At 62.8% G+C, this 112,166-nt stretch carries 108 protein-coding genes and 2 pseudogenes (2 of these 110 cut by a window edge); 60 read left to right on the top strand and 50 right to left on the bottom strand.

All coding sequences use genetic code 11. The features are described from left to right. On the bottom strand, positions 1-728 hold the 5' portion of the coding sequence (locus DEM27_RS19555) for an alpha-ketoacid dehydrogenase subunit beta (RefSeq protein WP_205908929.1). Its footprint begins 277 nt before the window's first position; only the first 728 of its 1,005 coding nucleotides appear in the window; it begins with the start codon at positions 726-728; its stop codon lies off the left edge, out of view. Between the two features lie 22 nt (positions 729-750). Then, on the bottom strand, positions 751-1,737 hold the full coding sequence (locus DEM27_RS19550) for a thiamine pyrophosphate-dependent dehydrogenase E1 component subunit alpha (RefSeq protein WP_109459931.1): 987 nt from the start codon (positions 1,735-1,737) through the stop codon (positions 751-753). Between the two features lie 437 nt (positions 1,738-2,174). On the opposite strand from DEM27_RS19550, the gene DEM27_RS19545 reads away from it, so the two are divergent. Then, entirely contained in the window at positions 2,175-3,104 is a 930-nt protein-coding gene (locus DEM27_RS19545) for a MurR/RpiR family transcriptional regulator (RefSeq protein WP_109459930.1), read from the top strand. A gap of 94 nt (positions 3,105-3,198) precedes the next feature. Here the strand turns inward: DEM27_RS19545 and DEM27_RS19540 are convergent, their stop codons facing one another. Together DEM27_RS19540 and DEM27_RS19535 are read right to left on the bottom strand one after the other, a co-directional pair. Continuing rightward, positions 3,199-3,915: an HAD-IA family hydrolase gene (locus DEM27_RS19540; RefSeq protein WP_205908928.1), complete on the bottom strand. Its 717-nt coding sequence runs from the start codon at positions 3,913-3,915 to the stop codon at positions 3,199-3,201. Positions 3,916-3,918: 3 nt separating this feature from the next. Continuing rightward, positions 3,919-4,800 carry a class II fructose-bisphosphate aldolase gene (locus DEM27_RS19535; RefSeq protein ID WP_165823493.1) on the bottom strand — a complete coding sequence of 294 codons (882 nt, stop codon included), beginning with the start codon at positions 4,798-4,800 and terminating at the stop codon, positions 3,919-3,921. A 501-nt stretch (positions 4,801-5,301) separates the two neighbouring features. Here DEM27_RS19535 and gdhA point away from each other — a divergent pair. Further along, positions 5,302-6,651 (top strand): NADP-specific glutamate dehydrogenase, encoded by a 1,350-nt coding sequence (gdhA, locus tag DEM27_RS19530; protein WP_109459928.1) that lies wholly within the window; start codon positions 5,302-5,304, stop codon positions 6,649-6,651. 69 nt (positions 6,652-6,720) lie between these two features. Here the strand turns inward: gdhA and DEM27_RS19525 are convergent, their stop codons facing one another. After that, positions 6,721-7,254: a GreA/GreB family elongation factor gene (locus DEM27_RS19525; RefSeq protein WP_109459927.1), complete on the bottom strand. Its 534-nt coding sequence runs from the start codon at positions 7,252-7,254 to the stop codon at positions 6,721-6,723. Between the two features lie 615 nt (positions 7,255-7,869). On the opposite strand from DEM27_RS19525, the gene DEM27_RS19520 reads away from it, so the two are divergent. Then, on the top strand, positions 7,870-8,706 hold the full coding sequence (locus DEM27_RS19520) for a pseudouridine synthase (protein ID WP_109459926.1): 837 nt from the start codon (positions 7,870-7,872) through the stop codon (positions 8,704-8,706). Positions 8,707-8,765: 59 nt separating this feature from the next. On the opposite strand, the gene DEM27_RS19515 is transcribed toward DEM27_RS19520, so the two are convergent. The 7 genes from DEM27_RS19515 to DEM27_RS19485 form a co-directional block, all read right to left on the bottom strand. Next, positions 8,766-9,461 carry a gamma-glutamyl-gamma-aminobutyrate hydrolase family protein gene (locus DEM27_RS19515; RefSeq protein ID WP_109459925.1) on the bottom strand — a complete coding sequence of 232 codons (696 nt, stop codon included), beginning with the start codon at positions 9,459-9,461 and terminating at the stop codon, positions 8,766-8,768. A 61-nt stretch (positions 9,462-9,522) separates the two neighbouring features. Continuing rightward, on the bottom strand, positions 9,523-10,485 hold the full coding sequence (locus DEM27_RS19510) for an ABC transporter ATP-binding protein (protein WP_109459924.1): 963 nt from the start codon (positions 10,483-10,485) through the stop codon (positions 9,523-9,525). Continuing rightward, positions 10,482-11,393, bottom strand: a complete 912-nt coding sequence (locus DEM27_RS19505; protein WP_109459923.1) for an ABC transporter ATP-binding protein — start codon at positions 11,391-11,393, stop codon at positions 10,482-10,484. The genes DEM27_RS19510 and DEM27_RS19505 overlap by 4 nt, the downstream gene beginning before the upstream one ends. Continuing rightward, positions 11,390-12,211 (bottom strand): ABC transporter permease, encoded by an 822-nt coding sequence (locus DEM27_RS19500; protein ID WP_109459922.1) that lies wholly within the window; start codon positions 12,209-12,211, stop codon positions 11,390-11,392. Before DEM27_RS19500 ends, DEM27_RS19505 begins: the two co-directional genes overlap by 4 nt. Before the next feature lie 5 nt (positions 12,212-12,216). Beyond that, positions 12,217-13,152: an ABC transporter permease gene (locus DEM27_RS19495; protein ID WP_109459921.1), complete on the bottom strand. Its 936-nt coding sequence runs from the start codon at positions 13,150-13,152 to the stop codon at positions 12,217-12,219. 84 nt (positions 13,153-13,236) lie between these two features. Further along, entirely contained in the window at positions 13,237-14,829 is a 1,593-nt protein-coding gene (locus DEM27_RS19490) for an ABC transporter substrate-binding protein (protein WP_109459920.1), read from the bottom strand. A 58-nt stretch (positions 14,830-14,887) separates the two neighbouring features. Continuing rightward, a complete protein-coding gene (locus DEM27_RS19485) occupies positions 14,888-16,513 on the bottom strand; it encodes an amidohydrolase (protein WP_109459919.1) in 1,626 nt (541 codons plus the stop codon). Positions 16,514-16,695: 182 nt separating this feature from the next. On the opposite strand from DEM27_RS19485, the gene DEM27_RS19480 reads away from it, so the two are divergent. Beyond that, positions 16,696-17,637, top strand: coding sequence for a LysR family transcriptional regulator (locus DEM27_RS19480; protein WP_109459918.1), 942 nt, complete (start codon positions 16,696-16,698; stop codon positions 17,635-17,637). Here the strand turns inward: DEM27_RS19480 and DEM27_RS19475 are convergent, their stop codons facing one another. The 6 genes from DEM27_RS19475 to nirK form a co-directional block, all read right to left on the bottom strand. After that, positions 17,638-18,438 (bottom strand): M55 family metallopeptidase, encoded by an 801-nt coding sequence (locus DEM27_RS19475; protein WP_109459917.1) that lies wholly within the window; start codon positions 18,436-18,438, stop codon positions 17,638-17,640. Then, positions 18,435-19,472: a DmpA family aminopeptidase gene (locus DEM27_RS19470; protein WP_109459916.1), complete on the bottom strand. Its 1,038-nt coding sequence runs from the start codon at positions 19,470-19,472 to the stop codon at positions 18,435-18,437. The genes DEM27_RS19475 and DEM27_RS19470 overlap by 4 nt, the downstream gene beginning before the upstream one ends. A 30-nt stretch (positions 19,473-19,502) precedes the next feature. Continuing rightward, positions 19,503-20,354 (bottom strand): D-amino-acid transaminase, encoded by an 852-nt coding sequence (locus DEM27_RS19465; RefSeq protein WP_109459915.1) that lies wholly within the window; start codon positions 20,352-20,354, stop codon positions 19,503-19,505. 380 nt (positions 20,355-20,734) lie between these two features. Beyond that, a complete protein-coding gene (locus tag DEM27_RS19460) occupies positions 20,735-21,430 on the bottom strand; it encodes a Crp/Fnr family transcriptional regulator (RefSeq protein WP_109459914.1) in 696 nt (231 codons plus the stop codon). A 26-nt stretch (positions 21,431-21,456) separates the two neighbouring features. Further along, a complete protein-coding gene (locus DEM27_RS19455) occupies positions 21,457-22,410 on the bottom strand; it encodes an SUMF1/EgtB/PvdO family nonheme iron enzyme (RefSeq protein WP_109459913.1) in 954 nt (317 codons plus the stop codon). Positions 22,411-22,484: 74 nt separating this feature from the next. After that, the gene (nirK, locus tag DEM27_RS19450; RefSeq protein WP_109459912.1) at positions 22,485-23,621 is read right to left on the bottom strand and encodes a copper-containing nitrite reductase; all 1,137 of its coding nucleotides are present in this window, start codon (positions 23,619-23,621) and stop codon (positions 22,485-22,487) included. 184 nt (positions 23,622-23,805) lie between these two features. On the opposite strand from nirK, the gene DEM27_RS19445 reads away from it, so the two are divergent. Continuing rightward, entirely contained in the window at positions 23,806-25,029 is a 1,224-nt protein-coding gene (locus DEM27_RS19445; RefSeq protein ID WP_109459911.1) for an NnrS family protein, read from the top strand. Between the two features lie 293 nt (positions 25,030-25,322). Here DEM27_RS19445 and DEM27_RS19440 read toward each other — a convergent pair whose 3' ends face one another. From DEM27_RS19440 to DEM27_RS19425, 4 genes are all read right to left on the bottom strand, one after another. Beyond that, positions 25,323-25,610, bottom strand: coding sequence for a metal-sulfur cluster assembly factor (locus tag DEM27_RS19440; protein WP_245445952.1), 288 nt, complete (start codon positions 25,608-25,610; stop codon positions 25,323-25,325). Continuing rightward, a complete protein-coding gene (locus DEM27_RS19435) occupies positions 25,607-26,119 on the bottom strand; it encodes a DUF2249 domain-containing protein (RefSeq protein WP_109459909.1) in 513 nt (170 codons plus the stop codon). Before DEM27_RS19435 ends, DEM27_RS19440 begins: the two co-directional genes overlap by 4 nt. Positions 26,120-26,131: 12 nt before the next feature. Continuing rightward, the gene (locus tag DEM27_RS19430) at positions 26,132-27,478 is read right to left on the bottom strand and encodes a hypothetical protein (RefSeq protein WP_109459908.1); all 1,347 of its coding nucleotides are present in this window, start codon (positions 27,476-27,478) and stop codon (positions 26,132-26,134) included. Positions 27,479-27,591: 113 nt separating this feature from the next. Next, positions 27,592-27,858, bottom strand: a complete 267-nt coding sequence (locus DEM27_RS19425; RefSeq protein WP_109459907.1) for a DUF2249 domain-containing protein — start codon at positions 27,856-27,858, stop codon at positions 27,592-27,594. A 188-nt stretch (positions 27,859-28,046) separates the two neighbouring features. On the opposite strand from DEM27_RS19425, the gene hemN reads away from it, so the two are divergent. Next, positions 28,047-29,396 (top strand): oxygen-independent coproporphyrinogen III oxidase, encoded by a 1,350-nt coding sequence (gene hemN, locus DEM27_RS19420; protein ID WP_109459906.1) that lies wholly within the window; start codon positions 28,047-28,049, stop codon positions 29,394-29,396. Positions 29,397-29,474: 78 nt separating this feature from the next. Here the strand turns inward: hemN and DEM27_RS19415 are convergent, their stop codons facing one another. From DEM27_RS19415 to DEM27_RS19390, 6 genes are all read right to left on the bottom strand, one after another. Next, positions 29,475-31,370, bottom strand: a complete 1,896-nt coding sequence (locus DEM27_RS19415; protein ID WP_109459905.1) for a nitric oxide reductase activation protein NorD — start codon at positions 31,368-31,370, stop codon at positions 29,475-29,477. Positions 31,371-31,377: 7 nt separating this feature from the next. Beyond that, positions 31,378-32,190, bottom strand: coding sequence for a CbbQ/NirQ/NorQ/GpvN family protein (locus DEM27_RS19410; RefSeq protein ID WP_109459904.1), 813 nt, complete (start codon positions 32,188-32,190; stop codon positions 31,378-31,380). 61 nt (positions 32,191-32,251) lie between these two features. After that, positions 32,252-33,595, bottom strand: coding sequence for a cbb3-type cytochrome c oxidase subunit I (locus DEM27_RS19405; RefSeq protein ID WP_109459903.1), 1,344 nt, complete (start codon positions 33,593-33,595; stop codon positions 32,252-32,254). 22 nt (positions 33,596-33,617) lie between these two features. Then, positions 33,618-34,070 (bottom strand): c-type cytochrome, encoded by a 453-nt coding sequence (locus tag DEM27_RS19400; protein WP_109459902.1) that lies wholly within the window; start codon positions 34,068-34,070, stop codon positions 33,618-33,620. A gap of 270 nt (positions 34,071-34,340) precedes the next feature. Further along, complete coding sequence (locus tag DEM27_RS19395) at positions 34,341-34,631, bottom strand: cytochrome C oxidase subunit IV family protein (RefSeq protein ID WP_109459901.1); 291 nt, start codon at positions 34,629-34,631, stop codon at positions 34,341-34,343. Positions 34,632-34,635: 4 nt separating this feature from the next. After that, the gene (locus DEM27_RS19390) at positions 34,636-35,181 is read right to left on the bottom strand and encodes a cytochrome c oxidase subunit 3 (protein WP_109459900.1); all 546 of its coding nucleotides are present in this window, start codon (positions 35,179-35,181) and stop codon (positions 34,636-34,638) included. A gap of 114 nt (positions 35,182-35,295) precedes the next feature. On the opposite strand from DEM27_RS19390, the gene DEM27_RS34070 reads away from it, so the two are divergent. After that, positions 35,296-35,451, top strand: coding sequence for a hypothetical protein (locus DEM27_RS34070; protein ID WP_165823492.1), 156 nt, complete (start codon positions 35,296-35,298; stop codon positions 35,449-35,451). 14 nt (positions 35,452-35,465) lie between these two features. Then, positions 35,466-36,158, top strand: coding sequence for an NnrU family protein (locus DEM27_RS19385; protein ID WP_109459899.1), 693 nt, complete (start codon positions 35,466-35,468; stop codon positions 36,156-36,158). 147 nt (positions 36,159-36,305) lie between these two features. On the opposite strand, the gene hisD is transcribed toward DEM27_RS19385, so the two are convergent. Beyond that, positions 36,306-37,604 carry a histidinol dehydrogenase gene (gene hisD / locus DEM27_RS19380; protein WP_109459898.1) on the bottom strand — a complete coding sequence of 433 codons (1,299 nt, stop codon included), beginning with the start codon at positions 37,602-37,604 and terminating at the stop codon, positions 36,306-36,308. Positions 37,605-37,785: 181 nt separating this feature from the next. Here hisD and DEM27_RS19375 point away from each other — a divergent pair, with 181 nt between their 5' ends. From DEM27_RS19375 to DEM27_RS19355, 5 genes are all read left to right on the top strand, one after another. Continuing rightward, positions 37,786-38,334 (top strand): cupin domain-containing protein, encoded by a 549-nt coding sequence (locus DEM27_RS19375; protein ID WP_109459897.1) that lies wholly within the window; start codon positions 37,786-37,788, stop codon positions 38,332-38,334. 117 nt (positions 38,335-38,451) lie between these two features. Beyond that, the gene (locus DEM27_RS19370; RefSeq protein ID WP_109459896.1) at positions 38,452-39,492 is read left to right on the top strand and encodes an ABC transporter substrate-binding protein; all 1,041 of its coding nucleotides are present in this window, start codon (positions 38,452-38,454) and stop codon (positions 39,490-39,492) included. Positions 39,493-39,598: 106 nt separating this feature from the next. Continuing rightward, entirely contained in the window at positions 39,599-40,663 is a 1,065-nt protein-coding gene (locus DEM27_RS19365) for an ABC transporter ATP-binding protein (RefSeq protein WP_205908927.1), read from the top strand. Next, entirely contained in the window at positions 40,660-41,841 is a 1,182-nt protein-coding gene (locus tag DEM27_RS19360) for an ABC transporter permease (protein ID WP_109459992.1), read from the top strand. Before DEM27_RS19365 ends, DEM27_RS19360 begins: the two co-directional genes overlap by 4 nt. Next, positions 41,838-42,623 (top strand): ABC transporter permease, encoded by a 786-nt coding sequence (locus DEM27_RS19355; protein ID WP_109459894.1) that lies wholly within the window; start codon positions 41,838-41,840, stop codon positions 42,621-42,623. Before DEM27_RS19360 ends, DEM27_RS19355 begins: the two co-directional genes overlap by 4 nt. 117 nt (positions 42,624-42,740) lie before the next feature. Here DEM27_RS19355 and DEM27_RS19350 read toward each other — a convergent pair whose 3' ends face one another. Then, a complete protein-coding gene (locus tag DEM27_RS19350; protein ID WP_109459893.1) occupies positions 42,741-43,190 on the bottom strand; it encodes a MarR family winged helix-turn-helix transcriptional regulator in 450 nt (149 codons plus the stop codon). An 89-nt stretch (positions 43,191-43,279) separates the two neighbouring features. Continuing rightward, positions 43,280-43,504, bottom strand: a complete 225-nt coding sequence (locus tag DEM27_RS19345) for a hypothetical protein (RefSeq protein ID WP_109459892.1) — start codon at positions 43,502-43,504, stop codon at positions 43,280-43,282. 232 nt (positions 43,505-43,736) lie between these two features. Between DEM27_RS19345 and DEM27_RS19340 the strand changes: the two genes are divergently transcribed. Further along, positions 43,737-44,441 carry a 5-formyltetrahydrofolate cyclo-ligase gene (locus tag DEM27_RS19340; protein WP_109459891.1) on the top strand — a complete coding sequence of 235 codons (705 nt, stop codon included), beginning with the start codon at positions 43,737-43,739 and terminating at the stop codon, positions 44,439-44,441. A 17-nt stretch (positions 44,442-44,458) separates the two neighbouring features. Here DEM27_RS19340 and DEM27_RS19335 read toward each other — a convergent pair. After that, positions 44,459-45,130, bottom strand: a pseudogene (locus DEM27_RS19335) (LysR family transcriptional regulator). Between the two features lie 202 nt (positions 45,131-45,332). On the opposite strand from DEM27_RS19335, the gene DEM27_RS34970 reads away from it, so the two are divergent. The 4 genes from DEM27_RS34970 to DEM27_RS19315 all read left to right on the top strand — a co-directional run bounded on the left by DEM27_RS34970 (position 45,333) and on the right by DEM27_RS19315 (position 50,567). Beyond that, positions 45,333-46,355: a sensor domain-containing diguanylate cyclase gene (locus DEM27_RS34970; protein ID WP_280954525.1), complete on the top strand. Its 1,023-nt coding sequence runs from the start codon at positions 45,333-45,335 to the stop codon at positions 46,353-46,355. Positions 46,356-46,533: 178 nt separating this feature from the next. Further along, on the top strand, positions 46,534-47,001 hold the full coding sequence (locus DEM27_RS19325) for a putative pterin-binding protein (protein ID WP_245445950.1): 468 nt from the start codon (positions 46,534-46,536) through the stop codon (positions 46,999-47,001). 3 nt (positions 47,002-47,004) lie between these two features. Continuing rightward, entirely contained in the window at positions 47,005-49,332 is a 2,328-nt protein-coding gene (locus DEM27_RS19320) for a putative bifunctional diguanylate cyclase/phosphodiesterase (protein ID WP_128755533.1), read from the top strand. Positions 49,333-49,514: 182 nt separating this feature from the next. Next, entirely contained in the window at positions 49,515-50,567 is a 1,053-nt protein-coding gene (locus DEM27_RS19315) for a L,D-transpeptidase family protein (RefSeq protein WP_109459888.1), read from the top strand. 39 nt (positions 50,568-50,606) lie between these two features. Here the strand turns inward: DEM27_RS19315 and DEM27_RS19310 are convergent, their stop codons facing one another. From DEM27_RS19310 to DEM27_RS19300, 3 genes are all read right to left on the bottom strand, one after another. Further along, complete coding sequence (locus tag DEM27_RS19310) at positions 50,607-51,296, bottom strand: L,D-transpeptidase (RefSeq protein ID WP_420028839.1); 690 nt, start codon at positions 51,294-51,296, stop codon at positions 50,607-50,609. Between the two features lie 173 nt (positions 51,297-51,469). Further along, on the bottom strand, positions 51,470-52,561 hold the full coding sequence (locus tag DEM27_RS19305) for a siderophore-interacting protein (protein WP_109459886.1): 1,092 nt from the start codon (positions 52,559-52,561) through the stop codon (positions 51,470-51,472). A 68-nt stretch (positions 52,562-52,629) separates the two neighbouring features. Further along, positions 52,630-54,735, bottom strand: a complete 2,106-nt coding sequence (locus DEM27_RS19300; protein ID WP_109459885.1) for a TonB-dependent hemoglobin/transferrin/lactoferrin family receptor — start codon at positions 54,733-54,735, stop codon at positions 52,630-52,632. A gap of 358 nt (positions 54,736-55,093) precedes the next feature. Here DEM27_RS19300 and DEM27_RS19295 point away from each other — a divergent pair, with 358 nt between their 5' ends. After that, positions 55,094-55,996, top strand: a complete 903-nt coding sequence (locus DEM27_RS19295; RefSeq protein WP_245445948.1) for a heme/hemin ABC transporter substrate-binding protein — start codon at positions 55,094-55,096, stop codon at positions 55,994-55,996. A gap of 47 nt (positions 55,997-56,043) precedes the next feature. Here the strand turns inward: DEM27_RS19295 and gcvA are convergent, their stop codons facing one another. Continuing rightward, on the bottom strand, positions 56,044-56,955 hold the full coding sequence (gene gcvA / locus DEM27_RS19290) for a transcriptional regulator GcvA (RefSeq protein ID WP_109459883.1): 912 nt from the start codon (positions 56,953-56,955) through the stop codon (positions 56,044-56,046). A 147-nt stretch (positions 56,956-57,102) separates the two neighbouring features. Here gcvA and DEM27_RS19285 point away from each other — a divergent pair, with 147 nt between their 5' ends. Next, positions 57,103-58,356 (top strand): aromatic ring-hydroxylating oxygenase subunit alpha, encoded by a 1,254-nt coding sequence (locus tag DEM27_RS19285; RefSeq protein WP_109459882.1) that lies wholly within the window; start codon positions 57,103-57,105, stop codon positions 58,354-58,356. After that, positions 58,346-59,431 (top strand): FAD-binding oxidoreductase, encoded by a 1,086-nt coding sequence (locus DEM27_RS19280; RefSeq protein WP_109459881.1) that lies wholly within the window; start codon positions 58,346-58,348, stop codon positions 59,429-59,431. The genes DEM27_RS19285 and DEM27_RS19280 overlap by 11 nt, the downstream gene beginning before the upstream one ends. A gap of 224 nt (positions 59,432-59,655) precedes the next feature. On the opposite strand, the gene gfa is transcribed toward DEM27_RS19280, so the two are convergent. Together gfa and DEM27_RS19270 are read right to left on the bottom strand one after the other, a co-directional pair. Then, complete coding sequence (gfa, locus tag DEM27_RS19275; protein WP_109459880.1) at positions 59,656-60,228, bottom strand: S-(hydroxymethyl)glutathione synthase; 573 nt, start codon at positions 60,226-60,228, stop codon at positions 59,656-59,658. Between the two features lie 265 nt (positions 60,229-60,493). Further along, positions 60,494-62,530, bottom strand: a complete 2,037-nt coding sequence (locus tag DEM27_RS19270; RefSeq protein ID WP_109459879.1) for an NADH:flavin oxidoreductase — start codon at positions 62,528-62,530, stop codon at positions 60,494-60,496. A 145-nt stretch (positions 62,531-62,675) separates the two neighbouring features. On the opposite strand from DEM27_RS19270, the gene DEM27_RS19265 reads away from it, so the two are divergent. The 7 genes from DEM27_RS19265 (at position 62,676) to DEM27_RS19235 (ending at position 70,406) form a co-directional block, all read left to right on the top strand. Next, complete coding sequence (locus DEM27_RS19265) at positions 62,676-63,305, top strand: TetR/AcrR family transcriptional regulator (protein ID WP_109459878.1); 630 nt, start codon at positions 62,676-62,678, stop codon at positions 63,303-63,305. Continuing rightward, on the top strand, positions 63,286-64,113 hold the full coding sequence (locus tag DEM27_RS19260; protein WP_109459877.1) for a pyrroline-5-carboxylate reductase family protein: 828 nt from the start codon (positions 63,286-63,288) through the stop codon (positions 64,111-64,113). Before DEM27_RS19265 ends, DEM27_RS19260 begins: the two co-directional genes overlap by 20 nt. A gap of 67 nt (positions 64,114-64,180) precedes the next feature. Beyond that, the gene (locus DEM27_RS19255) at positions 64,181-65,182 is read left to right on the top strand and encodes an ABC transporter substrate-binding protein (protein WP_109459876.1); all 1,002 of its coding nucleotides are present in this window, start codon (positions 64,181-64,183) and stop codon (positions 65,180-65,182) included. Between the two features lie 226 nt (positions 65,183-65,408). Then, the gene (locus tag DEM27_RS19250) at positions 65,409-66,296 is read left to right on the top strand and encodes an ABC transporter permease (protein WP_109459875.1); all 888 of its coding nucleotides are present in this window, start codon (positions 65,409-65,411) and stop codon (positions 66,294-66,296) included. Next, positions 66,289-67,350 (top strand): quaternary amine ABC transporter ATP-binding protein, encoded by a 1,062-nt coding sequence (locus DEM27_RS19245; protein ID WP_109459874.1) that lies wholly within the window; start codon positions 66,289-66,291, stop codon positions 67,348-67,350. Before DEM27_RS19250 ends, DEM27_RS19245 begins: the two co-directional genes overlap by 8 nt. A 73-nt stretch (positions 67,351-67,423) precedes the next feature. Further along, complete coding sequence (locus tag DEM27_RS19240; RefSeq protein ID WP_109459873.1) at positions 67,424-69,409, top strand: oxidoreductase; 1,986 nt, start codon at positions 67,424-67,426, stop codon at positions 69,407-69,409. Position 69,410: 1 nt separating this feature from the next. Beyond that, positions 69,411-70,406 carry an Ldh family oxidoreductase gene (locus tag DEM27_RS19235; protein ID WP_109459872.1) on the top strand — a complete coding sequence of 332 codons (996 nt, stop codon included), beginning with the start codon at positions 69,411-69,413 and terminating at the stop codon, positions 70,404-70,406. A gap of 262 nt (positions 70,407-70,668) precedes the next feature. Here the strand turns inward: DEM27_RS19235 and DEM27_RS19225 are convergent, their stop codons facing one another. Continuing rightward, positions 70,669-71,568, bottom strand: a complete 900-nt coding sequence (locus tag DEM27_RS19225; protein ID WP_109459870.1) for a LysR substrate-binding domain-containing protein — start codon at positions 71,566-71,568, stop codon at positions 70,669-70,671. Between the two features lie 105 nt (positions 71,569-71,673). On the opposite strand from DEM27_RS19225, the gene DEM27_RS19220 reads away from it, so the two are divergent. Together DEM27_RS19220 and DEM27_RS19215 are read left to right on the top strand one after the other, a co-directional pair. Beyond that, entirely contained in the window at positions 71,674-72,687 is a 1,014-nt protein-coding gene (locus DEM27_RS19220) for a YeiH family protein (protein WP_109459869.1), read from the top strand. 153 nt (positions 72,688-72,840) lie between these two features. After that, on the top strand, positions 72,841-73,428 hold the full coding sequence (locus DEM27_RS19215) for a YqaA family protein (RefSeq protein WP_109459868.1): 588 nt from the start codon (positions 72,841-72,843) through the stop codon (positions 73,426-73,428). Positions 73,429-73,460: 32 nt separating this feature from the next. Here the strand turns inward: DEM27_RS19215 and DEM27_RS19210 are convergent, their stop codons facing one another. Next, positions 73,461-74,156 carry a dual specificity protein phosphatase family protein gene (locus tag DEM27_RS19210; protein WP_337250477.1) on the bottom strand — a complete coding sequence of 232 codons (696 nt, stop codon included), beginning with the start codon at positions 74,154-74,156 and terminating at the stop codon, positions 73,461-73,463. Positions 74,157-74,393: 237 nt separating this feature from the next. Here DEM27_RS19210 and DEM27_RS19205 point away from each other — a divergent pair, with 237 nt between their 5' ends. Next, positions 74,394-74,603, top strand: a complete 210-nt coding sequence (locus DEM27_RS19205; RefSeq protein ID WP_109459867.1) for a TOBE domain-containing protein — start codon at positions 74,394-74,396, stop codon at positions 74,601-74,603. A gap of 7 nt (positions 74,604-74,610) precedes the next feature. On the opposite strand, the gene tsaA is transcribed toward DEM27_RS19205, so the two are convergent. The 6 genes from tsaA to DEM27_RS19175 all read right to left on the bottom strand — a co-directional run bounded on the left by tsaA (position 74,611) and on the right by DEM27_RS19175 (position 81,564). Beyond that, positions 74,611-75,138 (bottom strand): tRNA (N6-threonylcarbamoyladenosine(37)-N6)-methyltransferase TrmO, encoded by a 528-nt coding sequence (gene tsaA, locus DEM27_RS19200; RefSeq protein WP_109459866.1) that lies wholly within the window; start codon positions 75,136-75,138, stop codon positions 74,611-74,613. 124 nt (positions 75,139-75,262) lie between these two features. After that, on the bottom strand, positions 75,263-75,787 hold the full coding sequence (locus DEM27_RS19195) for a TetR/AcrR family transcriptional regulator (protein ID WP_128755532.1): 525 nt from the start codon (positions 75,785-75,787) through the stop codon (positions 75,263-75,265). A 79-nt stretch (positions 75,788-75,866) separates the two neighbouring features. Next, positions 75,867-76,535, bottom strand: a complete 669-nt coding sequence (locus DEM27_RS19190; RefSeq protein ID WP_109459864.1) for a class I SAM-dependent methyltransferase — start codon at positions 76,533-76,535, stop codon at positions 75,867-75,869. Next, positions 76,532-77,731 carry an MFS transporter gene (locus DEM27_RS19185; protein ID WP_109459863.1) on the bottom strand — a complete coding sequence of 400 codons (1,200 nt, stop codon included), beginning with the start codon at positions 77,729-77,731 and terminating at the stop codon, positions 76,532-76,534. Before DEM27_RS19185 ends, DEM27_RS19190 begins: the two co-directional genes overlap by 4 nt. Continuing rightward, a complete protein-coding gene (locus DEM27_RS19180; protein ID WP_165823491.1) occupies positions 77,731-79,860 on the bottom strand; it encodes a TonB-dependent receptor in 2,130 nt (709 codons plus the stop codon). Before DEM27_RS19180 ends, DEM27_RS19185 begins: the two co-directional genes overlap by 1 nt. Before the next feature lie 273 nt (positions 79,861-80,133). Then, positions 80,134-81,564, bottom strand: a complete 1,431-nt coding sequence (locus DEM27_RS19175; protein ID WP_245445944.1) for a glycosyl transferase family protein — start codon at positions 81,562-81,564, stop codon at positions 80,134-80,136. 310 nt (positions 81,565-81,874) lie between these two features. On the opposite strand from DEM27_RS19175, the gene DEM27_RS19170 reads away from it, so the two are divergent. From DEM27_RS19170 to DEM27_RS19150, 5 genes are all read left to right on the top strand, one after another. Beyond that, on the top strand, positions 81,875-83,896 hold the full coding sequence (locus DEM27_RS19170) for a TonB-dependent receptor domain-containing protein (protein ID WP_109459861.1): 2,022 nt from the start codon (positions 81,875-81,877) through the stop codon (positions 83,894-83,896). Positions 83,897-84,075: 179 nt separating this feature from the next. Then, a complete protein-coding gene (locus tag DEM27_RS19165) occupies positions 84,076-84,999 on the top strand; it encodes a siderophore ABC transporter substrate-binding protein (protein ID WP_109459860.1) in 924 nt (307 codons plus the stop codon). A 53-nt stretch (positions 85,000-85,052) separates the two neighbouring features. After that, positions 85,053-86,015, top strand: coding sequence for an ABC transporter permease (locus tag DEM27_RS19160; protein ID WP_109459989.1), 963 nt, complete (start codon positions 85,053-85,055; stop codon positions 86,013-86,015). A 13-nt stretch (positions 86,016-86,028) separates the two neighbouring features. After that, positions 86,029-86,976, top strand: a complete 948-nt coding sequence (locus tag DEM27_RS19155) for an iron chelate uptake ABC transporter family permease subunit (RefSeq protein ID WP_109459859.1) — start codon at positions 86,029-86,031, stop codon at positions 86,974-86,976. Then, positions 86,973-87,731, top strand: a complete 759-nt coding sequence (locus DEM27_RS19150) for an iron ABC transporter ATP-binding protein (RefSeq protein WP_109459858.1) — start codon at positions 86,973-86,975, stop codon at positions 87,729-87,731. The genes DEM27_RS19155 and DEM27_RS19150 overlap by 4 nt, the downstream gene beginning before the upstream one ends. Before the next feature lie 185 nt (positions 87,732-87,916). Here DEM27_RS19150 and DEM27_RS19145 read toward each other — a convergent pair whose 3' ends face one another. Beyond that, positions 87,917-89,464, bottom strand: a complete 1,548-nt coding sequence (locus DEM27_RS19145) for a winged helix-turn-helix domain-containing protein (protein WP_165823490.1) — start codon at positions 89,462-89,464, stop codon at positions 87,917-87,919. A 133-nt stretch (positions 89,465-89,597) separates the two neighbouring features. On the opposite strand from DEM27_RS19145, the gene DEM27_RS19140 reads away from it, so the two are divergent. From DEM27_RS19140 to DEM27_RS19090, 12 genes are all read left to right on the top strand, one after another. Next, entirely contained in the window at positions 89,598-90,347 is a 750-nt protein-coding gene (locus DEM27_RS19140; RefSeq protein ID WP_109459856.1) for a DUF1194 domain-containing protein, read from the top strand. Between the two features lie 90 nt (positions 90,348-90,437). After that, positions 90,438-91,277 (top strand): class I SAM-dependent methyltransferase, encoded by an 840-nt coding sequence (locus tag DEM27_RS19135; RefSeq protein ID WP_109459855.1) that lies wholly within the window; start codon positions 90,438-90,440, stop codon positions 91,275-91,277. Positions 91,278-91,344: 67 nt separating this feature from the next. Continuing rightward, positions 91,345-91,638 (top strand): hypothetical protein, encoded by a 294-nt coding sequence (locus tag DEM27_RS33630; protein ID WP_128755531.1) that lies wholly within the window; start codon positions 91,345-91,347, stop codon positions 91,636-91,638. Positions 91,639-91,762: 124 nt separating this feature from the next. After that, the gene (ccoN, locus tag DEM27_RS19130; RefSeq protein WP_109459854.1) at positions 91,763-93,418 is read left to right on the top strand and encodes a cytochrome-c oxidase, cbb3-type subunit I; all 1,656 of its coding nucleotides are present in this window, start codon (positions 91,763-91,765) and stop codon (positions 93,416-93,418) included. Between the two features lie 3 nt (positions 93,419-93,421). Beyond that, on the top strand, positions 93,422-94,174 hold the full coding sequence (gene ccoO, locus DEM27_RS19125) for a cytochrome-c oxidase, cbb3-type subunit II (protein ID WP_109459853.1): 753 nt from the start codon (positions 93,422-93,424) through the stop codon (positions 94,172-94,174). Between the two features lie 16 nt (positions 94,175-94,190). Next, positions 94,191-94,361 carry a cbb3-type cytochrome c oxidase subunit 3 gene (locus tag DEM27_RS19120; RefSeq protein ID WP_109459852.1) on the top strand — a complete coding sequence of 57 codons (171 nt, stop codon included), beginning with the start codon at positions 94,191-94,193 and terminating at the stop codon, positions 94,359-94,361. Then, positions 94,352-95,233 carry a cytochrome-c oxidase, cbb3-type subunit III gene (gene ccoP / locus DEM27_RS19115; protein WP_109459851.1) on the top strand — a complete coding sequence of 294 codons (882 nt, stop codon included), beginning with the start codon at positions 94,352-94,354 and terminating at the stop codon, positions 95,231-95,233. Before DEM27_RS19120 ends, ccoP begins: the two co-directional genes overlap by 10 nt. Then, on the top strand, positions 95,230-95,424 hold the full coding sequence (locus DEM27_RS19110; RefSeq protein WP_109459850.1) for a hypothetical protein: 195 nt from the start codon (positions 95,230-95,232) through the stop codon (positions 95,422-95,424). Before ccoP ends, DEM27_RS19110 begins: the two co-directional genes overlap by 4 nt. A gap of 18 nt (positions 95,425-95,442) precedes the next feature. Further along, positions 95,443-96,255 (top strand): DUF2189 domain-containing protein, encoded by an 813-nt coding sequence (locus DEM27_RS19105; RefSeq protein WP_109459849.1) that lies wholly within the window; start codon positions 95,443-95,445, stop codon positions 96,253-96,255. Next, entirely contained in the window at positions 96,256-98,520 is a 2,265-nt protein-coding gene (locus DEM27_RS19100) for a heavy metal translocating P-type ATPase (protein WP_109459848.1), read from the top strand. Continuing rightward, the gene (gene ccoS, locus DEM27_RS19095; RefSeq protein ID WP_109459847.1) at positions 98,517-98,675 is read left to right on the top strand and encodes a cbb3-type cytochrome oxidase assembly protein CcoS; all 159 of its coding nucleotides are present in this window, start codon (positions 98,517-98,519) and stop codon (positions 98,673-98,675) included. The genes DEM27_RS19100 and ccoS overlap by 4 nt, the downstream gene beginning before the upstream one ends. A gap of 20 nt (positions 98,676-98,695) precedes the next feature. Continuing rightward, positions 98,696-99,046: a hypothetical protein gene (locus DEM27_RS19090; protein ID WP_109459846.1), complete on the top strand. Its 351-nt coding sequence runs from the start codon at positions 98,696-98,698 to the stop codon at positions 99,044-99,046. A 185-nt stretch (positions 99,047-99,231) separates the two neighbouring features. Here the strand turns inward: DEM27_RS19090 and DEM27_RS19085 are convergent, their stop codons facing one another. Further along, the gene (locus DEM27_RS19085; protein WP_109459845.1) at positions 99,232-99,558 is read right to left on the bottom strand and encodes an ArsR/SmtB family transcription factor; all 327 of its coding nucleotides are present in this window, start codon (positions 99,556-99,558) and stop codon (positions 99,232-99,234) included. A gap of 76 nt (positions 99,559-99,634) precedes the next feature. Between DEM27_RS19085 and DEM27_RS19080 the strand changes: the two genes are divergently transcribed. Continuing rightward, positions 99,635-100,831, top strand: a complete 1,197-nt coding sequence (locus tag DEM27_RS19080; protein WP_205908925.1) for an MFS transporter — start codon at positions 99,635-99,637, stop codon at positions 100,829-100,831. A gap of 39 nt (positions 100,832-100,870) precedes the next feature. On the opposite strand, the pseudogene DEM27_RS34680 reads toward DEM27_RS19080, so the two are convergent. Then, positions 100,871-101,257: pseudogene (locus DEM27_RS34680) on the bottom strand (3'-5' exonuclease); the annotation flags it as partial. Positions 101,258-101,394: 137 nt separating this feature from the next. Here DEM27_RS34680 and DEM27_RS19070 point away from each other — a divergent pair. From DEM27_RS19070 to DEM27_RS33625, 4 genes are all read left to right on the top strand, one after another. After that, positions 101,395-102,357, top strand: coding sequence for an AraC family transcriptional regulator (locus tag DEM27_RS19070; protein WP_109459843.1), 963 nt, complete (start codon positions 101,395-101,397; stop codon positions 102,355-102,357). Positions 102,358-102,443: 86 nt separating this feature from the next. Continuing rightward, a complete protein-coding gene (locus DEM27_RS19065) occupies positions 102,444-103,358 on the top strand; it encodes a hypothetical protein (RefSeq protein ID WP_128755530.1) in 915 nt (304 codons plus the stop codon). A gap of 269 nt (positions 103,359-103,627) precedes the next feature. Further along, positions 103,628-104,074 (top strand): pseudoazurin, encoded by a 447-nt coding sequence (locus DEM27_RS19060; RefSeq protein ID WP_109459841.1) that lies wholly within the window; start codon positions 103,628-103,630, stop codon positions 104,072-104,074. Between the two features lie 9 nt (positions 104,075-104,083). Beyond that, positions 104,084-104,314, top strand: a complete 231-nt coding sequence (locus DEM27_RS33625; RefSeq protein WP_128755529.1) for a hypothetical protein — start codon at positions 104,084-104,086, stop codon at positions 104,312-104,314. A 141-nt stretch (positions 104,315-104,455) separates the two neighbouring features. Here the strand turns inward: DEM27_RS33625 and DEM27_RS19055 are convergent, their stop codons facing one another. Next, positions 104,456-105,055, bottom strand: a complete 600-nt coding sequence (locus DEM27_RS19055) for a helix-turn-helix domain-containing protein (RefSeq protein ID WP_205908924.1) — start codon at positions 105,053-105,055, stop codon at positions 104,456-104,458. A gap of 256 nt (positions 105,056-105,311) precedes the next feature. On the opposite strand from DEM27_RS19055, the gene DEM27_RS19050 reads away from it, so the two are divergent. The 7 genes from DEM27_RS19050 to DEM27_RS19020 all read left to right on the top strand — a co-directional run. Beyond that, positions 105,312-105,659: a cupin domain-containing protein gene (locus tag DEM27_RS19050; RefSeq protein WP_109459840.1), complete on the top strand. Its 348-nt coding sequence runs from the start codon at positions 105,312-105,314 to the stop codon at positions 105,657-105,659. Between the two features lie 8 nt (positions 105,660-105,667). Then, the gene (locus tag DEM27_RS19045; protein ID WP_109459839.1) at positions 105,668-107,653 is read left to right on the top strand and encodes an oxidoreductase; all 1,986 of its coding nucleotides are present in this window, start codon (positions 105,668-105,670) and stop codon (positions 107,651-107,653) included. A 102-nt stretch (positions 107,654-107,755) separates the two neighbouring features. Further along, positions 107,756-108,895: an ABC transporter substrate-binding protein gene (locus DEM27_RS19040; RefSeq protein WP_109459838.1), complete on the top strand. Its 1,140-nt coding sequence runs from the start codon at positions 107,756-107,758 to the stop codon at positions 108,893-108,895. Positions 108,896-108,961: 66 nt separating this feature from the next. Then, positions 108,962-110,005, top strand: coding sequence for an ABC transporter ATP-binding protein (locus tag DEM27_RS19035; protein WP_165823489.1), 1,044 nt, complete (start codon positions 108,962-108,964; stop codon positions 110,003-110,005). Further along, positions 110,002-110,910: an ABC transporter permease gene (locus DEM27_RS19030; protein WP_109459836.1), complete on the top strand. Its 909-nt coding sequence runs from the start codon at positions 110,002-110,004 to the stop codon at positions 110,908-110,910. Before DEM27_RS19035 ends, DEM27_RS19030 begins: the two co-directional genes overlap by 4 nt. Further along, the gene (locus tag DEM27_RS19025) at positions 110,903-111,769 is read left to right on the top strand and encodes an ABC transporter permease (protein ID WP_109459835.1); all 867 of its coding nucleotides are present in this window, start codon (positions 110,903-110,905) and stop codon (positions 111,767-111,769) included. The genes DEM27_RS19030 and DEM27_RS19025 overlap by 8 nt, the downstream gene beginning before the upstream one ends. Positions 111,770-112,012: 243 nt before the next feature. Then, a protein-coding gene (locus tag DEM27_RS19020) for a methyl-accepting chemotaxis protein (protein ID WP_109459834.1) crosses the window boundary here: on the top strand, positions 112,013-112,166 show its beginning. Its footprint extends 2,060 nt past the window's final position; 154 of the gene's 2,214 nt are visible here — the first part of the coding sequence; its start codon is at positions 112,013-112,015; its stop codon lies off the right edge, out of view.

The raw sequence follows: 112,166 nt of genomic DNA, 5'->3' as shown, positions 1-112,166 counted from the left end.
TCGAGCGGAACCAGCGTGCGCGGATCGATGACCTCGACCTCGATGCCTTCGGCCGCCAGCTTTTCGGCCGCTTCCAGCGTGCGCGGCACCATGTTCGACCAGGCGATCACCGTCACGTCCTTGCCGGGCCGCTTGATGTCGCCCTTGCCGAACGCGATGATGTGTTCGCCGTCCGGCACCATGCCCTTGGTCATGTAGAGATGCTTGTGCTCCAGGAACATCACCGGATCGGGCTGGCGAAGCGCGTATTTCAGCAGGCCCTTGGCATCCGATGGCGTCGAAGGCATCACCACCTTCAGGCCGGGAATGTGGTAGAACATCGCCTCCAGGCTCTGCGAATGCTGCGCCGCAACGCCGCCGCCCGTGCCGCCCTGCGTACGCATGATGAAGGGCACGCGCCCGTCACCGCCTGTCATCAGCCGGAATTTTGCCGCCTGGTTGACGATCATGTCCATGCCGAGCATGGCAAAGTCGATGTAGAGGATTTCTACGATCGGACGGGCACCGGCGATGGCCGCGCCGACGCCGACGCCGATCATGCCGGCTTCGGCAATCGGCGTATCACGGACACGCTTCGGGCCGTATTTATCGAGAAGCCCTTCCGTCACCTTGTAGGAGCCGCCGCGTTCGGCGATGCCTTCGCCGATGATGAAGACGGTCTTGTCGCGCGCCATTTCTTCGTCGATCGCCTCGCGTAGAGCGTCGCGGTACATGATTTCTCTGGCCATTTTCAATTCTCCCCCAACGTGATCAATAGGCTGCGACGAAGTCGTGGAACTCGGAGATCGAAATCTCACGGCTCGCCTTCGAGAATTCGACGGCTGCTTCGAACTCCTGCTTGATCTCGTTCTCGATCGCTTCGATTTCGGTGGCGTCGATGCCTGCCATCTCGACGAGCGCATTGCGGGCGCGATCGACCGGATCGCGGTCCTTGTAGTAGGCCAGCTTTTCGGCCGGCATGTATTTGCCGGGGTCGTTCACGTGGTGGCCCATGTGGCGGTAGGTTTTCGCTTCGATGAGGATCGGCCCCTCGCCGCGCCGGCATTTCTCGACGGCTTCCTGCGTCAGGTTGTAGACGGCGAGCGGATCGTTGCCGTCGACCTGGTAGCTTTCGACACCGATGCTGAGGCCGCGCTTGTAGAGATCGACCTCGCGGGTCGATTCCTCAATGCGGGTCGAAACCGCATACTGGTTGTTTTCGATGACGAGGACGAAGGCGAGGTTCCAGATCGCAGCAAGGTTCAGCGATTCCAGGAACGTGCCGTTGTTGGAAGCGCCATCGGTGGTAAAGGTCACCGTGACCGCGTCCGATCCCTTGATCTGCGCCGCCAGCGCCGCACCGACGCCGAGCGGCGTGCCGGCACCGACGATGCCGTTGGCGCCGAGGTTGCCGACGCTGATATCGGCGATGTGCATCGAGCCGCCGTAACCGCGGCAATAACCGCTCTCCTTCTGCAGCAATTCGGCGACCATGCGGTTGACGTCGGCGCCCCAGGCAATGCAGTGGCCGTGTCCACGATGCGTCGAGGCGATGTAGTCGCCTTCCTTCAAGGCCGCGCAAACGCCGGTGGCGATCCCTTCCTGCCCGAGATAGGGATGAAAGTAGCCGCGGATCAGGCCCTGCCGATAAAGCTTGATGCCCTCGGTCTCGAAGACGCGGATCTTATAGGCAGTTCTGAAAAGTTTTTCCAGAAGTTCCCGCGAAGGAGCATTTGCCTTGTGGGTCTGCGCTGACATGGATTGTCTCTCCCCAAAACATTCGTTTTTTTCGATGGGAAATTCCTAGCATTGCGCCCACAACCTGTCGAGAAAATTTTCTTCAAGAATGCCTGTTTTCCCAATGCGGCAGCACAATCACCAAAACTATTTTCATAAATGACTGCAATCATTTGAAATCTAATGAAATTTCTGGATGCCTCCGCCTGAACATCATTTTCAGGACGCATGGAAATTGCCGTCGACGCCACGCAGACGGTGTCATCTATCGAAAACAATGAAAATTTCTTACATATTCTTGTTCGGTCACCGCGGAATGGTCGAGAAGCTTGGGAAAATGGCCTGAAGAGATAAATTCCGGAACGCTCGATTGCCGCTAAGTTTGGCGAGTAAACTTTTCTTCCTTTTGCGGAAGTGGTACGAGGGACGACGGTCGCAATGAGCGGCCGCATTCCAATATGGATCAGTCAATGGCGGACGTTCGGCCTCTCGCGGATTTAAAGCAAAGCGATCTCCTGGAGAGGATACAGGAGCGATACGGAACGTTGCGCAAATCGGAACGCATCGTCGCGGACTTCCTGCGCAACAATGCCGGCCGCCGGCTCGACTCCTCGATCACCGAACTCGGCCGCACGCTGGGCGTGAGCGAGGCAACGATCAGCCGCGTCAGCCGTGCGCTGGGATATGACGGTTATCCCGACATGAAGCTGTCGCTCGCCGAGGGCACCCGCAGCCGCTCGAGCTTCGTCAACCTGCCGCTGGAGATCGAGGACGGCGATTCGCTGATCACCATCAGCAGCAAGCTCGCCAACCTGCTGATCGCCGGGACGGACGGAACGCAGCGCATGCTCGATGCCCACCGGCTCGAGCTCGCCGTCGAAGCGCTGCGAAAGGCGCGCCGGATCATCTTCGTCGGCGTGGGCGGTGCCGCTGCCATTTGTGACGAGGCGGCCCACATGTTCATGAAGGCCGGCTTCGATGCGACGAGCTATCGCGACGGCTATACGCAGACCATCGTCGCGGCGACACTGAAGCCGGACGATGTCATGGTCGGCATTTCCCATACCGGCACAACCGAAACCGTCGCCGACGCGCTGCTCCTGGCGCGCGGGACAGGCGCCACCGCCATCGCCATTACCAGCAGCACCGCCTCCGACGTCGCCAAGGCGGCGGACGTGGTGCTGACCACCTGGAGCGCCGGCCAGCAACTTGTGCCCCTGCACGGAGACTTTTTGGAAGGTCGCGTCAGCCAGTTGTTCCTGATCGACATTCTCTATGTCGGAACCCTGTTCCGTGTCGGAGAGAAATCCGCCAAAGCGCTGCAGTCCACCGGCGAGGCGCTGGAAAAACATTACCGACACAGGGGAAAAGGCACGCCCGAGAACTGATGACCGTCACCGCGGCATGCTTGCAGCCGCAATCGGCGCGCAACACGAAGTGGAGCGCATTGATAAGGACAAGATGGGGAGGAAGCGACCGATATCAGGCCGCTGCCGAGCCTTCGATCACAACCCGGCAGGCAGGAATATCGACGTTGCCTCCATCGAGATCGGGGACGACCCGGTCCGCCAGCGAAAAATCCTCTTCGCCGGTATAGGACGATATCGTGACAATGCAGCGCATGCCTGCCGCCTTGGCGGCGCGCAGGCCGTTGTTGCTGTCCTCGATGACCATGCATTGCGCCGGGGCCAACCGCAATTGGGTCGCGGCCAACGTGTAGATATCCGGCGCCGGTTTCTTTTTCGCGACGATATCGCCGGCAAACACCGTAATCTTCTTCGAACGCTGTGGTCCGAGCATGCCGTCGACAACCGCCTGCACGGCCTTCTCGTTGGACGTCGAGCAGACCGCAAGCACGATCCCCTCGGCGATCGCCTCTTCGACGATGCGGGCGATGCCCGGCCGGAGCGGCAGGCTGCCCTCGCCGATCAGCCGCATGAAAATCCCGGTCTTGAGTTTGTGAATGGAGGCGATCAGCGCGTCATGATCCGGATGACCGGCCGGCCAGCCGGTTTCGTTGAAATGACGAACCATGCGCTCCTTGCCGCCCGCGGTGAGCAGCAATTCGCCGTAACGTTCGACACTCCATTCGCAATCGATGCCGAGTTCGGCAAAAGCCCGGTTGAAGGCAACCCGATGGCCGTCGCGCTCGGTATCGACCAGCACGCCGTCGCAATCGAAGATAAGGGCCTGCATCATCGCTCAGCCCTCCCTTCCCGCGGCATGCGCAGCCTTGCCGGCGGAGCCGAAGGCGCGAATCATATCGAGCACGTCCTTCTTCATCGCCTCGTACTGGCCGGTGATGAACGGCAGGGGCTCCTCCAGCTTCGGCTTTTCCGTGCGCACGGCAATAAATCCTTCGATGAAGCGATGCTTGTGCATGGTGGAGATATTGACCTTGGCGCACCCTGCGGCAATGCAGCGGTCGAACTGTTCCTGGCTGAGGCCGGTGCCGCCATGCAGGGCGATCGGGATCGGGATCGCCGCGGTGATCTTTTCAAGCAGGCCGTAGGCGATCTTCGGCTGGCCCTTGTAGAAACCGTGCGCCGTGCCGATGGCCGGGGCGAAGACGGCGAGATTGGGCATGTTCTTCACGAAAGCCAGGCACTCGTCGTAATCGGCAAGGATCGCCGAATCCTCGGCAACGAACTTATCGTCCTCGACACCGCCGATCGCGCCGATCTCGGCTTCCAGGCCGACGCCTGCCGCCTCCGTCATGGCATAGATTTCTTCGGAACGGGCCTTGTTTTCGGCAAACGGCAGGGAGGAACCGTCGAACATCACCGAGGACCAGCCGGCATCGATGCAGCGACGGATGACATCGGCATCGCTGCAATGGTCGAGATGCAGCGCCACCGGCACGTCGACATCCTCGGCCATCATCCGCACCCATGTGGCGATCGGCTTGTAACCCCAGTGCTTGATCGTCTTGACGGACACCTGGACGATGATCGGCGCCTGAAGATCGGCCGCGCCCTCGATGATCGAGCGGGCGCTGTTGTAGTCGATCATATTGAAGGCGGCGATGCCGTAGCGGGCAGCCTGCGCACGCTTGAGCATCGGCCCCATTGTGACGAACGCCATGATTTCCATCCCGTCTGATTGTTTTCCCCGCACCCCTTCAAGCGGGGTGGAATGCCGTTGCGGCTTCGAAGACCTTCTAGCAGATCGAGCATTTTTGTAAATAATTTTCTTGAACGAGGATACTCACAACACAGATTTATCGAATTTTTTTGTTGCATCGACCGTGCAATGAAATCCTGATGGACGGTTCTTTATGCTCTTCCTCAAATCCATGAAAATAATTTATCTTGAGCCGGCACGAGAATTTTCCGTTACAATCCTCCTGGCGGCGGAGGCCTTGAGGCACGCCGTCACGCCGGGCCTCCCGACAGGTCGACCCGGGAACGCGCACCTCCCGCCTTCGCGGCGCCGGGCGGAACATCCGTTCGATTTCAACCTGCATATATCCAATCAGATATCGCCAATCTCGCATCGAATCCTGTTTCGATTGCTCAACAATTGAGCTATCACCGCCAGGCGTGCCCACTTGCCGGGCAAATACAGCTCATTGGAGATGAAAAATTGGTCAATGTGGATGAAAAGCTAGAACCCATCCTGAACGAAGTGCTGAGACGAAATGCCGGTGAGCAGGAATTTCACCAGGCAGTCAGGGAGGTTCTGGAAAGCCTCGGGCGTGTGATCGCCAAACATCCGAAATATGCCGACAATGCGCTGATCGAGCGCATTTGCGAGCCGGAGCGGCAGATCATCTTCCGGGTTCCGTGGGTCGACGACCAGGGGCAAGTCCAGATCAACCGCGGTTTCCGCGTGCAGTTCAATTCGGCGCTTGGTCCCTACAAGGGCGGCATCCGCTTCCATCCCTCGGTGAATGTCGGCATCATCAAGTTCCTCGGCTTCGAGCAGACCTTCAAGAACGCATTGACGGGCATGCCGATCGGCGGCGGCAAGGGCGGTTCCGACTTCAACCCGCGCGGCCGCTCGGATGGCGAGATCATGCGCTTTTGCCAATCCTTCATGACCGAACTGCATCGTCACCTCGGTGAATATACCGACGTTCCGGCCGGCGACATCGGCGTCGGCGGCCGCGAGATCGGCTACATGTTCGGCCAGTACAAGCGCCTGACCAATCGCTACGAGGCCGGTGTTCTGACAGGCAAGGCGCTTTTCTACGGCGGCTCGCGCGCCCGCAAGGAAGCCACCGGCTACGGCGCCACCTATTTCGTCGAGCGCATGCTGGCCACCAAGGGGCTCTCCTTCGAAGGTCGGCGGACGGTCGTCTCGGGGTCCGGCAACGTCGCGATCTACACGATGGAAAAGATCATCGAATTCGGCGGCAAGATCGTCGCCTGCTCGGATTCCAACGGCTATATCGTTGACGAAGCCGGCATCGATCTCGATCTCGTCAAGGAGATCAAGGAGGTCGGTCGCGAGCGGATTTCGGAATATGTGCGGATGAAGCCCAATGGCCCGCGTTATTTCGAAGGCGGCTCCATCTGGGATGTGCCCTGCGACATCGCCATGCCGTCCGCGACCCAGAACGAACTGACGGGCAAGGACGCAAAGACCCTCGTTCGCAACGGCGTCATTGCCGTCGGCGAAGGCGCCAATATGCCCTCCACCCCGGACGCGGTTCGCATCTTCCAGCAGGCCGGCGTCCTGTTTGCTCCGGGCAAAGCGGCAAATGCCGGCGGCGTCGCCACATCGGCTCTTGAGATGCAGCAGAACGCCTCCCGCGACAGCTGGACGTTCGAGCAGACCGAAACCCGTCTCGCCACCATCATGCGCAACATCCACGATCGATGCGCCGAGACGGCCGAAGAATTCGGGGCGCCGAGCGATTACGTGCTGGGCGCAAACATCGCCGGCTTCGTTCGTGTCGCGGAGGCGATGGACGCACTCGGCGTCATCTGATCGCGCAAGCGGCATCACCGAACGCAACCCCGGCTGCGTTCGGTCGCTGCAGATGGTGCACGGCCCGCATCAGGCCGCCTGCGGGCCGGGATCGTCACCGTCGCCGTCATGATCCGGCTCGAAGGTGCGTTGGTTTTTCGGCCGGAACCAGACCACGTCGGACCGCGCGCCCTGCGGGGCCGGATCGAGGCTCGGATGCTCGCCGCGGCGCCGGTCGACCTCCGGCTGGAACATGAGTTCGTCCACCGCAAGCGTTTCGTGGCGTCCGTTGGCGTATTCGATTGTCGTCACCTCGCCTACGGCGAGACCCAGGAGGGCAAGGCCGCGCATCGTGTGGATGGAGACCGCAAAAGCCGGCAGGTCGTCGCCTTCGCTCTGCACCAGGATATGTGGTCCGTGCGGCCTGCCGTTGACGCTGTAGCAGAGACGGCTGTTCAACGTGACGACATCGGACGGAACGTCATCACGGAAATAGATCGTGGCGAAATTCAGCTTGTTGCGCAGCAGCCGGAGATATGCCGGGTCGCCCGGCGAGCGGTCGACCATGGTGATCAGGATATCGACATCCTTGGTGGTCAATTGGGAAAAGGTTTCTCGTTGCATGACAATCTCCCCGGATCGCCTGTCGCGACCCTGGCATCCGAATGGTGATTTAGATTTGGAGATCCCCTGGCCGGTATCTTGACCGACCAGGGCAGCTATCCTGCGATAAGGCAGCCCGCATGACAAAAAAAACGAACCGGCCGGTGGCGCTCGAAACCCATGGTCTCCGTCTCCGTCAAGGCGCGCGGACCCCGCTTGTCAATGGCTGTCGGAGCCCGACTCTTTTGCTGGAAGACGTGAAATTGCGGTTACCGGACATGGTTCTGCTCGAGTAACGATACATTTCCTTAACCTCGACAAGAGGCCGGGAACGACAGCTGCAAATGTAAGGATGGGTTCAGGCACTCCCCGTACTCGGGGCGCGAAGCGCCGAGCCGGGGTCAAATTCCCGCGATGAGGAAAATCCGGTGCGTCTTGCAGGACGCGATATAGACCCAGAACGTATTCATCCCGACAGAGTGAAGCGGTTCCCCTGGTTTGTCAAGCACGGCGAGAGGCCGCAGCGTCGTCTCCATTTCTTGGCCCATCGGCTGCTCCAGCGAAGGGGCCGACGCCCGAAAATCGGTTCATGGCCCGCGCGCGGGAAAAACCCGGTTTGCGTTCGGGGCGGCCAGCATGTACCAATCCCCATCCCAACAACGAGACCTCCGCCCGAAAAACCGGCTCCCTATCGTGACCAGATCATTTCCTGCCCCTCCCGGCCTACGGGTTACGCTGCCCCGCGCGCTGTCCAAGCTCGGCTATTGTTCGCGCACACAGGCCGAGCAACTGATTACCGGCGGCAACGTCATGGTCAACGGGCGGCGCGTTACCAACCCTTCGACCTGGGTCGACCTGGCGAACGACAAGATCGCCGTGGACGGAAAAAACGTCTCCGCATCCGCCAAGGCCTATGTCATGATGAACAAGCCGCGCGGGCTGATCACCACACGCGACGATCCCGAAGGCCGTGCCACGGTTTACGACAGCTTCAAGCACGACGTGCCCTTCCTCTCCGCCGTCGGCCGTCTCGACAAGGCGAGCGAAGGGCTGCTGTTGTTCACCAACGACACGGTGTTTGCCCAGCGACTGCTCGATCCGGAAACCCACGTACCGAAGCTTTACCATGTGCAGGTCCGCGGAAACCTCGATGTAGCGGAACTGGAGCGGATGACGGCAGGCATCATGAGCGACGGCGAGTTGTTGCGCGCCGCCGCCGTGCGGCCCCTGCGCGCCGGCGACAAGAATGCCTGGATCGAAATCGAGCTGCGGGAAGGCCGTAACCGGCAGATCCGCAGGATGCTGGAGGGCCTGGGCGTCGAGTGCCTGCGCCTCGTCAGGGTGGCGATCGATACGCTGCAGCTGGGAGACCTGCCCAAAGGCGAGACGAGAAATCTCACCGGACCGGAGATAAAGGCGCTGCAGGCCAAGGTGGGAATGAACGATAGCGCTTCGAAGCGTAAAATACGCTGAGGTGGCGGGTCTCTTGGCCCAAACGCAGGCAACGACGCTTTCGCATCAAGAATCGCGCGTCAGCGGCCCGCCGCCTTCACGAATGCGTCGAATATCCGGGCGCCGGGGTGACTTTCTCCGTCGAGCCGCTCCGGATGCCACTGCAGGCCCATGGCAAAGGCATAAGAGGGCACCTCTATCGCCTCGACAACGCCGTCCGTCCCGCGGGCGGTGACGATAACGGCACTGGAGACCCCGACGACGGCTTCCCGGTGAAAGGTGTTGACGCTGAAGGCATCGGCATCAAAAATATCCGCCATCCTGGTACCGCGCGGAATATCCACGTCATGGCGCATATCGCCGCCGTCGTGGTCCAATGCGCCCGGCCATGAAGAGCGAACATCCGAAACCATGCGGCAGCCATGCAGGCAGGCGAGCATCTGCATGCCGTTGCAGATGCCGAGCACGGGTTTGTCGCGTTCAAGAAAGCCTTTCATCAGCGCCATATCGACAGCCAGGCGATCGGACAGAGGGTATTGGGACCGGTCGCGGTCCACATACCATTCCTGCGGAAAATTGATGCGTCCGCCGACACTCAGAAACCCATCGAACTCCTCGACGACATGATCGACCATGTCAGGCGCATAAGGAATACCGAAAGCGAAGGCACCGGCGCGATGGATCGCCGAAAAATAACTCTTCGAGATATCGTAGCGGTCGCCGCCGGAACTGGTGTTTTCGTCCATGATCACGGCGATCTTCGGCTTGCGGCTCATAATGTTTCCTCTCGTTGGCACGCCCGTTCCGATCTGAGCCCGGCCTGAACGTGTCCGGCCGTTACACCGAAGCCAGCCGGACTCGATGATCCCCGGCGACTTCCACCAGCTCGGAGGGGGCAGGCGCCGTGAAGACATCCGGCGCCGTGCTGCCGTCGGCGACGAAGCGGCGGCCGGCCAGCAACGGGATGTCTGCAAAACGATCTTCCCTTGCATGCGGGCTGAGCGCAGCATCCGGATCGGGGATGGCGGCAATCAGCCGGCGCGTATAGGGATGGGCCGGTGTTTCGAAAATCGCGCGCCAGCCGCCCTCTTCCACCACCTCGCCGAAATACATCACCAGCACCCGGTCGCTCATATGTTCGACGACGCTGAGGTCGTGGCTGATCATGAGATAGGAAAGCCCGAGCTTTTCCTGCAGGTCGAGCAGCAGGTTGATGATCTGGGCGCGGATCGAGACGTCGAGGGCGGAGACCGGCTCATCGAGCACGACGATTTCCGGCTCGAGGATCAGCGCCCGGGCGATGCCGATGCGCTGGCGCTGGCCGCCGGAAAATTCGTGCGGATAACGCCGCGCCTGCTCGGGCGTCAGGCCGACATTCTTCATGATCGCCTCGATGCGGCCCTCGATTTCGGAGGCTGCTGTAATGCCGTGCAGCCTTAGCGGCGCGGCAAGCGACGTGCGGACGGACTGACGCGGGTTCAGCGATGCATAGGGGTCCTGGAAGACCATCTGCACCGCCTTGGCACGCTGCATGCGGCTTGGAGCTCCGGGGCCGGTCAACGGCTGGCCGCGATAGCGGATCGTCCCCGCCGTCGGCTCCTGCAAGCCGAGGATGGAGAGCGCCGTCGTCGACTTGCCGCAGCCGGATTCGCCGACGATCGACAGGCATTCGCCTTTGGCCAGCGAAAAGCTGACGCCGTTGACGGCATGCAGCATGCGCCGCCCGGCACCGAGCAGGCCGCCGCCCGAAATCGGGAACCGGACGTGGAGGTCGTCCACCTGCAACAGGGGCGCGGTCATGGCTGGCTCCCTTGCGCGTCGCGCGGGGTGATGAAACGCGTCTCGGTCAGTTTCGAGCGGTCGGCGATGATGCTGTCGATGTCGACGAGGCGCTGGCGACCGTGCTCGCTGCGGCTGCCGAGGCGCGGCAGGGCGCCGAGCAGGCCGCGGGTATAGTCGTGCCGCGGATTTTCGAACAGCGCCCGCGTCTCGTTCTCCTCGACGAGGCAGCCGGCATACATGACGCCGACGCGCTGGCAGATGCTGGCGATGACGCCGAGATCGTGGCTGATGAACAACACCGCCGTGCCGCGCGCGGCACACAGCTCCTTGATCAGCCGCAGCACTTCCGCCTGCACCGTGACGTCGAGCGCCGTGGTCGGCTCATCGGCGATCAGAAGGTCGGGATTGCAGGCGAGCGCCATGGCGATCATCACCCGCTGGCGCAGGCCGCCGGACATCTGGTGCGGATAGTTCTTCGCCCGCCGGTCGGGATTGGGCACGCGCACGTTGCCCAAAGCCTCGACGGCGAGCGTGTGGGCCTCGCCCCAGCTTTTGCCCTGGTGCAGCACGAACATTTCGGCGATCTGCCGGCCGACCGTCGACAGCGGGTTGAGCGCCGTCATCGGTTCCTGGAAGATCATGGCGATGCGGTTGCCGCGCAGGCGGCGCATCTCGCGCTTCGGCAAGGCGAGCAGGTTCTTGCCCTTGAACAGGATCTCGCCGCCGGAGACCGCAAGCGGCTTCTTCAAGAGCCCCATGACGGCAAGCGACGTCACCGATTTGCCAGAGCCGGATTCGCCGACGAGACCATAGGCTTCCCCCGGCATGATCTGGAAGGAGACGTTTTTCAGCAACGGATGCTGGGCGGAACGGCCAAGCGAAACGCCAAGGCGAAGGTCCCTGATATCGAGAAGCGGCGCGGTCATGGCTTGCGCGTCCTCATATGCGGGTCGAGGCTGTCGCGCAGGCCGTCGCCGAGAAGGTTGAAGCCGAGCACGGAGAGGAAGATGGCAAGGCCCGGGAAGATCGCCACCCAGGGCGCCAACTGGATGAGCTGGCGTGCATCCGTCAGCATCGAGCCCCAGCTCGGGAACGGCGGCTGGATGCCGAGGCCGAGGAAGGAGAGCGCCGCCTCCGAAAGCACCGCCGACCCCATACCGAGCGTCGCCATCACCAGGATCGGCCCCATCATGTTCGGCAGGATCTGCGTGAACATGATGCGCAGGTCGCCGTAGCCGAGCGTCTGCGCCGCCTGCACATAACCTTGCGATTTCAACGAGAGCGTCGAGGAACGGGCGATGCGGCACGTCCAGCTCCAGTTGGTCAGGCCGAGCGCCACCAAAAGCGACGGCAGGCCGGGTCCGAGCACCGCCATGACGGCGAGCGCGAAGATCAGCGAGGGGATGGCGAGCATGACGTTGGTCAGGCCGTTCACCAGGTCGTCCCACCAGCCGCCCCAATAGCCGGCGGTCATGCCGAGCGTGATGCCGATGATCGAATTGATCACCTGCGAGACGATGCCGACCGTCAGCGAGATCTGCGCGCCGTAAAGAATACGGGTATAGACGTCGCGGCCCTGCGCATCCGTGCCGAACCAGAAGGTGGCGTCGGGCGGCAACTCGGAACTCATCAGGTCCGCATCGAGAACCGGATCGAAAGGCGCGATCCAGGGCGCGAGGGCGCCGGCAAGGATCACCAGCGCCGTCAGGCTCGCACCAAGCCAGAAATTGAAGCCGAGGCGCATTCCCGTCACTCCTGCTTGATGCGCGGATCGATCGCGGCATAGATCAGATCGACGGCCGTGTTGATGACCAGGAACCACAGCACGATGACGAGGATCGTGCCCTGCACCACGGGAATGTCGCGGATCGCCACGCTATCGACCAGCAGGGAGCCGATGCCCGGCCAGGCGAACAGTTTTTCGATGACGACGGCCTGGCCGATCAGCGAACCGAACTGCAGGCCGACGGTGGTGACGATCAGCACCAGCGCATTGCGCGCCACATGCCAGCGCACCACCTTCGTTTCGCTCATGCCCTTGGAGTGGGCGGTGCGGATGAAATCGGCGTTGAGCACGTCGAGCACGCCCGCCCGCGTCGTGCGCGCCAAAAGCGCCAGCGGCGTGACGCCGAGGGTGGCGGCGGGCAGGATGAGGTTCTGGAACGAGCCGTCGCCATAACCGAAGCTCGGCAGCCAGTTCAGCTGCAGCGCAAACAGATACATCATCAGCAGGCCGAGCCAGAACTGCGGCATGGAGAGGCCCGAGACAGCGCCGATCATCGTCACGGTGTCGAGGATCGAACCCGGCCGGAGTGCTGCCAGGAAGCCGAGCGGCACGCCGACGACGAGGGCGAAGACCATGGCGGCGATGGCGAGCTGCAGCGAGGCCCACATGCGGTCGTTGATCAGGTCGATCACCGGCTGGCGGGTGCGGAAACTGGTGCCGAGATCGAATTGCGCCAGATCGGTGACATAGGTCACGAAGCGTTCCATCAGCGGCTTGTTGAGCCCGAACTCCTCGTTGAGGCGGGCGATCATCTGCGGGTCGGCGGCGCGCTTGCCATCGGCGAAAAGGCTGGCGGCGAAGGTGCCGGGAACGACGGAGAAGATGACGAAGATCAGCAGCGCCACCACGATGACGGTCGGAATGATCTGCAGGATGCGGCGCAGGGTGAAACGAAGCATGAGCGGTTCCGTTTTGGCCGCCCGGACGGGCGCGACAATCGATGCGGGGGCAGCTTTGACGCCGCCCCCGAACCCCTCAAGGCTTTACTTGCGCGCGTCCGGCGCGTTTTCGTCGATCCAGATTTCGTCATAGGGCTGGACCGCCAGTTCGTTCGCATTCGGAACGAGGCCGTGGATCCACGGCTGGTAGGCCATGACCGCCTTGTTGTAGTTGAAGAACCAGACCGGCGCGTCGTCCTGCACGATGTTGTTGGCCTGGCGCAGCAGGTCGGTCTGCTTGGCAGAGTCGCGTTCCTGCTGGGCGGCTTCATACAGCTTGTCGAAGTCGGCGCTTGCATAGCTCGTATAGTTGCAGGCCGATTGCTGCGTCTTGGAATAATAGCAGCGCAGCGCGTTCAGCGGATCGGGACCGGACAGGTTCGACCAGATGAAGGCCTGGAAGTTGTTGGTGGTCACGGCTTCGCCGAGTGCCGAGCTTTCCACCGGCTTCGGCTTTACGGTGATGCCGACCTTCTTCAGCATCGGCAGGATCGCCTCGACGATCGGCACGCCCCAGCTCTCGTTCGGGCTCGCCGTCACCTCGAATTCGAAACCGTCGGCATAACCGGCTTCCGCCAGCAGCGCCTTGGCCTTTTCCGGATCGAAGGCATAGGCCGGCTTGTCCTTGTCGAAGGCCGGCGAGGAGATCGGCAGCCAGCCGGAGGCCGGATAGGCTTTGTTCTTGACGAGGCGTTCGATGATCAGCGGCGCGTTGATGGCGTGGTTGATCGCCTGGCGCACCCGCTTGTCCTTGAAGGGTTCGTAGGCCGGGTTGAAGCCGATGTTGCGGGTGTAAACTTCGGCGACTTCCAGCAACTGGCCCTTCAGCGCGTCTTCGCTCTGATAGGCCTGGTACTGCGTCGGGCCGAGGATCGATACGTCGATTTCCTTGTTGCGGAAGGCAACGTCACGGGCGGCATCTTCCGCCATCAGCACGATGTTGATGCGGTCGAGATAGGGCTTGCCCTCCTCGTAATATTTGTCGAATTTCTCGACGACGACCTGCGAGCCCGGCACATGTTCCTTGAAGACGAAGGCGCCGAGGCCGACGGGGTTCTTGGCGAAGCTCGTTTCATCCGCGATATTCGACGGATAGATCACCGTCGTGTTCTGCATCAGCGGAAAGCCGGGATTGATCGGGCCGGTATAGGTGATCTCCAGCGTGTTGTCGTCGATCTTCTTCAGGCCGGAAATCTCGTCTGCCGTACCGGCGATATAGTCGGCGGCGCCCTTGATGTTGGCGATGAAGCTGGCGCCCGGGAAGGCATTCTTCGGGTTGGCGATGCGCTTGTAGCTGTAGATGAAGTCGTCTGATGTCAGCGGCTTGCCGTTGTGGAACACGGCGTTCTTGCGCAGGTGATAGGTGTGGACCGTACCGTCCGCGGAAACATCCTCGGAATCAGCCAGTTCCAGCACCGGCTTGTTCTGGATCGAATCCCAGCTGTAGAGCGCCCGATGGATCGCCTGGGTGATGAATTCTTCCTGCGTATTCGGGCTGGCCTGTACGTCGAGCGTCGCGAAGCTCGAACCGTACGGTGCGGTGAAGACGAGCGTTCCCCCATGGCGCTCGCCGGCGGCCAGCGCCCCGGTAGCCACGCCGAGGCTGAGCATTGCGGCCAGTGTCAGTCTTTTGAGCATGTCGTTTCCCTCCCGTGCCGTTTTCGGCATCGTTTCGATTGTTCAGTCCGGCAGACCGTCAGCGCGCATCATGCACGACGCGGCCTGCAAGCAGGGTCAGCAGGCAGCGTGTGCCCGACAGGATGGTTTCTGGCTCCGCCGTCAGCAGATCGTTGTCGAAGACGGCGATATCGGCCCATTGGCCCGGCACCAGCTTGCCCTTCACCGCTTCGGCCTTCTGCGACCAGGCGCCGAATTCGGTGTAGGCCTGCAACGCCTCTTCCGGGCTCAACCGTTCGGACGCATCCATGACGGTGCCCTTGCCGGTCTTGCGCGTGATCATCGCGGAGAGGTTCGGGAAGGGATCGGGCGAGCAGACCGGCGAATCCGAACCGGTCGAGGGCTTCAGGCCCATGCGCATCCATGTGCCGATCTGGTAGGACGACTTGCCGCGCTCCTCCCCGAGCACGGAAATGTAGCTGTCGCCGAAATCGTGGATGAAGGCCATCTGCGGCGCCGGCAGGATGCCGGCCGCTTTCATGCGCGCATCCTGTTCTGCCGTCGAGAACCCGCAATGCTCGATGCGGTGGCGGCGGTCGGGATCGGGGTTGACCGCCAGCGCCTTTTCGTAGGCCGTGACCAGCTGCTCGATCGCACCGTCGCCGATCGCGTGGCAGGCCATCTGGTAACCGCGGTCATGGCAGGATTTGACGATCGTTTCGACCACCTCGTCCGGCAGCATCTGTACGCCGATATTGTCCGGCTCGCCCAGATAGGGTTTTGTCATCCAGGCGGTGCGCCCGCCCGCCGAACCGTCGAGGAAGATTTTCACCGCGCCGACGCGCAGCATATCGTCACCCGCTCCGGAAACCAGGCCGGCGCGCCAGCAGTCCTCGACGATCGAAACACCGGGATCGCCGAGCAGCGTCAGCCAGACGCGCACCGGCAGCCGGCCGGAAACCTTGGCCATCTCATAGGCCTGGATTTCCGCAAATCCGGAGACATGACCCACCGCTGCATCCATGCAGCTGGTGATGCCCAGCGAGAGCAGGTAGCGCCCTCCCCGCTCGATGCCGTCGATCAGCTCTTCCGTCGTCACCTCGGGCATCGCCGCCTTGATGAGGTTCATGGCGTTTTCGGCGAGGAAACCGTTGAGACGTCCGTCCGTGAGGCCGATCACGCCGCCGTCCGGCACCGGCGTCGCCTCGGTGACACCGGCAAGTTTCAGCGCCATCGAATTGGCGATTGCCACATGGCCGCAGGCGCGTGTCAAAAGCACCGGATGGTCGGGCACGGCGCGATCGAGTTCCTCGCGCGTCGGATGCCGGCCGACATCGAGCTTGACCTGGTCGTAGCCGCGCGCGCGCACCCAGCCGCCCCTCGGCGTCTCTGCGGCACGCTCGGCAAGTCTTGCCGTCAGGGCGGCGAGCGTCGGCGCAGCCGCCGGCGTCGCATCGACCCAGCCCATGGTGATGCCGGTCGAGATCAGATGCAGGTGGTTGTCTATCAGGCCCGGGCTGGCAAAGCGGCCCTCGAGGTCGATGACCTCCGTCCGCGGCCCCTTGAGGCTGAGCATGTCGGCACTGCTGCCGGTGGCAAGAACCTTGCCCTGCCATACGGCAAGGGCTTCGCTGACGGTCTCGCCCCGGCCGCACCAGATGCGGCCATTGTGCAGGACAAGATCGGCTTCGATAACAACGGACATTCACCACTCCCCTGTCGGGACGGCCGAACCGGCGTCCCGTTCCTCCTGCCGCCACGTTAAGGATTGCGGCAGGCTTGGCCAATTCGCTTTTTGCAAAAGCCCATGCCAAATTGGCATACCTATTTCGATTGAATGACTTATGATCGATTCTCCGCGCGGAGTGAATGGGAGGGGAGCCCGGCATGGAGATCAAATGGCTGGAGGATTTCGTCACGCTTGCCGACACGTCGAGTTTTTCGCGTGCGGCGGAAATGCGCAATGTCACGCAGCCAGCCTTCAGCCGGCGGATCAAACAGCTGGAAAACTGGCTCGGCGCGACGCTGATCAGCCGCGCCACCATGCCGGCAGAACTGACCCCGGCCGGCCGGAATTTCCTGCCCGTCGCACAGGAGGCAATTCGCACCTGCTATGCTGCCCGCGAGGCGCTGAGGCCGTCCCACGAACCGGGCCTCGTTCGTTTTGCCGCCCTGCACACGCTGACGGTGACCTTCTTTCCGCGCTGGCTGAAAGCGCTGGAGAAAGCGGGCGGCGGCTTCAGCACGTCCTTGATGCCGGACCGCGGCGGCATCGAGGCGAACCTCGACGCGTTGGTGGGCGACGAGGCGGATTTCTTTCTGACCTATACCCATCCGGAAGTGCCGTTCCATCTCGATCGCCGGCAGTTCCTGTCGCTGACGGTCGCGCATGACCGGCTGGTGCCGCTCGTCGCCGCCAGCGTGTCGATGGCCGGCGGCAACCAGCCGGGCCTGCATATTCTCGACCGTGCGGTGGCGCAGCCGCGACTTGCCATTCCTTATCTGAGCTACGGCTTCAATTCCTTCTTCGGCGTCGCCCTGTCGCGCCTCCACCTCCGCCGCCCGCCTTTCCGCCGCCGCACGACGCATGAAAACACCATCAGCGCCGGGCTTATGAACATGGCGATGACGGGCGCCGGCGTCTGCTGGTTGCCGGAAAGCCTGGCACGTGACGAGATCGACACCGGCCGCCTCGTGCCCGCATCCGCCGACGACGGCTGGAACCTGGACCTCGAAATCCGCCTGTACCGGCACGCCGCCAGCCGCAACCGCAAGGTCGAAGACCTGTGGCGGACGGCAAAGCAGCTGATCGAGCGCGAACCGGCCTGATCAGGCCTTCAGGAAGACCAGCGCGCGCAAAATCTCGGCAAAATCCGCATGATCGAAGGCGACGGCGCGCAGGCCATGCGGGCGGGCGCCGGGATACCAGCCGGCGCGGTAGGCATCGGTCGGATTGTTGAACTCGATCACCACCTCGTAGCGCTCGGCGAGCGCCTGCAATGCCTGGGTGAAATCGCCCGACAGCGCCTCCGCCACGCCCTCGCGGATCAGCCGGCGCGACCATGCGGGAGAAATCGAGGTCGCGGCGCGGCCCTTGCCCTCGAGCGTTTCGACCGCCTTCAAGCCCGGAACCATCGTCCGCGCTTCCGAACAGATGCCGGCATCACCGGAAAGGAAGACCGAGGGCACGCCGTAACCGGCGGCGCAGAGCGCGTTGACGGTGAATTCCGACGCCACCTCGCCGTTGAGGAGCAGCCGCGAGATCCGCATGTTCGAGGTATGGGCAAGCGGATTGTCTTCGCTGCCGGCCTTGGAATGATAGCCCGTATAGACCGCCGCCGCAAAACCGGCATCGAGGCCGAACATCATGGCGTCGGGATGCCCTGACCAGCCGCGTACGATGCGGACATAATCGGGCAGGCGGTCGAGGATCAGGTTGCGGCCGCTGTCATGGGCATCCTTGACCACGACTTCGGTCGCACCGGCGGCGCGGGCACCCTCGCAGGCGGCAACCACCTCCGCCGTCATCAGGGCGCGAAATTCGGCCCAGTCGGGGTGGGTACGCTCGGCCTCGTCCCAATGGGCGATGCCGGCGGTGCCTTCGATATCGGCAGAAATGAAGACTTTCATGGGCTTGGGTTCTCCTTCAGCCAGTCGGCAAGGGCGGGATAGAGGCGGCCGTTGCGCGCCGGGGTGGCAGGCGCCATGCAGAGCGCGTTCAAAACCGCCTCCTGCGTGGTTTCGGCGGCGGCACGGAAGGCGATGTCGATATGGTCGTCGGCAAGCCGTTCCTGCGTGGAAAAAGCCTTTGCGGGATCGTGCTCCACCGGATCGGCCGTCGTGAAGCAGAGGACGATATCGCCGCTGCCATGGCCCCAGAAGGCGCCGAGCCGCGCCAGTCCAGCCCCGCCGCGCCGCGCGACGCGCTGCAATTGCCGGTCGCCGAGCGGCAGGTCCGTCGCCGTAATGACGATGACGGAGCCACGTTCGGGGCTGGCCGGTACGCGCGGGTCCGGCCGCCGGCCGTCCGGCAGGACGAGGTCGCCCGCCGCGCCGAAATTGGCAAGCACCAGGGTGCCGAGCATAAAATCGCGTTTGCCGATTCGCAGGCGGCGCGACGCGGTGCCGATGCCTGCCTTGAAACCGAAGGCCGTCATTCCAGAACCGGCGCCGACGGCGCCCTGCTCGACCGGCCCGGCCCGGGCCTCATCCAGCGCCGCCATGGCATCGCCGGGCGTCACCGCCAGCGCCTGGATGTCGTTGATGCTGCCGTCGTTGCATTCGCAGACCAGCGGATTGACGGTCGACGTCTTTCGCCCGATCGCCGGATTGGCGGCAATCGCCCGGCGGATCAGCGCTTCCGTGCAGGCGGCAACCCCGAACGTGTTGGTGAGCAGGATCGGCGTTTCAATGGTGCCCAGCTCGGCCACCTGCATCAGCCCCGCCGATTTGCCGAAACCGTTGATCACCTCGACGGCCGCACGCGGTTTGAGGCGGAAGAGGTCGCCCGGATGCGGCAAGATCGCCGTGACACCGGTAAAAATTCCCTCGCCACGCAGGGATCGGTGCCCGACCGCCACGCCCGGCACGTCGGTAATGCCGTTATCCGGCCCCACAGCCAGCCGGCTTTCCGGCATCAATCCCAGTTCACGCGCCGTCTTCATTGCCACGCCCCCCAACATTTGCCGCCTTGCTCAGGACGGAACGCCGGCCGCTTCCAGATACAGGGCCTGCAGCCGCCGCGTCATCGGGCCGGGCTTGCCGTCGCCGACCGTCCGGCCGCCGATCTTCACCACCGGCATGACCAGGCTGGAGGCCGAGGTCTGGAACGCTTCCGCCGCGTCCTGCGCTTCCTCGGGGGTAAAGGCGCGCTCCTCGATCTGCAACCCCTCCGTTTCGCAGAGCCGGGCGAGCGCACGCTGCGTACAGCCCGGCAGGGTCGTCCGGGAGGCGGCGCGGGTGAGAATGCGTCCATCGGCGGTGATCAGGTGCGCCGTGGCGGAGGCACCCTCCGTCACCAGCCCCGCCTCGACCATCCAGACGTCGTCGAAGCCGCGGCTGCGCGCCGTCTGTTTCGCCATGACCTGCCCGAGCAGCATGGCGGTCTTGATGTCCCGCCGCTGCCAGCGCGGATCGTCGGCCAGATCGACCGAAATACCGTTCTGCTGCGCCCGCGTGCCGGTCAGGGTTTTCGCCTGCGTGAAGCCGACGAGGCGCGGCGCCAATGCCTCCGAATAGAAGAAATCACGATCCGCCTCGCCGCGCGAGACATGCAGGTAGATCGTCCCGTCTCTCAGGTCGTTGCGGGCCATCAGTTCCGCCTGCACCGCGGCAATCTCCTCCAGCGGCAAAGGCAGCGGAATGGCGAGTTCGTTCACCGAGCGCTGGAGGCGGGCAAGGTGCAGGTCGTTGTCGATCATCCGGCCGTTGATGACCGCCGTCACCTCGTAAACGGCATCGCCGAACAGGAAACCGCGATCGAAAAGCCCGATCCTGGCCTCCTCCTCCGCTATGAATTGACCGTGGACGTAGACGATCCTGCCCATCTCTTCCTCTTGCCTGCCCCAAATTCTGGTTTCGGGGCAACCCTGTTGAATTGCTCCCGATTTGCGGCGGATCATAGGAATGACCCGATGAGCCTGACCAATTCAATTTGGGCAGGACCTCATGCAAAATTCGCCTGACTTCTTATTTTTCAACAGGTTGGATGCAATCGTCTTCGGATCGCGCAGGGGGCAAGCTGTGCCGAATCTGCTATTTGATGCGCCGGCACCGTCCGGCTGCATCTGCCTGCGACGAGAACTCGAGAAGCCGGGATAGTCATAAGACAAGCGCGTTGCGATCTTTCAGAACCGCTCTCACGCTTCAGTTTCTTGGTTCCGTCTGTCGTTTTCGCAAAACCGCTCCGCACTGTTGCGCGACATGCCTAGCGGTCGCTGCTGTCGGCCAGGGCCTGCAGGCCGGCGATATCCCGCACCAGCAATTTCTGCCGTCCCCCTTCGACCAGGCCCTTGGATTCCCAGGCGCTGAGGATGCGGGAAACGGTGTGCAGCGTCGTGCCCGTCATCTCGGCGATGTCCTGCCGGGTGATGGGAAAATCGATGCGGACGCCGGCCTCCTCCGTCCTGCCCGCCTGCCGGGTCAGCCGGAGCACCGTATGGGCGACCCGGCGCTCGACCTCCTCGGTCGAGATTTCACGGATCCGCGTATGCGCCTCTTCCAGGCGCTGGCCGATCGTGTTCAGCGCGCTGACGGCGAGATAGGGGCTGCGATCGATGAATTGCGGCCAGAGTTCGGTCGGCCAGCACAGCGCCAGGCTTTCGATCACCGCCAGCGCCGTGCCCGGATAATCGGTACGGCGCAACGCCTTGGCAAAGCCGAAGAGATCGCCCGGATGGACGACCCGGACGATGATCTGCTGGCCGTCGGCGGTGACCTGCGTGACCTTGAGACGACCGTTGATCAGCAGGAAAAAATGCGTCGCCGCAGCCCCCTGTTCGAAAAAGGCTTCGCCGGGGCCGATGCGCTTGGCCACGGCCTGCCCCACGAGGACCTCCACATCGGAGTCCGGCATTTTCTCGAACATGGAGAAGGACTTGACGACGCTCTTGTCTATCTTCAACGGAAACTCCAACCTCCAGTAAAAACCTATCGCTCGGCCGACAGTTTACCAACTGTGGTCTCAGCGGCAAGCCACTGGGAGATTATGCCGCGGTCGCGCAACCGCATGACGACGCTTGCATACCAGCGATCGTCCCGGACCAGCCGGAAGCCGAGATTGGCGGGCGGGGTTCCGACCGCACATCCCCCCGTCTTCGGGTCGCGGACGAAAGAACTCATCGGCGAATTGTGCTGGCCGACGGTTACATAAATTCCGCAAATGGAACTGGTTTTTGCCGGCGCCGCCCCGGCCAGGTCGACCCGGCGGTGGCATGTCGTGGTCCATTCCCAGACATTGCCGCCGAAATCGGCCAGTCCGTATTCGTTTTCGCCGAAATGTCCCCGGACCTTCGGCTCCGGATCGCCCTCCGCCTTCCGGCGCACTTCGCGCTCATAGTCCGCCAGCCACCGCAGGGCGGGGTTGCGGCTATCCGGATCGACGCCGAGTGCGTCGTCGGGGAACTTGCTGCCTGCCGCAAAAGCGATCTGTTCGTGAGTGGGGAGACCCCATGCCTCGCCGGTCTTCTTGCTGAACCAGCGCGCATAGGCCGTCGCATCGTCATAACTGACGCCGGTTGCCGGAAAGGCACTGCCGTGAACATGGGCCGGCGGGATTGCCCCGCACGCTCCGTCTTCGACGCATCGTCCGTATTCGGCTTCGCTGACCTGATATTTCATGATGGTGAGCCCGGCCGAGACGGTTTTTTCGATCATCGGCCCATCCACCGCGAAGCCGTTCTTGTAGAATTCGCCATCGGCCCGGTAGGCGAAGCTGTTGGCGGGAACCGTTACGGTTTGCGCCAGCTCAGCCGACGTGGTAGTTGCCGTCCTTTCAAGATAGCCGAGCTGGCCGGCAATTCCTGCTGAAAATCCGATGACGGTCGCAAACGGGATTGCAATCGAGAGAAGCGATACGCCGTGTTTTTTTGCATGTTCAGCCATGGGGATATCCCCGCTTTATATGGCATGCTTGTGAGGGTGTCCGCGCCGCAAAGCGGCGCGGACTGTATTGGCGATCAATGATTGTTCGGGGTCATGATCGCCGTCATCAGGTCGTTGTTCCATTCGCCTTCGACCTTGAAATGTGCCGCCGCGCCCTTCTCGAAGGCTTCGATCAGGTTATGGTTGACATAGGCGTAGATGCCCGGCTGGTGGAAGGTGTAGAAAGCCGCTCCTGCCGCGCCGCCCGGGATGAACCAGGTCTCCTGGTCGAGGTCCGGCGGGTTGGCGAATTTGCCGGTCGCCCAGACGTAGTCGCCGTGGCCGCCGATGAGGTGCGGGCGGGTATCCCGGTTCGCCTGCGAATGCAGGATCAGCACCTTTTCGCCGACCTTGGCCTTGAGTGCATTGGCGCCGGTCAAGGCGCCGACTGCGCCGTTGAAGACGATGTGGCTCGGCGTCAGTGTCTTCATCACCTCGAGGACATCGGCATAGGCGTCGCCATGGCTCTCGTATTTCTTGTAGTTTCCGTCGGCATCACGCGGCACGTAGAAATCCTGTTCGCCGACGTAATAGACGCGGTCGTAGACGAGGTCCTTGCCTTGATGGTCCTTCAGGCCGTCACGGGGCAACACGGTAATGGCGCCGTTCATGCCCGAAGTGACGTGCCAAGGCACCATGCCGGGAGGTGCGCAATGATAGACGAAGACGCCGGCCTTGGTGGCCTTGAAGCGCATCACCGCTTTCTCACCCGGGTTGACCACCGTCAGCGCGCCGCCCCCAAGCGCACCGGTGGCCGCATGGAAGTCGATGTTGTGCTGCAACTCGTTGGTCTCGGGATTGACCAGCGTCACTTCCACATAGTCGCCCTGGTGCACGACGATCATCGGACCGGGAACCGTTCCGTTGAAGGTCATGGCGTGGACCTCCGTGCCGGCGTCGTCGACGACGATCTTCTTCTCCTCGATGTTGAGCGTAACTTCGTAGATCTTCGGACCGCCTTCCGCCTTCTGGGTGTGCTTGTGGACGAAGGGAGGGTTGACCAGCTCGAGCTTGACGCGTTCGAGGCCTTCGATGTCTGTTGTCGTCGCCTTGACGAGAATGGGCTCTTCGTTTGCGCCTGCCGCCGAAGCAACCACAAGCGGGGTCATAACTCCCGCAAAGGCGGCCCCAGCAAGAATCGAGCGTCTCGTCATCGAAAATTGGCTGCTCATCGGACTTCTCCTGGTTGAGAACGAGTGTTCTTCGTTCTTTCATTCAGAAAATATTCCCGAGCCGGAAAACTCTCTTTGTGCTGGAACAACATCGACAAAGTAAAGTTCGCATTCTTTTTGACATTCCGCAAAGAGGGGGCAGCTTTCCTCCTTCTATTGTCTTTCCATAGAATGGAGACAAGACATGGGTAATGCAGATCAGATCGCTTCGCCTCGACGCGGAGCCGTTCCGCGCGGACTTTCCACCACCGGACCAATACTGTTTTCCTACGGATTTAGACCTTTTTTCCTCGGGGCGGCGGTCTGGGCCTGCACCGCGATGTGCCTCTGGATTCTCGCCCTGACGGGGCGCCTCGATCTTGCCGAGGGATATGGCGCCCACGCATGGCACCAGCATGAAATGCTCTTCGGCTTCGCCAGCGCCGTGCTGGCGGGCTTCCTGCTGACCGCCGTTCCCAACTGGACGGGAAGGCTTCCTGTCTCCGGCCGGCCGCTCATCCTGCTTTTCTCGCTCTGGGTTATCGGCCGCCTCGCCATGCTCGGGCCGCACCTGACGGGAAACATCCTCGCGGCGGCCATCGATTCGATTTTCCTGCCGACGCTGCTGTTCATCTGCGTGCGGGAAATCGTGGCGGGGAAAAAATGGAAGGACCTCAAAGTGGTGGCCGGACTCGGCGTGCTGGCGGCGGCGAATATCTGCTTTCACGCCGAGACCATTCTCAAGGGCGCCCCCGATTTCAGCCCTCGATTCGCCATCGCAGCCTATATCGGGCTGGTGATCATCGTCGGCGGCCGCATCCTGCCGAGCTTCACACGCAACTGGCTGGCAAAACAGGATACGACACGGTTCCCGACCCCTTTCAACCGGTTCGACACCGCAACCATCGCCGTTTCGGTCGCCGCGCTGCTGGCCTGGGCATTCGGCCCGGAGACGCCGCTGACAAGCCTTGCCGCAGGCGCGGCAGCCATATTGCAGGCGGCCCGGCTCTATCGCTGGCGCGGATGGGCGACGTTCGCCGAGCCGATCGTTTTCATCCTGCACATCGCCTATCTGTTCGTTCCCCTCGGCTTCCTGGCGATGGCCGCGTCGGCAGGGGGCCTGATGGACGGAACGGCCGCGACGCACGTCCTGACGATCGGAACGGTGGCGACGATGATGCTGGCCGTGATGACGCGTGCCACCCGCGGCCACACCGGCCGTGAACTGCACGCCTCGCCGATGACGATCCTGTCCTATGCCGCCATCGTCGCCTGCGCGCTGGTACGCCCGCTCACTTCGGTCTTCCCCGACCAGACGAACCTTCTCCATGCCATCGCGGGATTGACCTGGCTGTCCGCCTTCGGCCTCTATCTTTGCGAATACGGGCCGATGCTGGTCAAGAAACGTCGCCAGCCGATCGGCAAGTGACAACAGGAACATTTCCAGCCGAAGCGAAACCGCTTCGGCGCCGGACAAGGCGGCAAAAACAAGAGGATAGAGCACAACGTCAGGTGCCCCCGCCACGGAGTAAAGCGTGGCGGGGGCACCGTCATTGTCGTGTCGATTGTGATTGTGATTGTGAAGGCAGGCACCGCTCCGCCATGGAAATGTCCTGCGGGGACAGTCTGCATATCCGCCCATCACGGCGATGGCGGACCGTTGGCGGCGCGTTTCAGGGAAACACCCCGGTGCCGGCCGACATCTGCGGCCGGTTGCGGTTTTCAGGAGCGCATCATATCCGGCGACCACGGCGGATCATAGGTGAGTTCGACATCGACGGTCTGCGCCAGGCCCTCCGATGCCGCACGCTCGCGCACGGCATCGACGAGGAAGCCGGTCGCCGGGCAGCCGCGCGTCGTCGTCGTCATGCGGATGAGGAGATGATCCTCCGCGATCAGCTCGGCAGAATAGATCAGGCCGATATCGACGACGTTGCGACCGATCTCCGGATCGATGACGTCCGAAAGCGCGGCGGCGATCCGGTCGGAGACAAGCGTTGCGGAGGTCACGGCTTCGCGCCTCCGCGCCGGATCATCAGACGGAACGCCGTTCCCGCCTTGTCGAAATTGCCGACCCATTGATGGCCGCGTTTCACCAGTTCGGGAAACAGGAAAACCGGCTCGCGGCTGAGAACCGCAAAGAGCACAGTCCCCTCCGGCATCGATTCGAGTGCCTGCAGGATCTTCACCATCGGCTGCGGCGGATCGAGATCGGTCAGATCCAGTTCCACCATCGGATCCGGCCAGTTGTCGGCGTCATCGGCATTTTCCGAGGCGAGAACCTCGGGTTTCTTCGGGAAGAAGCGCACTTCAAAATCGCCTCCCTCCAGTTCCGACAATTCGTAGAGATATCCCTTGCGCTCCATCACCGAAAAGAGCGGCTGCGGCTTGAAGGGAGCCAGCAAACGCAGGCCTTGCCCCGGTCCCAGACCGTCCACGGCGGTCATGATCTCGACAAAGGGTTCCACGCCCGCCTGCAGCAGGGGACGCACATCCAGTTCCTTGTATTCAAAGCCCATCGGCTCACTCCGTTAGATCTGATTGGCAAAGAGAAGATGCGGGCGTACGGCTCCCTTGGGAAGCCGGATGTCGGCGGGAGCATAGCCCAGACGCCGCGCGTGAAAAAGTTCGACGGCCAGCCCGGCCACCGCGGCAAATTCCACCCAGGCTGCAAGGTGGAAGGCGAGCTCCGCGCCGCAGAGCAGCCCGGCAACGCCCAGCAGAACGCCGGCATGGTAGAGGATGAACCAGGAGCGGCCGCGGCTTTCCCGGACCAGATCCTGAACGCGCGGCACGGCGGCACGCCCCATCACCGGCCCGTAAGCTTCCAGCCAGGTCACGAACGGCACGATCTTGTAGAGCTGTGCGAGCCCGAGCCCGGACAGCCAGCCCATGGCCAGCGCATAGATCGCGGCGGGGCCGAAGGCGAGTGTGTCGGGAAAAAGCTGATGCATTGCGACCATGACGACCGCGGCAAGCAGGTAAACGAGGGAGCCGACGCCGGCGAGCGTATTGAGCTCAAGCGTCTTGCGTCGCCGCGACCGGACCATCCTGAAGACGTCCGAGAGATAAACGAACAGCGCCCCGGCGAAAAGTGCGACCGCGATCCACTCCACCGCCACATCCGCGCCCGGATAGGCCAATGCGGCGAAGGGGCTCACCCAAAGCATCGCAAGCGCGGCAACAAGGCCGGCGATCAGGCGCCGTGTCGAAAAACCGCTTTCCGGCGCCAGCATGAACATGGAAAACAGCCGATAGCTGACGCCGACCGCCGTGATGCTCATCCAGCCGGCGACACCGGAAAACGCGTGGACCGGCAAGCCCCTCAGCAGCAGTTCCGCGCTCCATTCCGTGCTCAGCATGCCGCTCAAGACGCCGGTGAATGTCGCGCCGAGAGCGATGGTGACGAGGAGGGAGACGAGACCGACCAGGACGAGCTTTCCGGAAAGATCGATTTCGGGCCGGGACAGAATCGTCGCGGCATAAGAAACGGCAAGGGCGATGAAGGCGGATACCAGCAAGGCGGCCCCAACCGGCATGATCGCCAGGTCGAACCCCGCCCTGCCGCCGAGCGACAGAAAACCGGCCAGCAAAGCCGAAAGACCGAAGACCAGCATGACGAGGGCGGGCGCCGCCACGGATGCGAAGCGCGGCCTGGCGGCGGCGAGCACGGGAACGAATTGCAGCAAAGCGCCGCAAAACAGCAGACCCAGCCAGCCGATCGCCAGCAGATGGACGACGACGAGCGTATCCGGCGCGCCCACATCCCCCGAGGGAAAGCCGAATCCCGAACCCATCGCCGCCAGTCCCGACAGGAGGCAGACAAGGGAGACGGCGAAATACGACATCGTCCAACGCGAGATGGGAGCACCGGGCATGATCGCCTCCTTAAAGCATTTCCAGCCGCAGCGGCATCGCTTCGGCGCCGGACAATGCGGTAAAAACAAGAGGATGAGGCATTTGCTGTGAACCCCTGTTCACGGGAAACGCCCTAGTGGCCGCAGCAACACTCGCAGCCGCTGCTCTCGGCCCGGGTGATCTGCACTTTCCAGACCTCGGGGCCTTGCTGCAGATATTCCCAGTCGAATTCATCCGGGAATCGGCTGGAAATCTGGTAATGCAACGGCCGTGGATCGTGATCGCTGGTCACATGCATCGCCGCCCCCGGCGTCAACGTCGCAAGCATGCCGAAGATGGAGGGATGGCGTTGTGCAGGCGGGATCACCCGCACGTCGATTTCGGGAATAGTGTTTGTCATGACGGCTCCAAAGCTTGGAATTGGGCACGAACGGCATGGTCCGTATCGGCAAGCCTAGAAGCAATCCGGGCGTCCGACATTGCTCCGGAACAAACTTCCGGCATTATCAATCCTCAAGTTGAGCAAAGGCAAAGAGGGAAGCGCAAGGACGGTCTAGAAGGTCGGTCATGGATCAGAGAGGATACCCGATGACCGACGACATCATTGCAAAATATGGCGATGCGCGGCTGCCGCGATATACCAGCTACCCGACTGCGCCGAAATTTTCCAACGGCATAACGGCACCCGACTATGCCGGCTGGATCCACGGAATCGGCTCCGGCACCACCTCGCTCTACCTGCACATCCCGTTCTGTCGTTCCATGTGCTGGTATTGCGGCTGTCACACCACCATCACGGAAAAGGACCAGCCGATCCTCGATTATCTCGACGTGCTGCAACGGGAAATCGAAATGGTTTCCACACACGCCGATGGCGCCCTCGACGTGCGCGAGATCCATTTCGGCGGCGGCACGCCGACGATCATCCGGCCGGAGGAGTTTTCAGGCCTCATGCGCCTGCTGCGGCGGCGCTACAGCGTTCACCGGCACGCGAACATCTCCGTGGAAATCGATCCGCGCACCCTCGATCCCGAAATGGCGGCAGCGCTCGGCGAAGGCGGCGTGACGCGGGCAAGCCTCGGGGTGCAGAGCTTCGATCCCGTCGTCCAGAAGGCGATCAACCGCATCCAGTCGGAGGAAACCACGGCCGGAACCGTCGGGGCACTGCGCCGCAACGGCATCGAAAGCATCAATTTCGACCTGATCTACGGCCTGCCGCACCAGACGGTAGCCTCGTGCCGCGAGACGGTGCGGGCGGCGGTCGCCATGCGGCCGGACCGATTCGCGGTCTTCGGATATGCCCATATTCCGAGCTTCAAGAAACATCAGCGCCTCATCGACGAAAAGGCCCTGCCCGATGCCCAGGCGCGTCACGACCAGGCGGAAGCGATCGCCGCTGACCTCGTCTGCGCCGGTTATCGCCGCATCGGCCTCGATCACTTTGCGCTACCCGACGAAGAACTGGCCATCGCCGCCGATAACGGCCGCCTGAGACGGAATTTCCAAGGATACACCACCGACAATTGCGACGCGCTGCTCGGCTTCGGCGCGTCGGCGATCGGGCGGCTGGCAAACGGCTACGTGCAGAACGAGGTGCCGCCCGGCCTCTATGCCCGCAAGGTCTCCTCGGGAGAACTGCCGACCGCCAAGGGCTACAGCCTGACGCGCGAAGACAGGCTGCGTGCCGATGTCATCGAGCGGCTGATGTGCGATTTCGGCGCCGACATTCCGGCGATCTCGGCCGCGCACGGGTTCCCGGCCGATTTCCTGCTCGCAACCAATCCCGGCCTGCGGGACATGGCGTCGGATGGATTGATTTCGTTCGCGGATGGAACGATCCGCCTCGACGGCGCCTATCGTTTCCTCGTTCGCACCGTCGCCGCCACCTTCGACAGCTATCTCGCCGACAGCCAGCGAACCTTCAGCAAGGCGGCCTGAACCGCCCACGTGCCGAAATGCAAACAGGGCTCGAAGGTCCTCCGCCTTCGAGCCCTGCGCGGCACGCCGTTTCCCCGTTCAGCGTGTCAATCCCCGATAGATCGCCGGCAATGCCTGGGGCAGCTTGCCGATGTCGCCGACGATCGCAAAACCGTTGCGGCCGAACATCGACGGCAGGTAGCTGCGCGCATCCTTGTCCACGGTCACGGCGAAGACGGACGTCCCCTGCCGTCGCGCCTCCGCCACCGCCTTGCGCGAATCCTCCAGGGCAAACCGACCCTCGTAATGATCGATGTCGTTCGGCTTTCCATCTGTCAGGATGAGCAGCAGCCGGCGGCGATTGGCTTGCCTGGCGAGCTCCGCCGAAGCGTGGCGGATGGCGGCGCCGATCCGGGTATAATAACCTGGCTTCAACGCCGCGATCCGCCGCTCGACATCCGTACTAAATGCTTCGCCGAACGCTTTCACCGTTTCCATGCGCACCCATGAGCGGCGGCGGGAGGTGAAGGTGAGGATGGAATGGTTGGTGCTGCAGGCCGAAAGGCCGTGCGCCAGAACGGTCAGCGCTTCCTTTTCCACATCGAGCACACGGCGATTGTCGAACCAGGCATCGGTGGACAGCGAGACGTCGGCCAAAATGGTGACGGCGAGATCGTGCCCCTGCGGTCGCGACAGCAGGTGAATGCGATCCGTTCCCTCGCCGCCGGCGGCAAGATCGGTGCGCATGCGCACCACGGCATCGAGATCCAGTTCGGCGCCGTCCAGCTGCGATTTGAGTGTTTCGTTCTTCGGCCGCAGGATTTCGAACTGCCTCCGGACCTTGCGAACCAGTGCCTTCATCTCCTCCGAGGTTTTGGGTTCGGTGGCATCGGCACCAGCCGTCGCCGTCACGACCCGGCAGTAGGAGGGCATGTAGTCCGCCTTGCGGTAGTTCCATTCCGGATAGGAAATCTCGGCCTCGATGGCACCGGGATCGACGGCCTCCGGCGGCAGGTCGAGGTCGAAACGGAATTTCGACGACGGGCGCTCTTTCCGCCGGCCAAGCGTGATGTCGTCGAGATCGCGACCGGCATCCTTGTCGGCATCGTCCTTGTCGTCGGTGGGCCGATCGACATTGACCTTCTCCACCATGGCGAGGATTTTCTCGAAACGGTTGAGGATGAAGGGGCTGCGCTCCGTGGTTTCCTTCGAGGTTTCGCGGTCGGCGCGGAAGTGACCGTGCGCCTCGACAGCCCCGTTCGCCTTCGTGGGCTCCTCCTCGTCGGAAAGCGCGGTCGACGCCTCTTCACGCGGCTCGAAATTCGGCCAGAGCGGCACGGCCAGCATGCGTTGATACCCTGCCGGCGCATGGCGCGGAAAGATCGCCGGCGGCAGATCGTCCGGCAGGCCGGCACCCGCCCGCAAGATGCCGATCACCCGGTTCTCGACCAGCTGTTCGACCGCGGGCAGGTGGCCGCGCCTGCGTTCGTCCAGCAGTGCCCGGCAAAGGGCCTTGTATGCGGTTGCAAGCCCCGGAAAGGCCGAAACGACCCGGCGCGCATTCATCCTGGCCGCGTCCAGCGCCGCAAGGTCGGCCTTGAGCGGATCAGGTGGTCCAGGCAGCGGGAAATGCATCTGGGCCATGTAGGCGGCGAGCCAGATGTAGAGGCTGCGGTTCAACTCGCTCGCGGGGAAAAAATCGATGACCGGCGGCAGCATCACCGCGCCGCTATCCCGCGCCGCAAGCGCCATCTTCTCCTCGCCAAGGCCGACGAGCTGGCGCAGCCGCAGCCGATGCGAACTCGTGCGCGCATGGGCCGGCCCCAGCTGCGCCGTCGCCTCGCCACCAAAACCGCGAAAGCAGGTGGCGAGGATCGGCTTCACCGCATCGAAGGTCACCGCCGCATCGGGATAACGCGGCATGCTCGACGTCGAGCCGACAAGGCGGTGCCAGAATTTGCCGACAGTTTCTTCCAGTTCCAGGAATTCGAACATGGCGGCCTCAGGCGATGACGCCGTTTGCGACTTCGACAAGCGCGGCCTTGACGTCCGGATCGTCGCTCAGCGGCTCGATCATGGCGGCCAGCACGGCCTCACGTGCGGTCATGCCGCTATCGATCAGCGCGGCGCAGTAAACGAGCAGGCGCGTGGAGACACCTTCCTCGACGTCGTGTCCCTTCAGCCGCCGCAGCCGGCCGGCCAGCTCGACCAGCGGCATGACGCGGGCCTCGTCAAGGCCACTTTCCACCGCGACGACGGCGATCTCCTGCGCCTTCGGCAGGAAATCGAACTCGATAGAGACGAAACGCTGCTTGGTCGAGGGTTTCAGCGCCTTGAGCAGGTTCTGGTAGCCGGGATTGTAGGAGACCACCAACATGAAATCGGGCGGCGCTGAAAGCTGTTCGCCGGTCCGCTCCAGCGGCAGGATGCGGCGGTCGTCGGTGAGTGGATGCAGCACCACGGCCACGTCCTTGCGCGCCTCGACGATCTCGTCGAGATAGCAGATGCCGCCTTCGCGCACCGCCTTGGTGAGCGGACCGTCGACCCAGACGGTGTCGCCGCCCTTCAGCAGGTAGCGGCCCGTCAGGTCGGCGGCGGCAAGATCGTCATGGCAGGAGACCGTCGACAGCGGCAGGCCGAGACGGGCGGCCATGTGGCTGACGAAGCGGGTCTTGCCGCAGCCGGTCGGCCCCTTCAGAAGCAGGGGCAGCTGGCGCATCCAGGCGGTTTCGAACAGCGTGCATTCGTTGCCGTTCGGAACATAGGGCGGAATGTCGAGCTGAGCCCGTTCCCGGGCGGTAGAAAGCATGTTCATGGGAATCTCCAGGGGTATGGAAGTGGCCCCGCCCGAGGCGGCGGGGCCGGGATTTTTGCATTCACTCGGCCGCCTGCAGTGCGCCGGCGCCGGCGATCCGTTCCTTGCCCGGCACGAAGATCGCCCAGATGAACATGATGGCCGAGATCAGCACGAAGACGCCCGAACCGAGACGGACCCAATAGAACAGCGCCAGCTGGTCCTGCACGTCCATGTAGCTTTCGCCGAGCACCCGCTGCAGGTGGACCTGAAGCACGCCGGCGAAGGTCAGCGCGAAGGTCATGACCGACATGGCGGTGCACATGATCCAGAAGCTGATCATCGACAGCATCTGGTTGTAGGGCGCGCGGCCCCGCAGTTCGGGCACCGCATAGGCCATGGCGGCAAGGTTCAGCATCACATAGGCGCCGAAGAAGGCGAGATGGCCGTGCGCCGCGGTGACCTGGGTGCCGTGGGTATAGTAGTTGACCGACGACAGCGTGTGCAGGAAACCCCAGACGCCGGCGCCGAAGAAGGCCATGACCGAGCAGCCGAGCGACCAGAGGATGGCCGCCTTGTTCGGATGCTTGCGGCCGGCCTTCCAGGTCATGACGAAGGTGAAGAGCACCATGGTGAAGAAGGGGGCCACTTCCAGCGTCGAGAAGATCGAGCCGATCCACTGCCAGTAGCCCGGCGCACCGATCCAGTAGAAATGGTGGCCGGTGCCGAGGATGCCGGAAAACAGCGCCAGGCCGACGATGACGTAGAGCCACTTTTCCACCACCTCGCGGTCGATGCCGTTGAGCTTGATCATCAGGAAGGCGAGCACCGACGCCATGATCAGCTCCCAGACGCCTTCGACCCACAGATGCACGACGTACCACCAGTACATCTTGTCCAGCGCGAGATTGGCCGGGTTGTAGAAGGCGAAGAGGAAGAAGATCGCCACGCCCCAGAGCCCGAAGATCAGGATGTTGGTGACGACCGTCTTGCGGCCCTTCAGCACCGTCAGCGTGATGTTGAACAGGAAGATCAGCGCCACGACGACGATGCCCACCTTGATGATGAACGGTTGCTCGAGGAATTCGCGTCCCTCATGGATGTGGAACAGGTATCCCACCACCGCGACCGCGGCGGCGACGAGGAACAGCCAGAACTGCAGGATGGCGAGCCTGGTGCTGTAAAGCTCCGTCTCCGCCTCTTCGGGCAGCAGGTAGTAGGTCGTGCCAATGAACCCCATCAACAGCCATACGATCAGCGCGTTGGTGTGGATCATCCGGACGATGTTGAAGGGCAGGAGTTCGGACAGCGTGTTGGGCAGGACATAGATCGTGCCGGCAAGCACGCCGAACAGCACCTGGGCGACGAACAGGCCGAGCGCGCCGTAAAAATACAGCATCGCGACCTTCTGGGTTTGGTATTTCATGGTCGTATTCCCTCCCTAAAGGTCAGCCGGCATCGTTCGGCGGCCATTTTTGAGTCTTGATCTTGCTGGTCCAGCGCAGGAATTCGGAAAGGTCGTTCAACTGCTGATCGGTGAGGTTGAACTGCGGCATCTGCCGCCGGCCCTCTATGCCGGTGGGCTGGGCCTGCATCCACGCCTTGAAGGTTTCGCGGGTGCCCTCGACATCGTCGTCGCCACCCAGACGCGTCCACACATTGCCGAGTTCGGGCGCGAAATAGGCGCCCTCGCCCAACAGGGTGTGGCAGTTGATACAGGCGTTCTTTTCCCAGACGTGTTTGCCGCGCGCGACGGCGTCGGTCAGGGCATTTTCATCCGTCGACGTGGTGCGCATGTAATAATGACTGTGCGCGGTGAGTGCGACGAAGATCGCGAAGAAGAACGCGGAACCGCCGTAAAAGACGTTTCGCGCTCCTGTTTTGGTTAGATGTTCAGACATGTGCTGTCCCTCTCGCCCTGGGGCCGGATTGATCTGGGCGATGCGGTTGCCCGCCAAAGCCGCCGGCAAGAGAGATGCGGAAATCCGGCCGATCCTTCTTTGTGAAAATGCAAACAAATCAAAGATGGGAATGGCGGCCGACGGAAATGGGAAAAGAAGCCGCTGTTTTTTGCAGGGCCCGGCATCGGACGGCCCGGCGATGCCGGTGCCTGACGACAGCCGGCCAGGGTCTTCGACGATGGTTGTCAGATCCGGCTGGGCGCCGCAGGATCAGCCGGCGGTGCCGAATGCGGCCAGGGCGGCCCGCGCCGCAGCGGCCATGGCAAAGAATGCCGGCCAGGCCAGCAGGGCGATCGCAAGGTGCGGGCGCACGCGGCGCAAGCCCATGAAATCCAGGATGACCCATCTGGCCTTGACGATGGCAAGTCCGAGGATCATTGCAAACGCCACGAGTGGAAGAGCCTCGTGTTTCCACTGGGCCGCGACCAGTGCCGAAACGACGGCAACGAGGATCACAACGACGGCGCGGCCGGGCAACCAGATATCCTTGTCGTCATTCATGTTTTCACCCCAGATACATGACGGGAAAAATCGTCAGCCAGACGATGTCGATAACGTGCCAAAGAGTGGCGACCAGAGTGACGTTCGATCTTTCCGCCCGGCGCGCCACCACAAGCATCACCAGTCCCAGGAAGACCACGTGGGCCAGATGAAAACCGGTGATGATGAAATAAAGTTCGAAGAACGAGTTGAAGGTCGCATCTCCGGCAAAGCGGAGCTCGCCCGCATATTCGACAAACTTGATGGCGGCGAAGGCGAAACCGAGGCAGGCGGCGCCGATGAGCGCCATTCTGCGCGTCCGGACGGACGCGGCGCGATCCGCCTCTGCCGCAAGCCAGCCGCTGCCCAGAAGCACAAGCGTATTGAAACCGGCAAGCCGGCCATTCAGATGGAGCTTGGCAGCCGAATAGCTTTCGGGATGGACGAAGGACATCACCAGGAATGCGCCGAGCAGCATTCCGAAAGCGATCAGTTCGCTCCAGACCAGGATCCACAGGATGAGGTCGCCGTCCGATCGCTCGTCGGTGCCGCCTTCAACGATAACCGCCATCACCTAACTCTCTTTTTTATTCTTCCTAGCGCAGTTGGCGGCACGGCTTCTTTGCGCCAGCGCAATGACAAATCACACCGGCCGGGAGAAAAAGCGGGACAAAGGAGACAGATCATGACAGACGCTCAATTTGGCCTCGTCCTCAGCACGCCGATCATCATCGGATTTTCGGTCGCATTGAACCGAATGGGTGTATTACAGGCTTACAGCACGACGATCGCGGTCGCCGCGTCCGGTATCATCGCGGTCATCCTGTTCTTTCAGCAATAAATGCAGGGGAGGCCATGACCGGTCTGTTCGCCGCCTTCATCCTTTTCGTCGCCCTGCACTCCGTGCCGGCGATCCCGGCGATCCGGACGCGCATCATCGAGCGGGTCGGACGGCCCGCCTATTTTGCCGGTTATTCGACGGTTTCCACGGCCCTGCTCGTCTGGTTGTTCTACGAAGCGCTCAATACCGAATATATCGAGCTTTGGGCGCCGGCAGCCTGGCAGGTGACGGTGACCTTGCTTCTGGCGCCGCTCGGCATCTTTTTCGTGATTGCCGGCCTGGTCAGTCCCAATCCCTTTTCGGTGAGCCTGCGGCAGGAGGGCCTTTCGCAAGGCGCCATCGTCAATATCACGCGTCATCCCGTGCTGTGGGGGTTCGTGTTCTGGGCCGCCGGCCATGTGTTTCCCAATGGCGACCTGCGTTCCTTGATCCTGTTCGGCGGATTTGCGCTCTTTGCCGCAGGCGGCCTCGCCATGACCGAACGGAGGGCACGCGCACGGCTCCGGACGGAATGGCCAGCCAACGCGAAGGGTTCGGCGATCCTGCCTTTCGTCGCCATCCTGCGACGGCAGCGGACGTTTCGCATCGACGGCCCCATGCTTGTCGCCGCGATCGGCACCGCCCTGATATCGTTCTGGCTGCTGTACGGCGGACACGCCGCACTCGTCGGCGCCGACCCGATCGCCACGCTTCACGCACTGCCGTGAAAAAGCGTCTGCGCCGGGGCAGCTTTCGTAAACGTCACCGCTGAATCACAAACCCCTGGCGCAGGGCCAGGGGTTTGTCAGCGGACCGGCGCGCGGATCATTCCGCACGCCCCTCATGACGCAGTCAGTTTGCTCGGGAGGATCAAATCATTCTGCTGCGAGCTGCTTCGGACTCAGGCGCAACGCAGCGGCGCGGCGGTGGCCTTCCAGCTGTTCGGTGGCGCTCTGGCGAACGGCAGCCGGAGCCACCGCAGCAACTCCGCGCTCATCGAGCCACTGGTGGGTTGCAATCTTCACGTAAGAGCCGACCCAGAGGCCGCCGGTGTAACGGCCGGCCGCCATCGTCGGCAGGGTGTGGTTCGTCCCGCAGCACTTGTCGGAATAGACGACACTGGCCAGTTCGCCGATGAAGATCGAGCCGTAGTTGCGCAGCTTCTTCGCGGTTGCCTGCGGATCACGGGTATGGACCTGGAGGTGCTCGGTGGCGATGTAGTCCGAGTAGGCGATCATCGACGCTTCATCGTCGACAACCGTCACTTCGCCGTAATCCCGCCATGCAACGCCTGCGACTGCGGCGGTGGACAGCGTTTCCAGCTGCTTCTCGACCTCCTTGATGGTCTCTTCCGCAAGCTTGCGGTCGGTCGTCACCAGGCCGACGCGGGTGCGGACGTCATGCTCCGCCTGGGCCAGCATGTCGGTCGCGATGGTCGCCGGATTGCCGGTCTCGTCGGCAACGATGAAGATTTCGCTCGGGCCTGCCAGCTGGTCGATGCCGACCTGGCCGAAGACCTGGCGCTTCGCTTCGTTGACGAAGGCATTGCCCGGACCGACGATTTTGTCCACGGCGGGAATGGTCTCGGTGCCGTAGGCCATGGCCGCAATCGCCTGGGCTCCGCCGACGCGGAAGATCCGGTCTGCGCCGGCGAGATGGCAGCCGGCGATCATGGCGGGGTGGGCGTTCGGCGGAAGGCAAGCGATGACCTGGTCGCAGCCGGCCACCTTGGCCGGGACGATCGTCATGACCGGCGCAGACAGGAGCGGGTAGCGGCCACCCGGAACATAGCAGCCGACGATCTCGATCGGGATGACGCGATGGCCGAGGTGAAGACCGGGCAGGCTCTCGATTTCGAGCGGCAGGATCGTCCCGAGCTGGGCTTCGGCAAAGCGGCGGACGTTGGCGATGGCAAACTCGGTGTCTTCTCGCGTCTGCGGGTCGAGGTCGGCGACGGCCTTGAGCTTCTCCGCCTCGGTGACCTCGAAATGTGCGACGTCGGCCTTGTCGAAGGCGATGGAATAGTCGCGAACGGCGGCATCGCCCCGTTCCCGGACATTGGCGATAATGTCCTTCACAGCTTTTTCGACCGGAGCCGTATCAGAGACGGCGTCTCGGGTCGGTTCCTTGATCTGGATAAACTTGCCTTTCAGCGCATCGAGACGCGACGTCATCAAAACCTCCTATGCGGGATGATCGGTGTCAGCATCTTCCAAGCTCGGCAGTCCGGCAATTGCCCACAAACCACCTGTTCATTATATTCACCATTGCGCCCGGAGTCCGGCAGCATCGAGTATCCCGGCGAGGTTTGCGGTGTCATTGTCCGCCGGCAAGAAGAAAAAGGGAAACTGACTTATGCCGAAAATTGGTAGCAAGCTTCGCGAACTTCGTCGCCGTCGAGACCTGGGAGTGCGAGAACTCGCCGCCCGCTCCGGCATATCTCACTCGACGATCTCACTGATCGAGCGCGATCGGATGAGCCCGTCGATAGACACGCTCGGTGCGGTCCTCGATGCCTTGGGCACGACGCTTCCCGGCTTCTTCTCCGATCTGCAATCCAGCCTGCCCTACTCTCCCTTCTACGCCTCGGCAGACCTCGTCGAGATTGGAAAGGTTGATACAATTTCCTACCGTGTCGTCGGCCTCGACCACCCCAACCGGCAGATGCTGATGCTGCACGAGCGTTATGCGCCTGGAGCGGACACCGGCGAGGAATTCACCCACGCGGCGCAGGAGGCCGGCATGGTGCTGTCCGGCCTCGTCGAGGTCACCGTGGGAAACCAGAAAAAAGTCTTGAAGCCGGGGGACGGCTATTATTTCGACAGCCGTCTGCCGCATCGCTTCCGCAATGTTCATGACGGCCAGAGCGAGATTTTGAGTGCGATAACCCCGCCCACCTATTGATTTTCGAGGTGACCGGGAGACTGGTGAGTATAGTGACCACAACGGTTAACCCCGCTTCCCAAAGTTTCGAAACGTGCTTTCCTATTGGCCGGTTCACAACACGAAGGGGAGCGTCCGATGAACATCTTCAAAGCGACTATCATTGCATCCACCGTCCTGATGGCAGGCGGTTTCACTGCGCAGGCACGGGATCTGACCGTCGTCTCCTGGGGCGGCAATTTCCAGGATGCCCAGCGTAAAATCTTCTTCGAACCCTTCGCAGCCGAGATCGGCAAGCCGGTTCTGGACGAAAGCTGGGACGGCGGTTACGGCGTTCTTCAGGCCAAGGTGAAGGCCGGCGTTCCGAACTGGGATGTCGTCGAAGTCGAAGCGGAAGAACTGGCGCTGGGTTGCGCCGACGGCATCTACGAAAAGATCGACTGGGAAAAGCTCGGCGGCAAGGACGCATACCTTCCCGCAGCCGTGAGCGATTGCGGCGTCGGCAACATCGTCTGGTCGACCGGTCTTTCCTACGACGGCTCGAAGCTTGCTGAAGCCCCGAAGACCTGGGCCGATTTCTGGGACACGAAGAAGTTTCCCGGCAAGCGCGGCCTCCGCAAGGGTCCGAAATACGCTCTCGAATTCGCGCTGATGGCTGATGGCGTTCCGGCCGACCAGGTCTACGACGTCCTGAGCGGCGAAGGCGGCGTCGATCGGGCGTTCAAGAAGCTCGACGAGCTGAAGGCCGATATCATCTGGTGGGATGCCGGCGCACAGCCGCTCCAGCTTCTGTCGTCCGGCCAGGTCGTCATGACCTCCGCCTACAACGGTCGTATCAGCGGCATCAACCGGGCCGAAGGCACGAAGTTCGGCTTCGTCTTCCCGGGCAGCGTCTACGCCATCGACAGCTGGGTGATCCTGAAGGACAGCCCGAACAAGGACGCAGGCATGGATTTCATCGCCTACGCCAGCAAGGCGGAAAACCAGGCCAAGCTGCCGGAATTCATCGCCTATGGCCTGCCGAACCTCGGCGCGACCAAGCTTGTGCCTGAACAGTTCCAGAAAGAACTTCCGACAGCCGAAGAGAATATCGGCGGCGCCATCGCCCTTGATGTCGACTTCTGGACCGACAACTCGGAAGAGCTGACGCAGCGCTTCAACGCCTGGCTCGCCCAGTAAGCGCCAGCGGTTTCACGCCCCGATATCCGTTGCCCTGACCGGGCAACGGAACACCGATCGTATGGATGAGGGGTAGGTCGCGTTATCCAAACGAACGTAGGTCATGATGAGCGACGCGCTTATACATTTCGACAAGGTCAGCAAAACCTTCGGTATCATGACCGTTGTCGACGATCTCGACTTGTCGATCGGAAAGGGAGAGTTCGTCAGCATGCTCGGGCCTTCCGGGTCGGGCAAGACGACACTCCTGATGATGCTGGCGGGGTTCGAAAGCCCGACCAGCGGCACGATTTCGGTCGGCGGCAAACGCGTCGACGCCCTGCCGCCGCACAAGCGCAACATGGGCGTGGTTTTCCAGAACTATGCCCTGTTTCCCCACATGTCGGTTGCCGACAACGTGGCATTTCCCCTCAAGATGCGGGGGGCTTCCAGGAGTGAAATCGTCGAGCGCGTCACCAAGGCGCTCGACATGGTTCAGCTGGGTGCCTTCCACGAACGCCGGCCGATCCAGTTGTCCGGCGGCCAGCAGCAGCGCGTCGCCCTGGCCCGTGCTCTCGTGTTCGAGCCGGAAGTCGTGTTGATGGACGAGCCGCTCGGCGCTCTCGACAAGAAGCTCCGCGAGCAGATGCAGATGGACATCCGCGACATCCATCATCGCCTGGGTTTGACGATCGTGTTCGTCACCCACGACCAGACCGAAGCCCTGACCATGTCGGACCGGATCGCAATCTTCAATCACGGCAAGATCGAGCAGATCGGCGGGCCGTCCGACATCTATGACCATCCGAAGACTCAGTTCGTTGCCGAGTTCATCGGCGAAACCAACCTGCTCAGCGGCAAGGTCTCATCGGCCTCGAACGGCCTGCTGACCGTCACGCTGGAGGGCGGCCAGTCGATCAGGGTAGCATCCGCTGCCGCCCTGGAACCCGGAAAACACGTAAAAATATCCGTCCGCCCGGAGCGGATCGAGCTTCGTTCCTCCGGTGAAGGGCAGAACGAACTGAAGGTGAAGATCAGCGACATCGTGTATCACGGCGATCATCTCCAGATCCAGGCCGATACCGGAAGCCGATCGCTGGTGATCAAGGCGCCTCGAAACGTGGTGACGTCCCAGATAGGCCAGGAGGTTGTTGCGTCGTTCAGCCCCGAACAATGCTGGATCGTCTCATGACCCAGCAATCGGGGCTCTCCAAACGCGTCAAGTCGTGCGCGCTGATCGCGCCGCTTGCTCTTTTCCTGGTTTTCTTTTTCGCCGCTCCGCTCGTCACGATGATGAAGACGGCCGTGTCCGATCCGGTCGCTTCAAGCGCCCTGCCGACGGTTTCGCGGGCGCTGCAGGAGTGGGACCGCGCAAGCACGCCGTCGGCGGACGTTCAGAAGGCATTCGCGGACGATCTCCGCAACATCACAGACGACGAGCTTTTCGGTGATCTGGTCCGCCGCCTGAACAGCGCGAAGTCCGGCTTCCGGACGCTGCTGGTGAAGACCCGCAACGCCGTGGCCGAAGACCAGGCGATTACCGATCTCGTCGCGGTCGACAAGCGGTGGCGCGATTCCGCCTTCTGGATTGCCGTGCAGGACGCTGCAGGCGCGTCGCTGACCGACAGAAATCTCCTGGCTGCCGTCGATCTGCAGCGCGACACCGGTGGCGCCATCGTCAGCATGCCCGAAGGCACGTCTGCCAATCGGACCACACTGTTCCGGACCATGATCATGGCCGGCGTCGTGACCCTCTGCTGCATTGCCGTCGGGCTTCCTTTTGCCATGGTCGCGGCGTCGACGACCGGTTGGAAACGCCAGTTGCTCCTCGGAGCCGTGCTGCTGCCGCTCTGGACCTCGCTCCTCGTGCGCACCGCCGCCTGGTACATCATCCTGCAGGACAACGGCCTGATCAACCTGACGCTGCAGACGCTCGGGCTGACGAGCGGCCCCGTGCCCCTCATCTTCAACAGGCTCGGCGTCGTGATTGCGATGACCCACGTCTTGCTGCCTTTCATGGTGCTGCCGATCTTCAGCGTGCTCATCGGCATCCCGAAGAACCTGATGCCTGCCGCAGCCTCGCTCGGCGCACCGCCGATCCGGGCATTCCTGCTGGTATTGTTGCCGCTCAGCCTTCGCGGTGTCGTCTCCGGCGCGCTGCTCGTCTTCATGAGCGCGCTTGGCTACTACATCACGCCAGCCCTGATCGGCGGCGCCAAGGACCAGATGATCAGTTCGGTCATCGCCTATTATGCCACCGGCGCAGCCAACTGGGGGATGGCCGGCGCGCTCGGCATCGTCCTTCTGGCCGCAACCATGATCCTCTACGTCGTCTACCTTCGCCTGTCGTCCGAGGAGGCGCGCGCATGAGAACGCTTCCCATCGGCAAGGCTGTCTTCGGCACGGCGGTCGTCATCTTTCTGATGGCGCCCCTGTTTGCGATCCTTCCGCTCGCCTTTACGGACAGCATCTTCCTGAACTATCCGATCCCCGACTTCTCGTTCAGGTGGTTCCACGAGCTGTTCACCGCCAATGCCTGGCGGCGCTCGATCCTCAACAGTCTGCTGATCGGCACCGGCACGACGATCCTCGCGACCGTTCTCGGCACCGTGGCGTCCCTCGGATTGCGCGGAAATTCGGCTTCGCTGCTCTTCAGCGTCTTCCGCACCGTGTTCCTGCTGCCCATGGTCGTTCCGGCGGTCGTCCTCGGTGTCGGCATGCAGTTGATGTTCGCCCAGTACGGCCTGGCCAACACCTATGTCGGCGTCATCATCGCCCACACGGTCATCGCGATCCCGTTCGTCATCGTCAACGTGACGGCAGCACTTCAAGGCATCGATCGCCGCCTGGAGAATGCCGCGGCAAGCCTGGGCGCCTCGCCCGCCGTCGTGCTGCGTCAGGTGACCTTGCCCCTGGCGATGCCGGGCATTGTGTCGGGGGCCGTGTTTGCTTTCGCCACCTCGCTGGACGAAGTCGTCCTCACCCTGTTCGTCGCCGGACCCAACCAGCGTACCGTTGCCCGGCAGATGTTCTCGACGATCCGGGAAAACATCAGTCCTGCCATCGCTGCCGCAGCCTTTCTGTTCATCGTCGGCACGATTGTCATTGCCGGCCTGATCCTGCTGGCGCAGAAAAAGGGTCAGCGGGCGTAAAGCGAAGCTCGCCGTTGACGGCGCATGGCGGCGGTTGAATTGCAAGCTTTTGCTATTCATCCCCTTGGCAGTGGATATTTTCCTTCCGCTTTCGCCGGAAAGAGCCGAACCGCACGCTCAGGACGTGCCCTGGTCGGCCGCGGTCGTCACGGTGCCTTGCAACTGCGTCAGCAGGGCAATCAGCTTCGGTGCCAATTCACGAATTTCGGCGAGATGCACCTCACTCAGGCGGACCAGAAGTTCCTCCGCCTTTTCCGTCAGATGAACGGTCTGCCGGCGCTTGTCTTCCGGATCCGCCTGGCGTTTCGCAAGCCCGGCCTCGATCAGCCGGCCAACCAGTTCGGTCGCGGTATGCGGCGCGATAAGAAGCCGTCCCGCAAGCGTGCCGACCGTGACCGGCTCCCCGCGCTTGGCACCCTTGATGGCGAGAAGCGCCTGATGCTGCTGGGCCGGCACGCCTTCGGACTGGGCGGCGGAAGCACTGAAATCCATGAAAAGGCGCAGCGCATAACGAAGATCGGCAAGCGTTTCATAATCCTGCTGCCTGAGCGTTCCTGGCGTCTTCATCCGGTCTCCGTTTTGGCCGGTCTCCAGCCAGGGCGTTTCGACAACAGGCTTTCCCTCCGGTTGATCCTGCGGACGGCCGGTCAAGCCCGTTACCGCGAGTTGTCGTAGCGCTGATCGACGCGCTGCATCCAGACCCGGAAATCGTTTGTCAGCAGCGCCAGGTCATAGAGCCATTCGGCCCGCAGAAGCGCCCAGCGGCCTGCCGCCTTGTCGTCGAGCAGCCTCCTTACCCTTTGCCGCAAGTCTTCGAGCGTCTCATCCGGGGGATAGCGAAAGGCGGGATGCGGTGCGGGAGATGATAGCCGGTTATCCATGTCGAAAACCTCGCAACGATTGATCGCTTTCAATTTATGTCGTGTTACGATATAAATCAAGGCGGGAGATGAACGAAGCTGGCCGCGGCCGAAGAGCCGTCGCCAAAACGTCGACAGGAAAGCGAATGCGACGTGCGATCAGACGAACGCATGTCGAGAATTGAATTGCACTATCATCCATCATCGGGGACCATCGCTCGGTCCCCATCGGCCAAACAGAAAGAATTGTTCCATGGCTGCAGAAGATCGGAATGACACCCCGGACGGTTATGCCTCGCCGGCCTGCTTCATGCACGAAGTCGATCCCGCCTATATGGGGCTGGAGATGGACGGCGTCGGTTCCAAGGCGTGGCGAAAGGCCGAGCGTCGGCGCCTGATCGACCGGCGCGTTCTCCTCGGCGTCAGCGAGCGGGAACGGCGTACCGCCCAGATCTGCGGCCATCTCGACCAACTGCTGCCAAATATAGCGGGACGGAACATCAGCCTCTACTGGCCGTTTCTCGGAGAGCCCGACCTGCGCGGCTGGATGGCCTCGGCAACCGGCGCCACCTGCCTGTTGCCGGTGGTCGCGGAGAAGCAAAAGCCCCTGATCTTCAAGTCATGGCGCATGGGCGAGGCGCTGGTGCGCGGTATCCTCAACATTCCCGCTCCGCTGAACGGCGAAGAGCGCCTGCCCGACATCGTCATCGCCCCCCTCATCGGCTTCGATGCGCAGTGTTACCGGCTCGGTTTCGGCGGCGGTTATTTCGACCGGACGCTTGCGGTGCTCGAGCCGAGGCCGGTGGCGATCGGTGTCGGCTTCGATTTCCAGGAAATCGAAACGATCCATCCCCAGCCTCATGACATTCCCATGGATGCCATCGTCACCGACACCGGCATCCGCTTTCGCAAGGAAAGCACTGCGGTTTTCGGGTCCGAAGTTCGGCCGGCGCCCTGAGCCGCCGTGCGGCACGCTCACGAAGAGGCGGGCGTGGTATCCCAATAGGGCGGACTGCCGAATACCGTCTTCAGGTGATCGGCGATGGCCCGCAACTTGGCCGGCGGGGTCCTGCCTTGCGGATGGGCCATGACAATGAATTCCTGCTCCGGCTGGTGGTCGATCTCGATGTCCCGCAGCAAGCGCGGATGCGACCAGCAGCCGGCGGCTGGGTGCGAGTTTCCAGGCGATGAGGCGGGAACGGCAATAGGGCCGTGCCGGATGATCGCGTCGTAGCCGTCGGAAACGGCATCCACGCGGCGGTCATCGATATCCAGCGTCAGCTCCAGCTCGGGATGCCGCAAGAGGAAGGGATAGAGCGCCGGGCCGAGATGCATGCGGCCGAAGGTGACCGGCGCAGCGATGCGCAGCGGCCCCGCAAGCGTTCCCCGACGCTCCGCCATGTCCGTGACCGCCGCTTCCATTTCTCGCGTGATGCGGCGGGCGCGTTCAAGGAAGGCAAGCCCGCCCTCCGTCAGGGTCAGCTTGCGCGTGGTGCGGTGGACAAGCACGCTGCCCAGCGTCTTTTCCAGTTCGGCCAGCCGTTCGCTCACCACCGATTTGGAAAGCCGCAGGCGCCTTGCCGCTTCGCTGATCGAGCCGCCCTCGACGACCGCCACGAAGGTGATGATCCCTTCCGTTCGCATCATTTGTTCGGCCTTCCCGGATCTTCATCCCATGCCAGCAATACTATTCCGAACGACAGCCTCGTCCCGGCGGTCACGGGGTCAGCGCACCCGGCCGCCGAAGGAACGGAAAATTCGAATAAAAAGCGAATGATTTCCTTCATCTTTCAAAAGAAGCGAATCGGTATCTTGCCAGCAAAACTGCTGCGTATCGGACATGTCTCAAATGCAAATAGAAGAAACAAGCCGTGCCGATGTATTGCGTCGCTACGCGATCATCAACACGCCCCCGGAGCCGAATTTCGACCGCATCACCAGGATGGCCGCAGGGATTTTCGGTTTTCCTTTTTGCGCGCTCGCATTCGTCGATGGCGACCGCTTCTGGTTCAAGTCGACGCAGGGCCTGCAGGCGACCGAGATGTGGCGCGACCGGGCCTTCTGCCAGGAGACGATCCGCAGGCAAACGGTTTTCGTCGTACCGGATGCGCTTGCCGATCCGCAATTTTCCAATGCGCCGGTGGTGAGCGCCGCGCCGCATGTCCGGTTTTATGCCGGAGCGCCGCTGATCACGCCGTCGGGTACGTGTATCGGTTCGCTGTGCGTTCTCGATACGCAGCGGCAGGACGGTCTTTCCGCCGACCGGCAGTTCATCCTGACGGATCTCGCCGCGACGGTCGTCGAACTGCTGGAAGCGCGGGCCCGCCAGATTGCACTGGTCGCAACCACGCAGGAGATCGCCTATCTCGCCACCCACGATCCGCTCACCGGCCTGCCCAATCGTCGGCATCTGACCGATCTGGTCGGCACGATGAAGGCCGGCGAGGCAATCGCCGCTCTCTATCTCGATCTGGACGGCTTCAAGAGCGTGAACGACCGGTTCGGCCATGCCATCGGCGATGCCCTGCTGCAGCAGGTCGCGGCCCGGTTGAGGCAGGTTCTGCCTCCCGACGCGACGGCTGCACGTTTGGGAGGTGACGAGTTTGCCGTTATCCTGGGCGGCCCAGACCTGATGAAGAAGGCGGCGATCGTCGCCCAGGGCGTGATCGCCATGCTTGGCCAGACCTATCATGTCGAAGGATGCGAGGCCGATATCGGCGTGAGCATCGGAATCGCCCTGGCGGACGACCCGGACAGGTTGAATACCAGCCTGCGGCTGTCCGACATCGCACTCTACTCGGCAAAATCGCAGGGTCGCGGATGTTACCGTTTCGCGCATGACGCCGCGGCAGCCATTCGGAAAACGGCTTGACAGGCGTCTGCCAACGGCAACCCATCGCGACGTGCCGCTCCGGAACACATGCGGGTCGCACAAGCAAGAATTGTTAATTCTGTTTTTACCGCACAACCACTGTTAATCAGCCTTTAAAGATTTCCAGCGCAGGCTCGACCTCACAACTAAATTAGCAGTTTGAAAGCCTCCACCTCCCATGCGCCTTCTCATCTCCATCATTTTTGCAACCTTTGCTGCCTTTCTTGTGCCCGCATCGGCACAGGACGTGCCGGCGGTGACGATCACCAGTTCATCGGGTTCGGTCACGTTCGACCGCAATCAACTGGAGGCGATGGGGCTGGTGTCGGTCAAGACGTCGACCCCGTGGAACGACGGCGTCGTCGACTTCGAAGGCGTACCGATGGCGTTGCTGCTGCAAAAGGCCAATGCCCGGGGTGAGACAGCCGTCGTCACCGCCCTCAATGACTATAGTGTCGATATCCCGAGCAGCGATTTCGCGACGTTCGGCACGATCCTCGCCGTCAAGCGCGACGGCAAATACATGCCGATCGACGATCAGGGTCCGTTCTTCGTCATCTATCCCTTCGACAGCGACCCCGTGCTGCAGAAGCAACCCTATCATGGCCGGGCCGTCTGGCAGGTCAAGGCAATCTCCGTCGAATAACACGTGTCGGTTCATATGCGCTTCCTCCGCACAGCGCTGACTATCGTGATCCTGGGCTTCATTGCCTCGGCCGTCTATATTTCCGCGCTCGTCCTTCAACGCCAGGCCGCGCTGGAAGATGTCGGGCTGGGCAATGTCACCTGGACGGTGGCTCAGGCACCTGGCGAGTTCGCCAGGCTCGAACAACGTGTCAGCGCCTTCGGCATGAATGACGATCGCATCGACGCAGACGAGGTCCGGCTGCGCTTCGATATCGTCGTCAATCGACTCAAGGCCCTGCGCGCCAAAGGGGTGGAGAAGTTCGTCGAATCCGATCCGCGCCTCGGCCGCATTCTCGATGATCTCGAAGCGGCGCTCGACCAGACCCGGCCGCTACTCGATGACCTTTCCGTACCGGGCACGCCGGGCCGCATCCTCACCATCCTGGAACCGATCTATCCGAAGCTGGCAAGGCTTTCCGCCAGCGGTAACATGTGGAATTCGGCGCGCATCGCCAACGACCGCCACAGTCTTTTCGACCTGCAATGGGCATTGACCTGGGTCACCATCGGCATGATCGCCGGCGGCTGCCTGCTGATCCTGCTGCTGCTCATCCACAATGGCCTTCTTGGCCGCGCCCAGAAGATCCTGCGGGCGAAGGAACAGACCGTGGCACTGCAGAATGCCCGGTTCGATGCTGCGATCGAAGCCATGTCGCTCGGCCTCTGCCTGCTCGACGAACAAAATCGCGTCATCGTCCACAATTCACGCTTCACCGCCCTGTTCGGGCTCGACGAAGCGCAGGTCGCGCCGGGAACCCCGCTGGCGGATCTCATCGCGCCGGACCTGCTGCCCGATGCGGCGGGCATTTCTGCCGGAGATGAGACGCGCGACCGGAACGACATCGCCGTTCTCAGCGACCATATCCATCACCTCCCCAACGGCGTGGTGCTGACGGCGTCGCACGAACGGATGGGTGAAGGCGGCTGGGTCTGCACCTTCGAGGATGTCACCGAGCGCCACCGCGTCCAGGATCGCGTGGTGCACATGGCCCACCACGATGCGCTGACCGACATGCCCAACCGGCTGCTGTTCTGGCAAAGCATCGGCCAGGCATTGCGCGGGCTCGTCGCCAACGGCAAGCCCTTCGTCATCCTCTGCCTCGATCTCGATCGTTTCAAGGAAGTCAACGACACACTCGGCCATCCGACCGGCGATGCCCTGCTGCGCAAGGTCGCCAAGCGGCTGCACGATGCCGTCTCGCCCGGTGACATCGTCGCCCGCCTCGGCGGCGACGAATTCGCCGTGCTGCATTCTTGCGCCGACACGTCGCTCGACAGCACCCGCGAGCTGGCGGAACGCCTCATCGCCACCGTCAGCCGGCCCTACCATATCGACGGCAACGAGATCCACGTCAGCACCAGCATCGGCATTGCCATGGCGCCGCGGGATGGCGACGATACCGACCAGCTCATGAAGAACGCCGACCTGGCGCTCTACCGGGCCAAGGCCGACGGCACTGCGGTCTATCGCTTCTTCTCCCAGCAGATGGAAGAGCAGCTCCAGAGCCGGCGCAACCTGGAAGCCGATATGCGCCACGGCATCCGGCTTGGGCAATTCGAGGTTCACTACCAGCCGCAGATTTCGCTCAAGACCCGCAGGATCGTCGCCAGCGAGGCGCTGGTGCGCTGGCGCCATCCGCAGCGCGGTCTGATTTCGCCGGCGGAATTCATCCCGCTGGCGGAAGAAACCGGCTTCATCGACACGCTCGGCGAATGGGTGTTGCTGCAGGCCTGTCGCGATGCCCTCGGCTGGCCGGGAAACATTCGCGTTTGCGTCAATCTTTCACCGGTCCAGTTTCGCCAGACGGATCTGGTCGGCACGGTAAAAGCGGCGCTGGCGACGACCAAGTTCGACGCGCGGCGACTGGAACTGGAAATCACCGAGTCGGTGCTGCTGCAGGACAACGCCGCCAATCTGGACGTTTTGAGCCGGCTGCGTTCGCTCGGCCTGACCATCGCGCTCGACGATTTCGGCACCGGCTACTCGTCGCTGAGCTATCTGCAGCGTTTTCCCTTCGACAAGCTCAAGATCGACCGCAGCTTCGTACGCGATCTGGAAAGCCGGCCCGACAGCTTTGCCATCGTCCAGTCCATCGCGACGCTCGGCCGCAACCTCAACATGCTGACCACGGCGGAAGGTGTCGAGACGCAGGCGCAGCTCGACCTGATCACCAAGGCCGGCTGCTCGGAAACCCAGGGCTATTATTTCAGCCCGCCGGTTCCCGAAGCCGAGTTCCGTGCCATGCTGGACCGGCAGAGCGGCACGGTAACCAGCGTGAGTGTCGCCTGACATCCGGCAGAGGTGTCGAATGTCCGGCATCCTCCGGAAACCGGCCCGCCCTGGGCCTTAAAGCGGCCGGGTAAACCAAGGATTAACCGCAATTCCGGATGATACTCCCTCGAAGGAGCGGTTGCGCTGCAAGCACAGCCGCCCTACAACGACGTCCTCACTGCCGCCGGACCCTGTTATTGATGATTTCGTCTGTTCGCAAAGCCCTTTCCGGATTAAAGCGTGCCGTTGCCTCGGGCCTGTTCCTGGGTAGCCTCGCCATCGCGCTGACCGGCTGCACCTCGGCTGCCCTGGACGATCTGGGCGTCGCTACGCCCAAGATTCCGGCGGCTTTGCTCAAGGAGATGCAGAAGAAGGGAATGACGGCCGAAAGCCCTGTTCTGGTGCGCATCTTCAAGGAAGAAAGCGTCCTGGAAGTCTGGAAGCAGGATCGCAGCGGGCGCTATGCGCTTCTCAAGAGCTATCCGATGTGCCGCTGGTCCGGAAAGCTCGGCCCGAAGACCAAATCGGGCGACCGACAGGCGCCGGAAGGTTTCTACCATGTCTCGAAGGGCATGCTGAACCCGAAATCGCAATATTACCTGTCCTTCAACCTCGGTTATCCGAACCGGCTGGAATCCGCTCTCGGTTATACCGGCGAAGCGCTGATGGTCCATGGTGCCTGTTCGTCCTCCGGCTGTTACGCCATGACCGATCAGGGCGTCGGCGAAATCTATTCGCTGGTGCAGAAGGCGCTGGACGGCGGCCAGGACAGGTTTCAGGTCCAGGCGTTCCCCTTCCGGATGACAGCCCGGAAACTGGTCGCGCATCGGGATGACCCGAATTTTTCGTTCTGGCGCACGCTCAAGCAAGGCTACGACAGTTTCGAGACGACGCGCCAGCAGCCGAAGGTGTCGGTCTGCGGACGTCGCTACGTCTTCGACACGACGTTTGGCGACGGCGAGCCCCGCAGCCCGCTGGCGGATTGCCCGGCGGCAGGCGTGGTCGATCCGCGGGTGGCTGCAGCCTGGTCCACGCAGACCAAGGAAATCGACAGGCTGCTGACGGAGGAAACGGAAAACCACGCCATGTCCTACGTCGACGGCGGCATGCATCCGAGCTTCCGCGCGCTGCTCAAGGAAAACGGCCCCGAGAAACTGGCCAGCCGGATTTCGCAGACGTCCTACCCGATCAGCCGCCCGGCCGCAGCCCTCGCCGATCCGTTCAACGGCGAAAAGCTGACAAAGACGCCCTGAAGCGCCGCGCTTCGTGTGTTTGTCTTCAGGTAACGCCTATCAGGCCGGCAGCTCCGTCACGACGATCGCAGCCTTGCTGGAAACGCGGTCATGCAGGTCGCAAACGTCCTGATTGATCATCCGGACACAGCCTGCGGATACGGATTTGCCGATCGAGGCCCATTCCGGCGATCCGTGCACGCGGTAGAGAGTATCCTCGCCATTCTGGAAGATATAGAGCGCGCGGGCGCCGAGAGGATTGCGCAGCCCCGGGTCCATGCCGCCATTGGCGATGCTGTAGGGTTTGAGTTCCGGCTGGCGGGCGACCATTTCGTCGGGCGGCGTCCAGCGCGGCCAGCGGCGCTTGTACTGGATGACGCCGCGGCCCGACCAGGCAAAACCGGCGCGCCCCAGGCCGACACCGTAACGCATGGCCCGGCCGTCGGCCTGGACCAGGTACAAGAAATGATTGGCGGTATCGACGACGATCGTGCCCGGCTTCTCTGCCGTCGGGTTGTCGACGATACGGCGATAGAAGCGTGGATCGATCCTCTGGTACGGAATGGCGGGAAGAGGAAACGGCTCATCGGCCTTTGCCGCATAGATATCGGCATAGGACAGCGGTGGCGGTTCGGGCTTTTCGACAGGAACCGCCACGGGCTGGGTAGTGGCGCATCCGGCTAAAAGAAGGGTCGAGATACCGCCCCCGGCCCGGAGAAGGTCGCGCCGGGTCATCAATAACGTATGCAAGAAGATACTCCTGAAACAGCAAGGTTTGAGGATTAAAGTATCAATCGGGCGGGAACACCGGACGGTTTGTCGCAGAAGACAGTTCCGTCACCCTTGTGACCGACAGGCCACAATCGCCGGTCTTCCCCAGAAAGCAGCGGCCGCATCGCCAGGCACCGGAAACGAAAAAAACGTCAGCCGGCCATCAAGCCCTGTGCGCCGCGCTTCCAGTAGCCGGCGGCCAGTGTCTGGTCGCGCCCATAGGACAGGGTGTTGCGCCAGTATTCGCGCACGCGCCTCGCCGCATCCGCTTCCGAGGCGAACCAGCCGAAACTCGACATATCGTCCGGCCAGCCCACGGCACAGATGGCATCGACCAGTCCGGGATGTTCGCCGCCGGGAATGCCGTTGCGATGGATCCAGTGCAGCTCGACGCCATCGGGGTGAGAGATCGACTGTTCGTCGGCCGCATCGGCGACTTCGACATAAGCGACGCCGCGGACATGCGCCGGCAGGCGTTCGAGGATGCGGCTCAAGGCCGGCAAGCCGGTTTCGTCGCAGCCCATCACATACCAGTCGGCCGGCCGCACCGGACGGCCGAGCGGCCCCATGATACCGACCACGTCGCCCTCACCGGCGTGGCTCGCCCAGGCCGAACCGATGCCCTCGTCGCCGCCTTCCGCATCGCCATGGACGACAAAATCCACATCCATCCAGCCGGCCTTCGCGTCGAGCGTGCGGATCGTATAGACGCGGGCAACGGGCTTGCGCTCCTCCGATGGCCAGACGGCAAGGCCGTTGGCGCCGGCGATCGGCCAGGCCGGCTCCGGATTGGTCGCTGTCGGAAACAGCATGCGGATATGCATGCCGGTAAAGCTCTCGAAACGCTCGAGATTTTCACCTTCGAGCCGGATGCGGCGCATGCCCGGCGTCAGTTGCCTGGCATGGACCACCCGCATCAGCCGGAAAGAGGATAGCGTCGTATCGTCGGCAAGATCGCCGCTCCATGTCATCTCGAACATCTCGCCCTTGGCATAAAGCTGGATGGCGACCCCGAGCAATTCCTTCAGCCGCCGCAGATCTTCGACATCCGGCGCCGCCGCGCTCATAACCAGCCGTTCCGGCGTCACGTCGAAGCGGGCCGTGCCGAAGGAAAATTCGAAATCGATCCGGCTTTCGTCCTGGCGAACCGCAGCATCGAAACTCGCCAGCCGGTCGACGATCAGGTGCAGGTAGTTCGGCAACCTCGTGAGGCTGAGTTCCATGCGGCAATGTAGCTGTGTCATCTGCGTGTTCTGTCCTGAAATACATCTGGATTGCCGGGCGGGCAGGATGCGCGGCCGGCGAAAAGGGTCTAGCCGCCGATCCGGCCGGTCAAATTGATCTTGAACGTCAGGCCCTTGCCCTGTTCGGTCGCCGATGTCGTGGACCACGAACTTTGCGGATCGGTATAGGCAACGTTGAAAATGTTTTCAACGCCGACCCCCAGCTTCAGGTCGCGATGGATCTGCCAGTCGGCAAAGGCATTGACGAGGTTGAAGCCATCGCTGACGATCGCCGCGGCGGCGGGGCTGGTGTGGCTGGTGCGGGTGACGTCGCCGATATGGATGAACTGGACGCCGTAGGTCAGCGTGTCGTCGAAGGCGCGGAAGCCGACGGTCGCCGAGGCGCGGTTCAGCGGCGTGTTGTTAAGCGTCTGTCCCTCATAGACGCCGCTGGTCATTTCCGCATCGATCAGCGCACCGGCGAGGTTCACGAAACCCCAGGAGAAATCATAGATGCCTTCGATCTCGATGCCCTTGAGGCGGGCATCGCCGATATTCGCCGCCGTGCGGATCGGGTTGGTAAGGTCGACGTCGATGTAGTCGTCGACATTGGTATGGAAGAGATTGACCTTGGTGCGCAGCATGTCGCCGGCCATGAAGACGTCGTCATACTTGATATTGACACCGGCTTCAAAGCTCCTGGCGACTTCGGGTTGTAGCAGCAGGTTCGGACGATAGCTGTCGCCGCTGCCATGCGCGCCGCCGCCGCGGAACACATCCTGCAGCCCCGGCGACCGATAACCCTCGGAATAGGTCGAGTAGAATTGCAGGCCTTCGACCGGCGTGACGCCGATGGTGACGCGCGGCGACCAGCGATTACCGGAGATCGAGGCATCCTGCGGCGGCGTTTCGCGCGTCTGGCCGTCCAGCTGGTAGCCGTCGTAGCGCAGGGCGGCGATCAGCTGCAGCCAGTTGTCGCGGTCGCCCTGCCATTGCAGGAAAGCACCGTAGGCATGCTGGTCGCCGGAGCCGAAATGCGCGGCATTGGAATCGCCGGTGAGATAATAATAATCGCCGCCATAGGTCAGCGTATGGTCGAAACCGAGGCCGTGGAATCGGGGCGAATTCTTGGCGCTGAAACCGCTGGTCGCGACGTCGTAATAGCGGAAATTGCCGAGTGCCGACGTCGGCCATACCTGCGTCTGCTCGGCGCGCGTGCGGTTGTGATAGGCGTTGGCGCTGAAATCGATCAGGTCGTCGCTGTTATCCCAGGTATAATTGGCGGTGAAGGTGCGGTTTTCCGTCTCCGCATCGTAGCGGCTGAGCGTCGGCGAGGTCGAGCCGCTGGAGCCGGTGATGTAATCGTCGTAACGCTGCTGGATGAAACCGAACTTCAGTTCATGGCCGTCGGCCGGACGCAGCGTGCTCTTGAGATAGGCGTTGCGCACGGTCTCGCCGGTCCAGGGCACCGTGTCGCCGTTGCCGTCCTCATAGGCATGGCGGTTGCGATAGATGACGTTGCCGATGATGTCGGCGTCGTCGTTGAAGCGATAGGCGCCGATGGTGCTGGTGGTAAAACCGTCGCCGTTCGATTCGTAGCCGAGTTTTTCGCTCAGGCCCCAGGTCTCGCCGTCGCGCAGAAAATCGCCGGCATCCTTGGTCTCGAAGGAGACGACGCCGCCGATGCCGCCGGACCCATAGGCGTTCGACACCGGACCGCGAATGACCGTGACATCCTTCAAGAGTTCCGGCTCGACGTAGAAGGAGCCCGAGCCGTGGCCGACGCGCCAATAATCCTGGCGGGCACCGTCAAGCGTCACCACGACGCGACCATATTGTTCGAGGCCGCGGATGTTGATCGCGGTTGCCGGATCGTCGCCGTTCATGGAGGCGGCAACACCGGGCGTCGTGCGGAACAGGTCGGCCGGCGTGTCCGCCTGCATCCGCTCCAGTTCGGTGCCGCCGATGTAGCTGACGCCGGCCAGCGCGTCGATCACCGCCTGCTTGACCTTGGTGGCCGAGATGGTGATCGTGTCGAGCACGGTGGCGCCGTCTGCTCCGGTGCGTCCCGCCGATACACGCGTTGTCTTGGTGTCGGCCGTCTGCGCCGCTGCGGGCTGCGCAATCGCCAGCGCCAGCAGCGTCAGCGCCGAACCTGCCGCGAGCTTGCGTCGCTTATCGGAAAAATAGGCCATCGGATCCCCCTTGAGACCAGCATCCGCCCGGCCGCTGCACCCTCGCGCGACCGGCGGACAAAAATGGAGAATGCCAGCAGCGGAACCGGGATGGCCGGCGCCGGCGCGGCGTTTCGGAAAGGTGGCTGGCTTGAGCCGCTATGCGACACTGGCGGGCTGGGCGGGCCGCAGCGTGCCGGAAATGGCGAGCGGTGACCCGTGATTCAACGGGTATTAAAATATGACCATCAATGTCAACTTTAATTTTACAATGAAGCGGTCGAAGGTTATGCAACGGGCAACATGCCATATCGAGGAGCCAGCCATGCCCGTTTCATCCCGCCTCCGAGCCGCCCATAGACCTGGTCGGAGCCGCTGGATGGCGCTGCTGCTTCTCATCGTCGGCGTCCTTTCCGCCGCGCCGCCGGCCATCGCGGAAGAGCCGATTCGCGATGCCTTCGGTCGCGAGGTGCAGGTGTCTGCGGCGAAACGGATCCTGACGCTTGGCGCCGACGTCAGCGAAATCGTCGTGGCGCTCGGCGCCGAAGAGCGAATCGTCGCCGTCGACCGCGGCAGCACCTATCCGGAAACGCTGAAGCAGAAGCCGAATGTCGGCTATCGCCGGGCGCTGTCTGCGGAAGGGGTGATCTCGCTTGCTCCCGACCTGATAATCGCTTCCGAGGATGCCGGCCCGTCGACGGCCATCGACATCCTCAAATCCCTGTCGACCCCGCTCGTCTTCGTGCCGGAAAGGAACTCGCTGGAAGGCATGATCGACAAGATCGAGCTGATTTCCCGGACGCTGGGCCTTGAAGAGCAAGGCAAGGTGCTTGCCGCCCGCGTCACCGCGGATTTTAACGCCGCGACGGCTTTGGCCGAGCGGGTCCCGGCCGAACGCCGGCGTCGGGTGGTGTTTTTCCATGGCCTGCTGAAACTGACGGCGGCTGGCGAGGGAACGGCTGCCAATGCCATCATCTCTTATGCCGGCGGCATCAACCCGCTCGACTTCAAGGGTTACAAGTCCGTCTCGGAGGAAAGCCTCGTCGAGATCGCGCCCGAGGTCGTGGTGATGATGCCGGACGACAAGGGCGGTCCAACACCCGAGGACGTCTTCTCGATCCCGGCCCTCAAGACGACGCCGGCGGCCCGCGACAAGGCACTGATCGTTCTCAAGGGCGCCTACATGATCAACTTCGGCCCACGCACGGCCGGCGCGATCCGTGACATCGCCGCCGCCCTCTATCCCGATGTTCTCGCCGGCGAAAATGCATCGCCGCAGTGAGGGGCCTGACCGGCAAGCATCGGCTCGGAAGACCTCGAATGGTACCGTCAGGCGTTTGAGGTCGAGGCCTCGCGCAGCCACTCGATGAATTGTTGCGCGCTTTCCTTTCTTGGTTTTCGCGTCGGCACCACGACAAAATAGGCGGCGCGGGTCCGGATCGCGGCATCGGTCAGGCGCACCAGCCGCCCCTGCCGGATGAGATCGGCGACGAGGCGGTTCCAGCCGAGCGCGATGCCCTGGCCGTTCATCGCGGCGTAGATCGCCTCGGTATAGAAGCTGCAATGCAGGCCGCGACCCTTTTTTGGCGCCTTGACGGAAAAGGCCGCCAGCCACTCTTCCCACCCCGTCCAGATCGGATCGTCCGTGTCGCTGGAGATGAGGGGATGATCGACAAGATCCGCGGGCGCCAGGATCGGCGCTTTCGACTGGGCATATTCCGCACTGCAGATCGGGAAAACCTCATCCTCGAACAGGAACTCCGCCTGCCCGTCCGGCCAGGTGCCCATGCCGTACCGCAGCGCAAGATCGATATCGCCGGCCTCGATTCTGGTTCTGGCATCCTGCGTGACGATACGCAGCTTGATTTCGGGATGGGCGCGCGAGAAGGCGGCAATGCGCGGCATTAGCCAGAAATGGGCGAAGGAGATCGTCGCCGAGATCGCCAGTTCGTCATCCGGCCCTTCGGCACGAAGATCCGCCGCCGCATCGGCGATCAGGCTGAAGGCGTCGCTCGCCGCACTGAACAGCTGGCGTCCCTTCTCCGTCAGTTCGATCCTGCGATGCAGCCGGCGGAACAGCGGAAAACCGAAATCCTCTTCCAGCACATGGATCTGGCGGCTGATCGCCGCCTGCGTCACCCCCAACTCAGCCGCTGCGCGGGTAAAACTGGAAAGCCGCGCGGCCGCTTCGAACGCCGTCAGGGCCGTCAGCGGCGGAAGCTTTTTCCGTAAGTTCGCCAACGACACTCTCCTCCACAACGGTCACTCGTTTTCACATTACATCTGGTAATGCCACCATCACATATTTATGCCGTTGAGCGCCAACAAAACCTGCATAATCTTGCCTTTTATCATATCGGGATTCCGGCCAGAACATAAGGTGAAATCATGCTGCAGACATTCGCATCTCCCATATCGGCGTTGCTCGACGCGCGCGCCGAGGGACATTCGCTTCCGGCAGGGCTCTACACCCGCGAAGACGTCTTTGAAGCGGATCTCGACGTGTTCTTCCGCCGGCACTGGATCTGCATCGGCCTCGAATGCGACGTGCCGGAAGCCGGCGACGCAACCGTTGTCGATATCGGCAAGACGAGCCTCATCCTGCTGCGCGACGACGACAACGAAATCCGCGTCATGCACAATGTCTGTCGCCATCGCGGTTCGCGCCTGCTGGATGCCGGCAAGACGATCGTCTCCAAGCTCGTCTGTCCCTATCACACCTGGACCTATGAACTGACGGGTGAACTCAGCTACGCGCCGCATATGGGCAAGGGTTTCGACAAGGAATGCCGCAGCCTCAAGCAGGTCGCGTTCAAATCGATCGGCGGCCTGATCTATGCCTGTCTTTCGGAAAACCCGCCCGAGGATATCAGCCACCTCGAAGAGGTCATGACGGCGCGCCTGGCGCCTTATGATATCGCCAATGCTAAGGTCGCTTATGAAACCGACGTGATCGAGAAGGGCAACTGGAAGCTCACGATCGAGAACAACCGCGAATGTTATCACTGTTCCGCCAACCATCCGGAACTCTGCGTCTCCTTCGTCGACCTCGACTTCGGTTTCGATCCGGACGCGCTGAGCCCGGAAGACCGGGCGCAGGCCGAGGAGCATTTTGCGCTCTACGAGGCCCGGACGAAGCAATGGGAGGCCGACGGCTTTCCGTCCACCGCCGTCGAGCAGCTCGTCGATTGCACCACCAATTTTCGCACGCAGCGGCTGATCATCTCCGGCGCCGGCGAATCGCAGACGCCGGATGCGACCGCCGCCTCCTCGAAACTGCTCGGCACCATGACCCGCAAGGATCTCGGCGACACCCATCTGTGGGGCCACAACAGCTGGAACCATTTCATGGGCGACCACGCCGTCGTTTCCATCGTCATCCCGCTCTCCGCCGACAGGACGCTGGTGCGCACCAAGTGGCTCGTCCACAAGGATGCGGTCGAGGGTGTCGATTACGACCTCGAAAAGCTGACCAACGTCTGGATCGCCACCACCGATCAGGATTCCGAGCTCGTCGCCCGGTCGCATGCCGGCGTCGAGGACCCGGCCTATGTCCCCGGCCCCTACTCGCCCTTCTCCGAAACCAACCTCGACAAGTTCGCAACGTGGTACATCGACCGGATGCGCGCCCATGGATACTAAGAGCCAGTTCTCGCCGGCCGAACGCCTGCATCTCGCCGATCTCTGGAACCGTGATGCGGACGAAGACCTCGTCTGCATCGACGTTCACCAGGAGACGCACGACGTCAAGACCTTCACCTTCGCCTCGCCGGAAGGAAAACGGTTCGCCTTCGAGGCCGGCCAGTATTTTCTGTTCGACCTGGAGGTGGGCGGCGAACCGGAAAGCCGTTGCTACAGCATTTCTTCCTCGCCGCGGCGGAACAACGCCTTTTCGGTCACAGTCAAGCGTGTCGCCGGCGGCAAGATCTCGAACTGGCTGCACGACACGCTTACGATCGGTTCGAAGGTCAAGGCCAACGGCCCGCTCGGCCATTTCATCCGGCCGAATGCGAAAAAGTATCTTTTCCTCTCCGGCGGCTCCGGCATTACCCCGGTCATGGCGATGGTGCGCGAACTCGCCGATACCTGCGAGCCCGCCGACGTCGTTTTCCTGCATGCCGGACGCAGCCCGAAGGACCTGATTTTTCGTGACGACCTGGCCTGTCTCGCCGCACGCATGAAGGGGCTGCGCCTGCAGTTCCTGCCGGAAACCGTTTTGGGCGAAACGCAGTGGCCGGGCCTTACGGGGCGGATTTCCGCGGACTACATGAAGCTTGCGGTGCCGGATCTCGCAGAGCGTATCGTCATGTGCTGCGGTCCCGCCCCGTTCATGGCGGCAGCCCGGTCGATCGCGGCGGACCTCGGCGTTCCCCCGCAGAACTATATCGAGGAGAGTTTTGACGCGGCCGTCATCGACGAGGTCGATATCCCCGTGGTCGAGGAAGCCGTCACCCGCACCTTCCAGGTGTCCTTCGCCAAGCAGGCGCGTCAGATCGACGTCTCCGGCGATCAGACCGTTCTCTCCTGCGCAAAGAAGGCGGGCATAAAACTCCCCTCCTCCTGCTCGAACGGCGTGTGCGGCACCTGCAAGTCGAAGCTCGTCTCCGGAACGGTCGACATGAACCACAATGGCGGCATCCGGCAGCGGGAAATCGACGCCGGCCTGTTCCTGCCCTGCTGTTCGAAGCCGCTCAGCGATCTCGTCATCGACCGCTGAGCGGGGAACGCGAAAGCAAAGGGGCGGTCGTGTCTCAGGCCGCAAACAACCCTTGATTTTCTCGACGCCGTCATGCTCGGCCTTGTGCCGAGCATCTAAGCACGCCGGATAAGCCATTTTTGTCAGTGACTTGGCATGCGTTGGCAGATCCTAGGGACAAGCCCTAGGATGACGGAAGAGAGGGTTTCCGATCTTATCGGCAGCCTCAGCGATGACGACCATTTTTAAGCCGGCAGGACACCGTTCTTTTTCGCCGTCCAGGTCGCGATGTAGTCCATCAGGCCGGGATTGAGGCAATCATAGGGCTCCAAAGCGACTTCCTTCAGACGCGCACGCACGCCGTCCATCTTGCCCGGATCGTAACCGCTTTCGATGATCGAGGAGACGAAAGCCGCAAAACCGGGCTTTGCCCAACCCTCTTCCTGGAAAAGTTCCGGATGCAGGAAGGACAGGCCCTTGAACGGATGATCGCGCTCGACGGGACCATAAAGGTGGACACCGCAATCCTTGCAGGCATGACGCTGGATCAGCGCCGCCGGATCGACGACGGCAAGTTTGTCGCCGTTTTCAAGCACCTCGACATTGTCGCTCGGCGCAACGGCGACAACCGAAAACACCGCACCGTCCGGCTTCCAGCACTTGCTGCAGCCGCAGGCATGGTTGTGGGCGATATCGCCCTTGACGCGGACCTTGACGGGATTGCTCGCGCAATGGCAGACGAGCGTGCCACCGGAAAAGGCGGCATCCGTCGCCTTGAATCCTGAATCGACGGATGGATGTATCGCAATGCTGGGCATGGGCTTCTCCTCCTTTATGGCCGGCGCAACATGCCCGGCTGATTAGCCGCCGCCGATCATCCGACCGGCGGCACGATGACTGGATGGCAATCTGCGGGCGTTGGTGGACACGCTCCTATTTTTTCCTCAACACCAAGCATGCTCCCGCCGCCATGCATGCGTCCACCCCAGCAATGATGCCACCGAGATCAAATTTGCAGGCCGGCAAGCGGTCACGCAAAGATCTGCGTCGCGGCCCCGCGCCGCAGATCCGTCATGAACCTCCTCAGATATCCTTGGCAAGCCGCAGCGCATCGTAGATCGCCGCATGCGTATTGCGCGCCGCGACCGCATCGCCGATGCGGAACAGCTGGTAGGCGCCATCGGGATTGCGCTCGACTGTCTGGGGGGCGCCGGACAGCAGGTCGTCGTAGGAAACCTCGCCAAGGTTGCGGGACCTCGGCTTCAGTTCGAAATAGAGATCGTCCAGCGGAATCGTCCCGTGATTGATGACGATCTGATCGACCGTCTGCTGTTTCGCCACCCCGCCATACTCGCTGCCGATATGGGCGATCAGCTGGTTGCCGCTCCGTTCCGCCGCTTCCAGTCGGTAGGTCACGGTGAAGGTCGCATCGAGCTTCTGCAGCGAGCGCATATAGGGAACGAGGTTCATCGCCATCACTTCCGGCGCGAAGGAGCGGTCAGGCGTCATGATCTCGACCTTGCCGCCCGCCTTGGCGATGAATTCCGCCGCCTGCAGACCGGCATGATCGCCGGCATCGTCGAAAATCAGGACGTTCGTTCCGGGCTTCACATCGCCGGAAATGATGTCCCAGGAGGAAACGACGAGATCGTTGCCCTTGGTCAGCACCTCCGTATGCGGCAGGCCGCCGGTGGCGATGATCACGACCTCAGGATTTTCGGCCGTGATCGTCGCAGCGTCCGCCCATGTATTGAAATGGAAAGTGACGCCAAGCTTCTCGCACTGGCTCATGCGCCACTCGATGATGCTGATCATCTCCCGCCGCCGCTCGCTCTGCGCCGTCAGCCGGATCTGGCCGCCGGGGTTGTTGGCGGCCTCGAACACCACGACCTCGTGACCGCGCTCGGCGGAAACACGCGCCGCCTCCAGGCCGGCAGGGCCGGCGCCGACGATGACCACTTTCTTGCGGACCTCCGCCTTGGCGATCTTGTGCGGCATGGTCTCCTCGCGGCCGGTCGCCGCGTTGTGGATACAGAAGGCCAGGCCGCCCTGGTAGATTCGATCCAGACAGTAGTTGGCGCCGACGCAGGGACGAATGTCGTCTTCGCGCTTCTCGATGATCTTGCGGACGATATGCGGATCGGTCATGTGGGCGCGGGTCATGCCGATCATGTCGACCTTGCCGGCGGCAATCGCATGCCGCGCCGTGGCGACATCCTGGATCTTCGCCGCATGGAAAGTCGGAAACCTGGTGGCGGCGCGCACCTCGCCGGCAAAATCCAGGTGCGGCGCGCTGGCCATACCCTGGATCGGAATGACGTCCGTCAGGCCCGGGTCGGTATCGATATGGCCGCGGATGACGTTGAGGTAGTCGATGAGGCCGCTTTCCTTGAGGCGACGGGAGATTTCCAGGCCTTCGGCCTTTCCGGTCCCGCCGGGAAGACATTCGTCGGCGGTATAGCGGACACCAAGGATGAACTCGTTGCCGACCCGCTCGCGCATCGCCTTGAACACGTCGAAACAGAAACGAAGGCGGTTTTCAAGCGAGCCGCCATAGGGGCCATCCAGCTCGTTCGTCAGCGGCGAGGTGAACTGGTCGATGAGGTGGCCATAAGCTTCCAGCTCGACACCGTCCATGCCGCCGGCCTTCATGCGCTCGGCCGCGTCTGCAAAATCCTTGATGATGCGCTGGATGTCCCAGTCCTCAAGCTTCTTGGGAAAGGCGCGGTGCGCCGCCTCGCGATGATGGGACGGCGCGACGACGGGCAGCCAGTCGCCCTTGTCCCAGCGCGTGCGCCGGCCGAGATGGGTCAGCTGGATCATGATCGCCGCACCCGTTTCATGCACGGCATCCGTCATGTCCCGGATCCACGGAACGATCTCGTCCTTGTAGGCAAGCAGGTTGTTGAAGACCGGCGGGCTGTCCTTGGAGACGGCGGCGGAGCCGGCCGTCATGGTCAACGCCACGCCACCCCTCGCCCGCTCCAGCGTATAGGCGCGGTAACGTCCCTTCGGCATGCCGTCTTCCGGGTAGGCCGGCTCATGCGAGGTGACGATGATGCGGTTGCGAAGCGTCAAATGCTTCAGCTGGAAGGGTTGAAGCAGGGGATCGTTCGACATGCGCCGGGCTCCGATTTAAGGGGATGGTCGGTACGGTAAACAGAAATGTACACCTGTGTCAACAACGAAAACAATGGGGAACGGTATGTTGACATGTGTGTACATTTTACTTGCGACGGCAGGCAGGATTTGTTAGGAGAACATCATGGAACAGGCGATAAGCGACAGCGGCTGGCGCGGCTCCCAGGAGGGATGGCTGGAGGCTGCCTACGACTCGCTGCTCGAATCCGGCGTCGAATCGGTGAAGATTCTGCCGCTTGCCAAGCGGCTCAACCTCTCGCGCACCAGCTTCTACTGGTTCTTCAAGGACCGGGAAGAACTGCTGGGCGCACTGGTCGCCCGCTGGCGGGAAAAGAATACGGGCAACCTCGTGAAACAGTCGGAGGCCTATGCGGAATCACTGGCCGAAGCGATGCTGAACGTCTTCGATTGCTGGGTGAACAAGGAGTTGTTCGACTCGCAGTTCGAGTTCGCCGTGCGCAGCTGGGCCTTGCAGTCGCCGGATATCCTGGCCGAGGTGCAGCAGGCAGACCAGGTGCGCATGGAGGCACTGGGCCGCATGTTCATGCGGTTCGGTTACGACGAAGGGCCGGCGGATGTCCGCGCCCGGACCACCTATCTGGTCCAGATCGGCTACATTTCGATGCAGTCCACGGAGGACCTCGCGTTGCGCATGAAGCGCATCCCCGAATACATCTCAATTTATACCGGCCAGATTCCGCAAAAGCGGGAACTCGACCGTTTCTTTGCGCGGCATGGATACAGACCGGAGTGAGGGCAAGGTGGGAGCAGGCAAGGGCTTGAGGATTGGAGTAATCGGTGGCGCCGGCTGGCTCGGCGGCGCCATTGCGCATGCGGTTCTCGACGCCCGGATCGTCGAGCCTCAAGACCTGTCGCTGTCTTACCGCAGCCACTGTCCGGATCGTTTTCCGGGGTCCTTCTGGACCGCCGACAACCAGGCGCTCGCCGACCGCTCCGATGTCGTCATCCTCTCCGTCCGCCCCGCCGACTGGCATGGCCTCACGGTTCGTGCGGAGGGCAGGCTTGTCCTGTCCGTCATGGCCGGCATCAGGCTCGCCGCGCTCGGCGCGCAGCATCGAACCGGGCGGGTGGTTCGCACGCTGCCGAACGCCGCCGCCGAGGTTCGAAAATCCTACACGCCGTGGATCGCAAGCCCGGGTGTCGACGAGGCGGACAAGGCCGTCGTCCGCGCCATCTTCGATGCCTGCGGCGTGCAGGACGAGGTCCGCTCGGAGGCGGAGATCGACTATCTCACCGGCCTCACCGGTTCCGGCCCGGCTTTCCCGGCACTGCTCGCCGACGCGATGATGAGCGATGCGATCGCGCGCGGGCTCAGCCCGCACGTTGCCCGGCGTGCCGTCAACACGCTCCTTATCGGCGCCGGCCGGCTCCTGGAACAACGCGACGACTGTCCCGCCGATACGGTCCAAACCTTCCTCGACTATCGCGGCACCACCGCGGCAGCGATCGAGGCGATGCGCCAGGCCGGCCTCGCACAGGCCGTGTCGCATGGCCTGGCGGCAGCGCTGCAGGCATCAGTCAGCATGGGAGAGGCCTCCTGATCCATCGGGGCGGGCCCTGCGGCACCCCGCTCCACGAAAAACCGCCGCCAACATAGAGGGAAAGAACATGAAAAAACTGCTTGGCTCGACATGCCTGTTATTCGGAATTCTCGGAGGCACGTCGCTTGCTTCCGCATCGGAGTGCGGAAGCATCACGATCGCGAGCATGAACTGGCAGAGCGCGGAGGTCATCTCCAATCTCGACAAGCTCATCCTGAACGAGGGTTACGGCTGCAGCGCCGAGATCACCGTCGGCGACACGGTTCCGACGATCACCTCGATGGCCGAGAAGGGCGAGCCGGACATCGCTCCGGAAGCATGGATCGACCTTTTGCCCGACGTCGTCAAGAAAGGCACCGCGGAAGGTCGCATCGTCCAGGTCGGCTCGCCACTGCCGGATGGCGGCGTCCAGGGCTGGTGGATCCCCAAATATTTCGCCGACGCCCATCCGGACATCAAGTCCATCCCCGACATGCTGAAGCATCCGGAACTCTTCCCCGATCCGGAGGATGCATCGAAGGGCGCCATCTTCAACGGCCCGCAGGGCTGGGGCGGCACCGTCGTCACTGCCCAGCTCTACAAGGCGTTCGAGGCCGACAAGGCCGGCTTCAACCTGATCGACACCGGTTCGGCCGCAGGCCTCGACGGCTCCATCGCCAAGGCCTATGAACGCAAGCAGGCATGGGTCGGCTACTACTGGGCGCCGACGGCGCTGCTCGGCAAGTACGAGATGGTCCGCCTCGACTACGGCGTCGGCGAGGACGCGGCCGAATGGAAGCGCTGCAACACCGTTGCCGATTGCCCCGATCCCAAGCCGAATGCCTGGCCGGTCGACACCATCGTCACCCTGGTCGCAAAACCCTTCTCGGAAAAAGCCGGCCCGGAGGTCATGGACTATCTCAAGAAGCGCTCCTGGAGCAACCAGACGCTCGGCCAGCTGATGTCCTGGATGACCGACAACCAGGCGAGCGGCGAAGACGGCGCAAAACACTTCCTCTCGGAAAACCCCGACATCTGGAAGGCATGGGTCACCCCGGAGGCCGCCAAGAAGATCGAGGCCGCCCTCTAGGGCTGTTTCAGCAAACGTGACGGGCGGTTTTGCGTCCGCATGCGGTGCGCCGGATGGCGCACCGCATCGCCTAAGTGCTGCATAATCTTTCCGATTGGCGCTCACGCTGTCGTTTTTTGCTCTCGCATGTCGTTTTGGCAAAGCCGCCGGACACATTTGCACGCCATGCTTATCGCCGCCGACACAACAATAAGAACGGATCGGCTCTTTCGAGAAGGGGAACCGAATGGACTGGTTTTTTAAATTTCCGCATATGGACGACGCGGCCCTGCGCGCCCTCAAGAAGACCATCGACGAAGGCTTTCGCGGCTTCACCCGCGCCTATGGCGATACGATCGAGAGCCTGTTCACGCCGCTGCAGCACTTCCTGATCTATGCCGAGCGCTTCACCACCAAGACGCCGTGGCCGATCATCACGCTCATCATCCTCGCCATCGCCTGGGCCGCGACGCGCAACCTGCGCATCGTCGCCGGCTGTCTGGTCACGCTGCTGCTCATCGGTTACTTCGACATGTGGGACGATACGATGCGGACCATCTCGATGATCTTCGTCTGCACCGTGCTGTCCATCGCCATCGGCCTGCCCATCGGCATCCTGATGTCGCGCAACGACAAGGTGCAGAAGATCGTCAACCCGATCCTCGACGTCATGCAGACCATGCCGAGCTTCGTCTATCTCATCCCTGTTGTCATGCTTCTCGGCATCGGCAAGGTGCCCGGCCTGATCGCCGTCGTCATCTATGCCATCCCGCCGATGATCCGCCTCACCAATCTCGGCATCCGCCTCGTCGACCGCGACGTGCTCGAGGCCGCCGACGCCTTCGGCGCCGACAGCCGCCAGAAGCTCTTCAAGGTGCAGCTGCCGCTCGCCCTGCCCACCATCATGGCCGGCATCAACCAGACGATCATGATGGCGCTCGCCATGGTCGTCATCGCCTCGATGATCGGCGTCCAGGGCCTCGGCCAGCCGGTGCTCAAGGCGATCGCCAACCAGTATTTTACCCTCGGCATCTTCAACGGCCTCGCCATCGTCGGCATCGCCATCATCTTCGACCGGGTCAGCCAGGCCTATGGCCACAGGCTGCAGAAGCACCGGGAGATCGTCCATGGCTGAGCATGTCTTCGGCGGCATCAGGATCCGCAATCTCTACAAGATCTTCGGCCCCGATGCCGCGGCCCATATCGACGCCGTGCGCAACGGCCTCACCAAGGCCGAGCTCAACGAGAAATACGGCCATGTGCTCGGCCTGCGCGACATCAACATCGAGATGCCCTCGGGCTCGATCCAGGTGATCATGGGCCTCTCCGGCTCGGGCAAGTCGACGCTGATCCGCCACATCAACCGGCTGATCGACCCGACCGCCGGCGAGGTGCTGGTCGACGGCGTCGATATCGTCGGCATGAACGAGAAGGACCTGCGCGAGTTCCGCCGCCACCAGACGGCCATGGTGTTCCAGAAGTTCGCGCTTCTGCCGCACCGCAGCGTGCTCGACAACACCATCTTCGGCCTGGAGATCCAGGGCCTGTCGCGCCAGCAGAGCGTCGACACCGCCATGCGCTGGCTGGAGCGGGTCGGCCTCAAGGGATTCGAGAAGAAGTACCCCAACCAGCTCTCCGGCGGCATGCAGCAGCGCGTCGGGCTGGCCCGGGCGCTGTCCAACGACGCCCCCGTGCTCCTGATGGACGAGGCCTATTCGGCGCTCGACCCGCTGATCCGCACCGACATGCAGACGGTGCTGCTCGACCTGCAGAAGGAAATCAGGAAGACGGTGGTGTTCATCACCCACGATCTCGACGAGGCGCTGAGGCTCGGCGACCAGATCGCCATCCTGCGCGACGGCGAGGTGATCCAGCAGGGCACCAGCCAGGACATCGTGCTCAGGCCGGCCGACGACTATGTCGCCAACTTCGTCCGCGAGGTCAACCGCGGCCGCGTCGTGCATGTCGAGGCGGTGATGCGCCCGCTCGACGCTCCCCCGGCCGCCGACCGCCCGACCATCACATCAGGCGTCACCATCGAGGACGCCCTCCGCATCCTCGCGACAGCCCCGGACGGCGACATCACCGTCGTCGACACGACAGCAAAACCCATCGGAACCGTCACCTTCCGGCAACTCGCAAACGCTATGGTCAGCACGCGCGAGACAGGCCAAAACGCAAAGGCCTGACCAGCAAGGCCGGCACACATCGCCGGCCTTCACAGCCAAAATCACTGCAAGCAAACACACGCGGATCTGCGTCATGGCCAGAAGATTTCCACGCCTGTTCTCCCCGCTCAAACTCGGACCGCATAGGCTGAAGAACAGGATCGTCTTCGGCGCCCACACCGCCAACATGGCCGTGGAAGGCCTGCCCACCGAGAGGCACGTCGCTTATTACGAGGAACGCGCCATCGGCGGTGCGGCGATGATCGTCGTCGAACCCATGCCGGTGCATGCCGCCACCGTCCTCACCCGCGGCAATTTCCGCCACTCCGACGATGCGGTGATCCCGCATTTCAGGAAGGTGGCCGACGCCATCAGGAAGCACGGTAGCATAGCGATCCAGCAGCTCTACCATATCGGCGCCCATGGCGATTCCGACAATTCCTTCCACCCGCACTGGTCGCCTTCCGGCGGGCCGAGCTATCACGACAGCGACGGCTCCCACCCGATGACCGAGGCGGAAATCCACGAGACGATCGACAGTTTCGTGCAGGCGGCGCGGCGATGTCGGGAGGCCGGCTTCGACGGCGTCGAAGTCTGGGCCGCCTATCTCGGCATGGTCGACCAGTTCTGGACACCATGGTGCAACCGGCGCGAAGACCAATGGGGCGGGTCGCTGGAAAACCGCACGCGTATGTCGCGCGAAATCCTGACGCGCATCCGCGCGGTCTGCGGCCCCGACTTCATCATCGGCCTTGCGGTTTCGGACGAGCCGGATGTGAAAGTCGCCCTGCAGCGCGACGAGCTTGCCGAGATCGTCAAGCTGCACGACGATCTCGGCCTCATCGACTACGTCACCTGCGGTTCCGGCGGTTATCTCGACTTCTACAAGCTGATGCCGACCTTCCTTTATCCGGAAAAGCTCGGCGCCGATCTCGCCGCCGTCCTGAAAGGCGTCGTCAGCCATGCCGTCGTCATCGCCGAAAGCCATATCCGCACGCCGGAAAATGCCGAAACGGTGCTGGGCGAAGGCGCTGCGGATCTCGTGTCGATCGTGCGCGGCCAGATCGCCGACCCGCATCTGGCAACCAAGGCGGGCGAGGATCGCCCGGAAGACATCCGCGGCTGTATCTCCTGCAACCAGATGTGCTGGGGCCGGAGATCCCGCGACTACTGGATCAGCTGTCTGATCAACCCCTCCGTCGGCCGCGAGGTCGAATGGGGCGGCGACCGTTTTCGCAAGGCCGAAAATCCGCAACGCGTGCTGGTGATCGGCGGCGGCCCGGCCGGCCTGGAAGCCGCCCGCGTCTCCGCCGAACGCGGCCATCGGGTTGTGCTGGCGGAGGCTTCGAGCCGGCTCGGCGGCAATTTCCTCCTTGCCGGCATGCAGCCCCGCCGCGCGCAGATCCTCGATCTCATCGGCTGGTATGAACGCCAGCTGGAAAAACTCGGCGTAACCGTTCGCCTCAACACCTATCTGGAGGCGGCCGAGATCGATCCGGCCGAATTCGACGTCGTGATTGCGGCTACGGGCTCCTACTCTCCCGAGACGGGGTTCCAGAAAGCGTTGCCCGCGGTCGAGACCTTGCCGGGCATCGAAAAAGGCAACGTCTTCACGGTCGAAGCCGTCATGGCGCGGCAGGCGCGGCCGGGCAAACATGTCCTGCTGCTCGACGAAGGCGGCGGCTGGCGCGGCTGCGGCACCGCCTGGAAGCTGGCGGAAGAGGGCCACCGGGTCACGATCCTCACACCCGACCCGTTCGTCGGCAAGGAGCTGCAAAGGACGGCGGCGGACGTTCCGATGCGCCAGGCCATCCGGGCACTCGGCGCCGACTGGATCGTCGAGGCGAGCATTACTGAATGGCACGGCAACGGCGCGACCATCGTCGATCACAACACCGGGGAGCATCGTTTCATCGAAGCCGACACACTGGTGACCGCGACGACGAACGCTCCGGCCGACTGGCTGATGCCGGGCCTTGTCGAACTGGGCGTGGCCACGCGGCAGATCGGCGATTGCGCCGCACCACGGCAGGCACCCTACGCATTTTACGAAGGCCGCAAGGCGGGACTGGAGATCTGACGTGGCGGAAGAGGTGGAATTCGAACTGGCGGATGCACACGCCCTGGCGCTCCGCGCCTGCCTCGGCGCCGGCGCCGATCCGGCAAGCGCCCGTTCGCTCGCCGATGCGACCCTGTCGGCCGCACGGTTCGGCCCTGCCGCCGTCGGATTTCCGCATCTGGTGGATTACCTCAACAGTTTTCGCGAGGGACGCATCAATTGCGATCCGGCGCCGGCCCTGACGCGCCCTTTCCCCGCCTATCTCGCATCCGATGCCGACCGCGGCATCGCGCAGCTCGGCTTCGACATCGCCTTTGCCGATCTCGTCGCCACCGGCCGCCAGATGGGGATCGCGCTATTCACCCAGAAGAACAGCTATACGACAGGCGAACTCGGCTATTATGTCCGCCGGCTGGCAAACGAAGGATTGGTCGGGCTGGCGGTGACGAATGCGAATGCCATGGTCGCACCCAAGGCCGGCGGGCGGGCCGTCTACAGCACCAATCCGCTCGCTTTCGGCTTTCCGCTCGGCGACGACGCGCCGCCTTTGATCATCGATCAGTCCGCCAGCGCGACGGCCTACGTCAATATCATCGCCGCCGCAGAGGACAGCCGGCCGATCCCCGAGGGCTGGGCGGTGGATGCCGCCGGCGCGCATACGCGGGATGCACAGGAGGCGCTTACCGGCGCATTGCTGCCGTTCGGCGGCCGAAAGGGGGCGAATATCGCCCTTCTCGTGGAAATGCTGTCCGCCGGCCTGTCCGGCGGCGCATGGTCGCTGGACGCGCCCAGTTTCCTGGTGGGTGAGGCCTGCCCGGCCGTCGGACTGACTGTCCTCGCCATGATGCCCGGTCCGGCCGGCGGCGACCAAGTGGACCGGGCTCGCGACCAGATACGACGGTTGGAGGAAAACGGCGTCTACGTACCCGGTGTCAGCGGTAAGGTGCGGGCTGCTTCGCCGCAAACCATACGGATGCCGCGCAGCGTCCACGAGGCAATCCGCCATTTCGCGTCCTGAAGCACTCCGATCAGGACAACGGCAAGGCTCGCCAAGCAAGGGATTTTCCCAACCAGCGCTAAGCCAAACACGTATGCCGGCCCCCCCGGCTTCATGGATCAGGGCCACAAGCCCGACGAGTTCGTCAGCCTCGAACAACTACATCGCTACGACGCGATGCTGGAACGCCTGATCGCCTCCAGCACCCTGAAGGGGCTGGCGTCGCAAAGCGTGATCACGTGTCAACATCCGAACCGATCCGCAGCATTGCGCGTCGCTCACGTCAAACGCCACCCGTCAACGCGCCCTGATCCTGAAGATGCACATGGCAATAGGCTTCGAATTTGCCGGCCGGAGCGGATCTATGCCGTTCCTTGTGACGGAGCAGGGTGAAGCGACGGGGCGGCAGATCGAAATCGAGGACCCGCAGCTGGCCATTCACGACGAAAGGAGAAACGATCGTCTGCGACAGAGCCGTCACGCAGCCGCCCTGGCGCACTGCGGACAAAAGCGCCTCGTTGGAGGGCAGGACGATGCGAACGTCCAGGGATTGCGGGTCGATGTCGAGATCCTTCAATGCCTGCTCCAGCACGGAGCGCGTTCCCGATCCCCGTTCCCTCATGATCCATTTGAGTTTTCCGAGGTCATGACCATGCTCGATTGTCTCGTCCGCCGATACGACGACGACGAGTTTGTCGCTCGCGATCGTCGATGCCGCCAGAAGCGGCTCGTCCAATTCGCCTTCAATGAAACCGAGTTCGGCATCGCCACTGACGACGGCAGCGGCAACCGTCGCAGTGTTGCCGATCGCAAGGTTGACCTTTATGCCGGGATATTCCGCGGAAAACCCGAGCAATCTCGATGGAAGCCAGTAGTTCGCGATCGTTTGGCTGGCATGAACGTCGAGGCTCCCCGTCTTGAGATTTCCGAGTTCCGCAAGCACCGCCTCCGTCGCTTTCACACGCGCAAGCGTTTCTTTCGCTTCCTTGAGCAGGACCCTGCCTTCCCTGGTCAACTGGATGCCTCGACCGACCCTGTCGAACAGTTTTAAGCGATAGAAGGTTTCCAGCGCCTTGATCGACGCGCTGACCGCAGAAGGCGTCAGGCGAAGCGCCTTTGCCGCCTGCGTCAGGTGCTCGCGCTCGGCGGTGGCGACGAAGATGGCCAACTGTTCGAATGTCATTCCTAATCGTTCGATTATAACATATGAATTGTCAATTATTATTCGATATACGCGAATGAATTGCGTGAATATTCTTCAATCAATGAGTGGATTGGAGTGGCTGTTTTGCCGGAGTGGTCAATCTTGAAAATTATTCCCGGCCTTTGTGTCGCGGCCTTGATCACGCTGGCGGCACAGGCCCTGGTTCTCGTCGAGACGTTCCTGCTTGGCTACGAACTCATGGACGGCCTGGTCTTTGCCATCGTGCTCGGCACGCTGTTTCATACGGTCGCCGGTCTTGCACCTTCCTTGAAGGCCGGCGTCGTTTTTTCGGCCACGGTCGTTCTCGAGATCGCCATCGTGCTGCTCGGGGCCTCCGTCAGCATCGCAACGATCGCGGATGCGGGCGGCCTGATGATCGGCATCGTCGCCGGAACCGTCATCCTGTCGCTCCTGGCGAGCTATGGTCTCTGCAGGATGCTCGGCCTGCCGGACCAACTGGCGACGCTCGTGGCATGCGGCAATTCGATCTGCGGAAACTCCGCCATCGTTGCCGCGGCTCCGGTGATCGGCGCCAGATCGGACGACGTCGCCGCGTCCGTTGCCTTCACGGCCGCGCTCGGCATCGTCGTCGTCATTCTCCTGCCGCCACTGTTTCCCTTCTTCCGTTTCAGCGAATGGCAGTACGGTGCCTTTGCGGGCATGACGGTGTATGCCGTGCCGCAGGTGCTCGCCGCGACGGCACCGGTCGGCGTGGCAAGCGTTCAGATCGGGACATTGGTAAAATTGCTGCGGGTCCTGATGCTCGGCCCGGTCATCCTTTTGCTGAGGCTGAAGAAGGGAAGCAACTCGCGGCAGGGCGACCGGCTACCGTTTGGGCGCCTGGTGCCCTGGTTCATCGTCGGCTTCTTTCTGATGATGTGCCTGCGCAGCCTGGCGGTCATCCCGGGCAATGTGCTGGATGTGGCCAAAAGCGGATCGACTGTCCTGACGACCGTCTCCATGGCCGCGCTCGGTCTTTCGGTCGACATGCGCACGGTCTTCGCCTCCGGAGGCCGCGTGCTTCTGGCAGGGATGCTGTCTCTCGCGACTTTGGGAATGCTCAGCGTCCTCGGCCTCGCGATCCTGCATTCTCCATAATGTGCCTGGACCGGCACTGTCCGTACACCGGAAACATTCGGCATATTGATTAGGCGAAAACAACGGACTAACAGAACGTCTGTCTTCGCCACGGTCGTTGCGCCAAGGCGGGAAACAGGGCGATTCGTCCGTTATCACAGGAAAATCAGCGCAATGCTTCGCAGGCTCTATGAATGGACGATGGCTCTGGCAGGGCGTAAATCTGCAGCATACTGGCTGGCGTTCATCGCCTTCGTCGAAAGCTCGGTCTTCCTGGTGCCGGCGGACGTGCTGTTCCTGCCGATGATCCTCGCCAGGCCGCATCGCGCCTGGCGTTATGCGCTGCTGGCAACGGTGGCCTCCGTGCTCGGCGGCATTGCCGGATGGGCGATCGGTCATTATGCCTTCGAGGCGATCGCCCGGCCGGTGCTGTCGTTCTACGGCAAACTGAATACTTTCGAGCAGTTGCAGGCCTCGATCGACTACAAGACGGTCGTGCTGCTGCTGGTCACGTCGGGCCTCGCCCATCTGCCGCCGATCAAGGTGGTGACCATCCTCTCCGGCGCCGCGAACATCAATCTCGGGCTGTTCGTCGCCTCCGCGGTTCTCGCCCGCGGCGCCAGGTTCTTCATTCTCGCCGGCCTGCTGCAGCGCTATGGCGAAACGATCCGGCATTTCATCGAAAAGCGCCTCGGCCTCATCACCGGTCTTTGCGCCGCAGCGCTGATTCTTCTCTACGGCACATATGTCCTTCTGCGGTAACCGCCTTTGACCGCTTGCCGTCCTCTCGGCAGCTAGCCTTCGATGCCGAAATGCCGTTCCAGCCTCTCCCAACTGTCGTCCATCGCAAAGGTGGACGACAGGAACGGAATGCCGATATGGCCGAAGCGGATCGACAGCTGGTTTTCCGCGACATCTTCGTTTATCCCGGCGATCCGCTCGCTATAGATGACCGATACAAGGCCTGTCCGGTCGGCACCCGCCGCGCAATGAATGAGGATCGGCTTCGGAGCGGCCCTGAGGATCGCCACCAACGCCTCGGCCTGATCGGCGGACAGCCCGTGGCTGGCACTCATCCTGAAATCGATATGATTGATATCGAGGCGTTTTGCCGCGGCAATTTCGTCGACATACCAGCGCGCACCGGTGCTTTCGCCGCGAAGGTTGATCACCGTCTTGATGCCGTGGTCGTGGACATAGGTTTCCAGTTGCCCGGCCGTCGGCTGGGCGGACCGATAGAGTTCGCCATCGATGACGGTGTGAAAATTGCCGCTCAGTTGCAGGAAAACGAGATAGCCGCCAAAACCCGCAGCCGTCAGACCAATAGCGGCGATGGACCGCCTCCGTCTTGAGAAAAGCCCGGCAAGGCGACGCATCGCCCCAAACGCTTTTGCCCCTGGCTTGACCGTGAGGCTGTCCGCCGTTGCCGAAGCCGGGCCGGTATCGCCTGCGCTCTTCGGCGCTTTCCCAAGAATAATATCATCTTCCATCACAAGCACCCGCATTCCCGTCAGATCACGGACCGGGTTCTTGCATGGGAAACTGACAGCCAACTGAACATGTTGGTGCCCATCGCCGGGCCATCTTGCTGGAGATTGCCCGATGGCGGCGCGCGTGGCCAAGGGTGAGCGACCTTTTGCAGCCGGGAGGTTTGCCGACCGCGAGTGTTCTTGCGGCACTTTGTCGATCAAGGTAGAAGCGCCATGACACAACAGGAGGCCGCCATCATGAAAATCAGTGCACGCAACCGCTTCAAGGGCAAGGTCGTCGAAGTCAAGAAGGGCGCGACCACGGCCCATGTGCGTATCGATCTCGGCAACGGGCTGATCGTTACTTCCTCGATCACCAACGAGGCCGTCGATGAATTGGAGCTTGCCGTTGGTTCCGATGCCTATGCGGTGATCAAGGCATCCGACGTCATGGTGGCTGTCGACTGACCGCCGCTCACGCCTTCTGGCAATAATGCGCGGTCGGCGCGTTCTCGTCCGTCTGATAGTCGCCGGGTTGCGGCGGCGCGATCGGCTTGAACAAGGTTCTGTCCGGCTTGAGATCGATCAGCGGCGTGCCGTCGAGGCAATCCAGACCGCGCACCAGCAGGATATCGCCCTCGACGCCTTCCAGGGTGACGATCGAGGTGCCGATCGGATTTGGCCGCACCGGCGAGCGGAGCGAAAAGGTGCCATGCACCTTGCCGTTGCCAGCCGGGCTCTGCAGCACGAGATCGCGGCGCGACCGGTGCAGCCAGTACAGGATTTCCAGCCGCTCGAAGGCTTCGACGCCTTTCAGCGCTGGTATCCAGGGTTCGAAGATCTCGATCCGGCAGAGCGGGCCGTCATGCCGGCCCTGCCTCGGCGTTTCCATGCGCGACGTCCAGGGCGTGGAGATGCGGCCGATGAAGACGAGCCCGGCATCGGTCGCCGCTGGCGGATCGACCGAAACCTCGTTTTCGCGGATCTCATTTTCACGAACCATGCTTCTTCCTTTCATTCGCGGCAACCCGACGCTTCCGGGAGCGTGCTTCGGCTTATTATTGCACAGCGTTATATTCGATGGAATATCGCCGCAGCCCCTGCAAAGGCCAAGATTCAGCCGGGCGTCATTTCCGGGGCGACAAACCGTGCGCTTCGGCAGTCGTCGTCACCAGATCGCGGGTAAAACCGACATCGGCAGGCGACAGGAGCAGCCGGATGCCGATGCCGCGGAGTTCGTCGACAAAAGCGATCACGGCCGCGTCGCCGGGACATCGGCCGTAATACGGCGCCACGTGATCTGCCAGCCCCGAGGCATGCGCGCGCAGCACGGCCTGCAATTCCGGGTCGTCGCCGACTTCCAGAATGATGGAAAGGAAGAAACGCATCCGCTCGCGGTCGAACATGAGGCCGGCCAGCATGTCTTCGACCGAAGACGGTTGCGCATGGCGGGACGCACGGTCATGAGACGCTTCGAGGAGAGCGATATAGAGATCGGCTTTCCTCGGGAAATAATAGGTGAGGTGCGACTGGCGCAGATTGGCGCGCCTGGCGATCTTCGGCTGCGTAAGCGCCTTCATGCCCTCGGCCTCGATAATATCGAGCGCCGTGTCGAGGATAAGCCTGCGCAAGTCGGTAGCGGGTCTGGGCAATCCTGCCTCCGTTATTCTCCGGATTTATAAAGCATTTCCGCTTTTCTCCGAAATGCGAAAACGCTCTATCTCTCTGTTTCTACACGATTCCGGAGGCAATCGCGACGAGGCCGCGATAGTTCAGGGCGTTGAAAAGCAGAGTGCTCGACGCAAACCCTGCCTGCCGCAACAACTCGTCCAGCCGTTCCGCCGTCACGCAATGCCAGTCGTTCCGTGCGCGAGCGATAATGGCGCCGCGCTCTGCCGCGCCGAGGCCGCCGCCGGCGAGCCATCGGTCGTAGGTGGCTTCCTCCCCAATGGCGGCGGGATCGAAAAGCGCCAGCATGCCGTTTTTCCCAAGCCTCTCGCGCACGCCGGACAAAAAATCGGCTTTCCGTCCGTCGTCGGTAAGAAAGTGCAGGACGAGGATGACGACGGCCGCGTCGAAAGACCGTTCGGCGACGTCATCCAGCAGTCCCTTGACAAGGTCGACGCGGCTGCTCAGGCCGGCCAGGTCGACCTTTTTCCTGGCGACGGCAAGCATGCCACCGGACGGTTCGACAGCCGTAAAACGGGCGTCCGGAAGCTGTTTCGCCAGCGCGATCAGTTCGCTGCCCGTGCCGCAGCCGACCACGAGGATACGCGAAGACCGTTCGAGACGGGCGGCAAGCGCGCAGGCAAGTATCTCCTGCGCGAGGGCGTAGCCAGGCACCATGCGGAGGATGCGGGCATCATAATCCGCTGCGGCCGAATCGGGAAAGATCGTCATGCGGGCTGCCTCCTGCGCGGCGAGGCGAGCAACGGCGCTGCCAGGACCATGGCGAGGAGCAGGCAGGACGCCAGGAATGGTGCGGTGACGGCAAGGCCATGCAGCGTCGCCCCGGCGATCGGGCCTGCCGCCATGCCGAGGCCCTGGGCAACCGCATTGATGCCGGCGGCCCGGCCTTGTGCCTGCACGCCGGCGGCAAGGCTCAGCGATGCGAGGTTTCCGGGCAGGAGCAGGCCGAGCGCCGCCCCGAACAGGATGATGGCGGCGGCCAGAAGCGGCCATGACTGCGCCGTTGCGGCCACCGTCATCACCACGAGGGCAACACCGGCGCCTGCCAGCATCAGCCGTGTCGCGGGCCATCGCAGCCATCGCAAGGCAAATGTCTGCACGAGTGCCATCGACAATGCGGCCCCCATCAGGGTGACCCCGGCTCGCGAGATCGAGTTGGCGACGTCGAGGCCAAAACCGTCCTGCAAGCGCAGGGCGGTGACATGCTGGACAATGCCGTAAACGGTGATCGCCAGGAAGGTGACGGTCAGGTTGGGCAACAGGCGCGTCAGCGATAGCGGCGTCTTCTCCATGGCATTCATTCGGTTTGGCGCCGGTTCCCGCAACATCGTCCAGACGGCCAGGAACCCCGCCGTGACGGTGGCGGACAAGGCTGCAAATGCGGCGACCGGCGCCGTCCCGCCGATTGCGAAAGCGCAGGCCGCCCCGGCCACGGCGCCGATGCCGTAGGCGGCACCGAGAAGTCCCATGCCCTCCGCCCGCTGCTCCGCCTTCGTGCTGTCGGCCATGAAGGCCTGGGCCGCGGGCAGCAGGCCCGCGGCGAATGCCGACTGCAGGAAGCGGATGCCGAAGAGCAGCCCGAGGGCAGCCATTGCCGTGATCGCACCGTTCAGGCGAGCGCCGATCACCAGCGCCGATAGAGCCGGTCCTGCCGACGCTGCCGCCAACGCCACGAGCAGGACCGGCTTTCTCCCAAAGCTTTCGCTGAGGGTTCCGCCGATCGGCGCCGCGACGAGCAGCACCAGCGCCGACAGGCCAAGCAGTGCGCCCGTCTGGATGTCGGTGAAGCCCAACGATCGTCCGAGCGGCGGCAAGACGACGAGGGTGAAGGCTTGCGCCGCGGCATTGGCCATCAATGCAAACAGCATGGGAAGCGCTGCAACGCGAAAGGAGGGGGCAGCCGGCATCAGAACTTCACCCTTGCGCCGAGTGTAAACGTCCTGCCCTCGCCGGGAATGCCGGCAAAGACAGCCGAACCCGTCGTCGACGTTCCGGCCTGGAACGCGGAGCTGACGTAGCGCTTGTCGAACAGATTTTCCACCGACGCATAGATGTCGATGTTGCCCTTCTGCCAGCCTGCCCTCAGGTTGACGAGGCCGTATCCATCGAGTTTGCGGCTGTTTGCGGGGTCGATTTGCCGGCTTCCGGTGTAAAGATATTCGGCGCGGACGAAACCCGAGCCGGAAAGGCCGGCCAGATCGAGTTCCCGCCGATAGTCCGCGGCAAGGCTGGCCGTGAAGACCGGTGCATAAGGAACGTCATTGCCGATGATGGCAGGATTGGCGCCGCCATCGATCTCCGCATCGAGCAAGGCCAGGTTGGCGCTGAAGGCCATGGTCTCGGTGGCCTGCGCCTTGGCTTCGATTTCCAGCCCGTACGAACGCGTATCGGCGTTGAGAACGCTGAACCGGCCGAGCACCGGGTTGAAGGTAAACAACTGCTCGTCGCTGGTATCGTTGTAGAACAGCGACGTGCCGAGCGTCAGGAAGCCGCCGAGATCGGTTGCCTTCAGGCCGGCCTCGTAGGACCAGGTCGAGGCGCTGTCGTAGGGCGTCAGCGGCATGCCCATGGCGGCGAACTGATTGTAGAAGAGATAACCGCCGGTCTTTTCGCCGCGCGCAACCGTTGCAAAGGCCGTCATGTTGTCGGCGAGCGCGTAGGTGAACCCCGTCCGGCCGGTGGCGAACGTGTAATCTTCGTCACCGTTTTCCGAGAAATAGGCACGGGCACCGTTGCGGCCACGGAATGTGCCTTCGAATTCCTTGCGCTCGTGGCTGAGCCGCAGGCCGCCGATCCAGTCCAGCCGTTCGGTCAGCGGGACCGTGACTTCACCGAACAGGGCAATGTTCACCGTATCGATGCGGCCGCGATAGGCGCCGTTTGCGAGCTGCAGGCTGGTGATGTCGGTGGTCGAGTCGAATGTCGATGCCAGGCCGCTGATGCCCGCCAGCCAGCGCGTGCCGCCTTCCGTCTCGCCATCGAGACGCAGTTCCTGGGTCCATTGATTGCTGTGTTCGTCAATCCTGCGCACGTTCAGTCCGGGCATCTGCAAGGCAAAACCCGGCAAGCCTGTCTGCGCCGTGCCGATGAAGCCGTCGACGATATCGGCTTCGAGTTCGGTCTCGTAATGCTGGAAGCCGGTCACCGACGTCAGGCGTGCCCATTCAAGGTCATGTTCCAGGGTCAGGCCGAAATGCGCGGTCTCGGTTTGCGTCTCCGGCAGCGGGTTGAAGGCATTGCGGGGAAAGCCCGGGTCGTCGAGCCAGATGCCGGTGGTCGGCTTCTGACGGTCGCGGCTCCAGCCGCCGGTGACCGTCACCTTGGTCGTGTCGCTGGGGGCGGCGACCAGCTTGCCCGAAGCCGTGCCGTAAAGACGTGCCCGCAAATCACTCTCCACCGAACCGACGGTGCCGGGCGATGAGTAGAGGTAGTTGGCGAGATCGCCATTGTCGTCGAAGAGCGTGCCGGCGATTCGTGCCGACACGGTATCGGACAGCGGTCCTTCGACGGTCCCGGATATCTGCTTGTGGCCGTTCGAACCGACCTCGACGCCGATGGAACCGCCGCGCTGCTCGGCCGGATCTGCTGTCAGGATGTTGACGACACCAGCCTGCGCATTCAGGCCGAACAATGTTCCCTGCGGTCCCCGCAGCACTTCGACCTGGCGGATATCGCCGAGCGGCTGGTCGAAGACCCGCACGGGCAGAGGCACGCCATCGACATAATAGAGGACGGACGGTGAAATCAGCGCCGACGCCGAGCCGATGCCGCGAATGTTGATCGTGTTCGAAAAACCGAGGCCGCTGTCGGCAAAGTTGAACCCTGGGACCAGGCGCGCCAGCGATTGCGTGTCCTCAATCCCTGCCTCTTCAAGCGCGTCAGACGGAAGGGCGGTGACAGCGAACGGAACGCCGGTGATGTCCTCGATGATCTTGCGGGCATTGACCGTGATCGTCTCCAACACGGTGTCCTCCGGGACCTCTCGCTGCTGGGCCGCGGCCGTTCCGCCAAGCGCCATGACGACCACAAATACCACCGCTCCTGTTCTGCCCCGATCCACGCCGTTCCCCTTCATGATGAGTTAGTTGGTAACCTACCAATAAACTGGTGAATAACAGACTGGTTTTCGCTCTGCAAGGAATGACAGACCGATCAGAACGAAATTCTGTATCTCTGGCGTATCGGAAAGCCGTGTCCGCGTGCATTCACCGAACGCACACATGATTTCGACCGGGGTGACCTCAGCCCGGCGACGATCTTCACAACCCCGTCCCGAAACTCGCCATCCGATGACGGCGCAGGTGCGCCATCAGCCCATCTCGGTCGGGCGGCTTCGCCACAACGTCACGGCATGGTTGCGGGCGGCCTCGAAACTTGCATATCGGGAACCCGGTGCGATGAAAAGGGCCGCTGCCGCCGTGCTGGTGATCACCGCTTCGACGGCAGGATCGCGGGCCGCCCCCGTCCAGATCGCCTGCCAGTATTCGCGGCTGCTGAAGCCGATGGCGGGAGGGGACGACAGGGCTTTCTGGGAGGGGATGTCGATATCCTGCGGCACGCCGTCCACCAGCCTGTGGATCGTTGTCGCCCTGAATGGCGTGAATTCGGCGAAGTCACGCGTGTTGCCGAGGATCGCGATGTCGTTCGAGGACAAAAGCTGGGCCGCATCGCGATGCAGGCCGCGTTGCGACGGCCGTGCGACGCCGAGCAGGCTGGCGCGGGCACCGAGCGGATTGAGCAGGTGGACGACGATATTCGTCGGCAGCCGCATCTCGAGCAGTGGATAGAGGCCCAGCAAGCGCTGGATCTGCCCCGAGACCGCGCCGATCGGCAGGTAGGCCATCGACGTCTTCGCCAGCGCCTCGCGGGCCGCGCCAATCGACGTGCAGACGGATATGCCGGACAGGCGGGCCGCAAGCTCCAGCTTGCCGGCCTCCGGTCCCTGGCCATGATGCCCATGCAGGAGCACCCGGTGGCCGGCCGCCGCGACCAGCCGCACCGCATGCAGGAACCAGGGCGGCGTTCGCAATTTCGGCGAGAGATAGCTCGGCCAGTCGATGTCGGCATGCCGGTCGGAGGGTTGGTAGGCACCGATATGACGCCGCGCCGCCGTGGTGAAACCCGCCACTTCGGCGGCAGTCACGCCGCGATAATGCATTGTGCTCAAAAGCGCGCCGATCTGCAGCGGATCGGCCTCGCCGCCAAGAATGATCGCCAGCGCATCCTGCGCTTCGTCCATGGTCAGCGGTCGGCTGCGGCCCGGCCCGGTGCCGATCGTCGCGATATATTTGGCAAGCCGCTTGTGCGGTTCGGCATTGTGGCCGATGCGGGCAAGCTTGCGGGCGAAATCGGCGGGGGTGGGCTGGCCTTCCAGCAGGAAACTCGGCGAAACGGCGAGCGGCGGCGCCTCGATCAATGGCGGCTGGTCCCAGCCACCCGGTGCGGCGTTTGCATCACCGGCATTGGCCGCCGGCTGCGTCAGCAGGTTTTCCGTCTCCGCCACCAGCGCGCGCACGCGCTGGCGCAGGCTTTCGGCCAGCGGTGTCGGGATCAGCCCCTTACCGGTGCGGACGAACAAAGGGTCGCCGTAGATTTCGCGAAGCTGGCCGAGCATGCGGCTGACCGCCGGGCTTTGCAGGCCCATGCTGGCGGCTGCGCCGTTGACGCTGCCCTCGCGCAACAGCGCGTCCAGCGCCGTCAGCAGCCGCAACTGGCCGAGACGGTCCGGCTGCTGGGGCACCTCCGCTTTCGATGGTGCCTTCCTGCCGTGCGCAGCCTTGTCCGGCGCGCCACGGCCAGCCTCGGCATCTTGCTTTAATTCGAATTTAGAATCTTTCGAAAACAACGTCGTTGACCCCTTTACCCTCCCCTAACTAAGTGGACTACATCGCTCAACTTAATTGTCCAGGCGTAACGTGAATTTGAACATGGGGGTTACGGTAATGCGGGGTGGTTTGACGGCAGGAGTTCCAGGCAGATCAGCTCATGTGTCGCGCGCGGCGCGGCCTGTCGGCTGGCGGCATGTGACGCGTCTGGCTCTGGCGGGGACGATGCTCTCCGCGCCGGGTGCTGTTGTCGCACAGGACGGCGAGGAGACGAAACTGAAGAACATCGTCGTCACGGCGGCGGGTTTCGAACAGAACGTCAAGGATGCTCCCGCCAGCATCACGGTCGTCACCCGCGAGGATCTGGAGCGCGGCGCCTACCGCGACCTCACCGATGCGCTGCGGGAAGTCCAGGGCGTCGCCGTGACCGGCGTTGCCAATGAAAAGGACATCTACATCCGCGGCCTGCCCGGCGCCTACACCCTGATCCTCGTCGACGGCAAGCGCCAGAGCACCCGTGACGCCCGCACCAACGGCAATTCCGGCTACGAGCAGAACTACCTGCCGCCGGTTTCGGCCATCGAGCGGATCGAGGTCGTGCGCGGCCCGATGTCGTCGCTCTACGGTTCGGATGCCATGGGCGGCGTCATCAACATCATCACCCGCAAGGTGACCGACACCTGGAGCGGCACCATCACCACCGATGCGACGGTGCAGGAGCACGACAAGTTCGGCAACACGGCGCAGGGCTCGTTTTACGCCAACGGCCCCGTCTATCAGGACATGCTCGGCCTGCAGATCTGGGGCCGTGGCCTCAAGCGCAGCGAAGACCGAGAACTGAGCGGCATCACCGGCGCCAAGGAGCTCTACATCACCGGCCGCCTGACCTTCACGCCGAACGAGAACCACGACATCTTCCTCGAGGGCGGCCATACCAATGTCCGGCGCGAGGCCAATGCCGGCCGCACGCTGGACGCGACCGCCAACGGCACCTACAGCGACAACAGCCGCGATCACTGGTCGCTGACCCATGTCGGCCGCTGGGGACCGACGACGTCGGAATTCTCCATTTCGCAGGAATGGGCGGAGCGGCTGAACTACAATTACACGCCGGCGCGAAGCCGCTACGTCGAAAACGCCCGCTCGCCGGAAATTCGCAACACCGTCATCGACGGCAAGTTCACCACGCCGTTCGATCTCGGCGGCTCGCACACGCTCGTCACCGGAGGCCAATATTTCGAGGCGCGCCTGACCGACCAGAATCCCGGCCGCCGCACCGGTATCGACGAAACCTTCTCGGCCACCCAGTGGGCGCTGTTTGCCGAAGACGAGTGGCGCATCGTCGACAACTTCGCGCTGACCGCCGGCCTGCGCGCCGACCATCACGAAGAATACGGCTATCATCTGAGCCCGCGCCTCTACGGCGTCTGGAACGCCACGGACCAGATCACCGTCAAGGGCGGCGTTTCCACGGGTTTCCGCGCTCCGGACATTCGCAACATTGCGCCGGGTTACGCCTATACGACGGGCGGCGGCGGTTGCTCCTACGGCCCGAACGGCACCTGCGGCGTGATCATCGCCGATCCCAGCCTCAAGGCGGAATCGAGCACCAGCTATGAAATCGGCGCCGTCTGGGACAATGGCGACGTCATCCTCGGCGCCACCTATTTCTACACGGATTTCAAGGACAAGATTTCCAACGCGCTGGTGCTCGACGCCAACGGCCAGCCGGTGCGCTGGAGCGAGGACCCGAACTATAGGCTCTGGTACAACTACAATATCGACGACGCCGTCATCCAGGGCGTCGAGCTGACCGCCACCTGGCATGCGACCACGGATCTTTCGCTGCGCGGCAGCTATACCTACACCGATTCCGAGCAGCGCACCGGCGCCTATGCCGGCTTCCCGCTCGCCCGTACGCCGGAACACATGGCCAATCTGCGTGCCGACTGGGTGACGCCGATCGAGGGCCTGGAGAGCTGGGTGCTGTTCAATTACCACGGTTCGGAAATCGCCTCCGGCGCCCGCATCGGCACCAGCGGCACCCCGGTCACCATCAACGGCGCAGCCGGCCGCAAATACGATGCCTATGCCACCGTCGATCTCGGCGTGAAATATGCCTTCAACGACAGCACGATCCTCAATGCCGCCGTCTACAACGTCTTCGACAAGGAAGTCGAACCGACGGACTTCAACACCATCGGCGAAGGCCGGCGGTACTGGATCAGCATGAGCAAGACCTTTTGAGGACAGGCCGGAGCCGGCGGCCGCATCGGGCGGCGCCGGTGGGCGCCAAGCCGTGATACGGGCTCCGGGCTGACGTCCGGGGCCATATTTCGTCGGCGAATTGCCGATATCCGAAGCGAAAAGAAGGTTTCGATCCGATCGGGGTCGAGCCGGCGATCGCATTCAGCAGGAGAAAGACAATGCTATTCAATCGATCGAGACTGTCGCTGGCAACCGTTGCCGCCCTCGGCGCGCTCTTCGTCGGCGGCCTCGCCCAGGCTGCCGATCTCGTCGTCAAGCACAAGCAGGGCGAAACGACGATCGCCGGCACGCCGCAGAAGGTCGTGGTCTTCGACCTTGCATCGCTGGATACACTGGGGGCCCTCGGCGTCGAGATCCAGGGCGTGCCAGGCGGCGTCAAGCCGGCATACCTGTCGCAGTACAATGACGACAAGTACGTCAAGGTCGGCACGCTGTTCGAACCGGATTACGAAGCGGTCAACGCCGCAGCCCCGGACCTGATCATCGTCGCCGGCCGCTCGGCGGCAAAATATGGCGAGCTTGCCAAGATCGCGCCGACCATCGACCTGTCCGTCAGCGCCGACAATTTCATGGACGAAGCCAAGAACAACGTCGTCACGCTGGCGACGGTGTTCGACAAGCGCTCCGAGGCAGACAGGCTGATCGGTGCGCTCGACACCTCCATTGCCGCCCTGAAGGCATCGGCGGCCGACAAGGGCAAGGGTCTTCTCGTGCTGACCACCGGCGGCAAGATGAGCGCCTTCGGTCCGGGCTCGCGCTTCGGCATGATCCACAGCGTCTACGGCGTCCAGCCAGCCGCCGAGACGACGCATGTCGGCAATCACGGCCAGGCGATTTCTTTCGAATACATCCTCGAAACCAATCCGGACTGGCTTTTCGTCATCGACCGCGATGCGGCGATCGGCCGGGAGGGCACGGCTGCGGCGCAATATCTCGACAATGAGATCGTGCAGCGCACGAAAGCCTGGAAGAATGGCCATGTCGTTTATCTCGACGCCGCCTCCTGGTATCTCGTCGGCGGCGGCATCACCGCCATCCAGAATACGGTCGACCAATTGACATCGGCGCTGAACAAGGGCTGATGGGGCCGGGCGGCCCTCCGGCCGCCCGCCGTTTCACCGCTTGCCCCGTGATCATGTTGCTGCTCAAATTCCTTGTCGCATTTCTGGTTCTGGCGTTGCTGGCTGCAACGAGCCTTTTTGTCGGCGTCAGCGACGTGTCGCTGGCCGCCATCTGGTCGGGCGACAGGACGGCCGTGCTGGTGCTTATGGAAAGCCGGATCCCGCGCCTGCTGGCGCTGATCTTTGCCGGTGCCGGCATGGCCGTCTCCGGCACGATCATGCAGATGCTCGCGCGTAACCGTTTCGTCGAGCCGTCCACGGCCGGCACGGTCGAATGGGCAAGCCTCGGCATGCTTTGCGTGCTGCTGCTGGCGCCCGGCCTGCCGGTCTATGTCCGCATGCTGGTGTCCACCGGCTTCGCACTGGCGGGGACCGCGATCTTCCTGCTCGTGCTGCGCAAGATCCCGCTGCGCTCGCCGCTGATGGTGCCGTTGATCGGCATCATGCTCGGCGGCGTTGTGGATGCCGGCACCACCTTCTTCGCCTATCGCTACGACATGCTGCAATCGCTGGCCAGCTGGACCACCGGCGACTTCTCCGCCGTGCTGCGCGGCCGCTACGAACTGCTGTGGGTGTCGCTGTTCCTGACGCTGCTTGCCTATGTCGCCGCCGACCGCTTCACCGTCATCGGCATGGGCGAGGAGTTCGCCACCAATCTCGGGCTCAACTATCGCCGTGTGACGGCCTTCGGCCTCGTCATCATTTCGGTCGTCACCGCCTGCGTCGTCGTTACCGTCGGCATGGTGCCCTTCGTCGGCCTGATCGTTCCCAATATCGTCAGCATGACGACCGGCGACAGCCTGCGCAAGTCCCTGCCCTGGGTGGCGCTCTGCGGCTCCGGGCTGGTGCTCGCCTGCGACATCATCGGCCGGCTCGTCATCGCACCGTTCGAAATTCCCGTCGGCACCGTGCTCGGCGCCGTCGGCAGTGCCTTCTTCCTCTACCTCGTCTTGAGGAGGCAAGCCGGTGTTGCCTGAGGCGAAGCGGAAGATGCCGCCGCTCGGTATCCTGCTGGTGGCCGGGGCCGTCGCGCTGGTTGCCTGCGCCCTGTTCATGACGCTAGGCGCCAAGGGCAGCTGGAGCTTCATCCTGCCTTTCCGCGGCAAGAAGCTGGCCGCCATGCTGCTCGTCGCCTTCTCGATCGCCGTCTCCACCGTGCTGTTCCAGACCATCACCAACAACCGCATCCTGACGCCGTCGATCATGGGGTTTGACGCGCTCTACGCCTTGATCCAGACGGGTTTTATCCTGATGTTCGGCGCGACGCGGGTTTCATCCGCCGATCCGCGGCTGATGTTTTTGGTGGAATGCGGCGCGATGATCCTGTTTTCCTGCGTCCTCTACCGCTGGCTGTTTTCCGGCGCGGCGCGCAGCCTGCACCAGTTGTTGCTCGTCGGCATCATCTTCGGCGTCTTGTTCCGCAGCCTGTCGCAGTTCATGCAGCGGATCATCGATCCCAACGATTTCATCGTGCTGCAGGACAGGCTGTTCGCCAGCTTCAACACGGTGGAAAGCGACCTGCTCGGCATCGCCGCGCTGATGATAGCGGCTGCCACGCTCGTCGCCTGGCGTGTCGCCCATACGTTCGACGTGCTGGCACTCGGTCGCGAGATGGCGATCGGGCTCGGCGTTCCGCATCGCCGCGTCACGACGATCATCCTCGTCGTCGTCGCCGTGCTCGTCTCCGCCTCGACGGCGCTGGTCGGCCCGGTCACCTTCTTCGGCCTGCTGGTGGCAAGCCTCGCCTATCAGATGATGCCGGACAGCCGGCACCGCCATGTCTTGCCCGCCGCCGTCCTGTTCGCCATGATCGCACTGGTCGGCGGCCAGATCGTGCTAGAACGCATCTTCGCCTTCGATACCGCGCTCGGCATCGTCATCGAGTTCGTCGGCGGCCTGTTCTTCATTCTTCTGCTGATCCGGGGAGCGGCCAGATGATCCGCATCGACAACGTCTCGAAACGGTATGGCGGCACGCTGGTGGTCGACGGCGTCGACCTGACGCTGGCCGGCGGCGGCCTCACCTCGATCATCGGCCCGAACGGGGCGGGAAAATCCACGCTGTTGTCGATGATCAGCCGCCTGATCGGCATGGATGCCGGCACGGTGACAGTGGATGGGCTGGACGTGACGAGGACACCCGGCGACGTGCTGGCGCGGCGCCTGTCGATCCTGCGGCAGGACAATGCCATGACGGCGCGGCTGACGGTGCGCGATCTCGTCGCCTTCGGCCGCTATCCCCACAACAAGGGCCGGCTGACGGTGGACGACGGCCGCCATATCGACCGGGCGCTTGCCTATCTCGAGCTTGACGGCCTGAAGGGACGGTTCCTCGACGAATTGTCCGGCGGCCAGCGCCAGCGCGCCTTCGTCGCCATGGTGCTCTGCCAGGACACCGACTACATGCTGTTCGACGAACCGCTCAACAACCTCGACATCAAGCATGCGGTGACGATGATGCGCCTGCTGCGCCGGGCGGCGGAAGATCTTGGCAAGACCGTCGTCGTTGTGCTGCACGACATCAACTTCGCGTCTTGTCACTCCGACCGCATCATCGCCATGAAGAACGGTCGTGTCGCCGAACAGGGAAGCCCCGAAGAGATCGTCCGCGCCGAGGTGCTCGAAGCCATCTACGGCACCGCATTCGCCATCCACATGATCGACGGCCAGCGTATCGCCACCTATTTCCGCTAGGGTATCCCTTTGTTTTTGCTGCATTGTCCGACACAGAGGCGATTCTGCGTGCAGGACGAGCCGTCACGAAATGGTGCGCCGAAAAGCCTCCGGTTGATCTGGACGCCTGGATCGCCCGCGCGGCAAGAAGCTTGGTTGTCTCTTTCGTCATCGGCGGCAGGGCAGCAGTCCAGAATGCGATAATTTCACAAGTGCGCCTCATGCTCCGGCAAACCCGCTTGCGCCAGTCCTTCGATCCACAGGGTCATCATCCAGTCGTGCCCCATCCGGCTGCGGCGGGCGTGTTCGAGGCTATAATCCGGCTGAAGCTCCAGAATGCGTGACAGCACGATCCTGGCGTCTTCCTTCCGCCCGGAAAGGGCAAGCGCGGCCGCGAGGAACCGGTGCGCGATGATATGCGCGGGCGATTCCACGATGATGCGCCGTGCCAATGTGATCGTCGCCTCGAAGTCCTTCAGAAAAAAACGCGCTCCCGCCAGGCCCAGCAGGAAGAAGTAGCTGCGCGGATCGAGCGGGCTGAGCCTGCGAGCCGCCTCGAATTGCTCGATGGCGCGCTGGCACTGGCCCGTATAGACGAAGACCCAGCCGCAATAGGAACGGATGGCGGGCGTATCCGGGTGGAGTGCCAGCGCCCGGTCGGCAAGGTCGGATGCGCGCTCGAATTTTTCTCCGAACATGGCCGAGGCCCAGGCAGCGGTGGCGAGCGCGGCGGGATGCTCCGGATCGGCGAGGACGGCGCGCTCGGCAAGGCTGCAGCTTTCCGCATAGGCTTTCTCGATATCGTCGCGCCAACCGTTGAGGGCCATCCGGCCGACGCAATCGGCAAGCGCGGCAAGGGCGTCGACATAGTTCGGATCATGCCTCAACGCCATGCGCAGCAGGGTTTCGGCTTCTGCGAAGCCTTCCCGCGTGTAGGCGTGGAAAAGCGGCAGGGAGCGAAGATAGAGATCATAGGCGCCCAGGTCGTCGGTCCGCTTCTTCCGGGCCTTTTCCACTTCCGCCGTCTGAAGGCTCGGCTCAATGGCGAGTGTCACGTCCCTCGCGATCCTGTCCTGCAGGGCAAAGACATCGTCGAGATCGCCCTCGAACCGGCCGGCCCAGACCTGGCGGCAGGTTTCGGCCTCGACCAGCCGGGCCGTCAGCCGCAGGCGCCGGCCGTCCCGGCGCAAGGTTCCGGCGAGAACGTAATGTGCGCCGAGTTCGCGTCCTATCCGGCGAAAGTCGCCATCCTCCTTCCGGACGGCGAAGGAGGAATTCCGGCCGATAACGTAAAACCAGCGGATACGGCTGAGCGTGACGATAAGGTCATCAGCGATGCCGAGGGCGAGATAGGCCTGATCGGCATCGCCGGTCATGTCGGCAAACGGCAGGACGGCCAGCGAGGGTTTCTCCGCCCCGCGAGCGCTTTCTGCCGCCCCCTCAGCGCATCGCAGCCTGACGCCGTTTCCCGCTTCGGTTTTCGTTCCTTCCAGCAGATAGCCGCGTCCCGGAAAGGTGCGCAGATTGTGCCGGTATTTTACACCAAGCGCGCCGCGGATGTCCGAGATGCAGCGCGCGAGCGATTCGTCGCTCGCCGTGACATTCGGCCAATTGCCATCGATCAGGGTTTCCTTGGAGATAACCTGTCCTGCATTGTCGGCGAGGAGCATCAGCAGGTTGAACGAGCGCCGCCGCAACTCGACGGGGCGGCCGTCGTCGTCGCGCACTTCGCGCTGATCGATCAGAATCATCATCGTTTTTCCGCCCATGCCGGATTTCAGGAAGATTTCAAACCGTTTTCAGGACGCCTGTCCACCGGTTTCCTAAGCTTGCCTGACGCTGCGCCTCGTCGCTGTCGACCGTTTCGAATGCCGGGAGGAAACCGATATGTCGCGCCTGAAATCGTTCACTGTTTCAGCCTGCCTGCTTGCTGGGCAGATCTGGCCAGCGACGGCGGCCAATCCGCCGGAGGTGGATGCGGCCATCGTCTTCGCCGTCGACAGTTCCACCTCGATCGATCCGGTGCGCGCGGATCGGCAAAGGCTCGGGCATGCCGAGGCCCTGCGCTCGCGCGAGGTTGTTGCCGCCATCAAACAAGGCCGCGCCGGCTGCATCGCCGTCACCTATTTCGAATGGGCAAGCGTCGGCAGCCTGCGCACCGTCCTGCCGTGGCGGCTCGTCTGCAACGAGGCTCAGGCCAATGCGGCAGCCGAGGCGATAGAACAATACGGCGACACCGGCCGCGGCCGTAGCCGTGGCGGACGGACGTCGATTTCCTTCGCCATCGATGCCGCCAGCCTGTCGCTGCGCGCCTGGGAGGGCAAGGCGGCGAAAACCGTGATCGACGTTTCGGTGAACGGCACGAACAATGACGGCCTGCCCGTCGAGGTCAGCCGCCGGCAGGCTCTCGCCGAGGGGCATGTCATCAATGCCATTGCCCTTGACCGTTCGGAGGAGGGAGTGACACATGATCTCCCCGGTTATCTCCACGCGGCCGTCATCGGCGGTCCGGGTGCCTTCGTGGCGGTGTCGAAGGACCCTGCCGACTACGTGCGGGCGCTGCGGCGGAAGCTGGTGGTCGAAATAAGCGGCCTCGATTGGCCGGCGGATGCGGCAACGTCGATTTATGTGCGATGATCGTCCGGTTGCCCACGCGCTTTCATGCGCGCCTTCGCTCCCGGCCATTCCGGTCGCGGCATCCGGGCGACCAGGCAACGTGAGGGGATCATGACGAGAAACGCGACAAGCGCCGGCCACGAGGCCAGCAACGCCGGATGGCTCGACCTGCATTTCGAATCCTCCCGGCCGGAATATGAAGCAGCGCTGCGAGCGGTCGGCATAAGCAAGGGCTGGAGCGTTCTCGACGCGGGATGCGGAAGCGGTGGTTTCCTGCCGCACATCGCGGAGTTGGTCGGCGCGGCCGGCTCCCTTACCGCGCTCGATCTCGCTCCCGAGAATGTCGAGATGGCCGGCGCCCTGCTTGCCGCAACGGCCTCGGGCGCGCCTGCCCGCGCACATGTCGGCAATGTCCTGGCGCTGCCTTTTGCGGATGCGACGTTCGACTGCGTCTGGTCCGCGAATGTCATGCAATATTTGACGCCGGCAGAATTCCGCCAGGCCGCTGCCGAAGCCGGGCGCGTGCTGAAGCCGGGCGGCCTGTACGCCGTCAAGGAGTTCGATTCGACGTCGCTGCAGATACGGCCGATCGACTACGGCATTTTCACGCGCTTCATGGCGGCCCGGATGGAGACGTTCCGCAAGAAAGGTGTGCTCGGAACGGATTGCGGTTCCCGGTTGCCGGCGCTGCTGGAGGACGCAGGCTGGAAGATTGTCCGGCGAAGGGGCTGGATGGTGGAGCGCTGGGCGCCCGCAGGCATCCACACGCAAAATTACCTGCGCGACCTGCTCTCCTATTTCGCAAGCGTCGCCGCGGACTACGACCTGCCTTCCGACGACCACCGCTATTGGCGGGGCCTGGCCGGCGCTCCCGATCGTATGCTGCAGAGCCCTGAATTCTGCTATCGGGAGTTTTTCACCGTTGTGGTCTGCCGGCTCGAAGGCGCGTGATCCGATTTCCCCGTATGAGCGCTCGTGCGACAGAGGCGCAGGCGTGGCATCCGTTCGGCGGCGGATGATGGCTCGAATTGCCCGATCTCCTCGTCTGCCCCGCGCGGCACGGACGTTTTTCCTGCCGTTCAGACGCACACCGCAATCGAAACCCCTTGCATCGCCGCGTAAGGGCGGCATCAAAGCGATGTTTGCCCAAGCCGGCCACAGTCTCAAGCTCGCAACCGGCGCGACCTCCAAAGGCGGCAAAAATTCTTTGCATGATTGCATATTGTCTTGGCCGGATGACCAAGGTAGTTTTCCAGTCGAGTTCACTTGGATTGCCAGCTTCGGCGCGGCTTTTCTCAAAGCCGCCAGCTGAGGCGCGGTCTTTCCTGTCGTTCGACACGATGGTCTTATCCTTTTGATATGAAATGGGATTTTTTAGGGAACAATTTTTCGGATAGAACGTTCAGAATTTTTACTGAAAGCAGCAGGAGGGGGGCATGGGTCAGTTAACGTCGGGGGAAAGACAGCTGGGGGTTGTCGTACTTGTCGTCCTTGCCATTATCGGAATAGCAATGGCGGCAGGCGGACGGTTCGATCCCATCGGAATCCACGGGGTTCTGGTTCTCGTCTACAGCCTCGCTCTGTTATACGTGCTTTTCTCCCAGGCATTCGGACCGGAGCCCGATGCCAGCCGCTTCGCCAGCTACTACGACGATCCGATCAAGGTCGGCATTGGGCTTACGCTCGTCTGGGCGGTGTTCGGAATGTTCATCGGCGTATGGGCGGCAGCGCAGCTTGCCTGGCCCAGCCTCAACTTCGATATGGCGTGGTCGAGTTTCGGGCGGATAAGGCCGGCACACACCACCGGCGTCATTTTCGGTTTCGGAGGCAACGCACTCATCGCCACCTCGTTTCATGTGGTGCAGCGGACATCGCGGGCGCGGCTGGCCGACCAGTTCTCCCCCTGGTTCGTCATCTTCGGATACAATCTCTTCTGTCTTATCGCGGTTTCCGGCTATTTTATGGGCGTTACCCAGTCCAAGGAATATGCGGAAGCCGAATGGTATGCCGACCTCCTGCTGGTCGTCGTCTGGGTAACCTATTTCTTTCTCTATGTGAGAACCCTGGCGCGCCGGAAGGAACCGCATATCTATGTGGCCAACTGGTATTTCATGGCGTTCATCATCGTGGTCGCCATCCTGCACATCATCAACAATCTGGCAGTCCCCATCTCGCTGACCCATGCCAAAAGCTACACGATCTGGGCGGGCGTGCAGGATGCCATGGTCCAGTGGTGGTATGGGCACAATGCCGTGGCGTTCTTCCTGACCGCCGGCTTCCTGGGCATGCTCTATTATTACCTGCCCATCCGCGCCCAGCGGCCGATCTTCTCCTATCGGCTGTCGATCCTCAGTTTCTGGGGGATCACCTTCTTCTACATGTGGGCCGGCTCCCATCATCTTCACTACACCGCCATGCCGCTCTGGGTGCAGAACCTCGGCATGACATTCTCGGTGATGCTGCTGGTGCCGTCCTGGGCCTCGGCCGGCAACGCGCTGCTGACCCTGAACGGAGCATGGCACCGCGTGCGTGACGACGCGACCTTGCGCTTCATCATGATGGCGGCCTTCTTCTATGGCCTGTCGACGTTCGAAGGGTCCTTCCTTGCAATCCGGCCGGTCAATTCGCTGTCGCACTACACCGACTGGACGGTGGGACATGTGCATGCCGGCGCTCTCGGCTGGGTGGCAATGATCACGTTTGGCGCGATGTACACGCTGGTGCCCTCGCTCTGGAAACGCCAGCGCATGTATTCGTCGGCGCTCGTCGAAGTGCATTTCTGGCTCGCGCTGATCGGCACGCTCATCTATGTGTTCGCGATGTGGAACTCGGGCATCATCCAGGGGCTGATGTGGCGGACCTATTCGCCCGACGATACGCTCGTCTACTCCTTCGTCGATACGCTGCTGGCGATGTATCCCTATTATATGGCCCGCGCCTTCGGCGGCCTTCTCTTCCTGATCGGGGCGATCGTTGCCGCCTACAATGTCTGGATGACCGTCCGTTTCGTGCCCGGCGTCGTCGATGCGACCGCCGACAAGCCTTTGGCTGCCGACGCCCACGACGATGCGACGCCAGCGCCTGCGGAGTGACAGATGAGCGAACTTCTCCATAGAAAGCTGGAACGCACCGCCGTTGGCTTCATGCTCGCCATCGTGGCGGCGGCAAGTGTCGGCGGCATCGTCGAAATCGCGCCGCTCTTCACCATCCCCGAAACGGTCGAAGACGCCCCCGACATGCGGCTTTACACGCCTCTGGAAGTGGCTGGACGCAATATCTACGTTCGCGAAGGCTGTTATGCCTGTCATAGCCAGATGATCCGGACGCTGCGCGACGAGGTCGAACGCTACGGGCCTTATTCCCTCGCGGTCGAATCCAAATACGATCATCCGATGCTGTGGGGATCGAAGCGGACCGGGCCGGACCTCGCACGCATCGGCGGCAAATATTCCGACCTGTGGCATGTCGCGCATCTGATGAACCCGCGCGATGTCGTGCCGGAATCCAACATGCCCTCCTACAGGTGGCTGGCCACCAACGAACTCGACCGCTCCAGCCTGAGCCAGCACCTGAGCGCCCTGAGGGCCGTCGGCGTTCCCTATACCGACGACATGATTGCGAATGCTGCCGCCGACGCATACGGCCAAGCGATGCCGGACAGCACGCAGTCGTCAGGCGTGACGGAACGTTACGGCGACGAGACCCAGGTCTCCGCCTTCGATGGCGTCAAGACGGGCGTCACCGAAATGGATGCGCTGGTCGCCTATCTCCAGATCGTCGGCCGCCTCACCAAGGCGGCCCACGACCATACCAACGCACCACAACAGGTATCCAACCCGGAAAACTGACGCAGGAGGCATCGATATGGATTTCAGCCACGACACGATGCTGGCTCTCGCGAAAGTCTGGGGCCTCTTCTATCTGTTCGCGTTCTCGATCGGCGTTGTCATCTACACCTTCTGGCCGCGCAACCGGGAGCGGTTCACCCGAGCGGAAACGGAGATTTTCGACAAGGACGACATTCCATGGACATAGAGGAAACCGACCAGGTCACCGGACGCCGGACGACGGGCCATATCTGGAATGGCATCAGGGAACTCGATACGCCGATACCGAGGGGTATCCTTCTTTTCCTGATCGTCACGCATCTGTTCGCCGCCCTCTGGTGGCTGCTCGAACCCACCTGGCCGCTCGGCACCACCTATACCAAGGGGCTGGTCGGCAGCGACCAGAAGCAGACCGTCGAACAGAACATCGCCGCTGCCGCCAGCGCCCGGCAAGCATGGACCACACAGGTAGAGACCTTGTCCTATGACGAGATCCGTGCCGATGAAGGCTTGATGGCGAAGGTCCGGTCGAACGGGCACCAGCTTTTTGGTGACAATTGTGCGGCCTGTCACGGGCGTGACGGAAAGGGTGGGCACAACTACCCCGACCTTACCGACGACGATTGGCTCTGGGGCGGCGGGCCGGAAAAGATCGCCGAAACGCTGACTGTCGGGGTGAACTCCCGGAATGAAAGCAGCCGCATATCACAGATGCCATCCTTTGGTGCCGACCAGATGCTTGAGCGCAAGCAGGTTCTCGACGTGGCTGCCTATGTCTATTCGCTCAGCAATCCGGAGAGTTCGACGGCCAGCAATATCGGATCGATCGAGGCCGGCCGCGAGGTTTTCCTCACCACCTGCGCATCCTGCCATGGCGAGGATGCCAAGGGGAACGCCGATGTCGGTGCGCCAAACCTCACCGACAACCGCTGGATCTACGGCGGGACGATCGAGCGGATCATCGAGACGATCCATGGCGGCAGGCAGGGGCATATGCCGACCTGGGATGAACGCCTGACACCGCTGCAGATCAGGATCCTGGCTCTGTACGTCAATTCGCTGGGGACGGAGAAGCCATGACGACGCAGGCGAAGCAGGCCGGAATGCGCATACCGAAATGGATTTGGGCTGCCCTGGTGGTGGCGGTCTTCTGCGGCGCAAACGCCCATCTCGTCTACGTCGCGATCACCAGTCAGCCACAATGTCTCGACCACCTGAAGGAAAGAGGCGACGAGCCCGGCGCGTTCCGGGCGGCATCGCCGTCGTGCTGAGCAACGAGGGAGAACGGAATGTCACAGAAAGACGATTCGGTCCGCTATCTCAGCGAGCTATCCGGGATCGACGAGACCCAGAATCCCCGATGGCAGCGGCATCTGCCAGCGCGCGCGCCCTTCGATTGGCTGGCGCAGGGCTGGCGGGATTTCGTCACGCAGCCATCGCTGAGCCTCGCCTACGGCATCGCGGTCTTCTGCATCGCAGCGCTGGTGGTCTGGTCGCTGCTGGCCTACGGGCGTGACTACCTGCTCTTTCCTGTGCTCGCCGGATTGCTGATCGTGGCGCCGCTCTTTGCGACGGGCCTCTATCTGAAAAGCCGGGCGCTTGCCAATGGCGAGCGGGTGACGATCGGCGCCATGCTGGGCGTGCGGCCGCTTGCCGGAGCGCAGGTATTCTTCACCGGCATGCTGCTCTGCATGCTGATGTTGCTGTGGATGCGGGCGGCGGTCATCATCTACGCGCTGTTCTTCGGTGTTAACCCCTTCCCGGGGATCGACGGCATCGTCCACCTGCTGCTGACGACGCCCATGGGCTGGGCCATGCTGCTGGTCGGCGCCTCCGTCGGCGCCCTGTTTGCCGGCTTCGCCTTCGCGATCGGTGTTTTCTCGATCCCGATGCTTCTCGACGAGCAGACCGATGCCTTTACGGCGATGGGAACGAGCTGGGCCATCGTCTGGAACAACCTCGGACCCATGCTGGTCTGGGGTGCGATCGTTCTGGCATTGTCGATCGTCGGCCTGGCGACCGCCTTCGTCGGGCTGGTGATCATCTTCCCCCTGCTGGGTCACGCGACCTGGCACGCCTACAAGGCCATGCGAGGGCTCTGAATGTCCTGTTGCGCCCCTGTCGATCTGTCCTCTGTCCCGACCGCGACCGGACCGGCGGCAGAAGAACTGGCGCTCTCGAGCAGGGACCTCGGCAATGGCCTGCGCCAGACGATCCTTGCAGTTCCCGATATGCGTTGCGGCGCCTGCCTGTCGACGCTGGAAAACGTGCTTCGAGACTTACCTGAAGTCGAGATGGCGCGTGCCAATCTGACCACCAAGCGCGTGACGGTCAACTGGCGAGCCGCGACGGGCGAAGCACCGAATCTTGCAGGTATAATCGCCTCCGCCGGTTATACCGCCCATCTTCCGGGCGAAGACCTCGACAGGGAAGATCGCATGATGTCGTTCCTGCTGCGGGCGCTGGCCGTGGCCGGGTTCTGCTCCATGAACATCATGGGGCTTTCGGTTTCCGTCTGGGCCGGGGCGGACCCGGATACACGTGCGGCGTTTCACCTTCTCTCTGCGGTGCTGGCGCTACCGGCGGTACTTTATTCGGGGTCGATCTATTACACGTCGGCCTGGAAAGCGCTTTCCCATGGGAAGGTCAACATGGACGTGCCGGTCAGCATCGGCGTGCTCCTGTCCTTCGGGCTCAGCCTCTACGATACGCTGGCAGGCGCACCGCACGCCTATTTCGAAGCCAGTACGTCGCTGCTCTTCGTCCTGCTCGTCGGGCGTACCCTCGAACACCTGATGCGCCGTCGGGCGCGCTCTGCCTCCGCTGCGCTGGTGGGGCTGATGCCTTCGGGCGCGATGGTCGTCGCGCCGGATGGAAGCACCGATTATCTTCCGTTGACCATGATCGCTCCGGGCATGCGCCTGCGCGTGGCGGCGGGCGATCGTATCCCCGTCGACGCTATCGTCCGTTCCGGCAGTTCCAGCCTCGACCGATCGTTCATCACCGGCGAAAGCCGGTCACAGCCGGCAGATGAAGGCGGAAAGGTCCATGCGGGCGATCTCAACCTGGCAAACCCGCTGACGATCGAGGCAACCGCCACGCCGGACACCTCGACGGTCGCGGAGCTGGCGCGCCTGCTGGAGGGCGTCGAAAACGGCCGTGACACATATCGCAGCGTCGCGGACCGGGCCGCACAGCTCTATGCACCGGTCGTGCACAGCCTTTCGGCTTGTGCCTTGCTGTTCTGGTGGTTCCAGACGGGCGACTTCCATCTGGCGCTCACCATCTCGATCTCCGTTCTCATCATCACCTGCCCCTGCGCCCTTGGTCTCGCCGTGCCGATGGTCCAGGTCGTGGCTGCCCGCCGCCTGTTCGAGCAAGGCATTGTCGTGAAAGAGGGATCTGCGCTCGAACGGCTGGCGAGAATCGACACCGTTGTCTTCGACAAGACAGGCACGCTGACAACCAGTGAGCCGAAGCTGCTGAATGGTGAAGCGATTTCTTCGCAGGATATGGCGCTTGCCGCCGCCATGGCCAGCCACTCGCGCCATCCGCTTGCCAAGGCGATCGCCGCTTTCGCAAACCCCTCGAACAGCAAAGCCTTTCCGTTTACCGAGGTTCGCGAACATGCCGGCTCGGGCATCGAGGCCCGCCTGGGCGACGATCGCTATGCACTCGGCCGCAGGGGGTGGGCGACGCCGGCCACCGCAGATGGCGAGGCAGACGATGCTCGCACCGTCCTCGGACGCAATGGAAAAATCGTCGCCGCATTCGTTTTCGGCGAACGCCTTCGTGCCGGCGCCGCACGCACCGTCAGGCGTCTCAAGGGTCGCGGGCTCGGTGTCCACATGCTGACGGGCGATACATCCGTTTCCGCCAAGGCGGTCGCAATCCGGGCCGGCATCGATGTCGTTGCCGCGGGCGTACAACCGCAGGACAAGGTTGCTTATGTCCGATCCCTGCAATCTGCCGGCAAGACCGTCCTGATGGTCGGCGACGGGATAAACGACGCCGCGGCGCTGGCTGCCGCCCATGCCTCGATCGCGCCTGCTTCTGGCAGCGACATCGGCCGCAGTTCCGCCGATGTCATCATGATGCGGGACAGTCTGGAAGCGGTCGTCCAGTCTCTATCCGTCTCGAAGAGCGCCGCAAGGCTGATCCGCCAGAATTTCGCCCTGGCCGTTGCCTATAATGTCGTCAGCATACCAATTGCCCTGACCGGACATGCGACGCCGCTCATCGCTGCCATCGCCATGTCCGCCTCTTCGCTGACGGTGGTTGTCAATGCGTTGCGGCTGGGCGTGGGTGAAGACCGTCCATCCGCGCGAGAACGAACCGGGCTAGCAGCCATGGAGCCAGCCGAATGAGCGCGCTCCTGCTCCTGGTTCCGTTGGCCATGGCGATGGGCGCCGTTGGTCTCGGGGCCTTTTTGTGGTCCCTTCGTAGCGGCCAGTTCGATGATCCCGATGGTGCGGCGGAACGTATTTTCAGTGATGCAGACGACAAGCCGATCAACAGATAAGGCCTGGAAAGGAAAAAGTGATGGAGAATCCCGATCATCATGGGCAGGATGCCGGTGGGGCACCGGCCGGAACCCGGCTTCGGTTGCTTGACCCATCGGAAGCGGTAACCGGCCTTGCGTTTGTATTCGGCATCATTGGCGCATTGATCGCCGTCATTGCCACATTGGCCCTGACGAGCGGTTCCGGTGCCGGAAGCCTGATTGTCCAGGGTGTGATCGCCGTCTTCGCCGGCGGATCGGGGGGCATCGTCATTGGAGGCATGATCGGCGCGATAATCGGCGTCGTCAAAGGTGTGATCATACCGGTGAGAAGCGACCGCGTGATGAAAAAACAGGAAGGCCCCCTTCCCCCAGTATCGAGCCATCGCTAGCGCCGCTTTGGCGGATTGATTGATCGCGACCGGATTTGATGCCGAACTGGCCGGGCTTTCGCGACGGCAACTGGAAGGCTGTTCGAGAAAAGTCTCGGCGCTACCCCGGGAGGCCTCTATCTGCGTATCCGGCTGGAAGCAGCTGTCCAGGGAGCGGAGCGCCGTTTGTATCGTTCAAACCGCGCCTACGCCTTGGCGGCAGCCCCGAGCACCGAACCGATCAAGCCCGGAAACCGTGCCTCCAGATCCTCGTGGCGGATACTGAGGCGGCGGCCGCGGCCGAGCGATTCGTTGCGGATGACGCCTGCCTCGCGCAACACCTTCATCAGATGCGACTTGGTCGATTTCGGCATCAAGGGATCGGAGAGATGGCAATGCGCCATTTCCAGGGGTCCGTCGGCGAGCTGGCGCACGATGGCCAGGCGCTCCGGATCGCTCAAGGCGAACAGCACGTCGGTCAGCCGCAGGTCGTCGCGGGCGGGATGGGGGAGATCGGTGATTTCGAGCGCCATGGTTCGAATTTAATTGAACCGTGAAGAAAATGACAGTAGAGAATGGTTCGAAACTATTCGAACCATCAGGTGCCTTGTGACCGATACGATACAACCCCTGTCGACAGGCAGCCCCGCCGGTTTTCGCATAACGCTTGCCGGAATGGCGGTGATGATGGCCGGCGCCAGCGCACCCTCACCCTTCTATCCCATGCTGCAGCTGCAGATCGGCTTTTCGGCGGCAACGCTCACCGGCATCTTCGCCGTCTATACCGTCGCGCTGCTGGTATCGCTGCTGGTCATGGGGTCGCTGTCGGACCATGTCGGCCGGCGGCCGGTGATCTCGGTCGGCTTTGCGCTGATGGCGCTGAGCCTGCTGTTGTTCTGGCAGGCGGGCGACGTCAGCGGGTTGATCGTGGCACGGGTGTTGCAGGGCGTCGCCGCCGGGCTGCTGCTGTCGGCGCTTTCTGCGGCGGTGGTCGATCTCGAGCCGAAGGACAGGCCCGGCAGCGCCTCGGTGTGGAACTCCGTCATCCCGCTCGGCGGGCTTGCCGTGGGTGCGCTTGCCGCAGGCATCCTGATGGACGTGACCGAGATGGCGGAGGCCGACGTGTTCGGCACGCTGGTCGTCGCTTATGTTCTGTTCGCCGCGGCGATCTGGCTCATTCCCGAGACTGCGCCGCGGCATGAAGGTGTCTGGGCCTCGCTCAAGCCGCGGATCGGCGTGCCGGCGACGGCCGCCAAGGCATTCTGGCGAAGCGCGCCGGCTGTCGTCGCGGGCTGGGCGACGGGCGGGCTGTATCTCTCGCTCGGCGCGCCGATCGTCCGCCATGTTTTCGGTGCCGAGGCACATGTGACGCAGGCCAGCGTCATCGTTCTGCTCTGCGCCGCGGGCGCCGCCGCCTGCTATATGGCGCGCCGCCATTCCTCGCGGCAGGTGACGCTCTACGGAACCTCGGCGCTGTCTGTTGGCACCGCGCTGACGCTGGCGGCGATCGCCTGGCAATGCTTGCCGGCCTATCTCGTGGCGTTGGTGATTGCCGGAACGGGCTTCGGCACCTGCTTCTACGGCGTGCTGCGCTCCATCGTCCCGGTCGTCCGTCCGGATGAACGTGGCGAACTCTTCGCCGCCCTGTTCACCCTCAGCTATCTCGCCTTCGGCATACCGACCCTGCTGGCCGGCATGGCAGTCGGCATCTTCGGGCTGACATCGACGACGTTGGGTTACGGCACATTGATCGTGCTGTTCTCGGCGACGGCGGGATTGTTGCGGAAGTTCGGGACACGGGACTGAGGTTTCACCTTGTCGACAAGGCTCAGGCCTTGATCGAGAGCGCTCAGCCGCCGGATCGGCGTCCGGCCAGCGGTAGATTTCGGCGCGCAGATATCGCAGCTCGTCGTCGAGGGCTTCTTCCGGAACCTCGACCCACCAGGATTTCGGACGTCCGTCGCTGCCATCCGACCATCGATAGCCGCGCGCCTTCAGATGGTCCTTCATGTCGAACGGGCTGTGTTCGGCGAAAATGCGGACACGCGAGCGCTGGCTTGCGGCGAAAAGTTCGGCAAACGGCGTTTCGCCTGGGCCCGGCCCGCCCTGGGCCAGGACCTCCAGCAGGGCAAAACAATCATCGACGGCGCGATGTCCGTCATGGAAATATCCGGCCTGGCCGATGAGATAGCCCAGTTTCGTGCCTTCGAAGCCACGGGCCGACCAGTCCACCGAGTGACCCTGATCGGATCGTCCGGAAGGAGGTGTTCGGCCGCAGGCGCTCCGGGAGGCAGGGCAGTTGCCTAGCACCGACCGAGCGCCCTATATTCCATCATTCGAATTTCATTCGCCGACAGGGGAACATAAGGGTGCTGCGCTTCACGACGGATGACATTCCTGCCGGAGATCGGTTTGACCACTGGCGCGAAGTACGCGGAAAAAGCGTCTTTGGCGTCACGATCGAATTGGAGCGCGAGAAGCGCGCCCAGTTTCGCGGCCAGTTCACTGCGGAGGTGTATGGCGGCGCCATCGTCTCCGAAATGGAGGCATCGGCCTATCGCGTCAGCCGCACGAAGGAGGATGTGGCGCGCTTGTCGGGCGACAACCTGCTGATCAGCTGGCAAGTTTCAGGTGGCGGGTGGATGGAAACCGGCCGCCGGCGCGACCTCTACCGCGTCGGAGCCCATGATCTGGCGGTTGGCCACTCGGATCAGACCTATAGGGCGATGCCGGAAGGCAACCTCGACTTCCGTTACAGGGTGATCAAGATCCCCCTCGCCGGACGCGACTTCGCCTCGGACCGGCTTTTCGATCTAAGCCCCGCCCCTATCGAAGACCGGTCTTCCGTGAAGCAGCCGTTGAGGGCGCTGTTTTCAGCGATCGGCGCACGCGACGCCTTCCTGGGCGATCCCGAAGACTGCATCGACGCCATCGGGCGGCTGGCGTTGATGGCGACAGGCAAGCTGCGGCTGCACGACCCCGATAACCGGACGGCGCTGCGCATGGCGCTGTATCACATGGCCTGTGACATCCTCCGCCGCGATCTCCGCCGGCCGGAACTGTCGCCGGCGCACGTTGCCCGCGAACTTTCCATCTCGCCACGACAACTGCACATCTTGTTCGAGCCCTCCGGCCGCTCTTTTGCCCGCACGCTGGCTGGCCTGCGGCTGGAGCGTGTTCGCGGCCTGTTGCGCGGCCGGCCGGAGCGCAATGTCGCCGAAATCGCCTTTGCCTGCGGCTTCGACAGCCTGGCGACCTTCTACCGCGCCTTCCGCGCCGCCTATGGCATGACACCCTTGGATGCGCGCGCCGGGCTGCACGCCGACGCCTAATAAAGTCCAGGCTTTGCGCTGGATGAGAAGATCGCTCCCGGTTGACCGTGATAGGGCGCCTTGATCCATCTGCGAGGTGCCCGTTCATGCAAACTGCGTCCGCTTTCATGGAAAGCGTTCTGCCGAAGCCGCTTCCGTTCGCGCTCCTGCCGCCTCCGAGGCTGGACAGGGCAAGGATTGCCGCCCATGCGGACTTGCGTCCGGTGCTGAAGGCCCAGGCCAACGCGTTTCTGGCGATGCATCGGCAGCTACCGCGAATGGCGGCAATCTTCGGCAAGCAGCAGCGCTATCTGCTGGGGCAGCTTGCAATCGCCATGGCGTTCGAATGCGGCGAGCACGGTTTCGTTGTGGCGCATTACCTGGAAGCGGTGAAGGCGCATGGCATCGCCAGCCGCAACACCGCCATCAGCTTCATCGAGGAAATGTTGCATTACAAGATTGCGCAGATCAGCGTGCTGGGCGCCAACCGACGCTCCCGCCCGGTCGCGCTGGCTCCGGCAACAGTCGAGGTGCTCACCACCTGGCTTGGCCTGCATCTGGACAGCCTGGATGCGCTCGACGGTGGAAACCGGCGCTCCGAACTGCAACAGGATCCGCAATTGCTTGCGCAGGTGCATCCGCTTATCGTTCACCACATTCTGTCATCGAAAAAGACCATGAGGCCGGTGCGGATCTTCGCCTTCCTGAGCGACATGAACGATGGCCGCGTGCTGATGGACACCATCATCACCAGCCTGCACGACGCCCCCGCCGGCACGACGCGTTTTCCCACATTCGTCCACGCCTACAGCCAGTTGTGCGAACCGCTGCGCATCAGCCGCACCCACCTGCTGCGCAAGCTGGCGGTTTCGGAACAAGCCGGCCATGTCGGCTGGCTGGGCAGGCGCGGCGCCTCTACCTTCTGGATTTCGAAAGAGTTTCTCCACGACTACGAAACCTATCAGGCCGAGAAACTCGCCAACATCGAAAGCGCGTGGCAGGCGATCCGGGCGGCGGACTGATACGGCTATTGCAGAAGCTTCACTGCCCCGCAACAACTGCATTGCGGAAGGGATTTCGCGACGCCGACAGTCGCGACCGGCTGGCTGTCGGCCTGCCCGCCGCAAAATCCTTCCTCTTCGACAGCGCCGGCACGCGCATCCGCTGAAACCTGCGACAGGACGCCACGCAATTCCCTTTGCCTTGTTTGATCAAACGCAAAGAAACGGGCGCGCAACAGGCCTATCTCTTGCACATGAACGATTGACGTTCGTCAACAAGGAGAATTCCAGTGCATATCATGGCAAAGGGCATCGTCGGCGCAGCAGCGGTCATTCTGGCGCTTGCGCTTCCGGCAGCAGCGGCAGATTTCGAAGTGCATATGCTCAACAAGGGTGCCGAAGGCACCATGGTGTTCGAGCCGGCCTTCGTGAAGGTCGCACCGGGCGACACCGTCACCTTCATCCCGACCGACAAGGGCCACAATGTCGAGACGATCAAGGACATGATCCCCGATGGTGCGGAAGCCTTCAAGAGCAAGATGAACGAGACCTACAAGGTTACTTTCGACAAGCCCGGCGCCTATGGCGTAAAATGCTCGCCGCATGTCGGCATGGGCATGGTGGGTTTCGTGGTAGTCGGTGATGCGCCGGCCAACCTCGACGCGGTCAAGACCGGCAAACTGCCGAAGAAGGCACGCGAGCGCCTGGACGCCGCCATCGCCGCTGCCGGCCTCTGAGAAACCTCGATGACATTGCCGGCCGCAGCGACGATTGCGGCCGGCAATTTCGATGCCCAGCGCATCATCCGGCCGCCCGGCCGGCATTATCAGGCGCTCCTCGCCATTCGACGGACCATCTCCGTTGCCGCCACACTCCCGGCACAATGGCCAACTTGGGCCAACGCGGATCCCGCCACACCTCCCTTGCAACACGTAAAAAACTCCGAAGAAACGGGGTCTCAGCTTCGGCTGCCGTGATCTGCAGCAGGTGATGCGCCGGGGAGAACTGATCGAGCAGGGCAGACCACGCGACATCCTCGCCCGTCCCGGCCATCCCTATATGCAAAAATTGCCTGGCGGCACGCCGTGCATGCCCATGCCGAAAGGGTAGTGCCGCGTCTAAAAACTCGGCGGGCTGATGGCCCAGACGACAATCGTTTCGCGTGAGCCGGAATTGCGGTAGCGGTGCGGCTCTCCCGAGGAATAGGAGCAGCTGTCGCCCTCATGGAGATGGAAATGGCGTTCGCCGACCCATATTTCCAGCTCGCCCGAAATGACGAAACCGACACCGTCGCCCGCATGGGTGTAGCTTTCCGCGCTTTCCGTCCCGGGCGGCAGCCGCGTGTAGATCATTTCGACCTGCAGGCTCATCTTCGGCGTCACCAGTTCGTCGACGATGCCGTGTTCGTACTGGATTTTCAGCCGGTTGCCCTGGCGCACGACATATCCATGCTCCTCCTGCGGCACGGGCGAGGCGCCGGCGAAAAACCACTGCACGGTGACGCCGAGGCTTTTGGCGATGTTCACCAGGGCCGGGATGGAGGGATAAGCAAGCTTGCGTTCGATCTGGCTGATATAGCCCGTCGAAAGATTGGCGCTTTCGGCCAGTTGCGCCAGTGTCATCTTTCGTCGCTTGCGCAAGCCGCGGATGCGTTCGCCCAGGACCGCGTCCTCGCCGACGGCAGCCGTTTCCGCTTCCAGACCCATTTCAGCCGCCATACCCGCTCCCGATCCGGCTTCCGTCGATCCGCGTTTTCGGACCCAAGGCATCCGCTGTTTCTCCTTTTTGCCGATCGGCGGTCGTTCCGCAAGCTCGGATGGAGAAATTGCTGCGGTGCATGAAAATGCCCGCGACGATCCACACCCAAAACATAATTTCTGAATAAAATTTTTGCTACAGTAAAAATTTCTGTCGATTTTTTACTTACGATCAATTACCAAAATCGCATCGGGGCTGGGTCGGGAGGAGAGACCAGTGACGGAAGTCATTCATTTCAAAAAATCGGACCGCGCGTTCGAGGCTTATGGCGACGACCCGAAAAAGGCGTCGATCGCGCGTCTGGTCGGTCCGGAACACAGCAAGACCATGGGCGCCGACATCGCCCGCTTCGACGACTGTTCCATCGCCTGGACGGTTCTCTACGACGAGCTGATCGTCACGCTCGAAGGCAAGTTCCGGCTGCGGGTCGGCGACGAGGTCTTCGATACCGTGCCCGGCGACGTCCTGTGGGTGCCGAAGGGCACGGCGCTCGCCTATGAAGGTGACGGCGCGACGGTGTTTTACGCGCTCGATCCCGTCGACTGGCGCACGCGGCAGGCCTGAGACCGGTCATGAACACCGCCATCGATCATAATGCCGCTGCCGACAGCGCATTCCCCCGTCTTTTCCAGCCGCTGCAGATCCGCGGTGTCAGGCTCAAGAACCGCATCATGTCCACCGGGCACGATACGACGCTGCCGACGGACGGCCTGGTCAACGAGGCGCTGGTTGCCTACCACGAGGCCCGCGCCCGCGGCGGCGTCGGGCTGATCGTCAGCCAGGTCGCCGGCGTGCACGAGACGGCGCGTTATACATCGCACATGCTGATGGCGACCGAGGACGACTGCATCGACGGTTACCGGAAGCTGGCCGATGCCTGTCACGCGCATGGCTGCATGGTGTTCTCGCAGCTCTTCCACCCCGGCCGCGAGATCATGGAAGGCGGCGACGGCCTGCTGACGGTCGCCTACGCGCCATCCATATCGCCCAACGAACGTTTTCGCGTCATGCCGCGGCAGCTCGACACGCGCATGATCAGGGAGATCATCGCCGGCTACAGCGCGGCGGCCCGGCGCATGCACGAGGCCGGCCTCGACGGCGTGGAATTCGTCGCGAGCCACGGCTATCTGCCGGCACAATTCTTCAACCCGCGCGTCAACCGCCGGACCGACGATTATGGCGGCTCCGACGAGGGGCGGCTGCTGTTTGCCGTCGAAACGCTGAAGGCGATCCGTGTGGCGACATCGGAGGATTTCGTCATCGGCATGCGGATCAGCTCCGGAGAGCGTGACGAGCACGGCCTGAGCATCGACGAAGCCCTGGAGATCTGTCGCGGGCTCGAACCGTATCTCGACTATGTCAACGTCACGGCGGGGACATCGGCGTCGCTGGGCGGCGCTGTCCATATCGTGCCGCCGATGGCCTATCGAAATGCCTATCTGGCGCAGGACGCGGCGCGGTTCCGCACGGCGCTCGGCATTCCGGTCTTCGTCGCCGGGCGCATCAACCAGCCTCACGAGGCGGAAGCCTTGCTGGCGGAAGGATCTGCCGACGTCTGCGGCATGACGCGGGCGCTGATCTGCGACCCCGAAATGCCGGCCAAGGCGGAAGCGGGCCGCACCGACGACATCCGCGCCTGCATTGCCTGCAACCAGGCTTGTATCGGCCATTTCCACCGTGGTTTTCCGATCTCCTGCATCCAGCATCCGGAAACCGGGCGCGAACTCAAGTTCGGCACGCTGAAGCCGGCGGTTCGACCAAAAAAGGTGATGGTGGTCGGCGGTGGCCCGGCGGGCATGAAGGCGGCGGCGATTGCCGCGGCACGCGGGCACCAGGTCTCGTTGTACGAGGCCTCCCAGCATCTGGGCGGCCAGGCGCTGCTGGCGCAGCAATTGCCGCGCCGGGCGGAGTTCGGCGGCATCGTCACCAATCTTTCGCGGGAACTCGAACTGGCGCAGGTCCGGGTGTTCAAGGGCGTGCGCGTCGACCAGGCGCTGGTGGAGGCGGAAAATCCCGATGCGGTGGTGATCGCCACCGGCGCAAAACCGTTCCTGCCGGAGATGCCGGACGATGGCAGCGTTCAGGTCGTCGATGCCTGGCAGGTGATCCGGAAAGAGGTCAAGACCGGCACCCGCGTGGTGGTTGCCGACTGGCGTTGCGACTGGATCGGGCCGGGCATTGCCGAGATGCTGGTCAATGACGGCTGCAGCGTCGAGCTTGCCGTCAACGGCACGCATCCGGGCGAGCTGCTGCCGCTTTACGTGCGCGACAACCTTGCCGCCGAGCTGTACAAATCGGGCGTGCGCGTCACCCCTTATGCCCGTCTCTACGGTTGCGACAGCGGTACGGTGTACATGCAGCATTCCGTCAGCGAGCAGCCGATCCTGTATGAAAATATCGATACGCTGGTACTCTGTCTCGGGCACGAGCCGGTCGACGGCCTCAGTGCCCGGCTGATCGAGCAGGGACGGGACGTCCACATCATCGGCGACAGCATGGCGCCACGGACCGCGGAGGAGGCGGTTTATGAGGGGCTGAAGGTCGGCACTGCGCTTTAGGCCAGTCGAGACGACCATTCCGGGCCGCCGGAATGCGGGAGTGAACGGGGCCGGACCGGCAGAAAGCCGGCGTCCCATGGGAACAAAAAAGGAGGGAATCTTATGGCGTTCGACGATATTCAAAACGGCATCAGCCGCCGTGGAGCGATGAAACTCGCGCTCGGCGCGGCGACGATCATCGGTGCACCCGCCATCATCGGCCGGGCAACCCCGGCTTCGGCGCAGGCGGCCTTTGCCGGAGAAGGGCTGATCGTCGTCTCCTGGTCGGGCAATCACGAGCTGAGCTTCCGCGAGGCGGTGGTCAAGCCGTTCAACGACAAATACGGCACCAAGGTCGAAACGGTCGGCGGCTGGGACCAGATGGTTGCCCAGATCGTCGCAGCACCTGCCGACAATCCGCCGTTCGACCTGACGATCGCCGACGAATACACCACCACGACCGGTATGGCGCAGAACGTGTTCGAGAAGGTCGATCGCTCGAAAATCCCCGGCAATGCCAATATCTATCCCTGGTTCGACGAAAACCGCGGCCCGGCGAAAGACTACGGCGTGCCCTTCGGCACCGGTTCGTTGTGGATGCTGACGGCCAAGTCGAGCGGCTTGAAGCCCGACAGCTGGAAGGGGTTCTGGGACGAGAAGGCCATGGGCAAGTCGACGCTCGATGCCTCGGCCTTCTACTGGGACCTCTGCATTCCGGCCCTCCTGTCCTCCTCCAAGCCGGGGATCGACGAAGTGTTCGGCTCGCCCGACGATGTCGAGGCATTGTTCAAGGAACTGGACAAGCTCAAGGTCGCCAAGTGGTACAAGGACGGCGCCGAACTCACCAACCTGATGACCCAGGAAGAAGCCACCGTCGCGATGATGTATTCCGCCGACGCCTACGGTTTCATCAAGGAATATGGCGACGACTTCGAGGCGGCAATCCCGCAGGAGGGCACCGCCTCCTATACCAACTGGTTCATGAAGGTGCGTGGTACCAGACATTCCGATCTCAGCGACCTGTTCATGAGTTATCTTTTGGAAAAGGAAACGCAGCAGAATTTCCTCAACGCCTCCACCGACTTCATGTCGCTGCAGGGCCTCGAGCCACCGGCGCACTGGCCGAGCTATCCCCGCGACGAAGCGGCGCTGCGCAATACCTACAAGCTTTTCGGCATCGACGGCTGGGACAAGTTCGGCCCGAACTGGGATGCCTACAGCGTCCGCATGAAAGAAACCATCACCAAAACGACCGAAGGCTGACGATCGGTTTTCTGGCCTGGCACCGCAGACGTGGTGCCAGGCGCGTCCTCATGTGGAGTTATGGTAGTGGCAGACACGAGTGCCCTGGAACTTGATCGTCTCCGGCGTGCCTTCGGTGGCGTCGTTGCGGTCGACGACGTGTCCATCGACGTCAAGCGCGGCGAATTCGTCACCTTGCTCGGGCCTTCCGGCTCGGGCAAGACATCGACGCTGCGGCTGATCGGCGGTTTTGAGAAACCGGATGCCGGGGCTATCCGCATCAATGGCGGCCGTGTCGATCACCTGCCGGCCTATCAGCGCGATACGGCGACGATCTTCCAGACCGGCGCGCTGTTCCCGCACAAGACGGTGGCGGAAAACGTCGCTTACGGCTTGCGGATGCGCGGCGTCGCCAGGGCGGATATCGCGCCGCGGGTACGGCAGGCGCTCGATATCGTCCGGCTTGCCGGCTTCGAGGAACGGTATCCCGCCCAGATGTCCGGCGGTCAGAAGCAGCGCGTGGCGCTGGCGCGCTCCATGGTGGTGCGTCCGGCGATCCTGCTGTTCGACGAGCCGCTTTCGGCGCTCGACCTGTCGCTGCGCCTGCAGTTGCGCGCCGAGATCAAGCGGCTGCACGACGAAATCGGCTTCAGCGCCATCTATGTGACCCACGACCAGGGCGAGGCCATGGCGATGTCCAGCCGCGTCGCCGTCATGCGCAGCGGCCGGATCGAGCAGATCGACCGACCGGAGAAGGTGTTCGGCGAACCGGCCAGCGAATTCGTCTACACCTTCATCGGCGAGAGCTGCTGTTTGAAAACGCAGATGGCATCAGGCGCCGCGGCGGATGCCGATGGCGCAACCATCGACCTGCGCCTCGCCAACGGCTTGGCCGACGGTGACTGGCGGCTTTATGTCCGGCCGAGCCGGCTGCAGATCGATCGCGCCGACCTGGACAACAGGCTCAAGGCACGGCTCGATTTTACCGAATTCCTCGGCGACGTCCATCGTTACCACTTCAAGGCCGGCAGGATCGAACTGTTCGTCGACCACCAGGGCGCAATCGCGCATCGGCCCGGCGATCTCGTCGATATCGGCTGGCGCAGCGCCGACATGGTGGCCTACCGATGAGCGGCGCTTCCGAGACAGCGGCGCTCGACAGCCCCGCGCCACGAAGGACGTTTTGGTCGGCGGCGCTGATGCCCTGGCTTTTGATGTCGCCGGCGCTGCTGATTGCCATCGCCTTCTTCGGCCTGCCGATCCTCTTCATGGGCCGCATGAGTTTTAACGCCCATATCGACCAGCGCTTCTACGTCCCGGACTTCACCTGGGACAATTATGCCGCCATGCTGACGGACCCGACTTTCCGCAATGCGATCTGGACGACGGCGCGGCTGGCCTTGATCTCCTCGATAGCGACCGTGATCATCGGTTATGCCTTCGCCATGCTGGTCTGGCTGAAGCCGAAGCGCTGGCGGCTGGCCTTCGTGGCGCTGGCGCTCTGCCCGCTGCTGATCTCGGAAATCTCGATCATCTTCGGTTGGTGGATGTTCTTTCCCAAGAACGGCCTGCTGAGTTACGCCCTGGTGTCATCAGGGCTGATCACCGACAAGATCAGCCTGATGTATACCGAATTCGCCGCCTTTGTCGGCCTCACCTACGTCACGCTGCCCTTCTGTTTCTTCATCCTGCTGTCGATCTTCGACGGCATCGACAAGAAGGTGCTGGAGGCGAGCGCCGATCTCGGCGCCGCACCGCTGCGGACCTTCCATGAAGTGCTGCTGCCGCTGACCAAGGGCGGCATCGCGGCGGCCTTCGCGCAATCCTTCATCTGGGCCGTCGGCACCTATGCGACACCTTCGGCGCTCGGTCCCGATACCTTGTGGACCATCGGCTACCTGATCCAGGAGCAGATGCTGGGCAAGCACAACTGGCCGAGGGCGGCGGCCTTCTCCATCGTACTCACCGTCGGCGTGGCGATCGTGATGATGATCATCCGCATGCTGTCATCGAAACGGACCGCTCTCAATGGCTGACACCGCACCTCCGATGGAGCCCCCGAAGCTTGCGCACACGCCGCGCGCACGCCTCGACGCGACGCTTCTGAGAATTCTCGGTCTCGCCTTCACCGTCTTCATCATCGCCTACATCGCAATTCCGGTGGTGGTGACGCTGGTCATGTCCTTTAACGAAGCGTCGGTGATCCGCTTTCCGATCAAGGCCTGGTCGTTTGCCTGGTATCAGGATTTCTTCGCAAGCCCGCAATGGGTCGACGCGCTGAAAAGCAGCGTCATCATCGCCCTGGGCACGACGGTGATCTCGACGGTTTCGGGTGTCCTCGCGGCCTGGGCCTTCGAGCGTTTCACCTTTCCCCTCAAGTCGGTCGTCTATCTGGTGATCATGCTGCCGCTGTTCATGCCCGGCGTGGTGCTGGGCCTCGGCGTGGCGATGGCGTTCGGCAATGTCTCGATCTTCGGCTACGACATCTACGGAACCCGCGGCCTGGTGATGCTTGCACATTCGCTCTGGGCCATGCCGCTGGTCTTCATGCTGATGGAAGCGACGTTCCGCACCGTCGACCACCGCATCGTCGAGGCCTCCTACGATCTCGGCGGCCGGCCGGTGCAGACCTTCTTCGAGATCGTCCTGCCGTCGGTTTCCACCGGCATCATCTCGTCGGCGCTGTTTGCATTCGTCATCTCGCTCAACGAATTCGTCATGGCGCTGTTCCTGACCACGCGGGATACCCAGACCCTGCCCGTGCTGATGTGGCTCAGCCTGCGCTCCGCCGGCACGCCGCGCCTCGCGGTCGCCTCGGTCGTGCTCGCCGGTGCGGTCTTCGTCAGTCTGGCGCTGATCATGGTGTGGTACGTCAGGCAGTTGAAGAAGACCTGAGAGAGCCGCGGCAGGCCGTTCCATCCGGGATCGTGACCATGCCGGGCACCGTCATGGCCGCCAGGGGCCTGCACAGGCAAGCGGACCAGTCCCCCTGCCCCGCTATTCGCGGCCGAAACGTTCTTGGCGGCGGCGCCCGAATTGCACGCAATTTTAAGTTTTCTCGTGCGGTATCATCCGGCCGGATTCCCTCTCCTCCGGCGCATTGATTTTCAAACCTTATAATTGTGTCGGCGTATATTCATGACAAGATTTCATTCGCTGCGTAGCAGGCTGCTGATCGTAACCGCCATCGGATTTTTCGTCGGCCTGGCGGCTGTCACCCTCGCGGGGTCGACATTGATGTCGGTCTCCAGCCGGACGGAAGCGGCCGATGCCGCGCGCGGGCTGCTCAGAG

This window comes from Rhizobium album, assembly GCF_003122325.1.
Taxonomy (GTDB): Bacteria; Pseudomonadota; Alphaproteobacteria; order Rhizobiales; family Rhizobiaceae; genus Metarhizobium; species Metarhizobium album.
The sequence above is the reverse complement of the archived record's forward strand: the minus strand, read 5'-3'. Positions and strand labels throughout refer to the sequence as shown.

Bases quoted from the DNA above. Each gene is read 5' to 3' on its own strand.
- DEM27_RS19305 (WP_109459886.1), bottom strand. From the start codon at position 52,561: ATGACACAGCTACATTGCCGCATGGAACTCAGCCTCACGAGGTTGCCG.
- DEM27_RS19495 (WP_109459921.1), bottom strand. From the start codon at position 13,152: ATGCTTCGTTTCACCCTGCGCCGCATCCTGCAGATCATTCCGACCGTC.
- DEM27_RS19055 (WP_205908924.1), bottom strand. From the start codon at position 105,055: ATGGCGGCTGAAATGGGTCTGGAAGCGGAAACGGCTGCCGTCGGCGAG.
- DEM27_RS19550 (WP_109459931.1), bottom strand. From the start codon at position 1,737: ATGTCAGCGCAGACCCACAAGGCAAATGCTCCTTCGCGGGAACTTCTG.
- DEM27_RS19415 (WP_109459905.1), bottom strand. From the start codon at position 31,370: ATGTTCGAATTCCTGGAACTGGAAGAAACTGTCGGCAAATTCTGGCAC.
- DEM27_RS19510 (WP_109459924.1), bottom strand. From the start codon at position 10,485: ATGACCGCGCCCCTGTTGCAGGTGGACGACCTCCACGTCCGGTTCCCG.
- DEM27_RS19545 (WP_109459930.1), top strand. From the start codon at position 2,175: ATGGATCAGTCAATGGCGGACGTTCGGCCTCTCGCGGATTTAAAGCAA.
- DEM27_RS19345 (WP_109459892.1), bottom strand. From the start codon at position 43,504: ATGGATAACCGGCTATCATCTCCCGCACCGCATCCCGCCTTTCGCTAT.
- DEM27_RS19340 (WP_109459891.1), top strand. From the start codon at position 43,737: ATGGCTGCAGAAGATCGGAATGACACCCCGGACGGTTATGCCTCGCCG.
- DEM27_RS19145 (WP_165823490.1), bottom strand. From the start codon at position 89,464: ATGATGATTCTGATCGATCAGCGCGAAGTGCGCGACGACGACGGCCGC.
- DEM27_RS19425 (WP_109459907.1), bottom strand. From the start codon at position 27,858: ATGACAAACACTATTCCCGAAATCGACGTGCGGGTGATCCCGCCTGCA.
- DEM27_RS19325 (WP_245445950.1), top strand. From the start codon at position 46,534: ATGCGCCTTCTCATCTCCATCATTTTTGCAACCTTTGCTGCCTTTCTT.
- DEM27_RS19370 (WP_109459896.1), top strand. From the start codon at position 38,452: ATGAACATCTTCAAAGCGACTATCATTGCATCCACCGTCCTGATGGCA.
- DEM27_RS19535 (WP_165823493.1), bottom strand. From the start codon at position 4,800: ATGGCGTTCGTCACAATGGGGCCGATGCTCAAGCGTGCGCAGGCTGCC.
- DEM27_RS19430 (WP_109459908.1), bottom strand. From the start codon at position 27,478: ATGCCCGGTGCTCCCATCTCGCGTTGGACGATGTCGTATTTCGCCGTC.
- DEM27_RS19390 (WP_109459900.1), bottom strand. From the start codon at position 35,181: ATGGCGGTTATCGTTGAAGGCGGCACCGACGAGCGATCGGACGGCGAC.
- DEM27_RS19410 (WP_109459904.1), bottom strand. From the start codon at position 32,190: ATGAACATGCTTTCTACCGCCCGGGAACGGGCTCAGCTCGACATTCCG.
- DEM27_RS19120 (WP_109459852.1), top strand. From the start codon at position 94,191: ATGGATTTCAGCCACGACACGATGCTGGCTCTCGCGAAAGTCTGGGGC.
- DEM27_RS34970 (WP_280954525.1), top strand. From the start codon at position 45,333: ATGCAAATAGAAGAAACAAGCCGTGCCGATGTATTGCGTCGCTACGCG.
- DEM27_RS19505 (WP_109459923.1), bottom strand. From the start codon at position 11,393: ATGACCGCGCCGCTTCTCGATATCAGGGACCTTCGCCTTGGCGTTTCG.
- DEM27_RS19205 (WP_109459867.1), top strand. From the start codon at position 74,394: ATGAAAATCAGTGCACGCAACCGCTTCAAGGGCAAGGTCGTCGAAGTC.
- DEM27_RS19375 (WP_109459897.1), top strand. From the start codon at position 37,786: ATGCCGAAAATTGGTAGCAAGCTTCGCGAACTTCGTCGCCGTCGAGAC.
- DEM27_RS19500 (WP_109459922.1), bottom strand. From the start codon at position 12,211: ATGCGCCTCGGCTTCAATTTCTGGCTTGGTGCGAGCCTGACGGCGCTG.
- DEM27_RS19100 (WP_109459848.1), top strand. From the start codon at position 96,256: ATGTCCTGTTGCGCCCCTGTCGATCTGTCCTCTGTCCCGACCGCGACC.
- DEM27_RS19285 (WP_109459882.1), top strand. From the start codon at position 57,103: ATGCTGCAGACATTCGCATCTCCCATATCGGCGTTGCTCGACGCGCGC.
- DEM27_RS19045 (WP_109459839.1), top strand. From the start codon at position 105,668: ATGAACACCGCCATCGATCATAATGCCGCTGCCGACAGCGCATTCCCC.
- DEM27_RS19365 (WP_205908927.1), top strand. From the start codon at position 39,599: ATGAGCGACGCGCTTATACATTTCGACAAGGTCAGCAAAACCTTCGGT.
- ccoS (WP_109459847.1), top strand. From the start codon at position 98,517: ATGAGCGCGCTCCTGCTCCTGGTTCCGTTGGCCATGGCGATGGGCGCC.
- hisD (WP_109459898.1), bottom strand. From the start codon at position 37,604: ATGACGTCGCGTCTCGATGCGCTGAAAGGCAAGTTTATCCAGATCAAG.
- DEM27_RS19515 (WP_109459925.1), bottom strand. From the start codon at position 9,461: ATGAGCCGCAAGCCGAAGATCGCCGTGATCATGGACGAAAACACCAGT.
- DEM27_RS19300 (WP_109459885.1), bottom strand. From the start codon at position 54,735: ATGGCCTATTTTTCCGATAAGCGACGCAAGCTCGCGGCAGGTTCGGCG.
- DEM27_RS19360 (WP_109459992.1), top strand. From the start codon at position 40,660: ATGACCCAGCAATCGGGGCTCTCCAAACGCGTCAAGTCGTGCGCGCTG.
- DEM27_RS19520 (WP_109459926.1), top strand. From the start codon at position 7,870: ATGTACCAATCCCCATCCCAACAACGAGACCTCCGCCCGAAAAACCGG.
- DEM27_RS19150 (WP_109459858.1), top strand. From the start codon at position 86,973: ATGATCCGCATCGACAACGTCTCGAAACGGTATGGCGGCACGCTGGTG.
- DEM27_RS19185 (WP_109459863.1), bottom strand. From the start codon at position 77,731: ATGCCGGCTGCCCCCTCCTTTCGCGTTGCAGCGCTTCCCATGCTGTTT.
- DEM27_RS19475 (WP_109459917.1), bottom strand. From the start codon at position 18,438: ATGAAAGTCTTCATTTCTGCCGATATCGAAGGCACCGCCGGCATCGCC.
- DEM27_RS19085 (WP_109459845.1), bottom strand. From the start codon at position 99,558: ATGGCGCTCGAAATCACCGATCTCCCCCATCCCGCCCGCGACGACCTG.
- DEM27_RS19280 (WP_109459881.1), top strand. From the start codon at position 58,346: ATGGATACTAAGAGCCAGTTCTCGCCGGCCGAACGCCTGCATCTCGCC.
- tsaA (WP_109459866.1), bottom strand. From the start codon at position 75,138: ATGGTTCGTGAAAATGAGATCCGCGAAAACGAGGTTTCGGTCGATCCG.
- DEM27_RS19110 (WP_109459850.1), top strand. From the start codon at position 95,230: ATGACGACGCAGGCGAAGCAGGCCGGAATGCGCATACCGAAATGGATT.
- DEM27_RS19445 (WP_109459911.1), top strand. From the start codon at position 23,806: ATGGGTAATGCAGATCAGATCGCTTCGCCTCGACGCGGAGCCGTTCCG.
- hemN (WP_109459906.1), top strand. From the start codon at position 28,047: ATGACCGACGACATCATTGCAAAATATGGCGATGCGCGGCTGCCGCGA.
- DEM27_RS19255 (WP_109459876.1), top strand. From the start codon at position 64,181: ATGAAAAAACTGCTTGGCTCGACATGCCTGTTATTCGGAATTCTCGGA.
- DEM27_RS19105 (WP_109459849.1), top strand. From the start codon at position 95,443: ATGTCACAGAAAGACGATTCGGTCCGCTATCTCAGCGAGCTATCCGGG.
- DEM27_RS19350 (WP_109459893.1), bottom strand. From the start codon at position 43,190: ATGAAGACGCCAGGAACGCTCAGGCAGCAGGATTATGAAACGCTTGCC.
- DEM27_RS19295 (WP_245445948.1), top strand. From the start codon at position 55,094: ATGGCGCTGCTGCTTCTCATCGTCGGCGTCCTTTCCGCCGCGCCGCCG.
- ccoO (WP_109459853.1), top strand. From the start codon at position 93,422: ATGAGCGAACTTCTCCATAGAAAGCTGGAACGCACCGCCGTTGGCTTC.
- DEM27_RS19465 (WP_109459915.1), bottom strand. From the start codon at position 20,354: ATGGGCAGGATCGTCTACGTCCACGGTCAATTCATAGCGGAGGAGGAG.
- DEM27_RS19160 (WP_109459989.1), top strand. From the start codon at position 85,053: ATGTTGCTGCTCAAATTCCTTGTCGCATTTCTGGTTCTGGCGTTGCTG.
- DEM27_RS19405 (WP_109459903.1), bottom strand. From the start codon at position 33,595: ATGAAATACCAAACCCAGAAGGTCGCGATGCTGTATTTTTACGGCGCG.
- DEM27_RS33625 (WP_128755529.1), top strand. From the start codon at position 104,084: ATGACATTGCCGGCCGCAGCGACGATTGCGGCCGGCAATTTCGATGCC.
- DEM27_RS19480 (WP_109459918.1), top strand. From the start codon at position 16,696: ATGGAGATCAAATGGCTGGAGGATTTCGTCACGCTTGCCGACACGTCG.
- DEM27_RS19260 (WP_109459877.1), top strand. From the start codon at position 63,286: ATGGATACAGACCGGAGTGAGGGCAAGGTGGGAGCAGGCAAGGGCTTG.
- DEM27_RS19030 (WP_109459836.1), top strand. From the start codon at position 110,002: ATGAGCGGCGCTTCCGAGACAGCGGCGCTCGACAGCCCCGCGCCACGA.
- DEM27_RS19210 (WP_337250477.1), bottom strand. From the start codon at position 74,156: ATGGAAGATGATATTATTCTTGGGAAAGCGCCGAAGAGCGCAGGCGAT.
- DEM27_RS19135 (WP_109459855.1), top strand. From the start codon at position 90,438: ATGACGAGAAACGCGACAAGCGCCGGCCACGAGGCCAGCAACGCCGGA.
- DEM27_RS19490 (WP_109459920.1), bottom strand. From the start codon at position 14,829: ATGCTCAAAAGACTGACACTGGCCGCAATGCTCAGCCTCGGCGTGGCT.
- DEM27_RS19385 (WP_109459899.1), top strand. From the start codon at position 35,466: ATGACCGGTCTGTTCGCCGCCTTCATCCTTTTCGTCGCCCTGCACTCC.
- DEM27_RS19525 (WP_109459927.1), bottom strand. From the start codon at position 7,254: ATGCAACGAGAAACCTTTTCCCAATTGACCACCAAGGATGTCGATATC.
- DEM27_RS19140 (WP_109459856.1), top strand. From the start codon at position 89,598: ATGTCGCGCCTGAAATCGTTCACTGTTTCAGCCTGCCTGCTTGCTGGG.
- DEM27_RS19250 (WP_109459875.1), top strand. From the start codon at position 65,409: ATGGACTGGTTTTTTAAATTTCCGCATATGGACGACGCGGCCCTGCGC.
- DEM27_RS19395 (WP_109459901.1), bottom strand. From the start codon at position 34,631: ATGAATGACGACAAGGATATCTGGTTGCCCGGCCGCGCCGTCGTTGTG.
- DEM27_RS19040 (WP_109459838.1), top strand. From the start codon at position 107,756: ATGGCGTTCGACGATATTCAAAACGGCATCAGCCGCCGTGGAGCGATG.
- gfa (WP_109459880.1), bottom strand. From the start codon at position 60,228: ATGCCCAGCATTGCGATACATCCATCCGTCGATTCAGGATTCAAGGCG.
- DEM27_RS19540 (WP_205908928.1), bottom strand. From the start codon at position 3,915: ATGATGCAGGCCCTTATCTTCGATTGCGACGGCGTGCTGGTCGATACC.
- DEM27_RS19270 (WP_109459879.1), bottom strand. From the start codon at position 62,530: ATGTCGAACGATCCCCTGCTTCAACCCTTCCAGCTGAAGCATTTGACG.
- DEM27_RS19155 (WP_109459859.1), top strand. From the start codon at position 86,029: ATGCCGCCGCTCGGTATCCTGCTGGTGGCCGGGGCCGTCGCGCTGGTT.
- DEM27_RS19190 (WP_109459864.1), bottom strand. From the start codon at position 76,535: ATGACGATCTTTCCCGATTCGGCCGCAGCGGATTATGATGCCCGCATC.
- DEM27_RS19225 (WP_109459870.1), bottom strand. From the start codon at position 71,568: ATGACATTCGAACAGTTGGCCATCTTCGTCGCCACCGCCGAGCGCGAG.
- DEM27_RS19265 (WP_109459878.1), top strand. From the start codon at position 62,676: ATGGAACAGGCGATAAGCGACAGCGGCTGGCGCGGCTCCCAGGAGGGA.
- DEM27_RS19170 (WP_109459861.1), top strand. From the start codon at position 81,875: ATGCTCTCCGCGCCGGGTGCTGTTGTCGCACAGGACGGCGAGGAGACG.
- DEM27_RS19165 (WP_109459860.1), top strand. From the start codon at position 84,076: ATGCTATTCAATCGATCGAGACTGTCGCTGGCAACCGTTGCCGCCCTC.
- DEM27_RS19240 (WP_109459873.1), top strand. From the start codon at position 67,424: ATGGCCAGAAGATTTCCACGCCTGTTCTCCCCGCTCAAACTCGGACCG.
- DEM27_RS19355 (WP_109459894.1), top strand. From the start codon at position 41,838: ATGAGAACGCTTCCCATCGGCAAGGCTGTCTTCGGCACGGCGGTCGTC.
- DEM27_RS19025 (WP_109459835.1), top strand. From the start codon at position 110,903: ATGGCTGACACCGCACCTCCGATGGAGCCCCCGAAGCTTGCGCACACG.
- DEM27_RS19315 (WP_109459888.1), top strand. From the start codon at position 49,515: ATGATTTCGTCTGTTCGCAAAGCCCTTTCCGGATTAAAGCGTGCCGTT.
- DEM27_RS34070 (WP_165823492.1), top strand. From the start codon at position 35,296: ATGACAGACGCTCAATTTGGCCTCGTCCTCAGCACGCCGATCATCATC.
- DEM27_RS19485 (WP_109459919.1), bottom strand. From the start codon at position 16,513: ATGTCCGTTGTTATCGAAGCCGATCTTGTCCTGCACAATGGCCGCATC.
- DEM27_RS19455 (WP_109459913.1), bottom strand. From the start codon at position 22,410: ATGGCTGAACATGCAAAAAAACACGGCGTATCGCTTCTCTCGATTGCA.
- ccoP (WP_109459851.1), top strand. From the start codon at position 94,352: ATGGACATAGAGGAAACCGACCAGGTCACCGGACGCCGGACGACGGGC.
- DEM27_RS33630 (WP_128755531.1), top strand. From the start codon at position 91,345: ATGGCTCGAATTGCCCGATCTCCTCGTCTGCCCCGCGCGGCACGGACG.
- nirK (WP_109459912.1), bottom strand. From the start codon at position 23,621: ATGAGCAGCCAATTTTCGATGACGAGACGCTCGATTCTTGCTGGGGCC.
- DEM27_RS19065 (WP_128755530.1), top strand. From the start codon at position 102,444: ATGCAAACTGCGTCCGCTTTCATGGAAAGCGTTCTGCCGAAGCCGCTT.
- DEM27_RS19090 (WP_109459846.1), top strand. From the start codon at position 98,696: ATGGAGAATCCCGATCATCATGGGCAGGATGCCGGTGGGGCACCGGCC.
- ccoN (WP_109459854.1), top strand. From the start codon at position 91,763: ATGGGTCAGTTAACGTCGGGGGAAAGACAGCTGGGGGTTGTCGTACTT.
- DEM27_RS19400 (WP_109459902.1), bottom strand. From the start codon at position 34,070: ATGTCTGAACATCTAACCAAAACAGGAGCGCGAAACGTCTTTTACGGC.
- DEM27_RS19470 (WP_109459916.1), bottom strand. From the start codon at position 19,472: ATGAAGACGGCGCGTGAACTGGGATTGATGCCGGAAAGCCGGCTGGCT.
- DEM27_RS19435 (WP_109459909.1), bottom strand. From the start codon at position 26,119: ATGGGCTTTGAATACAAGGAACTGGATGTGCGTCCCCTGCTGCAGGCG.
- DEM27_RS19215 (WP_109459868.1), top strand. From the start codon at position 72,841: ATGCTTCGCAGGCTCTATGAATGGACGATGGCTCTGGCAGGGCGTAAA.
- DEM27_RS19245 (WP_109459874.1), top strand. From the start codon at position 66,289: ATGGCTGAGCATGTCTTCGGCGGCATCAGGATCCGCAATCTCTACAAG.